Source organism: Streptosporangium sp. NBC_01755, assembly GCF_035917995.1.
Taxonomy (GTDB): Bacteria; Actinomycetota; Actinomycetes; order Streptosporangiales; family Streptosporangiaceae; genus Streptosporangium.
The window spans coordinates 862,201-975,776 of the sequence record NZ_CP109131.1 but is presented as its reverse complement, the minus strand read 5'-3'; the positions used below and the strand labels follow the sequence as shown (position 1 = coordinate 975,776).

General features: G+C 69.7%; 110 protein-coding genes and 2 pseudogenes (2 of these 112 only partly in view). 67 read left to right on the top strand and 45 right to left on the bottom strand.

Features of this window, described 5'->3' with window-relative positions; translation table 11 throughout:
- On the bottom strand, positions 1-415 hold the start of the coding sequence (locus OG884_RS04160) for a helix-turn-helix domain-containing protein (protein WP_326642314.1). 752 nt of this gene lie to the left of the window's left edge; the window shows 415 of its 1,167 coding nt (coding positions 1-415); it begins with the start codon at positions 413-415; its stop codon lies beyond the left edge, outside the window.
- A gap of 389 nt (positions 416-804) precedes the next feature.
- Between OG884_RS04160 and OG884_RS04155 the strand changes: the two genes are divergently transcribed.
- The 5 genes from OG884_RS04155 (at position 805) to OG884_RS04135 (ending at position 4,581) form a co-directional block, all read left to right on the top strand.
- Positions 805-1,854, top strand: coding sequence for a Gfo/Idh/MocA family protein (locus OG884_RS04155; protein WP_326642312.1), 1,050 nt, complete (start codon positions 805-807; stop codon positions 1,852-1,854).
- Complete coding sequence (locus tag OG884_RS04150) at positions 1,851-3,098, top strand: DegT/DnrJ/EryC1/StrS family aminotransferase (protein ID WP_326642310.1); 1,248 nt, start codon at positions 1,851-1,853, stop codon at positions 3,096-3,098. Before OG884_RS04155 ends, OG884_RS04150 begins: the two co-directional genes overlap by 4 nt.
- Positions 3,099-3,109: 11 nt before the next feature.
- Positions 3,110-3,559 carry an NUDIX domain-containing protein gene (locus OG884_RS04145; RefSeq protein WP_326642309.1) on the top strand — a complete coding sequence of 150 codons (450 nt, stop codon included), beginning with the start codon at positions 3,110-3,112 and terminating at the stop codon, positions 3,557-3,559.
- Positions 3,560-3,988: 429 nt separating this feature from the next.
- A complete protein-coding gene (locus tag OG884_RS04140; RefSeq protein ID WP_326642307.1) occupies positions 3,989-4,348 on the top strand; it encodes an ATP-binding protein in 360 nt (119 codons plus the stop codon).
- Positions 4,345-4,581 carry a hypothetical protein gene (locus tag OG884_RS04135; protein WP_326642305.1) on the top strand — a complete coding sequence of 79 codons (237 nt, stop codon included), beginning with the start codon at positions 4,345-4,347 and terminating at the stop codon, positions 4,579-4,581. Before OG884_RS04140 ends, OG884_RS04135 begins: the two co-directional genes overlap by 4 nt.
- 87 nt (positions 4,582-4,668) lie before the next feature.
- Here the strand turns inward: OG884_RS04135 and OG884_RS04130 are convergent, their stop codons facing one another.
- From OG884_RS04130 to OG884_RS04115, 4 genes are all read right to left on the bottom strand, one after another.
- Complete coding sequence (locus tag OG884_RS04130) at positions 4,669-5,127, bottom strand: GNAT family N-acetyltransferase (protein ID WP_326642302.1); 459 nt, start codon at positions 5,125-5,127, stop codon at positions 4,669-4,671.
- 38 nt (positions 5,128-5,165) lie between these two features.
- Complete coding sequence (locus OG884_RS04125) at positions 5,166-5,477, bottom strand: type II toxin-antitoxin system TacA family antitoxin (RefSeq protein WP_326642300.1); 312 nt, start codon at positions 5,475-5,477, stop codon at positions 5,166-5,168.
- Between the two features lie 262 nt (positions 5,478-5,739).
- On the bottom strand, positions 5,740-6,873 hold the full coding sequence (locus tag OG884_RS04120; RefSeq protein WP_326642298.1) for a methyltransferase domain-containing protein: 1,134 nt from the start codon (positions 6,871-6,873) through the stop codon (positions 5,740-5,742).
- A 2-nt stretch (positions 6,874-6,875) separates the two neighbouring features.
- Complete coding sequence (locus OG884_RS04115) at positions 6,876-7,820, bottom strand: radical SAM/SPASM domain-containing protein (RefSeq protein WP_326646850.1); 945 nt, start codon at positions 7,818-7,820, stop codon at positions 6,876-6,878.
- Between the two features lie 49 nt (positions 7,821-7,869).
- On the opposite strand from OG884_RS04115, the gene OG884_RS04110 reads away from it, so the two are divergent.
- The 4 genes from OG884_RS04110 (at position 7,870) to OG884_RS04095 (ending at position 11,954) form a co-directional block, all read left to right on the top strand.
- Positions 7,870-8,373 (top strand): hypothetical protein, encoded by a 504-nt coding sequence (locus OG884_RS04110; protein WP_326642296.1) that lies wholly within the window; start codon positions 7,870-7,872, stop codon positions 8,371-8,373.
- Positions 8,370-10,508 carry an integrase gene (locus OG884_RS04105; protein WP_326642294.1) on the top strand — a complete coding sequence of 713 codons (2,139 nt, stop codon included), beginning with the start codon at positions 8,370-8,372 and terminating at the stop codon, positions 10,506-10,508. Before OG884_RS04110 ends, OG884_RS04105 begins: the two co-directional genes overlap by 4 nt.
- Before the next feature lie 98 nt (positions 10,509-10,606).
- On the top strand, positions 10,607-10,945 hold the full coding sequence (locus OG884_RS04100) for a hypothetical protein (RefSeq protein ID WP_326642292.1): 339 nt from the start codon (positions 10,607-10,609) through the stop codon (positions 10,943-10,945).
- Between the two features lie 58 nt (positions 10,946-11,003).
- The gene (locus tag OG884_RS04095) at positions 11,004-11,954 is read left to right on the top strand and encodes a DUF4279 domain-containing protein (RefSeq protein ID WP_326642291.1); all 951 of its coding nucleotides are present in this window, start codon (positions 11,004-11,006) and stop codon (positions 11,952-11,954) included.
- Positions 11,955-12,272: 318 nt separating this feature from the next.
- On the opposite strand, the gene OG884_RS04090 is transcribed toward OG884_RS04095, so the two are convergent.
- The 4 genes from OG884_RS04090 to OG884_RS04075 all read right to left on the bottom strand — a co-directional run bounded on the left by OG884_RS04090 (position 12,273) and on the right by OG884_RS04075 (position 15,679).
- The gene (locus OG884_RS04090; RefSeq protein ID WP_326642290.1) at positions 12,273-13,130 is read right to left on the bottom strand and encodes a DUF5753 domain-containing protein; all 858 of its coding nucleotides are present in this window, start codon (positions 13,128-13,130) and stop codon (positions 12,273-12,275) included.
- Between the two features lie 17 nt (positions 13,131-13,147).
- On the bottom strand, positions 13,148-13,660 hold the full coding sequence (locus OG884_RS04085; RefSeq protein ID WP_326642288.1) for a DUF6879 family protein: 513 nt from the start codon (positions 13,658-13,660) through the stop codon (positions 13,148-13,150).
- The gene (locus OG884_RS04080) at positions 13,641-13,895 is read right to left on the bottom strand and encodes a hypothetical protein (protein ID WP_326642286.1); all 255 of its coding nucleotides are present in this window, start codon (positions 13,893-13,895) and stop codon (positions 13,641-13,643) included. Before OG884_RS04080 ends, OG884_RS04085 begins: the two co-directional genes overlap by 20 nt.
- A gap of 140 nt (positions 13,896-14,035) precedes the next feature.
- The gene (locus OG884_RS04075; protein WP_326642283.1) at positions 14,036-15,679 is read right to left on the bottom strand and encodes an N-6 DNA methylase; all 1,644 of its coding nucleotides are present in this window, start codon (positions 15,677-15,679) and stop codon (positions 14,036-14,038) included.
- 142 nt (positions 15,680-15,821) lie between these two features.
- On the opposite strand from OG884_RS04075, the gene OG884_RS04070 reads away from it, so the two are divergent.
- Together OG884_RS04070 and OG884_RS04065 are read left to right on the top strand one after the other, a co-directional pair.
- On the top strand, positions 15,822-16,019 hold the full coding sequence (locus OG884_RS04070; protein WP_326642281.1) for a hypothetical protein: 198 nt from the start codon (positions 15,822-15,824) through the stop codon (positions 16,017-16,019).
- Positions 16,020-16,169: 150 nt separating this feature from the next.
- Positions 16,170-16,970 carry an SDR family NAD(P)-dependent oxidoreductase gene (locus OG884_RS04065; protein WP_326642279.1) on the top strand — a complete coding sequence of 267 codons (801 nt, stop codon included), beginning with the start codon at positions 16,170-16,172 and terminating at the stop codon, positions 16,968-16,970.
- Positions 16,971-17,153: 183 nt separating this feature from the next.
- Here the strand turns inward: OG884_RS04065 and OG884_RS04060 are convergent, their stop codons facing one another.
- Positions 17,154-17,666 carry a hypothetical protein gene (locus OG884_RS04060; protein WP_326642277.1) on the bottom strand — a complete coding sequence of 171 codons (513 nt, stop codon included), beginning with the start codon at positions 17,664-17,666 and terminating at the stop codon, positions 17,154-17,156.
- Positions 17,667-18,031: 365 nt separating this feature from the next.
- Here OG884_RS04060 and OG884_RS04055 point away from each other — a divergent pair, with 365 nt between their 5' ends.
- Positions 18,032-18,490, top strand: a complete 459-nt coding sequence (locus OG884_RS04055) for an SMI1/KNR4 family protein (protein WP_326642275.1) — start codon at positions 18,032-18,034, stop codon at positions 18,488-18,490.
- Positions 18,491-18,513: 23 nt separating this feature from the next.
- Positions 18,514-19,284 (top strand): hypothetical protein, encoded by a 771-nt coding sequence (locus tag OG884_RS04050; protein ID WP_326642273.1) that lies wholly within the window; start codon positions 18,514-18,516, stop codon positions 19,282-19,284.
- A gap of 53 nt (positions 19,285-19,337) precedes the next feature.
- On the opposite strand, the gene OG884_RS04045 is transcribed toward OG884_RS04050, so the two are convergent.
- Positions 19,338-19,967 (bottom strand): DUF899 domain-containing protein, encoded by a 630-nt coding sequence (locus OG884_RS04045; protein WP_326642271.1) that lies wholly within the window; start codon positions 19,965-19,967, stop codon positions 19,338-19,340.
- A gap of 271 nt (positions 19,968-20,238) precedes the next feature.
- On the opposite strand from OG884_RS04045, the gene OG884_RS04040 reads away from it, so the two are divergent.
- The 18 genes from OG884_RS04040 to OG884_RS03955 all read left to right on the top strand — a co-directional run bounded on the left by OG884_RS04040 (position 20,239) and on the right by OG884_RS03955 (position 39,742).
- Positions 20,239-21,186, top strand: a complete 948-nt coding sequence (locus OG884_RS04040) for an AfsR/SARP family transcriptional regulator (protein ID WP_326642269.1) — start codon at positions 20,239-20,241, stop codon at positions 21,184-21,186.
- Between the two features lie 54 nt (positions 21,187-21,240).
- Complete coding sequence (locus OG884_RS04035) at positions 21,241-21,459, top strand: hypothetical protein (RefSeq protein ID WP_326642267.1); 219 nt, start codon at positions 21,241-21,243, stop codon at positions 21,457-21,459.
- On the top strand, positions 21,456-21,998 hold the full coding sequence (locus OG884_RS04030; protein ID WP_326642265.1) for a DUF4255 domain-containing protein: 543 nt from the start codon (positions 21,456-21,458) through the stop codon (positions 21,996-21,998). Before OG884_RS04035 ends, OG884_RS04030 begins: the two co-directional genes overlap by 4 nt.
- Positions 21,995-22,558: a hypothetical protein gene (locus OG884_RS04025; protein WP_326642263.1), complete on the top strand. Its 564-nt coding sequence runs from the start codon at positions 21,995-21,997 to the stop codon at positions 22,556-22,558. The genes OG884_RS04030 and OG884_RS04025 overlap by 4 nt, the downstream gene beginning before the upstream one ends.
- 13 nt (positions 22,559-22,571) lie before the next feature.
- The gene (locus OG884_RS04020; protein WP_326642261.1) at positions 22,572-25,169 is read left to right on the top strand and encodes a phage tail sheath family protein; all 2,598 of its coding nucleotides are present in this window, start codon (positions 22,572-22,574) and stop codon (positions 25,167-25,169) included.
- Between the two features lie 30 nt (positions 25,170-25,199).
- A complete protein-coding gene (locus tag OG884_RS04015; protein WP_326642259.1) occupies positions 25,200-25,649 on the top strand; it encodes a phage tail protein in 450 nt (149 codons plus the stop codon).
- A gap of 45 nt (positions 25,650-25,694) precedes the next feature.
- The gene (locus tag OG884_RS04010) at positions 25,695-26,144 is read left to right on the top strand and encodes a phage tail protein (protein ID WP_326642257.1); all 450 of its coding nucleotides are present in this window, start codon (positions 25,695-25,697) and stop codon (positions 26,142-26,144) included.
- 30 nt (positions 26,145-26,174) lie between these two features.
- The gene (locus tag OG884_RS04005) at positions 26,175-26,360 is read left to right on the top strand and encodes a hypothetical protein (protein ID WP_326642255.1); all 186 of its coding nucleotides are present in this window, start codon (positions 26,175-26,177) and stop codon (positions 26,358-26,360) included.
- Positions 26,361-26,364: 4 nt separating this feature from the next.
- Positions 26,365-27,042, top strand: coding sequence for a CIS tube protein (locus tag OG884_RS04000; protein WP_326642253.1), 678 nt, complete (start codon positions 26,365-26,367; stop codon positions 27,040-27,042).
- Positions 27,043-27,049: 7 nt separating this feature from the next.
- A complete protein-coding gene (locus OG884_RS03995) occupies positions 27,050-28,828 on the top strand; it encodes a phage baseplate assembly protein V (protein WP_326642251.1) in 1,779 nt (592 codons plus the stop codon).
- 68 nt (positions 28,829-28,896) lie between these two features.
- Complete coding sequence (locus OG884_RS03990) at positions 28,897-29,175, top strand: PAAR domain-containing protein (protein WP_326642249.1); 279 nt, start codon at positions 28,897-28,899, stop codon at positions 29,173-29,175.
- A 7-nt stretch (positions 29,176-29,182) separates the two neighbouring features.
- Positions 29,183-29,581, top strand: a complete 399-nt coding sequence (locus OG884_RS03985; protein WP_326642246.1) for a GPW/gp25 family protein — start codon at positions 29,183-29,185, stop codon at positions 29,579-29,581.
- Positions 29,578-32,328 (top strand): baseplate J/gp47 family protein, encoded by a 2,751-nt coding sequence (locus OG884_RS03980; protein WP_326642244.1) that lies wholly within the window; start codon positions 29,578-29,580, stop codon positions 32,326-32,328. Before OG884_RS03985 ends, OG884_RS03980 begins: the two co-directional genes overlap by 4 nt.
- Positions 32,325-34,046, top strand: coding sequence for a hypothetical protein (locus tag OG884_RS03975; RefSeq protein ID WP_326642242.1), 1,722 nt, complete (start codon positions 32,325-32,327; stop codon positions 34,044-34,046). The genes OG884_RS03980 and OG884_RS03975 overlap by 4 nt, the downstream gene beginning before the upstream one ends.
- Positions 34,036-34,860, top strand: a complete 825-nt coding sequence (locus tag OG884_RS03970; protein ID WP_326642240.1) for a hypothetical protein — start codon at positions 34,036-34,038, stop codon at positions 34,858-34,860. Before OG884_RS03975 ends, OG884_RS03970 begins: the two co-directional genes overlap by 11 nt.
- A gap of 3 nt (positions 34,861-34,863) precedes the next feature.
- Positions 34,864-37,089 (top strand): methyl-accepting chemotaxis protein, encoded by a 2,226-nt coding sequence (locus OG884_RS03965; protein WP_326642238.1) that lies wholly within the window; start codon positions 34,864-34,866, stop codon positions 37,087-37,089.
- Complete coding sequence (locus OG884_RS03960) at positions 37,086-38,384, top strand: contractile injection system tape measure protein (RefSeq protein ID WP_326642236.1); 1,299 nt, start codon at positions 37,086-37,088, stop codon at positions 38,382-38,384. The genes OG884_RS03965 and OG884_RS03960 overlap by 4 nt, the downstream gene beginning before the upstream one ends.
- Positions 38,384-39,742: an ATP-binding protein gene (locus OG884_RS03955; protein ID WP_326642234.1), complete on the top strand. Its 1,359-nt coding sequence runs from the start codon at positions 38,384-38,386 to the stop codon at positions 39,740-39,742. Before OG884_RS03960 ends, OG884_RS03955 begins: the two co-directional genes overlap by 1 nt.
- Here the strand turns inward: OG884_RS03955 and OG884_RS37395 are convergent.
- Positions 39,663-40,238: a pentapeptide repeat-containing protein gene (locus tag OG884_RS37395; RefSeq protein WP_442811712.1), complete on the bottom strand. Its 576-nt coding sequence runs from the start codon at positions 40,236-40,238 to the stop codon at positions 39,663-39,665. The two genes, OG884_RS03955 and OG884_RS37395, sit on opposite strands and share 80 nt — an antisense overlap.
- A 16-nt stretch (positions 40,239-40,254) precedes the next feature.
- On the opposite strand from OG884_RS37395, the gene OG884_RS03950 reads away from it, so the two are divergent.
- Positions 40,255-44,625 (top strand): hypothetical protein, encoded by a 4,371-nt coding sequence (locus OG884_RS03950; RefSeq protein ID WP_326642232.1) that lies wholly within the window; start codon positions 40,255-40,257, stop codon positions 44,623-44,625.
- 159 nt (positions 44,626-44,784) lie between these two features.
- Here OG884_RS03950 and OG884_RS03945 read toward each other — a convergent pair whose 3' ends face one another.
- A complete protein-coding gene (locus OG884_RS03945) occupies positions 44,785-45,618 on the bottom strand; it encodes a GNAT family N-acetyltransferase (protein WP_326642230.1) in 834 nt (277 codons plus the stop codon).
- 418 nt (positions 45,619-46,036) lie between these two features.
- Here OG884_RS03945 and OG884_RS03940 point away from each other — a divergent pair, with 418 nt between their 5' ends.
- Both OG884_RS03940 and OG884_RS03935 read left to right on the top strand, forming a co-directional pair.
- Positions 46,037-47,440 (top strand): cytochrome ubiquinol oxidase subunit I, encoded by a 1,404-nt coding sequence (locus tag OG884_RS03940; protein WP_326642228.1) that lies wholly within the window; start codon positions 46,037-46,039, stop codon positions 47,438-47,440.
- A gap of 4 nt (positions 47,441-47,444) precedes the next feature.
- Positions 47,445-48,458, top strand: coding sequence for a cytochrome d ubiquinol oxidase subunit II (locus OG884_RS03935; protein ID WP_326642226.1), 1,014 nt, complete (start codon positions 47,445-47,447; stop codon positions 48,456-48,458).
- Between the two features lie 77 nt (positions 48,459-48,535).
- On the opposite strand, the gene OG884_RS03930 is transcribed toward OG884_RS03935, so the two are convergent.
- The 4 genes from OG884_RS03930 to fxlM all read right to left on the bottom strand — a co-directional run bounded on the left by OG884_RS03930 (position 48,536) and on the right by fxlM (position 52,875).
- Positions 48,536-49,300: an ABC transporter permease gene (locus tag OG884_RS03930; protein ID WP_326642224.1), complete on the bottom strand. Its 765-nt coding sequence runs from the start codon at positions 49,298-49,300 to the stop codon at positions 48,536-48,538.
- Positions 49,301-49,513: 213 nt separating this feature from the next.
- Entirely contained in the window at positions 49,514-50,497 is a 984-nt protein-coding gene (locus tag OG884_RS03925; protein WP_326642222.1) for an ATP-binding cassette domain-containing protein, read from the bottom strand.
- Positions 50,498-50,878: 381 nt separating this feature from the next.
- The gene (locus OG884_RS03920) at positions 50,879-51,334 is read right to left on the bottom strand and encodes a DoxX family protein (RefSeq protein ID WP_326642221.1); all 456 of its coding nucleotides are present in this window, start codon (positions 51,332-51,334) and stop codon (positions 50,879-50,881) included.
- Positions 51,335-51,702: 368 nt separating this feature from the next.
- Positions 51,703-52,875 (bottom strand): methyltransferase, FxLD system, encoded by a 1,173-nt coding sequence (gene fxlM, locus OG884_RS03915; protein ID WP_326642219.1) that lies wholly within the window; start codon positions 52,873-52,875, stop codon positions 51,703-51,705.
- A 334-nt stretch (positions 52,876-53,209) separates the two neighbouring features.
- On the opposite strand from fxlM, the gene OG884_RS03910 reads away from it, so the two are divergent.
- Positions 53,210-53,665 (top strand): hypothetical protein, encoded by a 456-nt coding sequence (locus tag OG884_RS03910; protein ID WP_326642218.1) that lies wholly within the window; start codon positions 53,210-53,212, stop codon positions 53,663-53,665.
- 141 nt (positions 53,666-53,806) lie between these two features.
- Positions 53,807-54,997 (top strand): annotated as a pseudogene (gene iscB / locus OG884_RS03905) (RNA-guided endonuclease IscB); the annotation flags it as partial.
- Between the two features lie 901 nt (positions 54,998-55,898).
- On the opposite strand, the gene OG884_RS03900 reads toward iscB, so the two are convergent.
- The 6 genes from OG884_RS03900 to OG884_RS03875 form a co-directional block, all read right to left on the bottom strand.
- The gene (locus OG884_RS03900) at positions 55,899-56,888 is read right to left on the bottom strand and encodes an NAD-dependent epimerase/dehydratase family protein (RefSeq protein WP_326642216.1); all 990 of its coding nucleotides are present in this window, start codon (positions 56,886-56,888) and stop codon (positions 55,899-55,901) included.
- Between the two features lie 68 nt (positions 56,889-56,956).
- Positions 56,957-59,206 carry a SulP family inorganic anion transporter gene (locus OG884_RS03895; RefSeq protein WP_326642214.1) on the bottom strand — a complete coding sequence of 750 codons (2,250 nt, stop codon included), beginning with the start codon at positions 59,204-59,206 and terminating at the stop codon, positions 56,957-56,959.
- Positions 59,207-59,277: 71 nt separating this feature from the next.
- A complete protein-coding gene (locus OG884_RS03890) occupies positions 59,278-60,810 on the bottom strand; it encodes a hypothetical protein (protein WP_326642212.1) in 1,533 nt (510 codons plus the stop codon).
- A gap of 183 nt (positions 60,811-60,993) precedes the next feature.
- The gene (locus tag OG884_RS03885; protein ID WP_326642210.1) at positions 60,994-61,545 is read right to left on the bottom strand and encodes a YbhB/YbcL family Raf kinase inhibitor-like protein; all 552 of its coding nucleotides are present in this window, start codon (positions 61,543-61,545) and stop codon (positions 60,994-60,996) included.
- A gap of 603 nt (positions 61,546-62,148) precedes the next feature.
- Positions 62,149-62,958 (bottom strand): ABC transporter permease, encoded by an 810-nt coding sequence (locus OG884_RS03880; protein ID WP_326642208.1) that lies wholly within the window; start codon positions 62,956-62,958, stop codon positions 62,149-62,151.
- The gene (locus OG884_RS03875) at positions 62,955-63,923 is read right to left on the bottom strand and encodes an ATP-binding cassette domain-containing protein (protein WP_326642206.1); all 969 of its coding nucleotides are present in this window, start codon (positions 63,921-63,923) and stop codon (positions 62,955-62,957) included. The genes OG884_RS03880 and OG884_RS03875 overlap by 4 nt, the downstream gene beginning before the upstream one ends.
- A gap of 233 nt (positions 63,924-64,156) precedes the next feature.
- On the opposite strand from OG884_RS03875, the gene OG884_RS03870 reads away from it, so the two are divergent.
- Both OG884_RS03870 and OG884_RS03865 read left to right on the top strand, forming a co-directional pair.
- Positions 64,157-64,765 carry a PH domain-containing protein gene (locus OG884_RS03870; RefSeq protein WP_326642204.1) on the top strand — a complete coding sequence of 203 codons (609 nt, stop codon included), beginning with the start codon at positions 64,157-64,159 and terminating at the stop codon, positions 64,763-64,765.
- A gap of 197 nt (positions 64,766-64,962) precedes the next feature.
- Positions 64,963-66,615, top strand: coding sequence for a PH domain-containing protein (locus OG884_RS03865; protein WP_326642203.1), 1,653 nt, complete (start codon positions 64,963-64,965; stop codon positions 66,613-66,615).
- Between the two features lie 55 nt (positions 66,616-66,670).
- On the opposite strand, the gene sepH is transcribed toward OG884_RS03865, so the two are convergent.
- The 3 genes from sepH to OG884_RS03850 all read right to left on the bottom strand — a co-directional run bounded on the left by sepH (position 66,671) and on the right by OG884_RS03850 (position 71,623).
- Positions 66,671-68,410, bottom strand: coding sequence for a septation protein SepH (sepH, locus tag OG884_RS03860; protein ID WP_326642202.1), 1,740 nt, complete (start codon positions 68,408-68,410; stop codon positions 66,671-66,673).
- A 571-nt stretch (positions 68,411-68,981) separates the two neighbouring features.
- Positions 68,982-70,295 (bottom strand): D-arabinono-1,4-lactone oxidase, encoded by a 1,314-nt coding sequence (locus tag OG884_RS03855; protein ID WP_326642200.1) that lies wholly within the window; start codon positions 70,293-70,295, stop codon positions 68,982-68,984.
- A 125-nt stretch (positions 70,296-70,420) separates the two neighbouring features.
- Entirely contained in the window at positions 70,421-71,623 is a 1,203-nt protein-coding gene (locus OG884_RS03850; RefSeq protein ID WP_326642198.1) for an MFS transporter, read from the bottom strand.
- A gap of 117 nt (positions 71,624-71,740) precedes the next feature.
- Between OG884_RS03850 and OG884_RS03845 the strand changes: the two genes are divergently transcribed.
- Positions 71,741-73,249, top strand: coding sequence for a lytic murein transglycosylase (locus tag OG884_RS03845; protein WP_326642196.1), 1,509 nt, complete (start codon positions 71,741-71,743; stop codon positions 73,247-73,249).
- Positions 73,250-73,264: 15 nt separating this feature from the next.
- On the opposite strand, the gene OG884_RS03840 is transcribed toward OG884_RS03845, so the two are convergent.
- The gene (locus tag OG884_RS03840; protein ID WP_326642194.1) at positions 73,265-74,227 is read right to left on the bottom strand and encodes a ferrochelatase; all 963 of its coding nucleotides are present in this window, start codon (positions 74,225-74,227) and stop codon (positions 73,265-73,267) included.
- 93 nt (positions 74,228-74,320) lie between these two features.
- On the opposite strand from OG884_RS03840, the gene OG884_RS03835 reads away from it, so the two are divergent.
- Positions 74,321-76,342 carry a S9 family peptidase gene (locus OG884_RS03835; RefSeq protein ID WP_326829633.1) on the top strand — a complete coding sequence of 674 codons (2,022 nt, stop codon included), beginning with the start codon at positions 74,321-74,323 and terminating at the stop codon, positions 76,340-76,342.
- A gap of 35 nt (positions 76,343-76,377) precedes the next feature.
- Entirely contained in the window at positions 76,378-77,172 is a 795-nt protein-coding gene (locus tag OG884_RS03830) for an inositol monophosphatase family protein (protein ID WP_326642189.1), read from the top strand.
- Positions 77,173-77,318: 146 nt separating this feature from the next.
- On the opposite strand, the gene OG884_RS03825 is transcribed toward OG884_RS03830, so the two are convergent.
- Positions 77,319-77,483, bottom strand: a complete 165-nt coding sequence (locus OG884_RS03825) for a hypothetical protein (protein WP_326642187.1) — start codon at positions 77,481-77,483, stop codon at positions 77,319-77,321.
- Between the two features lie 222 nt (positions 77,484-77,705).
- On the opposite strand from OG884_RS03825, the gene OG884_RS03820 reads away from it, so the two are divergent.
- The 5 genes from OG884_RS03820 to OG884_RS03800 all read left to right on the top strand — a co-directional run bounded on the left by OG884_RS03820 (position 77,706) and on the right by OG884_RS03800 (position 82,667).
- A complete protein-coding gene (locus tag OG884_RS03820) occupies positions 77,706-78,359 on the top strand; it encodes a response regulator transcription factor (RefSeq protein ID WP_326642186.1) in 654 nt (217 codons plus the stop codon).
- Positions 78,360-78,451: 92 nt separating this feature from the next.
- Positions 78,452-79,774, top strand: coding sequence for a sensor histidine kinase (locus OG884_RS03815; RefSeq protein WP_326646849.1), 1,323 nt, complete (start codon positions 78,452-78,454; stop codon positions 79,772-79,774).
- 272 nt (positions 79,775-80,046) lie between these two features.
- Positions 80,047-80,346, top strand: a complete 300-nt coding sequence (locus OG884_RS03810; RefSeq protein WP_030914836.1) for a DUF4193 domain-containing protein — start codon at positions 80,047-80,049, stop codon at positions 80,344-80,346.
- Between the two features lie 82 nt (positions 80,347-80,428).
- Positions 80,429-81,235 (top strand): hypothetical protein, encoded by an 807-nt coding sequence (locus OG884_RS03805; RefSeq protein ID WP_326642179.1) that lies wholly within the window; start codon positions 80,429-80,431, stop codon positions 81,233-81,235.
- Between the two features lie 55 nt (positions 81,236-81,290).
- Positions 81,291-82,667, top strand: a complete 1,377-nt coding sequence (locus tag OG884_RS03800) for an alpha,alpha-trehalose-phosphate synthase (UDP-forming) (protein WP_326642177.1) — start codon at positions 81,291-81,293, stop codon at positions 82,665-82,667.
- An 82-nt stretch (positions 82,668-82,749) separates the two neighbouring features.
- On the opposite strand, the gene OG884_RS03795 is transcribed toward OG884_RS03800, so the two are convergent.
- Positions 82,750-83,046: a DUF4235 domain-containing protein gene (locus OG884_RS03795; protein WP_326642174.1), complete on the bottom strand. Its 297-nt coding sequence runs from the start codon at positions 83,044-83,046 to the stop codon at positions 82,750-82,752.
- 458 nt (positions 83,047-83,504) lie between these two features.
- Between OG884_RS03795 and OG884_RS03790 the strand changes: the two genes are divergently transcribed.
- From OG884_RS03790 to OG884_RS03765, 6 genes are all read left to right on the top strand, one after another.
- Entirely contained in the window at positions 83,505-84,689 is a 1,185-nt protein-coding gene (locus tag OG884_RS03790; RefSeq protein ID WP_326642172.1) for an AI-2E family transporter, read from the top strand.
- An 11-nt stretch (positions 84,690-84,700) separates the two neighbouring features.
- Complete coding sequence (locus OG884_RS03785; RefSeq protein ID WP_326642170.1) at positions 84,701-85,255, top strand: PaaI family thioesterase; 555 nt, start codon at positions 84,701-84,703, stop codon at positions 85,253-85,255.
- Positions 85,252-85,695 carry a dUTP diphosphatase gene (gene dut / locus OG884_RS03780; RefSeq protein ID WP_326642168.1) on the top strand — a complete coding sequence of 148 codons (444 nt, stop codon included), beginning with the start codon at positions 85,252-85,254 and terminating at the stop codon, positions 85,693-85,695. The genes OG884_RS03785 and dut overlap by 4 nt, the downstream gene beginning before the upstream one ends.
- Positions 85,696-85,834: 139 nt before the next feature.
- Positions 85,835-86,509 carry a DUF3710 domain-containing protein gene (locus OG884_RS03775; protein ID WP_326642164.1) on the top strand — a complete coding sequence of 225 codons (675 nt, stop codon included), beginning with the start codon at positions 85,835-85,837 and terminating at the stop codon, positions 86,507-86,509.
- A gap of 103 nt (positions 86,510-86,612) precedes the next feature.
- A complete protein-coding gene (locus OG884_RS03770) occupies positions 86,613-86,951 on the top strand; it encodes an OB-fold nucleic acid binding domain-containing protein (RefSeq protein WP_326642162.1) in 339 nt (112 codons plus the stop codon).
- Between the two features lie 33 nt (positions 86,952-86,984).
- Positions 86,985-87,647 carry a DUF3159 domain-containing protein gene (locus tag OG884_RS03765; RefSeq protein WP_326646847.1) on the top strand — a complete coding sequence of 221 codons (663 nt, stop codon included), beginning with the start codon at positions 86,985-86,987 and terminating at the stop codon, positions 87,645-87,647.
- 177 nt (positions 87,648-87,824) lie between these two features.
- On the opposite strand, the gene OG884_RS03760 is transcribed toward OG884_RS03765, so the two are convergent.
- Both OG884_RS03760 and OG884_RS03755 read right to left on the bottom strand, forming a co-directional pair.
- A complete protein-coding gene (locus OG884_RS03760) occupies positions 87,825-88,496 on the bottom strand; it encodes a potassium channel family protein (protein ID WP_326642160.1) in 672 nt (223 codons plus the stop codon).
- The gene (locus OG884_RS03755) at positions 88,496-89,161 is read right to left on the bottom strand and encodes a potassium channel family protein (RefSeq protein WP_326642158.1); all 666 of its coding nucleotides are present in this window, start codon (positions 89,159-89,161) and stop codon (positions 88,496-88,498) included. Before OG884_RS03755 ends, OG884_RS03760 begins: the two co-directional genes overlap by 1 nt.
- A 115-nt stretch (positions 89,162-89,276) precedes the next feature.
- On the opposite strand from OG884_RS03755, the gene OG884_RS03750 reads away from it, so the two are divergent.
- Both OG884_RS03750 and OG884_RS03745 read left to right on the top strand, forming a co-directional pair.
- Complete coding sequence (locus OG884_RS03750) at positions 89,277-91,316, top strand: APC family permease (protein WP_326642157.1); 2,040 nt, start codon at positions 89,277-89,279, stop codon at positions 91,314-91,316.
- A gap of 67 nt (positions 91,317-91,383) precedes the next feature.
- Positions 91,384-92,631 carry a class I SAM-dependent RNA methyltransferase gene (locus OG884_RS03745; protein ID WP_326642155.1) on the top strand — a complete coding sequence of 416 codons (1,248 nt, stop codon included), beginning with the start codon at positions 91,384-91,386 and terminating at the stop codon, positions 92,629-92,631.
- Positions 92,632-92,821: 190 nt separating this feature from the next.
- On the opposite strand, the gene OG884_RS03740 is transcribed toward OG884_RS03745, so the two are convergent.
- The gene (locus OG884_RS03740; protein ID WP_326642152.1) at positions 92,822-93,202 is read right to left on the bottom strand and encodes a hypothetical protein; all 381 of its coding nucleotides are present in this window, start codon (positions 93,200-93,202) and stop codon (positions 92,822-92,824) included.
- A gap of 236 nt (positions 93,203-93,438) precedes the next feature.
- Between OG884_RS03740 and OG884_RS03735 the strand changes: the two genes are divergently transcribed.
- Both OG884_RS03735 and OG884_RS03730 read left to right on the top strand, forming a co-directional pair.
- The gene (locus tag OG884_RS03735; protein WP_326642150.1) at positions 93,439-94,380 is read left to right on the top strand and encodes an EamA family transporter; all 942 of its coding nucleotides are present in this window, start codon (positions 93,439-93,441) and stop codon (positions 94,378-94,380) included.
- A gap of 415 nt (positions 94,381-94,795) precedes the next feature.
- The gene (locus OG884_RS03730) at positions 94,796-95,104 is read left to right on the top strand and encodes an alpha/beta hydrolase (protein WP_326642148.1); all 309 of its coding nucleotides are present in this window, start codon (positions 94,796-94,798) and stop codon (positions 95,102-95,104) included.
- 132 nt (positions 95,105-95,236) lie between these two features.
- Here OG884_RS03730 and OG884_RS03725 read toward each other — a convergent pair whose 3' ends face one another.
- The 3 genes from OG884_RS03725 to OG884_RS03715 form a co-directional block, all read right to left on the bottom strand.
- Positions 95,237-95,917, bottom strand: coding sequence for a class I SAM-dependent methyltransferase (locus OG884_RS03725; protein WP_326642146.1), 681 nt, complete (start codon positions 95,915-95,917; stop codon positions 95,237-95,239).
- Complete coding sequence (locus tag OG884_RS03720; RefSeq protein ID WP_326642144.1) at positions 95,914-96,663, bottom strand: class I SAM-dependent methyltransferase; 750 nt, start codon at positions 96,661-96,663, stop codon at positions 95,914-95,916. The genes OG884_RS03725 and OG884_RS03720 overlap by 4 nt, the downstream gene beginning before the upstream one ends.
- A gap of 179 nt (positions 96,664-96,842) precedes the next feature.
- Positions 96,843-97,025, bottom strand: a complete 183-nt coding sequence (locus OG884_RS03715) for a hypothetical protein (RefSeq protein ID WP_326642142.1) — start codon at positions 97,023-97,025, stop codon at positions 96,843-96,845.
- A gap of 71 nt (positions 97,026-97,096) precedes the next feature.
- Here OG884_RS03715 and OG884_RS03710 point away from each other — a divergent pair, with 71 nt between their 5' ends.
- The 3 genes from OG884_RS03710 (at position 97,097) to OG884_RS03700 (ending at position 99,618) form a co-directional block, all read left to right on the top strand.
- Positions 97,097-97,468, top strand: a complete 372-nt coding sequence (locus OG884_RS03710; RefSeq protein WP_326642140.1) for a YciI family protein — start codon at positions 97,097-97,099, stop codon at positions 97,466-97,468.
- Entirely contained in the window at positions 97,465-98,676 is a 1,212-nt protein-coding gene (locus OG884_RS03705) for an RNA polymerase sigma factor (RefSeq protein ID WP_326642138.1), read from the top strand. Before OG884_RS03710 ends, OG884_RS03705 begins: the two co-directional genes overlap by 4 nt.
- Positions 98,677-98,901: 225 nt before the next feature.
- Complete coding sequence (locus OG884_RS03700) at positions 98,902-99,618, top strand: phosphotriesterase family protein (RefSeq protein WP_326642136.1); 717 nt, start codon at positions 98,902-98,904, stop codon at positions 99,616-99,618.
- Here the strand turns inward: OG884_RS03700 and lnt are convergent.
- Positions 99,554-101,062 carry an apolipoprotein N-acyltransferase gene (gene lnt / locus OG884_RS03695; RefSeq protein WP_326642133.1) on the bottom strand — a complete coding sequence of 503 codons (1,509 nt, stop codon included), beginning with the start codon at positions 101,060-101,062 and terminating at the stop codon, positions 99,554-99,556. The two genes, OG884_RS03700 and lnt, sit on opposite strands and share 65 nt — an antisense overlap.
- A gap of 363 nt (positions 101,063-101,425) precedes the next feature.
- Between lnt and OG884_RS03690 the strand changes: the two genes are divergently transcribed.
- Positions 101,426-102,028, top strand: coding sequence for a CGNR zinc finger domain-containing protein (locus OG884_RS03690; protein WP_326642131.1), 603 nt, complete (start codon positions 101,426-101,428; stop codon positions 102,026-102,028).
- A gap of 292 nt (positions 102,029-102,320) precedes the next feature.
- Entirely contained in the window at positions 102,321-102,530 is a 210-nt protein-coding gene (locus OG884_RS03685) for a hypothetical protein (RefSeq protein ID WP_326642129.1), read from the top strand.
- Between the two features lie 279 nt (positions 102,531-102,809).
- On the opposite strand, the gene OG884_RS03680 is transcribed toward OG884_RS03685, so the two are convergent.
- Entirely contained in the window at positions 102,810-103,295 is a 486-nt protein-coding gene (locus OG884_RS03680) for a hypothetical protein (protein WP_326642127.1), read from the bottom strand.
- A 175-nt stretch (positions 103,296-103,470) separates the two neighbouring features.
- On the bottom strand, positions 103,471-103,929 hold the full coding sequence (locus tag OG884_RS03675; RefSeq protein ID WP_326642125.1) for a GbsR/MarR family transcriptional regulator: 459 nt from the start codon (positions 103,927-103,929) through the stop codon (positions 103,471-103,473).
- A gap of 458 nt (positions 103,930-104,387) precedes the next feature.
- Here OG884_RS03675 and OG884_RS03670 point away from each other — a divergent pair, with 458 nt between their 5' ends.
- A complete protein-coding gene (locus OG884_RS03670; protein ID WP_326642124.1) occupies positions 104,388-104,711 on the top strand; it encodes an NAD-dependent epimerase/dehydratase family protein in 324 nt (107 codons plus the stop codon).
- 15 nt (positions 104,712-104,726) lie between these two features.
- A complete protein-coding gene (locus OG884_RS03665) occupies positions 104,727-105,872 on the top strand; it encodes an FAD-dependent monooxygenase (protein WP_326642123.1) in 1,146 nt (381 codons plus the stop codon).
- Here the strand turns inward: OG884_RS03665 and OG884_RS03660 are convergent.
- Genes OG884_RS03660 through map form a run of 3 tightly spaced genes read right to left on the bottom strand, consistent with a single transcriptional unit; the run spans position 105,862 to position 107,137 of the window.
- Positions 105,862-106,032: a hypothetical protein gene (locus OG884_RS03660; protein ID WP_326642121.1), complete on the bottom strand. Its 171-nt coding sequence runs from the start codon at positions 106,030-106,032 to the stop codon at positions 105,862-105,864. The genes OG884_RS03665 and OG884_RS03660 overlap by 11 nt on opposite strands.
- Entirely contained in the window at positions 106,029-106,295 is a 267-nt protein-coding gene (locus OG884_RS03655; protein ID WP_326642119.1) for a hypothetical protein, read from the bottom strand. Before OG884_RS03655 ends, OG884_RS03660 begins: the two co-directional genes overlap by 4 nt.
- Before the next feature lie 17 nt (positions 106,296-106,312).
- On the bottom strand, positions 106,313-107,137 hold the full coding sequence (map, locus tag OG884_RS03650) for a type I methionyl aminopeptidase (protein ID WP_326642118.1): 825 nt from the start codon (positions 107,135-107,137) through the stop codon (positions 106,313-106,315).
- A gap of 87 nt (positions 107,138-107,224) precedes the next feature.
- Here map and OG884_RS03645 point away from each other — a divergent pair, with 87 nt between their 5' ends.
- From OG884_RS03645 to OG884_RS03635, 3 genes and pseudogenes are all read left to right on the top strand, one after another.
- The gene (locus tag OG884_RS03645) at positions 107,225-107,494 is read left to right on the top strand and encodes a helix-turn-helix domain-containing protein (RefSeq protein ID WP_326642116.1); all 270 of its coding nucleotides are present in this window, start codon (positions 107,225-107,227) and stop codon (positions 107,492-107,494) included.
- A gap of 416 nt (positions 107,495-107,910) precedes the next feature.
- Positions 107,911-108,898 (top strand): annotated as a pseudogene (locus tag OG884_RS03640) (helix-hairpin-helix domain-containing protein); the annotation flags it as partial.
- A 180-nt stretch (positions 108,899-109,078) separates the two neighbouring features.
- On the top strand, positions 109,079-109,402 hold the full coding sequence (locus OG884_RS03635) for a DUF6300 family protein (protein ID WP_326642114.1): 324 nt from the start codon (positions 109,079-109,081) through the stop codon (positions 109,400-109,402).
- A 198-nt stretch (positions 109,403-109,600) separates the two neighbouring features.
- Here OG884_RS03635 and OG884_RS03630 read toward each other — a convergent pair whose 3' ends face one another.
- Together OG884_RS03630 and OG884_RS03625 are read right to left on the bottom strand one after the other, a co-directional pair.
- A complete protein-coding gene (locus OG884_RS03630; RefSeq protein ID WP_326642112.1) occupies positions 109,601-110,374 on the bottom strand; it encodes a Clp protease N-terminal domain-containing protein in 774 nt (257 codons plus the stop codon).
- A 66-nt stretch (positions 110,375-110,440) separates the two neighbouring features.
- Positions 110,441-111,505 (bottom strand): hypothetical protein, encoded by a 1,065-nt coding sequence (locus OG884_RS03625; RefSeq protein WP_326642110.1) that lies wholly within the window; start codon positions 111,503-111,505, stop codon positions 110,441-110,443.
- Positions 111,506-111,652: 147 nt separating this feature from the next.
- Here OG884_RS03625 and OG884_RS03620 point away from each other — a divergent pair, with 147 nt between their 5' ends.
- Complete coding sequence (locus OG884_RS03620; protein WP_326642108.1) at positions 111,653-112,576, top strand: LLM class F420-dependent oxidoreductase; 924 nt, start codon at positions 111,653-111,655, stop codon at positions 112,574-112,576.
- A 106-nt stretch (positions 112,577-112,682) separates the two neighbouring features.
- On the opposite strand, the gene OG884_RS03615 is transcribed toward OG884_RS03620, so the two are convergent.
- Together OG884_RS03615 and OG884_RS03610 are read right to left on the bottom strand one after the other, a co-directional pair.
- Positions 112,683-113,204: a DUF1707 SHOCT-like domain-containing protein gene (locus OG884_RS03615; protein WP_326642106.1), complete on the bottom strand. Its 522-nt coding sequence runs from the start codon at positions 113,202-113,204 to the stop codon at positions 112,683-112,685.
- 7 nt (positions 113,205-113,211) lie between these two features.
- On the bottom strand, positions 113,212-113,576 hold the 3' portion of the coding sequence (locus tag OG884_RS03610) for a PadR family transcriptional regulator (protein WP_326642104.1). The gene runs 406 nt beyond the window's last position; the window shows 365 of its 771 coding nt (coding positions 407-771); its start codon lies off the right edge, out of view; it ends in the stop codon at positions 113,212-113,214.

Below are 113,576 nucleotides of genomic sequence, written 5' to 3'. Positions count from 1 at the left end.
GGCTTGTGGCGGCGTGCGCTCTGAGGAAGCTGACCTGCCCCAAGCACTGCCCGGCATCAGCCAGTAGGGAGGTGGACGGTGCCCTGTCGTAGCGCACGTCAAGTTCTTGCACACGCTCGCGCAGCCGAGCCACAGCTATCAGATCGACACTGCCGGGGTGTTCGAGGACGTGATTCAGTCGCTCATCGGCAACCGCTTCGGGTTCTCCGGCCTCGGTGAGCAACTCGTCAAGCTGCTCGATGGACACCTGGAGGGCGCGCGCCAGCTTCGGACGCAACCAGGGCAACGGCTCGGTCTCGCCTGACTCCCAGCGCGTCACCGTCGACCGGTCGATGCCGAGCCGTTCGGCCAATCGCTCTTGGCTGAAACCCACGGTTTTCCGGCGCTGAGCGAACCGCTGTCGCCGTGATGCCACGTCTTCCGCTCCCTTCCGTCAGTTCGGGACGCGTTTCCGCTGGTCAGAGGTCTGAACGCCGCAATCCTGAGACAACGGTGCGGTGGTTCCGCTCTGGTAGGTCTCCGCTACTCCCTGTTGTATTCAGGTTACGGTGCGCAGATGCCAGGAGGGAAGCGGCTATGAAAAGAAAGGATTAGTTGCTTCTTTCGATTTTGATCCGTTTTCGACATCTCATACCACGGCAGCCGTAAAGGGTCACGGGTGGGCCGCTCATGAACCGGGACGGTTTCTTGTGATCGACAACAGTTGGCCACTCATAGAGAGGGTGACAACGGTCATTGAAGATATCCGTACTCGGCTGGCCTCGTCATCGCGAAAGGGTTAACGGAGATATGACGGTGCTACCCGTGCCCAAGGCAATACCACTCGCCAAGCTTGGCAACCTCGCGAAAGGTCGACGGCAGGTGAAACTGCGAGCCGGTGTGGTCGGTCTCGGCAAGCAAGCCTTAGATGACCACATTCCGGGCCTCCGTTCGTCCGATGGCGCCGAGCTGGTAGCCATCTGCGATGAGAACTCCGAGATCGTCCGCGAGCATCAGTACCAGCTCCGTGTCAACGGCTACACCGACTTCCGGGAGATGTTCAGGACCGAACAGCTCGACATGGTGATCGTCACCGTACCGCACCACATCGGCCGGACGGTTATCGAGACTGCAGCCGAATATCGCATTCATGTGCTGAAAGAGAAGCCGTTTGCCACCAGCATGAGCGAAGCGCAGGAACTCGCCAAGCAGTGCGAGGAGTCCGGCATTCAGCTCATGGTCACGCTGCAACGCCGCTTCAATCCGATCTACACCAGCTTCACGCAACTTGCCGACCAGATCGGCACGCCATTCGTCGTGGACGCGCAGTACACGCTGTTCATTGACGACCCCTCCGAGGGCTGGCGCGGCCTGACCGCCAAGGCCGGTGGCGGCTGCATCATCGACATGGGATACCACCTGATCGACATGATCCTGTGGTACTTCGGTCTGCCGGATCGTGTGCTGGCTGACGTCTCGGTGGGTGCCCGGCCGGATCGTGAATACGATGCCGAGGACACCGCGCTCATCCACTTCGGCTACGACAGCGGCCTGTACGGCTCACTGCTGCTGTCGCGCTTCATCGGCCCGAAGACCGAACGGATCCGCTTGGTCGGCAGCAAGGGCATGGTGCACCTGGAGCGCGGCCGTATCCAGAGGCTCACCAATGGCGGCGACGTCATCGAATCACTGTCGCGTGAGCAGGCATGGCCGTCGGCGGCTACCTGCCAGATCGACTACTTCTGCAGGGTCATCGAGGGCTTGCGGCCGAACACCAGCGGCCCGAAAGAGAACTTGGCGCACATGAGTTTCATCGCTGCTTGCTATGAGTCCGCCAAGACCCACGTCTACATCAACCCCAAGGAGATGCTGTGAACTCACCCCTGGCGCTGCTCGGTGGTGCACCGACCATCACCCAGCCCGGACCGCACTTCACCTGGCCACCGGGTGAAACCACCGCGGCGGCCGTGCTGAGCCAACTCGGGCAGGGTATCTCGATCTACAACCGCTCGGGCGTCATCGAACTGCTGGAGAACGAGCTGTGCGACTACCACGGCACCGCGCACGCCATCCTCACCAGTTCAGGTACAGCGGCGCTCCATTCGATGTACGCAGCCTGCGAGCTCGGGCAGGGAGATGAGGTGATCGTGCCCGCGTACACGTTCTTCGCCACGGTTACGCCACTGCTGCACCTGGGCGCGGTCCCCGTCCTGGCCGACTGTGACGAGTCCGGCAACCTCGATCCGCATGACGTCGTACGACGGATTACCCCGAGCACCAAGGCCGTGGTCGTCATGCATATGTGGGGACAGCCGGCCGCTATGCAGGCGCTCAAAACCATCACGGACGAGCACGGCCTGATGCTCCTGGAGGACGGTTCGCATGCCCACGGCGCAACCGTCGACGGCCAGCGGATCGGCACCTTTGGACGTGCCGCCGCCTTCAGTATGAACGGACCCAAGCCGCTCTCAGCCGGGGAAGGTGGCTTCGTCCTGACCGACGACGATGAGGTCTACTACCGCGTGCTGCTGCACAGCCAGTACAACAAGCGGTGTCGCGGCGAACTGCCATCCGGCCACCCGCTCTACCGCTACGCCACCACCGGCATGGGGCTCAAGTCTCGCATCCACCCGCTGGCAGCCAGCATCGCCCTTGATCAACTCGGACATCTGGACGACTACCTGAAAGGACGTGCCACCACTGCGGCGTATCTGTGCGAGCGCCTGTCCGAGTTGCCGGGCATCATCGTGCCGGAACGGCCGCTCGGCGTGCGCGCCTCCTGGTACGGCTTGCCGCTCCGCTACGTCACGGATGAGCTTGACGGCCTGCCCATCGAGCGCTTCTACGAGGCGCTGCACGCCGAGGGGTGCCGCGAGGTAGATCGGCCCGGCTCGACCTGTCCACTCAACCTCCTTCCGCTGTTCCAGGAGCCGGGGCCACTGTTTCCCGAGTACAGCGAAAGGCTCAACTATTCGCCTGGCGCTTTCCCGAAGGCCGAGGCGATTCACCACAACACTCTCAAGCTTCCGGTATGGCACAGGGAGGAGGATATGTCGCTGGTCGATAGCTATATCGAGGCGTTCCACAAGGTGGCCGAGAATTATCGCGATCTTCTCTAGGACAAGGAATCATGGATCAGTCTTCTCTTCTCGAAGAACTCAGTGCCGAGGCCGAACGCGACGGTGTTCAGCAATTCGTCGTCGGCGCGGTCGTGCAACACGACGACAAGGTGCTTCTCCTCCGGCGACCGGAGGACGATTTCATGGGCGGTATCTTCGAACTGCCTAGTGGCAAGGCCGAGGCGAGTGAAGCGCTGGACTCGGCACTGATTCGGGAGGTCAAGGAGGAAACCGGCCTCGACGTCGCCGCTATCCGCGACTACCTGGGCAGCTTCGACTACACGTCCGGCAGCGGCAAGAAGAGCCGTCAGTTCAATTTCGCCGTGGACGTGACCGCTGCCGAACCCATCAAGCTCCAGGAGCATGACGCCTACATCTGGAGTGCGATCGCCGACGAGCCGCCCGTGACGGACGCGGTGAAAGACATTATCAGAAAGTATCGAGAACTGCAGGGTGAGTAGCCGAATTTCCTTAGCGAGATTGCGGCATCACATCGGTAATTCGGCTGCGGGGTCACCGCCATAATTTGACCTCAAAGTAGAAGTAGCTCGCTCAAGCGGCGCACTTCGTAATGCACGCGTAGCGAGGGCGATTTGTATTCGAGATGGCATGAGAGATACCCGCTCGGCTCATCGCAGTTGTATCCGTGCATCGGGTGGACGTACTCGCGGTTCTACTTAATGCGCGGCCCGTCCCACCAATTGGTGTAATGCGCTCGTTTCGGCCATGGCGAGCGGAGACAACCCCCGGCGTCCTCGGGCGTGGTGACTCAACCACCCGCCCGAGGACTGGATCAGGAACTCGGAGCCCTCTGACCTATGAAGAACCCTAGCTTCATCCCTCCACATCCCGTAAGAGACGACAAGAACACCCGGGAGGCGTGCTGGGATATGCCCGCCGATCCCGAAGTGGTCGGCAAGGCGCGGCGGCTGGCGCGGGAAGCCCTCGTCGCCTGGGGCATCTCCGCCGTCACGGAGGGCGTGGCCATGGTCGTGTCCGAACTGGTGAGCAACGCGGTAGTGCACGGGCGGGCGCCGATCACCCTCTCGCTGCACCGGCACGGGCGGATCGTGTGCGGGGAGGTCACCGACCACGGCGCGGTGTGGCCGACCCCGCTCCTGGCCGGTCCGGACTCGGAGCACGGTCGCGGGCTGGCGATCGTCGCGGCCTACGCGGACCGGTGGGGCGTGGAGTCCGCGCCGGGGGGCAAGACCGTCTGGTTCGTCTGCGTGGAGCCGGGATCTCGGTGAGCGGCCCGCTGCCCATGCTGGACCTGCCCGGCGACGTGCGTGTCTGTGCGCGGTGCGGCACCTGCATCGTCACGCTGGCCGCCGCCGTACGCCTGATCTGGGCCGACATCACGGACGACGTGATCCCGGCCGAGGTCGTCGAGCAGATCACCGCGCCGGTCGCCGATGTCTGGGTCGACGTGCTCTGCAACCCGTCCTGCCCACCGGGCGACCATGAGCCGTACCCCGGCTGACTCGACGCCACCACACCGGGCGGCCCTCCCCGTCCGGTACCGGCCGCAGGGCGCCACCACCTCGTCTCTGACCAAGAGGTCAGACGTTCAGCCGCTGAGGTCGGCTTCGATGTCGCTCATTTTTCGAACCAGTCGCATGTTCCCCGGGACACGGATGAACCCGTACTTCTCATAGAAGCGCGCCGCCTCCTCATCGAGGGCGTCGACGACGATCAGGCGAGCGGCCACGCTCCGAGATGACTCCAGGGCCGTGCTGAGAGCGTGGACGAGCAGGCGACCGCCCAGGCCGCCGCCCTGCAATGTTTTGTGGAGTGCCAGTCGCGCCAGGATGACGGCGGGAATCTGGCTCGGGCCGCCACGGCCTGCCTTGGAAGGGACCTCGTCTTTCTGCAGCAGATGGCCGGCAAGGGAATAGTAGGCGACGACGTCGTGCTCCCCATCCGAGGTCCACACGAAAGTACGGGCGGTGCGGTTCCGTTCAGCCTGCAGGGCTGACGTGCTCAACCAGAAGTTCAGCTCCTCCTTCCCGCAGTCGAACGAATCCATGCGGTGCTGCTGGTTGAGCGGCTGAGGATCATACACCGTTACTTCCTTTTCGGAATCTCTCGGCTTTCCCGGGCGGCACGGGCCAGTGCCTCGTTCCGCTGCGGGGGAGCGTCGAGTGAGTCGATGATCGCCTCGAAGAAGTCGGGAGGCACCACGGTGATTCGTTCATTGCGCATGACCTCTTCGGCCGCGTCGAGGGCCGCGTGCAGAACGAACCCGGTGACGGTCTCCCGTCTGGCGCGGGCGGCTTGTTCGATCAGGTTCTTGTCTTCCGTGCTGATGCGGACTTCGAGTCGGCTTCTGGTGTCGTGCCTGGGGGAGGCGGTGCTGCCTGGCGCGGGACGGGTCATGACTACTGGCTCCTCCACAGCGGGTGTCGGCGTTGCGCCGGCACCGGTCGGGCGGTCGGCGCCGCAGTGTGCGGCGCTGTTCAACCGCAGGGAGATCACTCCCCGCCGCTTAGGTTCTGTACGGACAGTGTCCGTACAAGTTGGCTGGATGTCAAGGCGGAGCACAGGGCGTCCGGATCCCCGCTAAAGAGGTCTCGCCTCGTACAGCCCACGTATAGGGAAGCCGCCTTCCTGGATCGTGGCTCGTCGGTCTGGCCGTTGTTCAGCCGATGACGGCGCTCCACGCGCCGCGCCGCAGGTGGATCGTCCCGTCCGGAGTGACACGGGCCAGGGCGCCGTACAGCGGGAGTTGCCCGTGCCGCAGCCAGTGGTCACGGACCTCGTCCAGCAGGTCCCACAGGCGACGCGGGCCACCCTGATGCACCACGGGCGGCGTGTGCCGGGTCTGCTCGGCGCGCCCCCATGACCCGTCCTCGTGGAGCATGATCGCGGTGCGGGTGTCGCCGTCGGTCTCGTAGTGGTGCTCGATGTCGGGCGCGGCGAGTTCCAGCATGGATCGCACCTCCCATGACTCGATCACGTCCAGCACCGGGAAGCGACCCAGGTCGACGTCCTCGCCGTCCTCGATCCGGGCCCGTTCCAGGAGGGCTCGGTCCCGGGGCGGGTAGTCGGCGCCGGCGCGGGTGGGCATGAACATGGCCCAGTCCCGCTCGACGCGACCGATCGCGCCGCCGTCCTCGGTCTTCGTGGCGGTGAGGATGATCGACGTGTTCGTGATGGTGGTGGCGAGCCGTCCCCCGGCCGGGAGTGCTGCCAGCCAGGAGGTGGGGACCGGCCGCACCGACACCATGGCGACGATCCGATCCACCGGCCCCGGCAGAGAGCCGGTGGCGTCGCCGGTCACCATGGACGGCCGGTGGCCGAGTTCGGCCAGCCGCTCCCCGGCGGCCTTGACGAGGTAGGCGTCCACGTCGATCGACGTGACCCGGGCCGCGCCGAGACGGGCGCACAGCAGGGCCGTGCCGTACCCGGAACCGGTGCCCACGTCCAGGACGGTGGAGGTGTCCTCGACGGCGGCGTGCTCCAGCATCTGCACGACCAGGGTCGGCAGTGTGGACGAGGACGTCGGTTTGCCGGTCGGATTGTCCTCCGGTGCGGCGTGGTCGGCGTGCAACGTGCCGACCTGGGTGACGAGGCTGCGGTCGCCGTAGGCGGCGCCCATCCAGGCCTCCGCCTCGCCGGGCCCGTCCTGCAGGGTCCACGCTCCGTTGCCGGCGGCTTTCCACCAGCGGGGTACGAACGTGTGCCGAGGCGTGCTCGCGGTGGGGGTTCGCCACGGTGATCCGGGGCGGGTGACACGCTCGGCGAGCGCGGAGGCGTGCGGGATCCAGTCCATGGTCAGGAGTCTGCTCCCGCGGTACCGGCCGTCGCCACTGTGCGGCGACGGCGGGGGATGGTGACCGGCAGCAGCACCGGAGGCGGGGCGCTGCTCTCCGCCGGAGAGCAGTCGTTCCTGTCGCTGTTGGGGATGCTCGCGCGGACCATCCCGCTGTCCCGGGCCGTAGGTGGGGAGATGGTCTCGGCCGGGGAGCAGTCGTTGCCGTCGCTGTCGGGGTTGCACGCCGTGCTGGGGCGTCGGCGCGGCACCTGGGCGAGCAGGTTCCGCCACGCGGCACCTGTGAAGATGTCCACCAGCGGCGTCCGGCGGACGTTGCCCGCCGAGGGCAGGAACCGCGACAGTACGCACATGCGGACTTCGCCGTCGCAGGAGATGGCGGCGCGACCGTCGCCGCACCTGCCGCACAGCTCTGCCACGTTCGGCGTTGTGCGTGCCGGTACGACGCCTCGGCCGACACCACGCACCCGGTCGACGCGGACTCGGGTGACGCCGAGCCGCTCCAGTTCAGCGCGGGCCTGCTCGGTGCGCTGCCCGTCGCCGAGGTCGATGATCCCGACTCGGAGAGGGATGCCGCGGTCGAGTGCCTCGATGATCGCGGCCCGGGTACGGGCATGGCTGCCTGCTCGCCGAGTGAGCCGGTCGTGCTCGGCAGGATCATCGCTGTAGTAAGAGGTCGCCAGTTCGACACCGGGTTGGGAGAGCACCTGCCACAGCGGAGGGGGGATGTGCAGGAGGTTGGAGAACACCTCGATCTGCAAGCCGTTGCCGATCGCATGGTTGAGCAGATGCGCGAAGTCGGGGTGCATGGTCGGCTCGCCGCCGATGAGCTGAATCTTGCGGATGCCGGCGGCCGGCGCGGAGGAGATGAGCTGCTGCCAGTCGGCGGTGCTCATGGTGCCGTGGCCCTCGGTGGGCCCGGAGTGGGCGTAACAGTGCGCGCAGATTCTCTAGGCTATTCATCGTTGTCGTCTTCGATCTTGTTTGGAGCGGTCGGTGGAGATGGAGCAAGAGGAGGTCGACAAGGCTCGCACCCGCCAGCGCGTCCCCGTTTTCACCACCGCGTTCATCGCCCGGTTCCAAAACGACCCGGACTGCGTCGCCGCCGAGACCGATCTGGACGTGGCCGTCATCAAACGGCTCCTGGTGGGTGAGCAGGACACGGTGCTGGCCTCCTGCACCGATCACCTCGCCAGCCCACACGCCGATCCCGGGCTGCCCTGCCCGGCTTCGTTCCTGTCCTGCCTGGACTGCGAGAACGCCCGAGCACTTCCCCATCAGCTGCCGGTGCAGCTCGCCGCGGCGGAGCGCATTGCGGCTCTGCGCCCGCACCTGGATCCGGTGGTTTGGGATACGCGTTTGCGGCCGCGGCTCGATCAGCTCGAAGAGATCGTGAACACCTACACCGCCGCCGAACGGGAGCAGGCTCGCCGTGAGGTGACCAGCCGCCAGCAGCAGATGATCGACGAGTTCCTGGAAGGACGGTGGGACCTACGATGACCATGGGAAACCTCGCGCTGTCACTCGAGCAGAACGTCCCGCGCTGGCCCGATGACGATGTGGTGATTCTCCGCAATCGCGTCGTCAGGCCCGGCACACCTCAGGAACGGCTGTCCAGGTTCGATGATGCTGTCTGGGTCCTGCACCCCGCGCACCCTGACGCCCACCATGGCGTCAACAGCCTGCACTGGGAGAGGTTCCCGCCGCACCTGGTCTTAGTGTTCAAGACGTTCACACTGGCGGTCCTGGACCACCCCTATCCGCCGGTCCTGGCGATCGAACGGCACAGCCAGCGCATGGCCATCGACACCGTCGCTCTTACCCTCAGGGACCTGCGGGTGTTCGCGCAGTGGATGGCCGATCAGGGCTTGGAGAGTTTGCCGGAGGTGTCGGGCAGCAGGCTCGATGCCTACCACAGTCACGTGCTGGCACTGGCCACGTCCGCGTCACGTAAGGCCAGGCTGCTGAACTCCATCCGGATGTTGTGGGGTTACCGTGATCTCCTCCCCGAGCAGAGCAGACTGCCCGAGGCCGCCCCGTGGAACGGGGCCAGCGGTCACGGTCTGGCCATGGTCCCGCCCCGGGGAGGCGGCAACAAGACCCCACGGATCGCCCCGGCGACCATGGAATCCCTGCTGGCCTGGTCGCTGCGGATGCTGGAGGACTTCGGTCCCGACATCGCCGACGCCTGGGAGGAGTACAACCAGCTCTGCGACGGCACTCACTCGTCCCAGCGGCGCTTCGCTGGCGTTGCCCGTCGTGACTGCCTGGCGATCTTTCTCGCAGACGCGAGGGCGGAAGGAGTTTCACTGCCTGGCCGGCTCGGCCAGGATGGCGCCGTTGAAGTCGACGAAGCACATTTGCTGCGGCTTTTCGGCGGCAGGCGCGGCCGTCTGGGAGTTCGCTTACTCCGGCAGGTGCGAGAATCCGGGCTGCCCATCGCGGCCGGCAGTTTCCTCGGCACCATCGGTGGGCAGCTCGACGGCCGACCATGGCGGGATCGTCCGATCACCGTCGATGAGGTTCATGATCTGGTGCGGTTCCTCACGGCGGCCTGCTTTGTGATCGTCTGCTACTTGTCCGGGATGCGCCCAGGCGAGGCTCTCAACCTGCGGCGAGGTTGCCGGGATACCGATCCGGACACTGGCCAGCTCCTGCTGGTCGGTCGCGCCGGCAAGGGAAGCGACCGGCTGCCCTCGACCGGCGCCGACGATGTCTTGACGCGGCCCTGGGTCGTTGTCGCTCCTGTCCACGGCGCGATCGCCATGCTGGAGCGACTTGCCCCGCACCCCTTCGTGTTCCCCGCCAGCATCGTCGCCGCCCAGGGCAGGCGCAGCGCTGACCAACACGCCCGGGTATCCCGCTACATGACCCGTGACCTGGAGCAATTCGCCAACTGGGTCAACACCGCCTTCGCCGGCCCGGACGGCGAATCACCGATCCCGTCGGACCCGACCAAGCACATCCATGCCAGGCGCTTCAGAAGGACCCTCGCCTATTTCATCGTCCGCAAGCCGCGCGGGCTTATCGCCACTGCTCTTCAATACGGACATGTCAGCACGCGAGTGACTTTGAATTACTCGGGCACCGCCGACACGACATGGATGGAGGACCTCGCGGTGGAGCGGCTGGAACTGGTGCTGGAGCAGACCGACCGCGACTGGACGCTCCTGGCGGGCGGCGAGCACGTCAGCGGTCCCTCCGCAGCCGAATACCGTGACCGGATCGCCCGCGCCCGCAGGTTCGAGGGCCGGGGCGTTAAGTCGGCCCGCAACCTGGAACGGCTCTTGGCCCAGGCCGACTCCAACATCCACCACGGCGAGGCGATGACCTGCGTCTGGCGGGCCGAGACCGCGGCCTGCCGCAAAGCCAAGATCGAGCAGGGGCTGCCCTCCGACGACGCCCCCGACGAATCAGAATGCCGCACGACCTGCCAGAACCTGGCCTACACCGACCGTGACATCCAGCAGATCCGCCAGGAGGCAGCTGCGATGGAACAGGCTGCCGCGGACCAGCTCACACCCCGCCCGATCCGTGACCGGGCAGCCGCTCGTGCCGCGCAACGACGAGCGATCATCGAACGCCACCAAGCCTCCCGGCCCACAGCCGGAACGACCGAAGGCGAGGACCAGTGAGCCGTACTCCCCGGGAACGGGACGCCGAACACGCTACGATCCGGGCCGCCGCTGACCGGCTGCTGACTGGGACGCCGCTGAGGTCAGTATCGGGAAAATTGACCGTCAGCGAGCTGATCACCGAGTCCGGGCTGCGACGCGACGTCGTCTACTCCGACTACCGGGACCTGGTGGAGGAGTTCCAGGCTCGCGTCAAAGTTCAGGACTCTACCCCGCTGGCGATGCAGGATCTCGCTGAGCAGAACGCCAAGCTGAAGGAGAAGATCACCGAGGTTGCGGCCGAGCTCGCCAAAGAACGAGCCGCCGGGACCGCGCTACGCAGGGCGGTCGCTGAACTGTCTCTTGAACTCCAACAGGCCCGTGAAGAGCTCGCTTCGGTGGGGAACGTCGCTCGGCTTCCAGTTCGCGGCGGTGGAGAACTGATCGGACCGTGCTGACGCAGCGGAACAGGCTCCCGAACTGGATCGCTGCTGGTCGCGCCGATATCGTCCCAGAATGCGCATCCGCCAGTACGTCTACTTCGCGCTGTTCAGTCAGCGCATCTCCGCAGAGGAGATAGCGACGTGGCTAGGCATCGCACCCGATGAGATTACGATCCGCGGAAGCCGCCGCACCGCACCGGCAATTCCAGTCAGCCACAGTTGGAAGATCGTATGCCGTGAGCCTGGTCTGAGCGTCGATGAACAGATATCCCGCGTGCTGGACCGGCTCCGGCCTCACACCGACCGCATCGCCGAACTCGCCGAACGTCTTCGGGCCGAGAACGAGGAACACGCCGGCGCTGTCCTGGAGGTCGTGCGCTACCTAAACGATGACGAGGAAGACCCCCAACTCAATCCCTCAGACACCCGGCCCCCAGCGCCACCGGACGAGCCCAACTTGCTCGGCTGGCACCTCGACCGAGACGTGCTGGACTTCCTGACCGCCACCGGCGCCGCCCTGGACATCGACGAGTACGACCTCACCCCAGACGAGCCTGAGCCGACGCAGGTGCAGATCGAGCGAGATGCTCTACGTCGGGAACTGGGGGACCTTCGTGCATGGCTTTCCCGGAAGTTGGACGTCCTTCGCCGAGAGCCCGGTCCGCAGGAGATCACAGTCCTCAGCGTTCCGTCCGACCGGGAGATCCTCGCGGAGATCGAGCGGCTTCGTGTCGAGGTGGCGGCCTTGAGACAGCCTGAAGACGCCCCTGATCGGCGGTGGCTGGAGATCGACGAACTCATCCTCGCGCGCACTAATATCCAGGCGCTCCAGCAAATCCGCACTCTGTTCGAGTGCACCCTGCACGAAGCAGTGGGCCTGCTCGATGAGCGGTATCAGACGCTCCGACACCAGCGTCCCAACGGGTTCACCGAGGATTCTCACGAGCAAGAGCGACATCCGCTGCTGCCTTCACCAGACAGACAGCAAGCCGACAAAACTGATTCCGACAACGGGCTTGCCTAATGAACGCAGACGAGCTGGCAGCGGTTCGTGAGTTCGAGTTCGAGGAACTCGACGGACGCCGGTGTGAGCGGGGAAAGAGGATCGGTGACCATCATGTGCCCTTTCCGGTTGGGGGAACGTGCCGTGCCGTGAGGTGCGATGTAGTGCGCCTCCGCCCTCTGCTGGGAGGGCGCCGCCGTGGCGACCGTGGCTTCCGGCTGCGTGTAACGGAGCCGTTGTGCAAGCGGGGACGACGGCGCGGCGGCAGGTGAGCGGATGCCCCTGACGGTAGGAATCAGCGCATGCGAGGTTCAACGAACTTGCAGGTGCTTGCACAATTCACTGGGTAAGAGCATGTAGCGCGGCCGAGATCAGGGCCCGCGCGTCGGCGCCGTACACCGCGAGTTCGGCGAGCTCGGTGAACGCGCGGCTGTACATGTCGATCTCGCTGGGCCGCGTCACCGTCAAGTACCCCGACACAAGTTCCACGGACACCTGCTCGGCGCCGAAGATCCAGAATCCTTCGACGGTCCACCGCATCGGAGTCCGATCTGAGCCGAGCGGAATGACACCGAGGCTGACAGACGGCAGGGACGCCACCACGGTCAGGTGGTCGAGCTGGGCGGCCATCACCTCCCTGCCCCCGATCACCGAGCGCAGCACCGTCTCTTCCACGAGGAACGCGAACTGATGCCCGCCTTCGTGGAGAACGCGTTGCCGTTCCATTCGGGCCGTGACAGCGGCATCCACATCATCGGGGATCGACCGTCGTTGCATGATCGCCCGCAGGACCGTGGTGGTGTAGGCACGTGTCTGGATGATCCCGGGGACCAGGCTGGGCGCGTAACTACGGAAGCGACGGGTCCGCTCGTACAGCGGCAGCTGCGCTTCCTGTGCCTGCCGCAGGCCGGCCCGTTCCATCCGTTTCCACTCGACCCACATCGAGTTCACTTCACGCGCCGCGGCGATCAGGTCGGGAATCTGGTCCTCGGCGTCGCACACCCGGCACCAGACGCGGATGTCGGCGTCGGCGGGCGGTGTCTTCGCGTTCTCGATGCGGGAGGTTTTCGACTCATGCCATCCGGCCGCCGCCGCCAGCGCTCGTGCGCTGAGATCTGCGTCGAGGCGGATCTCCCGCAGCCGACCGGCCAGGGACTGCCTGGCCGCGCGAGCGCTGGAGGAGACGGACGAGGACACGAGAGGACACTAAACGATCAGGTGGGCTGATAGTCCTGGTGGGGTGTCGCACGTTCCCAGATCGTGTCGAATGCCGCCAGAAGTCGCTTGGCCAGAGCTTCGTCGGCTCGCCGTTCAACCCCGTCGGCGGGCCATGTGCCGTCGCCGGTGAAATGGTTGAACACGACCACTGATCCATCGAAGATCCACAGGTCGCTGCCCGGAACGAGCAGGTCGGCGGCCTGTCGCCGGGGCAACCAGCGGACTTCCTCACCCGCGGCGATGTTGTGTGCGGCGGTGATGTCGTACTCGTAGCGGATGTAGTCGGTCACCGGTTCGGACACGATCCGGGCCCGCCGTACCCGGACACCCCGGGCGACCGTCGCGACGATCAGATCGAACCAGTCGCTCCAGCGTTCGGCCGGGTCGAACCGGTCTCCCGCCATCCAGGCGAGGTAGTCGGGATCGTTCGGGGTGTAGACGTCCCGGAGCTCCAGGTGCACCGCTGAGGAGCGGGCTGTTCTTAGTCCGTCACGGATGTCCGATGCCATTGGTCGCCGCCTCTGTCGTGCCGTTCACCTCGGGGAAGAACTGCATCATCACCGCTGGGAGCCGGATCACCGTCTCGTGGCCGGGGATGTCGCCGGTCTTCCTGCACTCCTCCAATGTCGCTTCGTCCACCTTGTACGACTGGACGATGTAGTCGCCGGTCTCCTCGTCGATCCAGACCGTCGGAGAGCCGTCGTTCGGAGTGCCGGGATTGATGCCCAGAAACCGTAGCGCCATGGTGACCTCCACCATCTGAGGTATGCACGGACTTGCACCAGCTGACCTTTACCCGGTGTAGCGAGCCGGTAAAGGCTTCCGACCCGTTGACCGCTGTTCTGGCCGGAGCCGGACACGTCGGCGGGGAGATGCCCGGGGTCTTACCGGTCGGTGCGGGGGCGCAGGGCTCCGCCGGTGAGGCCGTCGCGGGCCAGTGAGGTGGCGCGGTCGCTCAGTTCGGTGAGTTCCCTGACACGCCGTTCGAACTCGTCGAGGGTGCGGAAGGCGGTGCCGTACAGCCGCTGGTCGTCGATACTCATCTGCGGGATGCGCGAGCCGCGGATGTCGGTGCGGAAGCCGCCGCTGGCGCTGGTGGAGTGCCGGGTGTTCGCGGTGCTGCGCAGGAAACCGTGCAGGTAGTCGGTGTCGAGCTGGTCGCTGGTGGAGACGGCCTCCCCTTCGACGATCTCGACGAGTTTGGCGCGGGCCAGGTCGGCCACCCTGACCGTGGCGCCCTCAAGGTAACCGGGGCCGGAGCTGAGCGGCGGCAACAGGTCCAGCAACTCGTGGAGCCGGCCCACTAGGGCCGCGCGGATGGACGTGTACTCCGCGAGATGGTCGGTACGGGCTGCCGCGATGTGACGCGCGGGGGTGAGATCCACCGTTTCGTCGAGCAGGTCGATCAGCGCCACATCCACGACTTGGTCCGGAGCAGGGGCGAACGGGCCGTCGGGGTCGTTGGCCGTGAGGTCCGTCATCCGGACAAAGGAGGCCGCGCCGTCGGGGGAGGAGGGCCGGGCCAGCAGCCAGAGGTGCACGGGCTGGGCGTGGGAGGCGACCATCCCCGCCGGTAGCGCGACGAGCTGGGTGAGGATGCCGTGCCGGACGAGTTCGGCGCGGATCCGGCGGCCCGCCTTGCGGTAGGCGGCGGAGGCGGAGGCCACGAAGATCGCCCTGCCGCCGGGGGCGACGTGCGCGTAGCAGTGCTGCAACCAGGCCAGCTCGCCCTCCGCCCGGGTGGGAACGCCGAACTCCCAGCGGGCGTCGAGCAGCAGGTCCTCGCGACCCCAGTCGGGTACGTTCACCGGCGGGTCGCACACCACGAGGTCCGCCCGGAGCTCCGGGCAGTGGTCCTCACGCAGTGAGTCGCCCACCCTGATCGTCACGCCCGTCCTCCCGGCGAGCCTCGTACGGGACTCGGCGAGCCGGGCGGCCGACGAGTCGATCTCCTGCCCGGCCAGGGTGACCTCGGGGCCGTTGCCGAGTGCGAGGAGCAGGGAGCCGATTCCACAGGCGGGGTCGAAGACTGTGCCGCTCACCGAGCCCGCGAAATGTCGCACCGCACGGGTCAGGCGAGAGGTCGACACCTGCTCCGAGCCCACCCGGCCCGCCGAGTCGATGAGGCGTTCGGTGAGCCCCGCGACAACCTCGGCCGGTGAGCTCTGCGCGGCCAGGTCCTTCACCGGCGACCGAATCCCGGCATCCAGCGATGGGGCGGACCCGGTGGTGAACAGCTCGGCGACGTCGGCGAGGCCGCGCGTCATGTCGTCGCCGTACATCCCGCGCAAGGCCTGCCAGACGAGCACCTCGCCGGAGACCTCGCCGCCCCTGCGATGCCGGTCCAGCCAGGTCTGCACCTCGGACAGGGCGAACAGGGCGTTGTGCGCCCCGCCGCCGACCGGCGTGGGAAAGTCGGCGTGCCGCCTGCGCCAGTTGGAGACGGCGGCCCGTGTCACCCCGGCCAACTTCGCGATCTCCGCAGCCGAGACCAGGGAATCGGCACTGGCCTGGGAATCGGCGTTCATGGGGAAACAGTACACGTGGTGGTAGGAAGCGCCAGGTAATGGGTGCATTGACATCGTCAACAGAGATACCCGACGACACTTGTGCCGCATCGCGGACTGAGTGATATGGAGGTGTATCGCCCCATACTCTTTGATCACTGTGATGGACCAGGCCGGGCGCGGGACAGCGGTTTCAGATCGTCAATTTCAGGGCATCCAGCATGACCGCCAGGAAGGCCGTTCCTCGGGCGCCGTCGCCTCGCTCCCTTGGCTGGAGGGTCAAGCGTTCAACCTGAGATCAGCCGCCGAGGTCGGCTTCGATGTCGCTCAGGGCCTACTCAGGGAGTACAAGCTCGGCTGATCCCCCGTGGACCCGCCGCCGTAGTCAAAAGATGAACTAGTTTCTCCTTCTCTCTTTCCCCAGAGCTGCATCGGGGGCTAGATTGCTGGTTCTTCGGGGGGTCGGCATGCGGTTGCGGTCGAATCTCCTATGGAGTGAGGTGCTTTGGTCATGTCATATGACTTCCACGGCATGACGTTCGTCATTACGGGTAGCACGAGGGGAATCGGCGCCAGTACCGCCCGAGCCGCCGCGAGCCACGGCGCAAACGTCGTGATCAGCGGTACGAGCGAGCCGGCGGGTAAGTCCGTCGAGGGCGAAATAGTGAAGGCCGGGGGCCAAGCGATCTTCGTCGCCTGCGACCTGCGGGACGAGGAGCAGGTGCGGATGCTGATGTCCCGCGCCGTCGAGGTCTACGGCGGGATCGATGTTCTGCACAACAACGCCGGCATCAACGAAACGGCGTTGAGCAGCGCCGTGTCGCTGGAGGACATGACGGTCGAGACTTTCGATCATGTCCTGGACGTGAACGTACGTGGCGCGTGGCTGTGCGCGAAGTACGCCCTGCCCCATTTGAAGTCCAGCAGGCGCCAGCCGTCGATCATCAACACCGGCTCGACCGGTTCGTTCGCGGCGTTTCCCGGTTGCATCGCCTACGGCGTGAGCAAGGGCGGCCTCAGCCTCTTGACGAAGAACCTCGCCCTGGACCTCGCGAAGTACGGCATCCGGGTCAACGGCATCGCCCCCGGCGTCACCGAGACCGAGATGGTGGCCGACTACGTGAACGCGGCCGCCGACCCCGAGGCCCGCAAGCGAGCGATGTCCGGGATGCACCTGGTGCCCCGGCTCGGCCGACCCGAGGAGATCGCAGAACTCGTCTGCTTTCTCGCCAGCGACAAGGCGTTGTTCGTCAACGGCGTCGAGTGGCTGATCGACGGCGGCACGCTGGCCTGGCGGGGGAACTCGGCGTGAAACCGGGGTCTCGGGAGCCAGCGGGTCAGCCGAGCCGGGTCAGCCCGCCGGCCGCGCGTTCGATGATCAGGCACCGGTCCTCGACGTAGTCGATGCCTGCCTGTTCGGCGATCCGGCGCGCCCGGAGGTGTGGTCAGCGCTTCAGGTTCACGGTGCGGTCACTCCTACCGGGGAAGGACATGATCAGCAGGTGCTGGGAGTCGTCGCGCTCGGAGACGCGGTAGTGCAGGCGGATCCGGTAGTGGCCCTTGCCCACGCCGGCGAGGTTGGACAGGGTTCGCCGTCCATCTGGTCGGCGAGTTCGATCCGGCCGGAGGAGGTGCCCAGGCCGAACTCGACCACCCGGTCCCAGCCCCTGGTCTCCACCGGCGGACGACGGCGGTAGAGCTCGCCGGTCACGCAGACGTCCATGTCGGAGTCGACCAGCACGTTGACCACCCCCTGGGCCACGGCCACCAACCCGTCCTGCTGCGCGGCCTTCAGCAGGTCGAAGCTGTACTCGGCGGGGTCGACGTCATTGGGAACGGTGACGTCGCCGTACCCCTCCAGTACGCCGTAGTCGGTCCAGGTCCGCTCGCGGAACACCTTGACCGGTCGGAGCCTGGGCCGGTGCCGGGGCGCCTCGTCGCACTTGCGCTGCTCCTGGGCCTCCCACTCGTCCGCTTCCCGGCTCTGCTGCTCGCGCTGCGCCCGCACGTCCGCCGCCGCCGCCCGGGGCAGATCCCGGTCAGGGAGCCCGCCATCGCCAGAACGTGGACGCCGTCCCGCTCCTGAATGCGGGCGATCTCCGCAGGATCCCTTCTGATGTAGGCCCCGCACAGCCGCCGCCCGAAGGCCAGCAACTCCCGGTCGGGCAGCCGTTTGTAGGGTTCGTTGCCGCTCTGCCGCGCCGCGCAGACGAAGTCGCTCGCGTCGGCGGGGCAGGCGGACACGGCCCCCGGCGCGCGATCGGTCACCGGAAGGAACGCCAGGAGCACCAGCGCGACCAGCGCCACCCCGGTAAGGAGGGCCGCGGCCCACCAGCGCCAGGAGTTGCGTGACACCCGCAGGAACTTACTGGTGTGGGACGACACTTTGCGCCGTCCCGCAATGTCGGTGGCTTCTGCTGGGATGAGCGCGACATTGCCGACGTGGAGGAGTGCCGCGTGGAGCGTGAGGCATGGAAGCCGTTTCTGAAGCGCTGGAGCGAGGAGTGGCTCGCCGTCCACGACGTGGAGCCGCGCTCGGCGTTCGAAGAACCGGTCACCGACGACTGGCTGGGCTTCCCGCCCGCCTCCGCCGAGCAGGTGGCCGCGGCGGAGGAGCGACTGGGGTGCGTGCTGCCGCCGTCGTTCCGTGAGTTCCTCCTGGTGACCGATGGCTGGCGGGACGCGGGTAGCTTCGTCTCCCAGCTACGTGGCACCGGTGACCTCGGGTGGCTGCGCGACCTGGATCCGATGTGGGGCGAGATCTACGACGGCCTCTATGACGAGAGGAGGACGACGCCGATGAGCCGGCCAGCCTGCGGTGGGGTCTGCTGATCTCACTGGAGGCGGACGCGGGTGTGCTGTTCCTCGACTCGCAAGACGTGGACGAGCGCGGGGAATGGGCCGCTTACGAGCTTTTCAGCTGGAGGGCCATAGGCCCGGAGCGGCACGGCTCCTTCTATGAGTTGATGTACGACCTGTATGCCGGCTTCCACACCCTGGACCGCCCGCAGTGCCAGACCCAGCGTGACTGGGACGCGAAGATCGAGCAGGCCCGTCTGGCGAGCCTGGCGGGCGAGGTCGACGGGCCGCTGGCGGTGCTGGAGGAGGCCGCGCGCTTCGGCCGGGACCGGGCCAAGGTCCTGCTGTTCCAGATGCGGGCCATGTTGGGCGTCGGCGACGCGATCGAGTTGATCGATTCGATGCTACGGCGCGGCATCAAACTGACCTGGATTTTCGACGCTGACTTCCTGACGGCCGAGGTCCTGCCCATCCTGTTCGCCGATCACAAGCGCGCCGCTCGCTGGCGTACCCAGTCCACCCTCGTCAGCCTGGTGAAGCGCGGATCCGAACCGGTCCAGCGGCTGATCGCCGATTATCGGGCGAGGGCGAGTGAGCCCGGATTCCGGGTCTGCTTCGGCGAGTCGGAGTTCGATGACGCGGTGCGTGCCGCGATCGCCGACCACACCGGGGACGACGCCTGGCCGCTCCTGCGCGACGCCCTGTCGATGTGGCGCCCGATGAGCGATGACCACCTCGCGCCGATCGCCCTGCTGGTCGACCCTCGGATCGCCCGGTTGATCACACCGGAGCGGGGGCGCGAGATCCTCACCATGCGACGCGGCTGACCCGCCGATCATGCCCTGGCCGTCCCGGCCAGGGCATTCGTCGTGCGGCTCACCTACCCGTACGTGGGACGCTGCGGCCAGCCGGGTGGGGAGTCCTCCCAGTCCTGCTGCCGGCCGTACGGGGTGAGGTCGAGGATGTTGTTGGCGAAGAGGAGCCGGTCCACGCCGCGGGAGGTGGTGTTGTAGGTCCGGTAGACGTCCTCGCCGTCGCGCAGGAACACACTCAGCATGAAGCCGCGACCGGCGCCGCAGTCGTCCGCGAACGAGGTGCCGTGTGAGGACACGAACGGCAGGGTCCAGCCCATCCGCGCCTTGTACGCCTCGATCTGGGCGAGCGGCATGTTCGACACGGTCACCCAGGTGACCCCGATCTCGGCCGGCCAGGCCAGCCCGGCCACCGGGACGTTGTTCGTGAACCCGGTGCAGCCCGGGCAGTAGTGGTCCGGCCCGTTGTCCATGAACTGGTAGACGACCAGCTGGTCCCGGCCCTCGAACAGGTCGAGCAGGGTCTTCGGGCCGGTGGGCGTGTCGAACGTGTACCCGTCGGCGAACTTGACCATCGGGAGGCGGCGACGTCGCGCCGCGAGCGCGTCCTGGGCGTGGGTGGCCTCCTTCTCGGCCTTGAGCAGCTCGTCGCGAGCCTGCTGCCATTCCTCGGCAGAAACGATCCTCGGTTTCTCCATCCGCCGATTGTGCTCCGCGGTACCGACAAAATCCCGCGTCATCTTCGCCTCGCCTGCCCGAGACCTCTGGCAGGCGGACCCAACAGGCGGACCCAACAGGCGGACCCAATCAGCACACCACCACCATCGTCATCATCCATGAGGCAGGGCAGCCCGGCTGACTCCTCGATGTGCCGGAGCCTTGCTCACCACCCACGGTAATCACGCCCTACCAGCGATTGCATCAGTGCACTGCCGCTGGTCTTCTACAGATAACGAGTGGGGGTGAGGGGTGCTCAAAATCAAATTGTTGGGGCACCGTTGTTCGGTCATCTGGGGAGGCGACGGAACCAATGGCGGAAGCCTGCAGTTGCAGCCCGTCGCGGCCAGTCTGCTGGCCTATCTGGTGCTCCAGCGGGAGCGCCCTCAGCCGCGCGACGTAGTGGCTGCGGCGTTCTGGGGTGAGATGCCGACCGCCGAGGCCCGGCGGCGGCTGAACACCGCGCTCTGGCGGCTGCGGCGGGTGATCGAGCCCGCCTATGTGCCACGCGGCACATATCTGCTGGTCGAGCCGTCCGGCGCGCTGTCCTTCAACTGCCGCAGCGACGCCTGCGTCGACGTCGCGCGGTTCGAGACCGCGGTCACCCCGATCCTCGGGCGCGCGACGACATCTGCGGCCGACGCCGAGCGGCTCGCCGGCGCGGTCGGCCTGTACGCCGGCGACCTGCTCGAAGACGTTGACGACAACTGGGTGATCCTGGAGCGGGAGCGACTCCGCGAGCTGCACATCTGCGCACTGGCCCGGCTCGTCACCTGGCATCGGGCCGCAGGCGAGCCTGACGCCGCCCTGCGGTTCGGGCAGGCGATTCTCGATCGGGATCCGCTGCGCGAGGATGTCCACCGCGCGATGATCGAGATGCACGCGGAGGTGGGACGCCGGGCGCAGGCGCTGCGTCAGTACGAGATCTGCCGCAGGATCCTCTCCGAGGAACTCGGCGTGGACCCGCTGCCGGAGACGACCGCCGCGGCGCGGATCGCGGCCGGGACGTACACGGCGGCGGTCCCGGGGAACGACCATGCCGCACGGCTGATAGATCACTTGACGCGGGCGGAGGACGAGCTGCGCAGCCTCGCCGACGTGCTGAAACGTGCGGTCGACGAGCTGCGCGCGCTCGCCGCGGGAACCACCGGTGAGGTCCTGAAGGTATCCGGTGATGCCGTGGAGATGTCTCGGAGATAGCTGGGTGACGCCGCCTGTCTACAAAGGCTGCATCGTCACCTGAAGGAGGCGTCCATGCGAAGGCTTCTCGGACACGGCATACGTGCGTTCCTGGTGCGCGTGTACGTCGAGCCCCGGGAGGTTCCCGGGGCAGTTCCCCGGCTGGCGGCGTGGGTGCAGGATCTGCGCACAGGAGATGGGCACTACGTGCGGACCATGGACGAGATCGAGGCCTTCATCCGGCAGGCGCTGCAGGAATCCGGTGCCGACGTCTCCGACTGGTGGCCGGCATGATCGACGAGGTGACCCGGACCCTTGTCGAGGTCCTGGAGACGCGCTCGGGCCTGGATCCCGGCTGGGTCGAGTCCAGCTCGTTGGACAGCGGCACCACGCTCACTGCGAACAAGCTGCACATCTGCATGTACGCGATCGACGAGCACCCGCACCTGCGCAACGCGCCGCTCGTCAGCACCTCCGGTGGGTACGAGCGCGCGCCGCTCGGCGTCCGGCTGAGCTACGTGATGGTGTACAACAGTACCGATCATCTGGAGGTGCAGACCCGGCTGGCCCGCGTCGTGCAGGTCTTCCACACCGTGCCGATCCTCGGCAGGGAACTGCTGCGCCCCGCGCTTCTGCCGCTGGTGGAGCGCCTCACAGTGCGCCTCTACAGCCCGCCCTTCGAGGAACGCACCGGTCTGTGGACCGCGTACGAACGGGGCATGCGGCTCGGCCTGTACTACCAGATCGATGCGGTGCTCCTGGCCCCGCTCGCCCCGGAGGGCCACGTTGTGATCTCCGAGCACCGCATCGAGTACACCGAGGTACGCCCGTGAAAGAGTCCGCCACGCAGGCGCTGCGGCACGAGGTGCGCGCGCTGCACGCGGTCACCGGCCGCCCGCTGCTCGTGCGTGCCGCGTTCACCGGCCGCCCGCCGCCCGGCTGGGCGCTGCGCACCCTGTTCGGCCGGGTCGTGGTCACCGAGTCGACGCGCGGGGCGGAGCTCGCGCCGTCGCCCGCTCCGGCGGCCCGGCTCCGGTTGGAGGTGACCGACCCGGAGGTCGCCGTACGGCTGGCCGCCCCGGTGGCCGAGGTCGCCCTCGGTCAGCCGGTCGTGACGCACCTGTTCGCCCCCGTCCCGTCAGTGCTGGAGGTTCGGCTGATCACGGCCGGCGGGCCGAGCACCGGCCGCGCCGTGGTGGCGCGTCCGTCGGCCGGCCCGGACGTGCCATTGCCCGAGCAGCCGGGCGAGCCCGGGACCTACAGGTCCGTCCCGGTCGGATGGACCGCGGAGTTCCATCCCTTCGAGATCCGTGTCGACCTGCTGCTGCTACGGCGGGCCTTCATCGACGTCGGCCGCCCGACCACCCGCATCCGGCTCATCGACACCACGTGAGTAGGAGACCACCGTGATCAGCTATCAGTCGCCTGGCGTCTACATCGAAGAGGTGCCGGCCGGGCCCCAGCCCATCTCGGCCGCGCCCACCAGCGTGGTCGCGATCGTGGGCACGACCGAGAAGGGCCCATACCTGGAGCCGGCCAGGGTCACCGGATGGCAGGAGTTCAAGACGCTGTTCGGCAACCCCGTCGAGGGCGGCTTCACGGCGGAGGCGGTCTTCGGCTTCTTCGAGAACGGAGGACCGGCGGCATACGTGGTCCGCGCCGACCCCTCCATCGGGGCCAGGTGGGACGTGCTGCGCGGTGACGCGACGACCGTCGCGTTCACGGTGGACGCGTCCTCGCCGGGGGACTGGGCCAACGACCTCGACATCGTGGTGACGCCGGACACGAGCGCGGGCAGCGGGCAGTTGTACGCGAGCCGGCTGGCCCTGAGCGGCAACCAGAACATACCCGCGGGCGCCACCACGAGCACGCTGTCGGTCGAATCCACCGTCGGGATCTCGGCGGGCGATCCGGTGCTGCTCATCGGGCCGGTCGGGGCACCGCGGGCAGGGACGGTCGACGCCGTGCAGCCGGGCGCCCTCACGATCGGCATGCCCGCCGGTTCCGCGCTCGACCTGCCGGCGGGGGCATCGTGGGTCGTGGCCGCACCGCCCAACACGGCGATCTCGCTGCGGTTCGCCGCGGGGACCGGATTCCAGCGCGGAGACGTACTGCTCGCGATCACGCCCTCGATGAACCGGCGGTCCGTCGTCGTGGACGCGGCGGCGTCCGCCACGCCCGGCATGTCGCTGACCCTTGCCGCCGCGCTCGGCGGGAGCGGGGCGCTGCCGGCCGGAGAGTTCGCCCCGCGGGTGGTCCGGCTCGTCGGCGAACTGACCGCGCCCACCACGCCCAACCCGCGCAACGTCCCGCTGAGCGGTCTAACCTGGCGCGACGCCCCCGCGCCGAGGATCCAGGACATGGCCGCCGGGCACGAGGGCGTCGCGTCCAACGGTCTGGTCGCCGTGTGGCAGAACAACCGGCTGGAGTTCCCGGCCGCGCCGCCGATCGGGTCGATCGAGGTGGACGCCCGGCTGGTCGCGCACCTCTTCCACGAGGACGTGGAACTCGTCGGTCCCACCCGTACGGACCTCGCGCAGCGGTACTCGTTCCTGCCGAACGGAACCGTGCTGCGGCTCAACCGCTCGATCGGCGCGCCGCTGGACCTGACCCGCGACACGGCCGCCGCCGACGGGTGGGCCCCGGCGGGGACCGACCCGGCCGGCGAGACCTGGATCTCGGCCGACGTGCGGCCACCCGCCGACGCCCGCAACGGTGTCGTGGTGCGCGTCGCCCGCCCGCCTGTCGTCGGCGACGACTTCATCGAGCTCGGCGCCGCCGGACGGCACCGGATCACCGGCGTGAGCCGGACGGGGGGCAACGTCCACGTCGTCACGATCGGCGGCGCCGCCCCGGTCAACGCGAGCGGTGAGGCGGGGCCGTACCCGCTGCTGGCGTTTCAGACCACCCGCCTCGTGCCGTTGCGCTTCGCGCTCAAGGTGTTCGAGGCCGGGGCGCTCGTGGAGAACTACCCGCAGCTCGCGCTGCATCCCGATCATCCGAGGTTCTACCACCGGGACGCATTGGTGAACGACCTGTCCGCGCGGATCCGGGTAGACGCTCCGAAGGCGGGGGCCGTCTCGCAGACCAACCTGCCGGCGCTGGCCCGATCCACTCGCGCGGGCTCCGACCGGGTGGCCGGGGCAGGGGACCTCAAGGACGGCCTCGACGCCCTGGAACGGGTGACCGAGCCCGCCATCGTGATCTGCCCGGACGTGCTCACACTCGCGGACGACCTGTCCCAGGTGGACGTGATCGGGGCCATGGTCACGCACTGCGAGCGGTTCCGGCGGTTCGCCGTCGTGGACGCCCCGGCGGACCGTGCCACCGACCTGGACCTCGCGCGGTGGCGGGAGACCAGTGTCGCGAGCACCCAGGCGGGTACGTACGCGCCGCATGTCCTGATGCTGAACCTGGACTCCGCAGCGACCCGGCGAGTCGTCACGGTGCCGCCGAGCGGCTTTGTCGCCGGCGTCTTCGCCCGTACCGATCGGGAGCGCGGCGTGCACAAGGCGCCGGCCAACGAGCGGGTCCGCGGGATCGTCGGGTTGGCCGAGGACTACACGCAGCGTCGGCAGGACCTGCTCAATCCCGCCGGAGTGAATCTCATCCGCGCCTTCCCCGGGCGGGGCATCAGGATCTGGGGGGCCAGAACATCCTCCGCCGACGGGCAGTGGCGGTACGTCAACGTCCGGCGGCTCTTCAACCTCATCGAGACGTCGGTGGAGAACAGCACCCAGTGGGTGGTCTTCGAACCGAACACGCAGAGCACGTGGCTGCGTATCCGGGTGTCGGTGGAGAACTTCCTCGACCAGCTCTGGCGTGGCGGCGCGCTGGCGGGAACCACGCCCGAGGAGGCGTACCGGGTCCGCGTCGGGCTGGGGGAGACCATGACCGAGACGGACGTCGACCTCGGCCTCGTGATCACCGAGGTCGCGGTCGCTCCGGCGAAGCCCGCGGAGTTCGTCGTCTTCCGGTTCAGTCACAAACGGCTCGCCGAGTAGGCCGATCCTGGCCGATTAGGGAGATAGGCCATGTCATATCCATTGACGTCGCTGCACTTCGAAGTGAAGTGGGGCGACTCGCAGAACACCTCCAGCTTCTCCGAAGTGAGCGGGCTCACCATGGAGGCCGACGCGATCGAATACCGCGGCGGAGCGGACCGGGCGCTGACCGTGCGGAAGATTCCCGGCCTGCGCAAATACGGGAACGTCACGCTCAAGCGGGGGATCGTGCCCAAGGGGGAGAAGAGCGGCGGCATCGGGCTGTACGAATGGTTCAACACGATCAGGGCGGGGACGGTCGCCCGCCGGCCGGTCACCGTCAGCCTGCTCAACGAGGCAGGCGACCCGGTCATGACCTGGAAGATCAAGGACGCCTGGCCGGTCAAGATCGAGGGTCCCGGGCTGAACGCGACCGGGAACGAGATCGCCATCGAGACGCTGGAGTTCGCCCATGAGGGCGTCGAGGTCATCGTCGGCTGAGCGGCGGCCCACGCCGCGAGTTCTCACCACTGGGAGGGCTGACGGGTGACCATCGAGTACCCGTACCTGGCCGCGTCGTTTCGGCTGCAGATCGACGGGATAACCATGATCGACTTCACGGAGTGCACCGGCCTGGCCGGGGATATCGGGGTGGAGGAGTACCTGGAGGGCGGGGAGAACCGCTTTCCCCACCGGTTTCCCTCCCGCGCGTCCATGCCGAACCTCGTGCTCAAGCGCGGTGCCACGGCGGATCGGGGGCTCTGGGACTGGTACGCGGAGTATGCGCGGACTGGGCAGATGCGGCCACGGGACGGCGAGGTGCTGCTGCTGGCCGGCGTGGACGGCGTGCTGACCCCGGTACGGGTATGGGCGTTCCGCCGCGGCTGGCCGGTCAAGATCACCGGCCCTGATCTCAACGCGATGTCCGCCGCGGTGGCGATCGAGTCGGTGGAGATCGCCCATCACGGCCTGTCCCTCGTCCCACTGAGCGTGTGACGCATCGGAGCCAAGGAGAGTGAACGATCGATGAGCGTGGTGATCGGCGAGGTCATCAGCGAGGTCGTGCTGAGCGGCGGGTCCGCCGCGCACGGCGCTGACGCGCCCGGATCCGGACCGGCCGGAGACGACCCGGACGACGCCCTGGTGGAGCGGATCGTCCGGCAGGCCACCGAGCGGGTCCTCGAACGCCTCCGCCGCGAATGGGAGGGCTGAACCGGTGACTCTGGACGAGAACCAGCTGGCCAAGCTGACCATCGAGGTGTACCGAGACCAGCGGTACACCGAACTCGCCGGGATCTGGAAGGCCCTGTTCAATCCGACCGAGCTGGCGTTCAGTCGCAAGAACCGCTACAGCAACGAGCAGCCCGCCGGGGCGAGCCGGCCCGCCACGTCGTACGCGGGCGGCGAGCCCGACCAGATCTCGATCGACTTCTTCTTCGACGGCACCGGTGTCGTCGAGGGCTCGCAGACGGTGCGCGCGCGGCTGAACCGGCTGCTCGACCTCACCCGGTTCCAGTCCGATACGCACATGCCTTACTACGTCCACCTGTACTGGGGGGACTTCACCTTCCGGGGGGTGCTGACCGCGGCGGAGGTCGCCTACCAGCTCTTCGACCGGGCGGGAGAGCCGTTGCGGGCCAGGGTGAAGGCCACCTTCCAGGAGGTGATCGAGCCCGAGGACCTGGCCCGCGCCGAGCGCCGGGAGTCGCCGGACCTGTACCAGACGTGGCTGGTCAGCGAAGGCGACACCATCGACGCGATCGCGCACCGCGTGTACGGCTCGCCCGATTACTGGCGGCCGCTCGCGGCGGCGAACCGGCTGGTCAACCCGCGTCGCCTGGATCCGGGCGACGTGCTCATGCTGCCGCCCAAGGTCTCGGGGAAGGCGGGGTGAGAAGGCCATGACCACACCGGCGGCACCGGCGACCTTCCCGATGGACGCGATCCCCGACCGTCCCGACTTCGTGCTGCGACTGGACGGCCGGGACGCTCCGGCGTCGCTCGCGCTGGACGTCCTGGAGATCGATGTCAGCGAGGAGGTCAACCGGCACGGGCGGGCCGCGCTGCTGCTGCGTAACTGGGATGCCGACACCCGCCAGGTGCGGTATTCCGACGGCCTCGTCCTGGCCGCGGGCGTCGAGATCGAGATCTCGCTTGGCTGGCGCGGGAAGCTGTCCACGGTCTTCACCGGGGTCATCACCGGCGCGACGGCGCGCTTCGGCGAAACGGCGCCGACCATCGAGGTCGCCTGCCGGACGCGCAGCTCCCTGCTCGCGGCCGTCCCCCGGGCGCGGGTTTACGAGAATGTGACAGACGGCGATGTGGCCGGCGACATCGCCTCCAGATACGGCCTGTCCGTCGCGGCGGGCGAGGGGATCAGCCAGCCCCAGATCGCCTTCGCCGGGCAGTCGGACTGGGACTGGCTCGTCCACAGAGCCGGGCAGCTCGGCTGGGTGACCTACGTGCGCGGCACCGAGTTGGTGTTCGGGCCCGCGGCCCGACCGGGCGACTCCGGCGATGATGAGCTCACCCTCGAGTACGGGACGACTCTGCGCGAGCTACGCCTCACGGAGGATCTCGCCGGGCGCGCGGATCCGGTCACGGTGAGCGGCTGGAGCCCGGCGGATCTGGAGTCGGTGACCGCCGACGCCGGCAGTCAGCGGGCCGAGCCGGAAAGCGACGGGCGGCCGGTTCCCGCCGACGCGCTGGGCCGGGCGGGCTGGCCGTTGCGCGAGCGGACGATCGCCACCGCCGGTGACATCCCCGCCGACGAGGCCGATCGGCGTGCGGTCGCCGCCGCCTCCACGGAGGTCCTGCGCCGACTGAGCGGGACCGGCCGCACGCTCGGCCTGCCGAGGCTGGCCGCGGACGGCTGGTTGCGGATCACCGGGATCGGCGACCGGCTCGGCGGCCGCCACTACGTGAGTGCGGTAAGGCACCGACTGGGACGCCGCGGGTACACCACGGAGTTCCAGCTCGGTTACCCGCGGCCGCTTCTGCCGTCGCCGCGCGGGGACGTGCCGGCGGGTGCCGGCGGCGTGGGCGGCCTGCTGCTCGGGGTGGTCACCGATCTCGACGACCCGCTCGGCTGGGGACGGGTGAAAGTGGCGTTCCCCTGGCTGGACCAGGCCCTTGAGCCGGTCTGGGCGCGCCTGGTCACGCTCGACGCGGGGCCTTCGCAGGGGACATGGTTCGTTCCCGACATCGGGCAGGAGGTGCTGGTCGGCCACATCGGCGACGATCACTGCTTCCCGGTCATGCTGGGCGCGCTCTGGAACGGGCGGCAGGTCCCGCCGGAGCGGATGGACGCGCGGACGAACGAGATCAAGTCCGTGGTCACCCGATCCGGTCACCGGCTCACCTTCGACGATCACGAGCCCGGCGCGGTCAGCCTGAAGACGGCGGGCGGCCACAAGCTCGTGCTCGACGACGACGGCGGCACGATCACGCTGACCGAGAAGGGAGGGGCGGCCTCGATCACGCTCGGGCAGGACGGTGTCTCGATCGTCGCCCAGCAGGGGGACATCACGCTGTCCGCGCCCGCGGGCGCGGTCAAGCTCGCGGCGTCACGGCTGTCGTCCAAGGCCAGCGGCCCCGCGACGGTGGAAAGTGCGGCGAGCCTGGAGCTGAAGGCCACGGGCTCGCTGTCCGTCTCCGGCGCGATAGTACGGATCAACTGAAAGGGAGTGTCGATGGGACTGCGCTCTTGGCATGACGGGGATCTCCCGTGTGCCGGTCGGGGCGGTGGATGACGATGCCGCCCGCCGCACGGGTCACGGACATCACGGCGCACGGTGGAGCGGTCGTCGGCCCAGGGGTACCCACGGTGCTGATCGGCGGGCTGCCCGCGGCGGTATTCGGGGACCTGCACGCCTGCCCGATCCAGCCGGGCCATCCGCCCAGCTCGCCGTTCACCGCGAGCAGCCCGACGGTGCTGATCGCCGGGAAGCCGGCGCTACGCGTGGGCGATCCGGCCGGCTGCGGCGCCACGCCCGTGGTCGGCGCCCCGACGGTGCTGGTCGGGTGAGCGGGCTGTGAACTCCGACTATCCGCACCTCGGCGCCGGGTGGCGGTTTCCCGTCACCTGGACCGGAGGCAGGGCCGCCCTGACCACCAGCGGGGAACAGACGGTCGCGCAGTCGATCGGCCTGATCGTGCGCACCGCCCTCGGCGAGCGGGTGATGCGGCCGGACTTCGGGGCGGACGCGGGCAGGCACGTCTTCGAGCCACGAACCCAGCAGACGTGCTACCGGCTCGGTTTCGAGGTGCGTCAGGCGTTGCTCCGGTTCGAGCCGCGCATCATCGTCGATCGGGTCGAGGCGATCCCCGCCGGCACCGACGAGAACCGGATCGACGTGACGGTCGAGTTCCGGATCGACTCGCACCGCCGGCCGGTCAACCTCGTACTGCCCTTCTACCGGGAGGAACGATGACGGCCGCCATCCCTCCTCGCCCTTACCGGCCGGACCAGCGGACCTACGAAGAGATCGTCGCGGAACTCGCCCGCTCGGCCGCCGCGGCGGCGACCGTCCCCGAGCCGCCGTACAGTGGCGCGGCCTCGGAGACCTGGGCGAGCATGCTCTTCGCCGGGGACGTGCTCGCGGATCCCGCCGAGCCGTCCCAGGCCCTGCTCGCGATCGCGGCGGAGCTCCAACAGGGGCTGGGCGGGCATCTGGCGCGGCTGCCCGACCGGGCGCGGCTGGCCTGGCTCGCGGACACGCTGGGCATCCCGCGGCGCCCGATGGAGCCGGATGAGGTGGTCGCCGTCGTCAGCCTTCCCTCCGTGTCCTCACAAGCCCGCCCGTCCGGCGCCGCGTCGCGCGGCGTCGTGCTACCGGGCGGAACCGAGCTGCGCGGCGGCAGGACCGCCGCCGGCCCGGAACGCACCTACCTGACGACCGACACCCTCACCGTGCACGGCGCCGGCCTCCTCGCCGTGCACGGCACGTATGCCGAGGCGGGCCTGGACACGGCCGCGAACTGGGCCGATGCGGCCACCCCGTTCGCGCCGTTCGGCGGTGACCCGGCCGGACACCACTTCGACGTCGTGACCGACGCGATCACCTTCAGCGGCGGCGGAACCGCCACCGTGACGCTGACCTTCCCGGGGAGGGACGCGACCAGGCTGGCGGGGCTGCACTGGCAGTGGTCCACCCCCGGAGGGCTCGCCGACGCCGTCCCCGGCGCGGTCACCTGCGCCGGATCCCAGGTGCGGCTGACCCTGACCGGCGGCTGCGGGCCCATGGACGTGGCCGGGGAACCGCGTACGTTCCTGCGCGCGTCCTTCCGCGGCGACACCCCGCGCCACGTGGCGTACACGTTCGAGACAGGTGAGATCCGGGTCACCCTGGAACGGTCCGGTGTCCGGCCGCAAGGGGGGTTCTACGGCGACGGGGAGGTCGACGTCAGCCGCGAGTTCCAGCCGTTCGGTCCCGCACCTCGGCGCGGTGACAGCTTCTACCTACGCTGCGACGAGGCGTTCGGCAAGCCCTTGGACAGTCTCACGCTGAGCTTCACGCTGGTGGACGAGGCCACCCATTCGATGTACACGGTCGACTATTGGGCGCCGTACCAGAAATGGTTCGGCGGCTGGCTGAAGTCGCAGAGGCTCACGCTCACGGAGTTCGTCTATGACCCGCCGAAGCCGCACCTGCTCTGGCAGCGGCACACGGCCGGTTCGTGGAGCACGTTCTTCACCGGGTCCCCCGAACTGTACGGCGTTCACACGGCCGCGGTCGGCGCCGGGAACGCGCCGCTGTCGGACCCGGGGACGATCGCCGGGGTGGCCGGCCACTTCGTCCGGCTGTTCCTTTCCGGCGGCGACTTCGGATGGGAGGACTACATGGCCCGGGTGGCCGGTTTCGCCGAGGCGGTCGCCAACGGCGATGCGGTCGGCGCGGGCACGCTCATCGCGCCCACTCCGCCCACGATCTCGTCGGTGGTGATCGGGTACCGCACCGCGCCGGTCACCGTGACCGACCTGCGGACCCGGAACGGGCATGCCACCTGGCGGTTCACACTGCCCGCTCAGGTCCTGCGGCCGTTCAAGCAGCCCCTGGACACCAGCGGCGGCGCGGTCGGCACGGTGGCCTTCGGCTTCACAGTCCCGCGGCCGAGTCCGGGCTCCGGCTTCTCGTGGTACGTGCGGCTCAGCCAGGCGCCCTCGTGCGCCTCGGCCGGGCGGGCGCACGACGCGGTCTGGGAGTACTGGACGACAGACGCGGCGTGGCGTCGGCTGCCAGTCCTGGACGGTACGGCGGGGCTGCGCCAGAGCGGGCTCATCCGGTTCGTGATGCCACGTGACTGGGACGAGGGCTGTCCCGACGAGTCCGCCGACACCGGGCGCTGGGTGCGGCTGCGCACCACCACCCCCGGATTCGTCGGCGAGCTGGTCGTGGTGCGGGTGGACGCGGTGACCGCGCGATATCGCTCCGACCTGCCCGCCGCCGCGCTGGACAGCACGCCGCTGACCCCCCTGGCCGCGGGCGAGCTCAAAGGGCTGCGCACTCCGTCGCCCGGCGTCAAGGTGACCAACCCGGACCCGGGGACCCCCGGCCGGGCCACCGAGGACGACGCGGCCTATACGCTGCGCGCCGCCGCGGTGGTGCGGCACCGTAACCGCGCCGTCCAACCGTGGGATTACGAGTCCCTGGTGGCCACGGAGTTCCCCGAGGTCGCCACCGTACGCTGCCTGCCGCACACCGGGCCGGACGGCTGCGCGGAGCCTGGTGCGGTGGGACTTGTCGTCGTGCCGTACTCCACCGACCGGCTCCCCTACCCGAGCGTCACGCTGGCCGCTCGTATCGCCGACCGGCTGGCCGGCGTCCTCTCGGCGCATGCCAGGCTCAGCGTCCTCTGCCCGAGATATGAGCCGATACGAGTGCACGCCGAGATCCGGCTGAGATCCGGTGTGGCGGCGGCGGAGGCGGCCGAGTCGCTCGCCGCGGTCCTGGACGCCCGACTGCACCCGGGCGGCCGGGGCTCGGCCGACTTCGGCCGCGCCTTCTACCCGTCGTCGCTCGTCGTGTTCCTGGAGGAACGCCCAGAGGTGGATCACGTGGAGGAGTTCCGCCTGCTCCCGCCGCACGACGGCGCCGCCCGGGTGAGCGTCGATCCGTGCCGCGGGCTGATCGCCTCCGGTGGGGACCATGAGCTCGTTCTCTCGGAGGCACTGACATGACCGCGCAGCCGCCCATGCCGTTGCCGGCGCCGCTAGGCGTTCCCTCGGCGACCGCTCCGGACCGGGACTTCGCCGCGCTCGCGGCCGAGGCGCTCGGGCGACTGCCCGAGCTCGCCCCGGCCTGGACTGACCACAACCCCGGTGACCCGGGCATCACGTTGCTCGAAGCGATGCTGTGGGCGGTCGCGGACCTGCACTATCGCACCGGAAATCGCGCCCTCGACGGCTGGTCGGCCGAGGTCGGTCTGTATCGCGAGGTGCCCGGCCGCCATTGGAGCGGTGTGCCACTGCCCGCGGATCCGACACGGTTGCGGGCGCTCGCGGACGCGCTCGCCGGGCTGCCCGGAGACGTCCGCGCCGCTGTGCGCACCGTGGGCGCGCCGCTGGACGCCGAGCGCGCGGTGGCCGACGCCGCACCCGGGCTCGTCGCCGCCGAGGTCCGCGCCGCCGTACGGCTGCTGCGCGCCCCACTCGTGCTGGCCGTCGCGCTGGACGACTCCGATGTGATCGCCACCGTCGCCGCCACCGTGAGCGGCGGCGGCACCTCCGACGGGAGCGCCGTGGCCGTGGCGCTGCGTGCGGCCGGCGTCGGACCGCGTCTCTGGGACGAGGAGCTGGCGGCGGTCGCCCGGCACCGGCGGCGCGCCGACCTCGCCCGCAGACTGAACGAGGCCGCCGGCCGGGTCCGCGAGCTGGTCGCGGCCGCCGCGGACCGGATGGCCGCGGAGACGGCGCTCACCGGCGAGTTCGGGCTCGACGCGGCGGAGGCGCGAGACGCGCTCGGCCTCCATCCCGCTCCGCCGGGTGCCCGGCCGGAGGACTGGGAGCGGGGCGACGGCGAGACAACGGCCTGGCCGCCGCATCCGCTCCAGGTCCGCACGGTCGAGCCGGTGACCACCGGCGACTATGCCCGCCTGGCGGCCGGAGTGGTCGACCGGAGCATCCCCTCCCGGCCGGTGACCGTACGCCGCGTGTGGGCGGTCCCGGCCGTGCTGCCGGGAATCGCCTGGGACGGCACCTCGGTCGGCACCGCCGCGTCCCGGCTCGGCGCGATCACACTGCTGGTGGAGCCGGACGACCCTGAAGCACTCGACACGGAGCCGCGGCGACGGGCGTTCCTCACGTCCGTGCTCCGCCAGGCGCTGGCGGGGCCGGGCGAGACCGCCGAGATAGACGATCCGTACGAGCCGGTTCACCTGGACCTTGACCGGCTCGCGCCGCGGCGGATGATCTGTGACGAGGTGGGCGCCGCTCTTCTGGAGTACTGCAGGGTGACCCTGCGCGGGGTGATCTACGTGCCGGTGTCATCGTCCCGGCAGCAGGTGCTTGACGGCGCGCTGGACCGGATCAAGCTGCTGTTCGCGGCGGGGCGGCCGGAGACCGCGGTGTCGTCGCCAGACCCGGGCTACCCGCGTGACCTGGACGGTCCCTGGCCGAGTCCGGGTGTTGTGGCCACCGGACCATCCGGCGGCTGGTGGCCGGGCGAGCCGATCCGTATCGCGGAGCTGGTCCAGGTGATCATGCGCGATCCCGGCGTGCTCGGCGTGGACGACCTGGCGGCCACCACTGACGACACCACCACTGACGACGCCACCGGTGGCGCGACCTGGCACGCGGAGGAACTGCCGCTCGCCGCCAACGGCGTGCCGTTTCTTGGCGGCCACCAGTGCCTGACCATCCGGCTTGAGTTGCGGGAGGAGTGCGGAGATGGCTGCTGAGTACACCCCGGTGGCCGCCCACCTACCCGCCGTCTTCGCCGCGGAGGCCGACAGCTTCGCGCAGGTGGAGGGCTTCCTCGGGATGGCGGACGAGCTGCACCGGGCGTACCTCGACCGGCTCGCCGACCTGCCCGCCTGGCTCAGCCCCGCGGGTTCGGTGTGGCCGCCGGGCACCTCGCCGGAGGCGGGCGGGGACGTGGTGCTGGGCCGGCTCGCCGAGCTGTACGACGAGTTGGCCACCTGGTTCGGATTCGTGCTTCCCGCCTCGTGGTCCGATCCCGGTGTGGGACTGGCGCGCAGGCGTGTCTTCCTTGGGAAGGCGGCCAGGCTGTGGCGGCGGCGTGGTACTCCCCGAGGGTTCGCCGACTGGTTCTGCCTGTGGTTCGACATCAAGGTGGCCGCCGAGCGCCCGGTGCTGCTCGAACACTACAAGTACGGCACCCCGCAAGGCCCCGCGGGTGAGACCGGGCCGGATCCGGCGCTGCGGGCGACGCTCATCGTGCCGGCCGGGACCCGCTTCGACGACGCCGCCGTACGCGCGGAGGCCGCGCTGTTCGTGGATCGGTACGCCCCCGCGCACGTGCTGATGCGGCTCTGCTGGGCACGCCCGGACTTCTCGCTCGGTGCGGTGCCGGGCCCGGGGGCGGATCCGGAGGCCATAGCGAGATTCCGCGAGCAGGTTCGCAGGCTGCTCTGCTCGATGGTCGACTTCGTCGAGCACCGAAACGGTGTCCGGGTGTGGAAATGCGTGGGCGAGGGACGAGCGATCGACCGGCTCGATGTCGGCTGGTTGCCGAGCGACGAGGAGGAATGAGGGATGGCAGAAGCGCGCTACCCGGTGTTCGCGGCCGGACAGACCCTCACGAAGGACGACCTCAACCGGCTGCGGGACTTCCTCGACGGCAAGGATCGCCTCGTCGCCAGGCTGATCGGGTTCGGCATCGACTGCGGCCTGTCGGGTAAGGTCGTCGGCAGTGACCTGCGGATCGCCCCGGGGCTCGCGATCGACCAGGCCGGCAACGGCCTGTTGCTGGACACCCCGTTCACGGTCGCCGCGGGGACCGCGGCTCGGGACGAGACGTTCGACTTCATCGATCCGGCGCCCGGCGGGGTCACTCCGGTGTTGGTGATCACCGACACGGTGGAGGAGGCGTCGCAGTGCGAGAAGAACGGCTGCGAGGGGCACGCCTCGACCGGTGTACGGCGGGCCGAGGTCGTTCTCGTCGCCGGGCGGCTGATCGTCGGAGCCGTCGACTTCTCCACTGAACTGCTGCTGAAAGAGATCCCGCTCACCATCACTCTCGGCGGGAGCGTGCAGGGCGACTTCATCCACCTGCGCGACGCGATCCTCGACCGGCTGGTGGCCGTAGGCGTGGTCCTCCCTCCCGAGGTCATGTCGCGCCTGTCAGGGCTCCAGATCCCGGACACGGTCCTGCCGGCCATTCGGATGTACCGGGCGGCTTTCCTGAACCAGGTCTTCTTCGCCGCGCTCGACCTGCTCCGCTGCCGATCCCTGCACGCGGCCACGTGCCTGCGCGACGCCACGCGGCCCGGCGTCGCGCTCGGCTGGCTGCATGTCACGGCCGGCAGTCCGGTGTGGGACTGCCGGTACCGGCATGACTTCGAGCCGTCCGAGGGCCTGGTGACGGCGTTGTTCGGCGGCGGCTGCGACGATCCGTGCGAGTTGCTCAGGAACCGCTTCGAAGCGCTGGTGCGCAGCTACGCCGAGCCGGCCGTCCCCGCCCCCGCCGACCCGCCGTCGACGCCGCCGGCCTGGGGCGACTTCCACATTTGCCGGAAGACGAACAAGGTCGTCGCGTCGCGCAACCTGTACCGCGGCATCCCCACCGACTGCTTCGACTGGGTGCACCCGCCCGAGAGGCTTCCGCCGGGCTGGAAAGACATCTACGTCCAGGAGTCGCCGTACAGGAAGCCCTTCGAACCGCCGGTCCCGCCGCAGCCCGACGTGCTGTACGCGATCGACCCGGTCGACTTCGCCGAAGCGGGTGTGATCTCGCTGCTCCCGGCTGTCGGCGCCCTCGCCGAGGGTACGCGGGCCGTTCTCAAAGACGTCATCTCCGGCCAGCACGTCACCCCCGATGTGCGGGTGCTGACCCTGGCGGAGGCGGCTGCCCTTCCCGGCTTCGCCCCCCAGTCGTCCGTCAGCCTCGGAGACACGATCGTGCTGGTCCGGGACAACCAGAACAAGATCGTCGCGACCGGCCGGGTCACGAACCAGCAGGTGCTGAAGAGCACGGGAGCCGATGTCGCCGGGGCCAGGGAAGCGGCGGGCACAGCCCTCGGCGCCGCGCGGGAGGCCCGCACGGTGGCCACGGCGGCCGATGCCAGGGTCGGAGAGTTCGCCACGCAGATCACCGGGGTGTCCGCCGACGTGATGGAACTGGGCGGTAAGGTGACCGGCTTCCTGGCCGAGGTCGGTGGCCTGCACGGGAGGATCAACGCGTTCGGGACGTCCGTCGCGGCGGTGAACGCTCGTATCGACGGGATCGCGGTGCGGGCGGACGAGCTGTCCGGTGTCGTCTCGCGTACCGCCGATGAGGTGCGGGGGCGGATGGACACGTTCGCGGAGCGGATCACCCTGGCCGAGAGCATGACGGGGCGGCTGGGGCGCGATATGGAGGGGGCGCTGAACACGGCCTCACGTGTTGACGGCCGTATCGACGAGCTGTACAAGATCCGGCTTTCCGGCAAAGAGCAGGGGCTGGCGCCTGAGCGGGACGTCAACGCGGGGCTGGTCGACTTCTTCGGGGTCATGCGCCGGTCGGTGGAGTCCGTGGCGACCACCCGGCGCCGGCCCGCGGTAAGGGAGGAGCTGGCCCGGGGGGACGAGGCGCTGAGCCTCCTCGTCGCCCGGGCAGGGCAGGAGGAGCCACTGGTGGTGAGCGACCGCGCGGCGATAGCGACGCTGGTGCGCTCGCTGGTCGGCGCGACGGCCCAGGCGGGGCTCCCGGACGAGGCGATGGCCGAGATCCGCGGCGCCGCGGAGACCCTGCTCGGCCGGCTCGGAGAGGGGGGCCGATGACGATCGAGCTGGGACGGGTTCGCGTTCGCTGCCACGTGACGTTCGAGGATCAGACACGGGCGCTGCGAATACGGACCCGTCTCGCCCGGCTCGCCGCCGAGCGGCTGCCCGCCGCGCTGGAGCGGGCGCTCGGATCTCTCGCGGCCGACCACGCGGGCGGCGAACCGGTACGTGTCGACCGTCTGGTCGTGCCGCTCGCCTTCGACCCCGAACACTATGACGACGAGACCGTGGCCATCCTCTGGGCAGACCGGATCCGACTCGCGCTGGCCGCCCGCCTGGCTGCTCAGCCCTCGCCGGTCGGGCCGGATCCTGCCCGCCGGCCCGGGGGCATCACCACGGACGCCCCGTTCACCGAGGCTGGGCCCACGACGCCGCCGGCCGTCGCGGAGGTGCTCGCACGGCTCGTCCGGCTGACCCCGCAGGCGCTCATTCTGCTGGCCCGGTCGCTGGTCGCGGAGCCCGAGGGGCTTGCCCGGCTGCGGGCCGTCCTGGGCCCGGTGGATCGCACCGCTGTACTCACGGCGCTCGCCGCCGTTCGGGACCCGGCCGCCGGGACGGCGCCGCCCGAGGGCCCGGCTCCCCGGCCCGATGTCACCGGACCACGACCCGGCGGCCGGCCGGAGCCGGGCCTCGCCTCGGCGGGCGCGCCCGTGGAGGAGCCGGCTTCCTCGGCACCGGCCACATGGACGACGGCCTGGCGGGCCGCGGCCGCCAGGCCCGGTGCCACGGGCGACGCGGACCGGTCTGCCGAACTGGTCGCCACCGATCTGCGCCGCCTCACCGAGAGGGGGCCCACCACCGCGGAGCCGCAGCCTTCCCGGGTCGGCGGGCTCGTGCTGCTGTACCCGTGGCTGGCCGAGTACCTGAACGACGCCGTCGCCGCCCGCCCGGACCTGGCCGCGGCGGACGCGCGACGGATGGCGCTGGCAATGTTGTCCGATCCGGAGGACACCGGCGAACTCGTCGCCGACCCGCTCGTCACCTGCCTCGCCGGTGCCGCCGATCACCATAGGGCGGCGACGGCGCCCGGGAGCCTTTCAGACGGTGGGGAATCGTGGGTGCTGGGCGCGTTCGCGGGGGCGCTGGCCGGGTTCGAGGGATCGACTCCGGACTTCATCCGGGCGCAGTTCATCGTCCGGCCGGCGTGGCTAGTCCGCGAGCCCGGCGGTGATGTCGCCGTCCTGCTGACCCGGATGCCGCTCGATCCCGTCCTGACGCGGCTGCCGTACCCGCTCGGCCTGGTGCGGCTGCCGTGGACGCCCGCCATCCACATCCGGTTCGCGGAGACGTGATGCTGTCCGCCGAGCACGCCGAAGAGCTGCGCCGGGCACTGGTGGCGCTGGAGGCCGTGGTGGCGCTCCGCCTGGAGGAGCGGTGCGCGTACGCCATCCGCACCTCCGATCCGCGCCAGGCCGGGCAGGCGCTGCTCGGCCGGCCGCTCGGGCTACCCGGTACAGAGGGCATTCCCGGGACCGGCGCCTACGCCGGAGACGGGCCGCTCGCCACGTTGGTCAGACAGTGCCCGCTCAGTGCGGCCGAGGCACTGACCGTGGTGGCCGCGGTGGCGCCGGAGATCGACGAGAAGTTCGCCGTGTACTACAGCCTGCTGAGCGACAGGCCGGGTGTGGCGCATCTGACCGGCGAGGTGGTGCGCACTCTTACCGCGCGCACGTTCCCCGGTCGGCTCGCGGCCAGTGAACTGCTCGGACCACACGGCCGGCTGCGAGGCATGCGGCTGATCGAAATGGACGCGGTGGACGCGGGGCCGCTCGTCGGGCAGGTGCGGCCGCATCGCGACCTCGTCGCTCTGCTCACCGGTGGCACCCGCGCCGAGCCCGAGCTGTCGGCGGGCTTTCCCGCGACCCGGTTGCAAACCGCGCACACCATGGCCGACCTCATCGTCTCGGCCGAGGCGCGTCGGCAGCTGACCGCCGCGCTCGACCGCATCCGGCATGCGGGGCGGGTGCTGGACGACTGGGGGTTCGCCCGGCGCCACGACGGCGTGCGCGGCACGCTCATCCTCTTCCACGGACCGCCGGGAACCGGCAAGTCGATGGCCGCCGCCGTCCTCGCCCGTACGGCCGGGCGCCCCGCCTACCGGGTGGACCTCGCAGCCCTGGTCAGCAAGTACATCGGTGAGACCGAGAAGAACCTCGCCGGGGTGTTCGACCGGGCCGAGGAGGAGGACTGCATCCTCGTCTTCGACGAGGCGGATGCGGTGTTCGGCCGCCGCACCGAGGTGTCGGACGCCCGGGATCGCTATGCCAACCAGGAGGTGAGCTATCTTCTGCAGCGCGTCGAGCGGCATCGCGGAGTGGTGATCCTCACCACCAATCTTCTCGGCAACCTGGACAGCGCGTTCGCCCGGCGAATCGATCTCCAGGTGGAGTTCCCCGCCCCCGGCGTCGCCGAGCGGCTGGCCCTGTGGCGGGCCGTGCTGCCGGCCGCGCTGCCGGTCGCCGACGGCGTCGACTTCGCCGGTCTCGCCGAGCGTTACGCTCTGACCGGCGCGGAGATCCGGGACGCGGCGCTCGACGCCGCCTACCTCGCCGCCGCCAACGGACAGGTGGTCACGGCCGGATACCTCGTGAGCGGTATTCGCGCGGCCTTCGCCAAGAGCGGTCGCACCCCGCCGCCCGGAAAAGGCTGATCGTCATGGGGCGTGCCCCGGCCCCGGCCACCGCCCGCGCGACGGAAGGGGGCCGCGGACCAGCCGGCCGAGTGTCCGTTCCGGTCGCCCCGGCCCGATTCCCGGTGCCGCTTCCCGCCGGCGGGCCGGCTTGGGCCGGGTTCGCGGAAACCGTGTCCGAAGTGGCGGGACCGGCCCAGGCGCCGGCACCTGAGAGCGCCGCGCCTGAGAGCGCCGCGCCTGAGAGCGCCGCGCCTGAGAGCGCCGCGCCTGAGAGCGCCGCGCCTGAGAGCGCCGCGCCTGAGAGCGCCGCGCCTGAGAGCGCCGCGCCTGAGAGCGCCGCGCCTGAGAGCGCCGCGCCTGAGAGCGCCGCGCCTGAGAGCGCCGCGCCTGAGAGCGCCGCGCCTGAGAGCGCCGCGCCTGAGAGCGCCGCGCCTGAGAGCGCCGCGCCTGAGAGCGCCGCGCCTGAGAGCGCCGCGCCTGAGAGCGCCGCGCCTGAGAGCGCCGCGCCCGTCATGGAGGCGGCGGGCCCGATGCCCGTCGAGGCCGGGCCGGTACGGGAGGCGAGCGAGCTGACCGACCCGGCCGCCGCCACCGCCGTGCCCGTTCCGGCGGTGACGTTCAAACCTCCCAGCGCGCCGGAGGCGCCCAAGGCCATCCCCTTGGCGGACCCCTTGGTGGATGCCGCCCCCAGGGAGCAGGCGGACGCCGAGGGCGACCAGGCGCCCGCGCCGGCAGCGCCGGAACCAGCCACGGCAGCGCCGGAACCAGCCACGGCAGCGCCGGAACCAGCCACGGCCGGACCGGTTTCCACCGAGGTCGGGCCTGAGGCAGTGGGGGCGGGAAGAGAGGCCCAGCCCGCAGGGGAAGTCCCGCTGCACATGCCGCCCGCCCCGGCAGAGCCCTCCCCGGCGGCGCAGGCGCGGATGGGCGGTGTGATCGGCGGCCTGCGAGGCGCCGCGGCGGCGGCCGCCGACCTGCCCGACGCCGAAGCCAGCACGGAAGCCGCGCGCGGGGCGGTCACCGAGCCGGCGGAGGAGACCAGTGCACGGGCCGAGGCCGCGCTCACGGAGACACTGGGGGAGCGGCCCGCACCCAGCCCGGAGATCCTCCAGCTCTGCGGCGACATTCGCCGTGCGATCAGGGAACGGCGCCCGGTCGACGAGACGCACCTGGTCAAGGCGGACCCCGCGAAGATGGCGGCCGAGGCCGGGCAGTCGCTCAACACCGCCGTCGAGGGCGACGCGTCCCGGGTCTCCGGTGAGTACCACGCGATCCAGGGGCAGCCGGCCGGAACACCGCAGCAGACCGGGCAACCGGTTACGCCGCCGCCGGCCGGGGCGCCCGCCCCCGATGCCGACGCGGCGGCCGCGGTACCGGACGCCATTCCGGCCGAGGACGTCTCACTGGATCATGACCGAGCCGACCTGGACCAGCGGGTCGCCGACTCCGGCATCGAGCGGCCGGCCAGCGAGCCGCTCAAGGGGCCGCCGTTCTCCAGCGTGAGGGAGGGACAGGCCGAGCTCGGCGAGATGGCGGGCACGCGCCCGGCGGAGGTGCTGGCCAAGCAGGACGAGGCGCTCAACCAGGCTCGCGCGAGCATGGCAGAGCTGCAGTCCCGAGCGGTGGAGGTGCTCGCCACCTCGCGAGCCGGTACGGTCGCCGGGGTCACCACGCGGCAGACCGGCATGGTCGGCGACGAGGAGCAGACCCGCGAGTCGGTGGGCCGGCAGGCCCAGCAGATCTTCGACGGGGCGCAGAGCCAGGTGACCGCCCTGCTCACTCCGCTCACCCAGACCGCCATGCAGACCTGGCGGGCGGGTGTGGAGCGGCACTCGACCGAGTTCCGCCAGGCGCTGGATCGCGTGGCGCGCTGGATCGAGGAACGGCACGAGGGCGTCACGGGGACCATCGTCGCCGGTTGGGACGCCCTCGCCGGACTGCCCGGCTGGGTCGTCGAGGAGTATGACCGGGCCGAGAGCCTGTTCGGCGACCGGATCTGCGGCCTGCTGCTGGAGATCTCGACCGACGTCCAATCGGTGATCGCCGCGGCTGAGGCGATCATCGAGGACGCCCGGCGGCGGATCGACGAGCTGTTCACATCGCTGCCCGCCGAGTTGCAGGGGTGGGCGGCGGAGGAGCGGGCGGCGTTCGAGGAACGGCTGGACGGGTTGCACACCCGAGTGGCCGAGACCCGGGAGGGCTTCACACGCGACATCACCCGTGAGGCGGTCACCACGGTCTCCGCGGTGCAGCGCGAGGTGGAGGCGTTGCGGGAGGCCGCGGGCGGCTTGATCGGCCACGTGATCAGCGCGATCGAGGAGTTTCTCGACGACCCGATCCGGGCGGTCATCAACGGGCTGCTGAGCCTGGTCGGCATTCCGCCGGAGGCGTTCTGGGCGCTGGTCGACCGGATCCAGCAGGTGCTCTCCGACATCGCCGACGACCCGCGGCGGTTCGGCAACAACCTCGTCGCCGCTCTCGCGCAGGGATTCCAGCAGTTCTTCGACAACTTCGGCACGCATTTGCTGAAGGGCTTCTTCGACTGGCTGTTCCGCGGCCTCGGCTCGGTCGGCGTACAGTTACCCGCCGACTTCTCCATCTCGAGCATCATCACCTTCGCACTCCAGCTGATGGGCCTGAGCTGGGCGAACATCCGAGAGATCCTGGTACGCCACATCGGTGAGCAAAACGTCGCGCTGATCGAGCAGGCATGGTCGCTGATCTCGACGCTGATCGAGCGCGGTCCGGGCGGCATCCTCGAAATGCTGCGTGAGCGGCTCGACCCGGCGACATTGTTCCAGCAGATCCAAGACGCCGCGATCTCCTACGTCGTCGAGACGATGGTCGAACAGGTGGCGGTTCGCATCCTCGGCCTGTTCAACCCGGCCGGCGCCGTCCTCCAGGCGATCGAGCTGATCTACAAGGTGTTGAAGTGGGTCTTCGAGAACGCGGCGTCGATCTTCCGGCTGGTCGAGACGATCACGAACGGGGCTGCGGACATCCTGGCCGGCAACATCGGCGGCATGGCCACCGCGGTGGAGATCTCGCTGGCCACGCTGCTGCCGATCGTGATCGATCTGCTGGCTGAGATGGTCGGACTTGGTGACCTGCCGGAGAAGGTCGTCGAAGTCATCAAGAGGTTCCAGGCGTACGTGCTGCGGATCGTCGAGTCGGTCATCGAATGGCTGGTACGGCAGGGCCGCGCGCTACTGTCCGCGCTTGGGCTCGACGACGATGAGAAGGAAGGCGAGGGGGCCGAGGATCAGGAACCCGGCACGTCGATCACATTTGTCGCGGGCGGGGAGACCCACCGGCACTGGGTACGGGTCAGCGGAGACCACGGCGAGCTGATGGTGTCCTCCTCCCCGACGCGGCTGCAGGACAGGATCACCCAGTGGGAGAGCGAGGCGCCGGCCAGGTTCGCCGGCGATGACCTCAAGCTGGCCCAGGCGCGGGAGCTGATCGGCCACGTACGCACCGAACTCGACCCCGCCGCGGCGGTACTGGAGGAACTGGTCGCGGCCCGCGAAGCCGCGAAGAAGCTGCCCGCCGAACCCGGAGGAAAGGTGCAGCCGCTGCCCGACGACGCGCTGGAACGCCAACAGCAGATCATGGCCCGGCTGCTCAACCAGCTGTTCGAGCTCTTCGGCGCGCCCGGGAAGGACAGGCTTCCGGAGATCGCCGAACTGCTGCCAGGGTTCGGCCGGCAGTTCGGCGACACGGTGCACGATAACTGGTGGAGGGCGCAGATCGAGCGGCCGAAGATCGCCAAGCCGGACGAGGTGAACGTCTACTCGAGGGACCTGTTCGCCGGGACCGACCACAACGCGCTCGCCTACACCGAACAGCAGAGCACGCACGAGGCGCTGTTGCCGTACTTCCGGATGGGAAAGGGCGAGCGCCAGGTCGATTCCCAGACGTTCGCCCACTATGCCTTCAAGGCCCGCCCTCCCGACCCGCCGCACTTCGTGTGGCGCGGTTTCCTGCAGATCCTTGGCGACGACGCGGCGAAGGCGCTGCGGACCGCCGGTCAGCAGGTGGTCACCCCGGACTTCGACAAGCATGTCCACGACGAGATCGGCCAAATCGCCTACGACGTGAGCGCAAAGCCCTACGGGCGGTTCGTGCCGTTCGTCGGGGGGACCCTGCACCCGGACCTGGTCGCCGCCGTGCAGCAGGTGGGCGGCGTGCGCCAGTTCTTCGAAGGGCTGATCCGCCATCCGACCGGCGGCCCGATGACCTGGGCGCAGTTCAACGCAATCTGGCGCACGGGAGGGGAGAGCCGCCAGTGGGTCGTCGGGGAGTGGCGGCGTCTGGCGCCCGGCAAGCACGAATGGATCCCCGTCGACTACATCCGGAACGTGCTGGAGCACGCCATCCGGATCGCCCAGCAGGGGGACATCGCGCGCGGCCTAGAGTGGCTCCGGGTCCTGCACGAACTCAGGTCGCCCACCAACTACGTCATGTGGAGCATCGGCGAGATCATCGGCATCGAGTACAGGGATGCCGAGCCCGCGCGTCCCATCGTCAAGCCGAGCCTCGGCGCGCACGTGAACACAGCGTCCCTGCCTGGCGAGTCAAAGCGTTCGGCCGGTACGGCGGGCACCAAGTACTTCCACGACACGCTGCGGGAGTTCTTCCGGGATTGGCGCGACTACAAGGCGACTCCCCGTGAATTCGTCACCGATCTTCGCGCTGAGCTGCCGTACCGGCTGCTTTGGGACGGGTCCACGGACTCTCTCAAGCCATGGCAGCTGAATCTGCAACTCGGGGTGGACATCCGGGTCGAGGGAACGGGTTGGGTGCCGGGCATGACCATCGCTGAGATCGCCAAACTGCAGCGTAATCAGTATCAGCTGGTGGTGGCCGACTTCGACAAGCTGGCCGGGAGTCTCTCGTGAGGAGCGCGCCCGGACCCTCTGCGCCAACGGTGAGCTTGGACGGTCGGAACGCCGGGCGGACGGCTGACCGCGGGAGCGCACACGTCGTCAGGCGCCGCCTGTCCCGCGATCTGTCGTAGCGTTCTCGTCGTTTCCCGTCGGCTTCGACACCGGTGATCTTTACTGTCTTTCCAGGATGTAGTGGCCGTCGGAGGTGAACCCGGTGACGCGGGCGCCCTGGCCGATCAGCCCGCCGAGCACGTCGCGCGTCGCGTGCCGCCACGCCCTGGCGGCGGTCGGATCGGTACGGCGTAACATCTCCACGTCGCGCGGGATCTGGACCAGCGACACCCGCCCGCCCGTCGTGCCTTTGACCGGGCGATCGCCCTCGGCGGCCAGGGCCACCCTCGCCTCGTCGGGGACGAGGGGCGGCTTCCCCGTCCCCGAGCAGGCGGCCACCACGCGCGGCTCGGTCAGCCGCCAGACCACCAGGAGCCGGTCGGATTCGTCGCCCGCGTTGATGGCGTCCGCCATGGGGCCGTAGAACGATTCGAGGTACTCCTCGGGACGCGCGCCGAGCTTGGCGATGTTGAAGTGGGCGTTGCGGCGCACCAGCGGGTCGTAGGTCCAGAAAACGGTGCTCAGCCCTCTTGTCAGCGCCCACGCGCGCTGGTGCAGCTTGAGTGCGAACCCGATGCCGCGGCCGGGCAGCGCCCCGGTCACGTGGGAGTGCAGCGCCGTGCCCACGGGGTCGGCGAAGAAACCGACGCAGGCGCCGACCAGCCTCGCGCCGTCGAAGGCGCCCGTGACGTAGTTGCCGCTGTGGGACATCGCCCGCATGAGCTCCGTGCTGATCGGCGCCTTGCCGGGATCGGCGTGCCAGATGTCGTCGTACAGGGCGAAGACCTGCCTGAACTCGCTGATCTGGTGCAGTTCGCGCACCTCGACCCCGCCGCGGCGCTCGGCGGCCCTGAACTGGCGCTCAGCCTCGGCCACGACCGGCCCGGTGTCCACCGTGATCACCGGGCGCCGGCCGTCACGGGCTTCGGGCTGCGGTGCGGGTCGGCGAGCATATGGATTCCTTTCGGGACGGGTCTCGCCGGTGTTTGTTCCCGTCGGGCATACGGGCGACACGGGGCGCGACCTCCCGGAGGGAACGCCCGGGCGGTGTCGTGCTCTCCCGCCGTGACCGGCCGGAGGGAACGCCCGGGCGGTGTCGTGCTCTCTCGCCGTGACCGGTTCCCGGCACGGTATCTCGCACCCGATCTGCGGATGTGACCTTCCGTCGTTTGTGGCTTACGCGTACAGGGAAAAGCGCCTTCATGCAGGTCAGAGGTCGTTTTCAGGTGTGGGAAGCGTGGCGGGGCATGCGCGGGGAGACCGTTCGGGCTCATGTCCGGCACCACGTCGCGCACGCTGAGGTGTACGCACCGTGACGGCGTTCGGCGCGCTGGCCGAGGCGGCGAGCGCGACGAATCTGCTGGCGGCGCGCCTGCAGATGGCGGTGTCACTCGGGTGGCACATCGTGCTGTCGTGCATGGGGGTCGGCATGCCGGTCCTGCTGGTGTTCACCGAGTGGCGGGCGATCCGCACCGGCGACGACAACTACATGCGGCTGGCCCGCAAGTGGGCCAGGGCCGTGGGAGTGCTGTTCGCGGTCGGGGCGGTCTCGGGAACGGTCCTCAGCTTCGAGCTGGGCCTGCTCTGGCCGGGCCTCATGGGTACCTACGGTCAGGTGATCGGGTTCCCCTTCGCGCTGGAGGGGATCGCCTTCTTCATCGAGGCCATCTTCATCGGCATCTACCTCTATTCCTGGGACCGGCTGCCGCCCAAGATCCACCTGCTGACCGGGATTCCCGTCATGATCGCGGGGACGGCGTCGGCGTTCTTCGTGGTGTCGGCCAACGCGTGGATGAACCAGCCGGTCGGGTTCGAGGCGAAGGACGGGCGGATCACCAGCGTGGACCCGTGGCGGGCGATGTTCAACCCGGCCACGCCGCTGCAGACGACGCACATGATCGTGGCGGCGTTCATGGTCGCCGGGTTCCTCGTCGCGGCGGTCTACGCGGTGGCCATGCTGCGCGGACGGCGCGACCGCTATCACCGGCTGGGATTCCTGGTGCCCTTCACGCTCGCCTCGATATTCGCCCCGCTCCAGATCGTGGTGGGCGACTTCATCGCCAGGTTCCTGGCCACCAACCAGCCGGTCAAGCTCGCCGCCGCGGAGGCTCTCTTCCAGACCCGCGCCGGTGCGCCGTTGAGCATCGGCGGCTTCGTGGTGAACGACGAGCTGCGCTACGCGCTGGACATTCCCTACGGCCTCTCCATGCTGGTGGGCTTTCACCCCGATACCGTGGTTCAGGGACTGAACATCGTGCCTGTGGCCGAGCGCCCACCGGTCAACCCCGTGCATCTGGCCTTCGACACGATGGTGGGGATCGGTTTCTTCCTGCTCCTGATGGCGGCCTGGTTCGCCCTGGCGTGGTGGCGGCGGCGCGACCTGCCGCGCTCGCCGTGGTTTCTGAGGCTCGCGGCCATCTCCGGGGTCGCCGCCGTCGTCGCGGTGGAGACGGGCTGGATCGTGACGGAGGTCGGCAGGCAGCCCTGGGTGGTGTACGGCAGGCTGCGCACTGCCGACGCGGTCAATCCCGCCCCCGGGCTGTGGCTGGGGCTCGTCGCCCTCCTGCTGGTCTACCTGTTCCTCACCATCGCCATCGTCTACGTCCTGCGGCGCCTGGCGCGTGAACCAAAGGAGGTCGTGGGAGAAGGAGCACCCCGCGAGCTCCTTCTGCAGGCTCCTCAGGAACTTCTGCAGGCTCCTCAGGAACGGGACTGATCCGATGGATCCGGCGCAGATCCTGTTGCTCGTGCTGTGGGTGGGCGTGACCTGCTACGCGTTGCTGGGCGGGGCCGACTTCGGCGGCGGTGTCTGGGATCTGCTGGCCGGGCGCAGCAGGAAGGGTATGCCGGAGCGCAACCTCATCGAGCACTCCATCGGGCCGGTGTGGGAGGCCAACCACGTCTGGCTGATCTTCGTGCTCGTCATGATGTGGACCGGGTTCCCGCCGGTCTTCGCCGCCGTCATGTCGACCCTCTACATCCCGCTGACGCTGGTGGCATTCGGCATCATCGCCCGAGGGGCCGCCTTCGCCTTCCGTAAGGCCGCCACGGAGTTGTGGCAGAAACGCCTGTTCGGTGCCGCCTTCGCGATCTCCTCCGTGCTGACCCCCTTCTTCCTGGGCGCCGCCGCCGGAGGGGTCGCCTCGGGACGTGTGCCGCAGGGGCTCGCGGCCGGGAACATCGTGACCGGCTGGCTGAACCCGACCTCCATGCTGGGCGGGGTTCTCGCAGTCGGCGTCTGCGCCTACCTGGCCGCGATCTACCTGTGCGACGACGCGGTGCGGGCGGGGATGCCGCACCTGGCGGAGAGTTTCCGGACCAAGGCGCTGATCATGGGATTGTGCGTCGGAGTCGTCGCGCTCGCCGGCATCGCGGTGCTCCGCGCGGACGCGCCCCGGCTGTTCGACGGCCTCACCCACCGGGCACTGCCCTTGGTGATCGCCAGCGCGGTGTTCGGACTGCTCTCCCTGGTCCTGCTGTGGCGGCGGAACTTCACGCTCGTCCGGATCACCGGCGCGCTGGCCGTCACCGCGGTGCTGTGGGGATGGCCGCTCGCGCAGTACCCCCTCATGCTCCCGCCGTCCCTCACGGTGCACGAGGCCGCGGCGCATCCGGCGGTGCTGACCGCGACGCTCATCTCGCTCGCCGTCGGGGCGCTGCTCCTGGTGCCCTCCCTGATCCTGCTGTTCCTGCTGCAGGGACGCTGGTCGTACCGTTCCGGCACGTCCGGCTGAGCGAGCCGGTACGGGACGTCGAGACGCGGCACCCGTGGGTGATCGAAGCCGCGTCACGAGCTCCCGAGGGCGCTGTGTCAGATGCCGCGGCGCATCGCCCTGGTGCCCATGGCCAGGCCCACCGCGGCGACGACGCAGGCCCAGAGTGTCCCGTACAGCACCGAGGTGTCCGCGAAACGGCCGGAGAACAGTGCCCGCTCCGCCTCGACGATGTGGGAGACCGGATTCAGGGTGGCGACCACCTGGAGCCACCCCGGGCCGAAGTCCATCGGCAGCAGCACGCCGGAGAGCAGCATCAGCGGGAACAGCACCAGCTGGGTGACCCCGTAGAACAGGTTGCCGCTCGGACTGGACGCGATCGCGAGGACGAAGGAGAGCGAGCCCAGGCCGATCCCGAACACGACCAGTATCGCCAGCCCGGTCAGTACCCCCGGCAGGTGCAGACGGAAGCCCAGCGGCACCGCGAGCGCGATGATCAGCACGGCCTGGGCCAGCAGGATCACGAACTCCTTCATCGTCCGGCCGACCAGCATCGCGGTGCGGTTCAGCGGGGTGACCAGCATGCGCTCCATCGAGCCGCCGAGCAGCTCCACCAGCAGGGAGTACCCGGCCATCATCGGCCCGGACAGGCACATCATGATCAGAATGCCGGGCACGAACCACTGCCATGGCGAGTCCTGGCCGCCGAAGCTCTGCGTTCCGGTGAGCAGCGGGCCGAACAGGAACAGGAAGAGCAGCGGCTGGCTCATGGTGAAGAGGAGGCCGAGGGGTTCGCGTAGTACGGGGACGAACTCGCGGGAGAACACGGTCGAGGTGTCACGGAGGAAGAGTCGTACGCTCACGGGGTGGCCTTTCTTACCGGGGGAGGGGTGCTGTACGGAGGGCCTGTGGCTTTCGCCGTTCAGCGCGGGGAACCGGTGGGGGGAACCGGTGCGGGGAAAGCGTCGCCGACGGTCAGGCGTCGCGCGGGTCATGCGTGTCGGGCCTGTGGTTCTCGCTCAGTTCGCGGCCGGTCAGCGCGGGGGAGCCAGTGCGGGGGAAAGCGTCGCCGACGGTCAGGCGTCCTGTGGGTCGGTCCCCTGGTTCTCATCGCTCTCGCGCAGGCTGCGGCCGGTCAGTGCGAGGAACACGTCGTCCAGGGTGGGCCGGGCGGTCTCGGCGGTGGCGACCTTCACCCCCGACGACTCCAGGTACCGCAGGTACTCCGGCAGCGCCGCGCCCGCGTGGGGCACCCGCAGCCGTACCGTCCTCCCGTCGACGGTGACCGCGTCCGGCCCGGTGATCCGCCCGGCGACCTCGGCGGCTCTCGCCGCCCCCGGCTCGTCGTGGACGGTGATCGTGACGCGGTCGCCGGCCAGGTCGCCCTTCAGTCGCTCGGCGGTTCCGTCGGCGATGATCCGGCCGTGGTCGATGATCACTACCCGTTCGGCCATGGTGTCGGCCTCCTCCAGGTAGTGGGTGGTCAAAAAGAGGGTCGTGCCGTGTTCCTCGCGCAGCCGCAGGATGTGCTCCCAGATGTTGGCGCGGCTCTGCGGGTCGAGGCCGGTCGAGGGCTCGTCCAGGAAAAGCAGACCGGGCCGGTGGATGAGCCCCAGGGCGATGTCGAGGCGGCGGCGCTGGCCGCCCGACAGGGTGCCGGGCTTCCGGGTGGCCAGCGCTTCCAGGTCCAGCAGGCCGAGGATCTCGTCGGCCCGCCGCCGCGCCTCGGCCCGCCGCAGCCCGTAGCAGCGCGCCTGGGTCACCAGCTCGTCGCGGACGCGAAAGTTCTCACCCGCGCTGTTCTTCTGGCCGACATAGCCGATGCGGGCGCGGACCCCGGCCGGATCCGACACGACATCGCAGCCCGCCACGGTCGCGGTTCCCGACGTCGGCGGGAGCAGGGAGGTCAGCATGCGCAGGCTGGTGGACTTGCCCGCGCCGTTCGGGCCGAGGAAGGCCACCAACTGGCCCTCCTCCACATCGATGTCGAGGCCGCGCACGGCGTCGACGCTTCCTTTTCTGATTTTGAATCGCCGGGTCAGCCCTCGGGCATGGATCATCGTCCCCTCCTCGGGGTGGGTGGTTGGTGGCATGCCGAAGAAAGCCCTGGTCGGGGGTCGGCTGGAGATGATTCATCTTTGCCCACGCGATCCGGATCAGGCAAACGTGAAAGGTATGTTCACATTTGCTCTGACCTGCGAAAACTCACTCTTCCTCGGGTCGGTGAACGGTCCTTTCCGCCGTCCGCCCGTGCCGGGTGTCCATGCTGACCTGGCCTTTTCCGACTCCGGCCGGAGCGATGGAAAATATTGTGGGATTCCCGTTCCGCTCAGCGACTCGGGCTCCGGCGACGACCTCCCGGAAGCGCCGGAACGCGAGAGAGCCCCGGACGCCGGATCGGCGCCCAGGGCTCCCGCACGCTTCTGGGGGAAGGCCGCCGGTCAGGTTCCCTCGGCGTGCGCGGGGACGTGGATCGGACGGGCATCGGCGGAGTCGTCGCGGCGGCGCTGGAGCAGGGTGTCGACGGCCCAGGGGCCGGGACCGAGTACGGCGATGATCAGGAACGACCAGCAGAACAGCGCCGCGGGCTCGCCGCCGTTGCGCAGCGGCATGAAGTCCTGCGGCAGGTGCACCATGAAGTAGGCGTAGGCCATCGAACCTGACGCGAGTATCGCGTTGACGCGGGTGAGGAACCCGGCGAGGACGAGCCCGCCGCAGACCACCTGGATGAGCGCGGCCCACCAGCCGGGCCAGACGCCGAACGCGAGGGCCTGGCCGGTGCCGTGGTTGCCGCCGAAGACACCGAACATCGATGCCAGGCCGTGGCACAGGAAAAGAAGGCTTGTCACGATACGGAAGAGCGAGAGCACTGGCCCGTTGAATCGGCTGATTTGCATGGAATCATCCCTGTTTTTCATGGCGCCGCGTGCCCGTTGTTTCCACACGGCGGCGCCGGGCCACGCTCTACCCTCGCATCGTACGGCTCGCTGACACGAAGGTCGGCGCCTTTGTTCAGCCCTTTGTCAAGTCATTTGTCAAGGCTGGGCGTCATGATGGATCGTCGCAGGTGCGATGTCTGGAATCGGCGATAAGTGCTGATCTGAAAGGAGGGAGTTAAGTGCAAAAGTCGCAGCTAAACTGAATTAATCACCATTTGGTGATATGTATTCTACTTGACGATTTAATATGCGTTTCAATCGTGCACCTGATTGGTGCTTTTCACACGCGGTCGTGAACCGTCACCTGTGCTCGCGGGGCGTGGAGGTCAGGAGTCCTTCCACGACAGGGCGAGGGTGGCGTGGCGCTTACGGAGGAGCAGCCCACCACTCGGAGGGTCATTCAGGTAGGCCTCGATCCGGAGTCCGGTCGTCATGGGGCGGTCCGCCATGTCCCACGCCTGGACGTGGGCGACCAGCTCGCCCGCGAGCCGCAGCCTGTCCGGCCCGTGGCCGCGAGCGATCAGGGTGCCGTCCGGCGACGGCTCCAGCATGCAGAGGTTGTCGCGCTCGACGATCCCGACGGCCATCCTGAACCCCGTCAGGTCGAGCGGGGGCGAGGCCAGCCACCCCGGCCGCGCCTCCGATATCGTGCACCAGCGGGGCTCGTGCACCGCCAGCCAGAGGCTCAGCCCGTCGAAGAGCTGGGAGAAGCCGATGCTGATCTCGGTGGACAGCTCGACCGCGGGCCCGTCGAGCGCCGCCAGCACGTCGCCGATCTCGCTCGCATCGGGCAGTGAGATCGTCAGGTCTGACTCCTGGTCCAGCACCAGGGTCGTCTCAGGGCCCGCGAAGGGCCCGCGCATCCGCATGAAACCGCAGGGCAGCACCGAGCGGCTCACCCAGTGCCCGTTCCGGCGCTCCATCGCCACCGAGCGCTGCACCCCCCGCAGGTCCAGCGGGGCCACGAGGCGCCCACCGGGCCCGAGCTGCCCAAGCCAGGCCGGTGCCAGGTCCCACACGCCGACGGTGGAGATCACCCGGTCGTAGGGCGCCCCCGGCCAGAACCCCTCGGATCCGTCGCCGCACACCAGCCTCACCTCGGGGTGTCCCGCGACCGCCAGGTGCTCCCCGGCGAGCGTCACCAGCTCGGGGTCGATGTCGACGCTCACGACCTGGCCCTCCGGCCCCACCAGGTGGGCGAGGAGCGCGGCGTTGTAGCCCGTCCCGGTCCCGATCTCCAGTACCCGCTGCCCGGGCTCCACTCCGAGCTGGTCGAGCATCAGGGCCATGATCGCCGGCTGGGAGGAGGAGCTGATCGGCCGGCCGCCGCCGTCGCGTTTGGTAACGATCGCGTCGTCCCGGTAGACGGTCTCCGCCGGAAGGTCCGGCAGGAACACATGTCGCGGCACCGCCCGCAGCGCGTCGGTCACCACCTCGCTGATCCCCCGCGTGCGTACCTGCGAGACCAGCTCTTCCCGTAACGCGTGCCACTCAGCCATCGTCGACCTCCGTGCCCTATGCGTGTCTGGCGCCCTGATTCATGCCCCTGCAGATGTGCAACGTCCCCATGGCGCCCCGGTGCCCAGCCTCTCTTGCCGATGTCGAAGCCGAGTCGAATGGGAAAACACGGGGGCCGTGACGGTACTCCGCATGCGAGTGCCGCGCAACGCTCGCCCGGGCGGGAATGTCCAAGGCCCGCCGCCATGAGATGCCGGCGGGCGGCTCCTGCCTTTCGATCGACGGGGAGAGGACCTGGAAGACCAGAAGCGTGGCCGCCGGCGTCCGGAGTTCCCGCGTGCCCCAAGTGTCACCGGGCGGTTCTAACCTTCTGGCATGAACAGCGATTTCGACTTCCTGCACGGCAGCTGGGACATCGCCAACCGTAGGCTCGTCAAACCCCTGAGCGGGAGGGATGAGTGGGAGGAGTTTCCCAGCGTCGCCGTCTGCCGCGGTTTCTTTGACGGCGCGGGCGTCTTCGACGAGATCACCTTCCCCACGAAGGGCTTCAAGGGGGTGTCGATACGGACCTTTGACGTCGAACGCGAACTGTGGGCGATCTACTGGATCAACAGTGAGACCGGAATCCTCCATAATCCCGTCTTCGGCACGTTCGCCGACGGGAAGGGGGTGTTCCACGGCGATGAAACCCACGAGGGCACGCCCATCCGGATGCGGTACACGTGGTCGGAGATCACACCGACATCGGCCCTGTGGGAGCAGGCGTTCTCCGCCGACGGGGAGAAGACCTGGGAGACCAACTGGACGATGAGGCACACCCGCCGCGCGTGACGCGGGGCCGCTCCCCGTGCCCGGGCCGGGATGGGAGCCCGTCAACGACCCCCTCCCGAAGGAGGGGGCTTGAGGCGCGGTAATGCGCTTTGAAGCCCCGCGTTGACCAGCCCTGGCCATCGCTCAAGGAGGTGCGTTTTGATGGCTACGTTGAACACGAGATCGCAGACCCACCGGCAGGTGCTTCCTCAGCCTGCCGCTCTGGAATTCGTGGGAGCAGACACGCCCGAGGGTGGGCACGAAACGGCTCACGGACACCGCTGTCAGGCGGTACCTGGTGTTCAACCCGGGCGAGGGGAGATCGAGCGGACCGGCACCCGGTCTGCTCGGCGTCACCCCGAGGATGCTTCGGTGTCCGAGGGAGCGAACCGTGAGGTTCACCCTGTCGTGTTCGTCCTGGACGCCCGCGGCCACCCGCTCGACCCCTGCCACCCCGCCCGCGCCCGCCGCCTGCTGGCGGCCGGGCGAGCGGTGGTTCACCGCCACACCCCGTTCGTCATCCGCCTCAAGGACCGGTCGGTGGCCGATTCCACCGTGGCAGGCCTGCAGGTCGGTATCGACCCCGGCTCCAGGCACACCGGCCTGGCCGTGTTCATCGACCATGACGGTAGCCGGGCCGGCCGGTATGCGATCCAGCTCGACCACCGGGGCGCGCTGATCCGTGACAGGCTCGCCTCGCGGGCCGCACTGCGCCGTGCCCGCCGGGGGCGGAACCTGCGTTACCGCGCCCCCCGGTTTCTCAACCGGACCAAGCCGAAAGGGTGGCTCGCGCCGTCGCTGCGCCACCGCGTCGACACCACCTTGTCGTGGGTGGCGCGGCTGAGTCGGTGGGTGCCCGTGGCCGCCGTGCACGTGGAGCGGGTCTCCTTCGACACTCACGCCCTGTCGGCCGGGCGGCCGCTCGAAGGAGTGGAGTATCAGCAGGGCACCCTCGCCGGGTACGAGGTCCGCGAATACCTGCTGGCCAAGTGGGGGCGCACCTGCGCCTACTGCGGCGCGAGCGGCGTACCTGTGAACCTTGACCACATCCACCCCCGCAGCCGGGGCGGCTCCGACCGTGTCAGCAACCTCACCCTGGCCTGCGTCGGCTGTAACCAGACCAAGAACGCCACCCCCGTGCAGGAGTTCCTGAAAACCAGACCCGCAATCCTGGCGAAGATCCTCAAGCAGGCGAAAGCGCCACTGTGCGACGCCGCCGCCGTCAACACCACCCGCTGGGCACTGTGGCAGGCGCTGGAGGCCACCGGCCTACCCGTGGCAGGCGCCTCCGGCGGTCGTACGAAGTGGAACCGGTCGCGTACCGGCGCGCCGAAGTCGCACACGTTGGACGCGTTGCACGTCGGCGAACTGGAGAGCGTGACCGCCTGGCCGTCGACGGTCCTGGTGGTCGCGGCGACCGGTCGCGGCGCCTACGCCCGCACCACCCCCGACCGATACGGGTTCCCCCGTCTTGTCCGGCCACGGAGCAAACTGCGCCACGGCTTCCAAACCGGCGACCTGGTCCGGGCGAACGTCCCGGCGGGCAAGAAGGCCGGGGTTCACCTCGGGCGAGTCCTGGTCCGCTCCTCCGGCTCGTTCGACATCACCACCCGGCACGGTCGCGTCGCCGGGATCAACCACCGGCATGTTCGCCACCTTCAACGCGCGGACGGCTACGGCTACACGACTCAGAAAGAAGCCGATCGAAATGACCGACCGGTCAGGGCACGCTCGGGCCTTGGCGGCCCTCCCGCTCCCGATTCCGCCCCGGCCCGAAGGCCGGGGCATCCTCGGGAGGTTCTGGTGAATCGGCTCGGGTCGGGGTTGGGTGGGTGGAGGACGATATCGGTAGCCCTCCACCCTCGGCCCTGGGAGTGTGGACCGCCGTCCGGCGTTCGGGGGACGGAGCCGGACAGCCGCGACCCTATGTTTCCGCCGACCCGATGTATGCGTAGAAATACATCCCTACCGCAGGAAGAACTCATTACCCTCGGGGTCGGTCTCGGGGTCGGTCATGAGGTCCGGCATCCTCCCCACTCCTCCGCCTTGCGAATCTCGGGGCGCCCAGAGCGGCGAGCCGCTCGGCCTCCGCCGTCACGAGCCTCCGCCGTCACGAGCCTCCGCCGTCACGAGCCCTCGCCGTCACGAGCCCTCGCCGTCACGAGCCCTCGCCGTCACGAGCCCTCGCCGTCACGAGCCCTCGCCACTCCTCCGAAGGCGTACCCGGGGGGAGCGGAGGAGTCACGGGCACGCCCTATGCCCACTCGGCCAGGATTCCGGCCTCCTTCTCCGGGTCGATGCCGTGCCCGCGGAACGCGCGCTCGCCCGGGGGGACCTCACCCAGCCACGCCCAGGTGTCGCGTACGGTCTCGGCGACCGGGCGGCAGGTCAGCCCGGCCGCGATGGCCTTCGCCGACGACGGCAGCCAGACCCCGGCGAACTCGGGACCGCCGGGAGTCCAGACGGGGAACTCGCTCCACGGCGACACCTCCCGATCGAGCAGGAAGCGGTCGTCGACCCAGACGAACTCGGCGTCCGAACCGGTCGCCGCGCGGCACTCGGCCAGCCAGCCGCCGTAGGTGATGTTGCCCCGCACCCCGCTGGTGAGGAAGCGGTCGGCCGTCCCGGCCTCGGCATGGGTGAGGACGAACGCGGCGATGTCGCGGGCGTCGATGAGCTGCATCGCCCGGTCCGGGTCACCAGGGGCCAGGACCCGTCCGCCTCGGGAGATCCGGTCCAGCCACCAGGGCAGGCGGCCCACGTTCTCGTACGGGCCGAGAATGAGACCCGGCTGGATGATCAGCGCGTTGCCGTCGAAGCCCTCCACCGCCCGCTCGCAGCCCGCCTTGAGGATGCCGTAGTGACCGTCCTCGGGCCCCGCGTCCGGCGCGCACTCGTAGCGTGGCGAGCTCTCGTCGCACTCCCGCTCGGGAAAGTCGGAGATGGCCGAGATGCTGGAGATGTACGCGTAGGTGCCTGCCCGGCCGCCGAGCCTCCGCACCGACTCGCCGACGACCCTCGGGACCTGCCCGTGGACATCGATGACGGCGTCCCACTCCCGGCCCGCCACCAGGCGATCCAGGTCTTCCGGAACCTCGCGGTCACCTTTGACGGCCTCCACGCCCGGCAGGTCGACCCCGCTGCGCCCTCGGTTGAACGTCGTGACCTCGTGCCCGCGCCGCAGCGCCTCCTGGGTGATCGCCCGGCCGAGGAAGATCGAACCACCCATGATCAGAATTCTCATAGCGCCTCATTCTTGGCGCCCGGCGGATAGGGGGCCACGGGCTTTCACCCGTAGCGCAAGCCATCCGCTCACAGCGGACGGCTCGCGATCGGAGGATGCTCCAGCAGGTGCACCCGGGCGCTGCCGATGTCGAAGTACATGCCGACCAGCTCCAGGTGCCCGGCGCGGAACAGCCGGTCCACCTGCGGGTAGGTCCGAAGGTTTTCCAGCTGCTGGATCACGTTGACCCGGCAGAGGCGGTCCAGCGGGCCCTCGTCGTCGCCGGCGCTCTCGCCCGCGATGAACCGTGCCAGGGTGTGGTTGCCGTGGCGTAGCCAGCGGCCCAGCGCCGGCAGACCCGCGGCCTTCTCGCCCCCGCTGAGCAGCGCGGTCATCGCCCCGCACCCTGAGTGCCCGCAGACCGTGATGGTGCGGACGTTGAGCGCGTCCGTCGCGTACTCGATCGTCGCCGCCACCGAGTCGTCCGCCGGCACGGAATCCCGCCGGGGCACCAGGTTGCCGAGGTTGCGAAGGGTGAACAGGTCTCCCGGGCCGCTGGCGGTGATCAGGTTCGGCACGATGCGGGAGTCCGCGCAGGTGATGAAGAGATGCGAGGGCTCCTGCCCGCGAGCCATCCCGTGCAGGAGCGGGCGGACCAGCGGTGCCGTGCGCCGGTGGAACTCCCGCGCCCCGGCCAGCAGATCGGGCACGGCGGGACTGCCGCCGCGGGGCGCGTGCCGGGTGGCGACCAGCGGGTGGCGGATCGAGCGCCGCCCGCTCCGCCGGTGGGACCAGGGCAGCCACCACCGGTCCGGCGCCAGGGGCGGGGTCTTGGCGGGAAACACCCGGGCGCCGCTGGCCGCCATGGCGTACCACTCGTCGTGGATCTCGTCGATGTCCACGGTCCCGCCGCCGCGCTCGTGCTCGTGCCGCCAGTCGTGGATGGCCTCGAAGGCCGCGTTGTCCATGAAGTCGATGTTCAGGTCGAGGTCGACCGAGGCCCCCGCCGGGATGGCCCGCAGCTCCGAGGTGAGTGTGGGCACCCCCAGGAAGGTCAGCGAACCGGCGATCACCACGTGCCAGCGGCCGTCCGGCTCGGCGGTGGCCCGCACGGTCACCCGGGTGAGGCGGCGCAGCGCGAACAGCGCGGCGAGGCCGAGGCCGACCAGCACTCCCTCGGCGAGGCCGAGCAGCACCACCCCGGCCATCGTGACGACGTACACCGGCACCTCGCTGTGGCCGCGCAGGTTACGCAGATGCCCCATGTTGACCATCTGCACACCGATGAAGACCAGCAGCGCGGCCAGCGCCTCCATCGGGATCAGGGCGATCATCCACCCCAGCCCGACCGCGAACAGCAGGATCCACACGCCGTGCAGGATCGTGGACCAGCGGCTGCGTGCCCCCGCCCTGACGTTGGTGGTGCTGCGGACGATGACCCCGGCCACGGGCAGGCCGCCCAGCACGCCGGTCACCATGTTGGCCACGCCCTGGCCGATGAGCTCCCTGTCGAGGTCGGAGCGCCTGCCCTCGTGCAGCTTGTCGACGGCCACCGAGCAGAGCAGCGACTCCACCCCGGCCAGCAGCGCCACGATCAGCACCGCGGCGATGATCCCGTGCCAGTCGCCCGTGGGCCAGAGCGGGGTGGCCCAGGAGTCCAGGCTGGCGGACAGGTCGATCCGGGTGACCTCCCAGCCGAGCGTCCAGGCGGTCACCGAGGCGGTGAGCAGGGCCGCCAGCGGTGCGGGAAAGACCCGCAGCCGAGCCGGCATACGGGTCCAGGCGACCAGGACCGTGATGGTCAGCAGGCCGACGAAGACCGCGTGCGTGTGGTTGTTGATGATCTGCTGGGGCAGCTCGACCAGGTTCTCGATCGCGGAGCGCTGCGGGTTCCCGCCGAGCACCACGTGCAGCTGGGCGAGGGCGATCACCACGCCCACCCCGGCGAGCATGCCGTGCACCACGGCGGGCGAGACCGCCAGCGCCGAGCGGGCGACCCGGCAGACGCCCAGCAGCAGCTGCAGGACGCCCGCGAGTAAAGTGATCATGCAGGTGGCCCGCCAGCCGTATCGCACCACCAGATCGGCGACCACCAGGGACAGTCCCGCGGCGGGCCCGCTCACCTGGACGACGGAGCCGCCCAGCCGACCCGCCACCACACCGCCCACCACACCGGCGATGAGCCCTGCCGCCAGTGGTGCTCCCGAGGCGACCGCGATGCCCAGCGAGAGGGGCAGGGCCACCAGGAAGACCACCAGGGAGGCGGGCAGGTCGTACCACAGCACAGAGGCGATGCGACCCGCCGTCAACGCCCCGTCGCTCTTCGTGTCCGTCTCCATGAGCAGACCCTACGGGGCCGCCCCCCGTCAGCCGGGCGTTTACCGCGGGCTTTTACGGAGGACGGGGAGAATCAGCGGTAATAGTCGGGGTAGTCGGGCTCCTGGGCGGCCCGGTGGTTGCCCCGCGAGCCGGCCCCTCCTCCCTCGGCAGGGGTGGTCTCGGGGGCGGTGCCGTAGAGCTCGCCGTAGCTCGGCCAGCTCGCGCCGTCGCTCCCGTTGGGAGCGCCGGGCTCCGGCCACGCGACCGGGCTGGCCGGGCTGGCCGGGGTGGCGGGCTGGGGCTCGTAGCCGTACCCGCCGGTCGTCCCACCCTGCGGGGCGGCCGGGCGGTCCTGGGCGGGGGGGAAGGTTCGGGAGGGGCCGGTCGAGGCGGAGACCGCCGGGCTCGGACCGGTGATCGCGTCGTCTTCGATGGTTGCCCAACCCGAGCTGACCTCGTACGAGCCCGCGGGCGGCGCGCCGTAGACCGGTGTCTGGTACGAGGAGTAGGACGGGGCCGGGTCGTCGAGGATGTCGGCGGTGTTCGCCGCAGGCCAGCCACCCGACGTCGGGCTCGTGGCCTGCGCCCACGGGTTGTCCGCCACGTTGCTCTTGGGCGGCTGCGCCGGGTGGCGGTAGGGCGCCGTGAGCGGGTCGGGCGCGGACGCGGCGGGGAAGCCGCCGCTGGTCGTGGGACCCATGGGGGGCATCGAGGCGGGCGGCCCGCCGTTGCCCGGGCGGGCGCCGGGCGAGCCGCTGCCGGCCGAGGGGGAACCCGCGCCACTGGGCCGGGAGCCCGCGCCGCGGCGGAAGTACGAGCCGCCGAGCGGGTCGTTCAGCGGGTCGGGCCGGGAGGGGCCGCCGTTGCCCTGGACGGGCTGGGGCGCCGGCTGCGAGGACGGCCGGTTCCCGCCACGGCGGGAACTCGCCCGCGAGGGGCGGGCGTCGCCGAAGGTGCCGGGGGTGGGAGCCGCGAACGTCACGGTCCTCTGCTCGGCGAGCGACGCCGCGGTGGGCGCCGGATTCGGCTGGACCGGGGCGATGAGGTCGTCGAGGCCGGAGGGCAACGAGGCGGAGGCGACGGCCGGCTCGGGCGCGGGCCTGGCCGGTCGAGGCATGGGGGGGTGCGGGGTGCTTCGGGATGGCTGGGGCCTGATCGGGAGCGGAGCCTGCACCGTCGTCGCGTCGGCGTCGACCTGCTGGTTCTCCTGGTTCTCCTGGTTCTCCTGGTCGACGGGACGACTCGCGCCCATCTGAGCTGCCAAGGGCCCTCCGAAACCGCCCTCGTCAGCCTGGAGCCGTGTCCAGTAGTCGTCGTCGTAGTCGTCCACCTGACCGAACTCGTTCATCCCACGCTTGCCCCGGGCGCTCGGCGGCCGTGGCTGGCGTGGCGGCTTCGGCTCGTCGAACGGTGTCAGGTCAGGGGTGAAATGGTTCATCTTCGGTTCTCTAGTGGCGAAGTCGTCGCTGGACATGGTCGGAGTCAGCGCCTCCTTCTCCGCCATCTCCCGCAGACGTTCCGCCGGGAGCGCGCTCTCCCTGCGGTTCATCGACCGCATTCCCAGTGCCACGACGACGAGCACGAGGAGCACGACGGCGACCAGGCTTACTACGACCGCGATCATTGCACCACCCTCAAGGCCATGGCCTTACAGCGGCGCCGGTGAGATCGCGCGGCCATCGACGCGACCTTCCCCCATGCATCACCTGCGCTTGGACATTGGATCTGATTGTGTCGGACCACTATGAGCGTTGTCACACCCTAAGTGAAGAATTGGTAACCATTACTACCTCCGGTGTTTGGCCAGTCACTCGATGTGTGCCGCGGTGAGCCGTCCCCAGGCGATCGTCTTGTCCGCGATGCTCTTCAAGGTCTTGTCAAGGGAGGCTCCCTTGTGAAGATCGACCTTGTCATCGAGCGCGTAGACAGTGAAACGATAGTTCTCCCGGACGTCGCACGGGGGGCTATAGCCCACCTTGCCGTTCGTGGTACTTCCCTCCACGGCTCCCACCGGGACGCCACCCTCGGGCAGTTCGTTGGTGCGGGGGTCGATGTCAAAAACGACCCAGTTCACCTCGCCGTCCGCCCGGGAGTTGTTGTCCGCCACGATCGCGACGGACTTCGTGCCCTCGGGCACGCGAGACCAGCGCAACGGGGGATTGCCGACCGAACCCTTGCATGAGTAGTCGGACGGCAGGGGGCCGCCGTCTCTGACCCGGGGGCTGAAGACGCTGATCGGCTCCAGTTGCGACCTCTCCGTCGAGGCCATGCCGCTGGCCATCCCACAACCCGAGGACGCGACGACGAGCGCCGCGGCGATCGCCACTCCCGAGGTGAGCCGCGGGCGGCGCGTAGACATGTTTGGCTGCCCCATGCCCGATGATGCTACGCGGGTCTAGAAGATGTGCAGACCGGATCGCGAGGTTCCGCGGTGGGGAAAAGGCCGAAAAACGGGCAAAACCGAGGGACGGAAGGGACGGGAGTGAACATCAAACTAGTTTCGCCGCCCCGGACCTCCGCTCGTTGGTCAGGTCTCGCCGCTCCCGGTGTTCGTGACGCCTGAGACTTCTGTGCCGGCTGGAACGCCTGTGACGGCCGCGCCCCTGAGGCGGCCCCCGAGGCGCCCCCGAGGGGGCCGCCCTGCCCCCGAGGGGGCCGCCCTGCCCCCGAGGGGTCCGCCCTGCCCCTGCGGGGTCCGTCCGGACCCGTTTCCCAGGCCACACCGGAAACCTCGTGCAGCGGCCTGTCCGGAGCTTCTTGGGGAAAGGCGCCCAGGGGCACGCAGGGAGCCGTGCCAGTGGATGGCCGTGAGGGGGAGGCGTGGCGGGGATCGGTCAGGCGGGGATCGGTCAGGCGGTGCCTCGCGAGGCGAAGGAGGGACCCGCGGCGTACCGCGGTGACCGACGACGACGCGGCGAGACACCGCCTGACCACGGTGGGCAAAAGATCCAAGGGACGGGGCCTAGACGCGGCTGCGGAACGCGCGGATCGCCAGAGGGGCGAAGACCACGGCGAAACCCGCGGCCCAGAGCAGCGAGAAGAGAACGGCCCTGGTGACGTCGCCGCCGATGAGCAGGCCGCGGATGGCGTCCGCCAGATGCGTGACGGGGTTGATGTCGGACCAGGCCTTCAGCCAGGACGGGAAGGTGGCCGACGGCGCCAGGGCGCTGCTGGTGAAGGTCAGCGGCATCATCGTGGAGAAGGCGATCATCTGCACCTTCTCGGGACTGGAGGCCTTCAACCCGATCAGCACCGACATCCAGGACATGGCCAGGGCGACCACGACCAGCAGTGCCAGGGCGCCCAGCACTCCGAAGACACTGGTGGTGACCCGGAAGCCCAGCACCATGCCGAAGCCGACCAGCAGGGCGAAGGCCCATATCTGCTTGACGGTGTCGGCGATGATTCGCCCGGACAGGGGCGCGGTGCGGGCGATGGGCAGGCTCCGCAGCCGGTCGAAGACGCCCTTGGTGATGTCGGTGTTGAGGCCGATAGCGGTGGAGAGCGTGTAGAACAGGGCGTTCTGTACGAGCAGGCCGGGCAGAGCGAACTGCAGGTAGTCGCCGGTGGAGCCGGAGATGGCGCCGCCGAAGACGTAGGTGAACAGCAGCAGGAACATGATGGGCTGGATGCTCAGATCCAGCAGCTCCCACGGGTTGTGCTTGATCTGGACCAGGCTGCGCCAGGCCAGTGTCATGGTCTGCTGCAGCGTGGCCAGGGGAGTGACGCGCTTGGCGGCCATCCGCGGGATGGTCGTCGTCAGCGTGGTCATGCGAATGCCTCTTCTTTCTCGGGGACGTCCTTGTCGTCGGGCAGATGGCCGGTGATGGCCAGGAAGACCTCGTCCAGGCTGGACTTGCGCAGCGCGAGCTCCGAGGCGATGACACCCTGCTCGTCCAGGCGGCGCACGATCACGGGAACGGCGGCGGGATCGTGGACGGAGGCGGTGGCCCTGCCCCCGCTGAGGTCGGGGATCTCGCCCAGCACATCGGCCAGGATCTTGCCGACCAGATCGAGGTGCTCGGCCTGCGAGGGACGCACCTCCAGGACCTGTGCGCCGGTGGTCGCCTTGAGCTGGTCGGAGGTGCCTGAGGCGATGACCCTGCCGTGGTCGAAGACGACGATGTCGTCGGCGAGCTGGTCCGCCTCCTCCAGATACTGGGTGGTGAGCAGCACGGTGACCCCGTCGGCCATCAGGCCGCGCACCACGCTCCACAGGTCGGTGCGGCTGCGCGGGTCGAGCCCGGTGGTGGGCTCGTCGAGGAAGAGCACCTGGGGGCGGCCGACCAGACTGGCGGCCAGGTCCAGCCGGCGTCGCATGCCGCCGGAGTAGGTCTTGGCGGCCCGTCCGCCGGCGTCGGACAGATCGAAGCGCTCCAGCAGCTCGCCCGCGCGCGCCCGGGAGTCGGCGCGCGTCATGCCCAGCAGGCGGCCGATCATCACCAGGTTCTCGATGCCGGTGAGCATCTCGTCGACGGCGGCGTACTGCCCGGTCAGGCCGATCAGCGAGCGCACCTGGTGGGCCTGGCGCGTCACGTCGTAGCCGCCGACGCTGGCGGTGCCGGCGTCAGGGCGGAGCAGCGTCGCCAGGATGCGCACCGCGGTGGTCTTGCCCGCCCCATTGGGGCCCAGCACGCCGAGCAGGCGCCCCTGGGGAACGAGGAGATCCACCCCGTCCAGCGCGCGGGTCTTCCCGTAGCGTTTCACCAGACCCTCGGCCTGGATCGCATAGGTCATCGGTCATGCCTCTCCGTGGTTTCCGGACCTCCAGCATGTACTGCGCCACCGACACTTTTGCGCCCCTCTGCCCGGCGGCGGGGAAACGGGTGAGGACAGATCGCGGAAGGGGAGCCGCCTCATCGGGAGCGCCTGCCCGCAGGACCTGCCGCGATGCCCGCCGAGGTCCGGCGGAACTTTTTGCGTCACACCGCCGGAGCACCCTGCGGGACATGACCGTTTAGGCTGACAGCGTGAACGACCGAGCCGATAAGCCCAGCCCCGCCTCAGAGGAGGCCACGGCGGCCGGTCGGCCGGGCGAGCGTCGCAGAGCCACCTCCGGGCGTGCCCGAGTCTCCCTGCGCGCCCCCGCCAATCCGGTTTCACGCAAGGCAGTCACGTTGTGGCTGATGGAGGGGATTTTCTGGTCCATTGTCCTGGTCGGCGGCTCTTTCTTCCTGGCGAGGTGGATCGACGAGGGCCGCTGGTCATGGTTGCCCGGATGGGCACTGGACAACATCTGGTGGCTGCCGTGGTTGATGGTGCTGCTACTGGTGCCCGGCGCGCTCGTCGAGCCGTTCTGGCGGTACGCCGTGCACAGATGGGAGCTCAGCGAGGACGTTGTCTATGCCCGTTCCGGATGGCTGAGCAGGGAATGGGTGTTCGTCCCGGTCAGCAGGATCCAGACCGTCGACAAGGCACAGGGCTGGTTCGAGCGCATGCTGGGCCTGGCAACCGTCGAGATCCGCACCGCCTCCCACGCGGGCTCGTCCACGATCAAGGGTCTCGACTACGGTGTCGCCGCCGAGCTGGCCGAAGGGCTCGCCCGGCGCGCGGAAGAGCTCAGGGACGACGCGACGTGACCGGATCTCCCGGCGACCGTTCACCGGCCGGGCCGCCGGAGGGCGGCGAACCCGCCGTGCCTCATTCCGGCGCCGTGCCTCATTCCGGGTCTCCCGGATCCGTTCCGCCTCCCGGGCCCGGCCACGCTCGTCCGGCAGACCGGACGGAGGCGCCGCTGCGGCTCAGCCCGAAGGTTCTGCTGACCGATCCGATCCGGATGCTGCCCTCGCTCTTCCTGCCGCTGGCCGGTGTCCTGTTCCTCGGCGGGTTCTCTCCAGGATCGTTCGTGTGGGCGGCGCTGGGCGTCGTCGGCTCCGTCGCGTTCTCGGCCGTGCGCTGGGCCACCTTCACCTACCGGATCGCCGGTGACCGGATGGAGCTCACCCGGTCGCTGATCAGCAGGTCGGTGCGGACGATCCCGCTGGAGCGGATCCGCGGCGTCGACGTCAGTGCCCCGCCGCTGCACCGCCTGCTCGGCATCGCCGTCCTGCGGATCGACACCGGTGCCGGCGGCGACGACAAGCAGGAGGGTGAGCTCGACGGGGTCACCGTCGAGGAGGGGGAGCGGCTCAAGGCGGTGCTGCTCTGGCACGCACGCGCCCGGACGGCGAGACGCGTCCAGGCCGAGGCGGCTTCGGCACCCGGCTCCGGCGAGCTCACGGCCGCGAACGCGACGGAGCCGACGACGTCCGCCACCGTCCGTCACGAGGCGGGTGATGCGCTCCCCGAACGGGTGTTCTTCGTGTTACCGCGAAAGTGGCTCGTCTACGGCCCGCTCTCCGGCTCCTACCTGCTGACCCCGTTCGCGCTGGTCGCCGGTGCCGTGGGCCTGGCGTTCCAGTGGGGCGGCGAGTTCAAAATCGACAGGCGGGTCGTGATGGGCGCGGGGGAGTGGCTCTGGGAGCGTCCGCCCCTGCTCGCCGCTGCCCTGGTGCTGCTGATCCTGGCCATGCCGGTGGTCGGTGTGATCATGTATGCGGTGTTCAACTGGGATTTCACCCTCCGCGCCAGCGAGGGATACCTGATCACCGGGCGCGGTCTGGTCACGCGCAGGAGCGTGTCCCTGGAGCGGCGCAGGGTGCGAGGGTTCGAGTTCGTGGAAGGGCTGGTCGAGCGCTGGGCGGGGTTCGGCCGCGCATGGGCGATCGTGACCGGTCTCGGCGACTCGGAGACCCGGGGCCAACTGCTTCCCGTCGCCCCGAGGGACACCGTGCTCGACGTGGTCGGTGAGGCGATCGGCCCGGTCGCCACCGGGCTGCGGCCCCACCCGCCGGCGGCGCGCAGGCGCCGGCTGTTTCGGGCGATCTTTCCGTGGCTGGTCGTCGCCGCCTGTGCGACGGCGGCGGCCATGTTCTGGTCAGGGCTCTGGTGGGCGCTCGCGGCGCCCGCGCTGCTCCTCGCGCTGCTGGGCATCCCGCTCGGCCTCGACCGCTACCGGTCCCTCGGCCACACGTACGACGGGAGCCGCCTGTCGGTCCGCTCGGGGTCGTTGCGCCGCTCACAGGCGGTGGTGGAGAAGCGGGCGGTCGTCGGCTGGACCCTGAGCCAGACCTGGTTCCAGCGCCGCGTCGGTCTGCTGACCGTGACCGCGGGCGTGGGCGCGGGCACCGGCGGCTACGCCGCCCTCGACGTCGATGAGGCCGAGGGGCCGGCCTTCGCCGCCGAGGTCACCCCGAGCTGGCTCGCCCCGTTCCTCGTTTCCGAGGACCCCATCCGCGAGAACCCGCCTTCCGGGGAGTCCGCAACCCTTGGGGCAGCCGCACCCGGCGCGCCGGGAGGGGCACGTCCGTCCGGCGAACCGCCCGTGCGGGGCAGGTCGTCCTCATCCGGTGAGCCGCCAGCCTCGCCCGGGGACTCGGGGAACGGCTGACATCCGTGAAGCGGGGGGCCGGTGTTCCGGTCACCCCCGCCTGACGCGGTGCGGGTCAGTCCTGGCGGCGAGCGCCGAACATGATCTCGTCCCAGGTGGGCACGGACGCGCGCCGCCCTCGGGACTTCTTGGCAGGTCGCGCCGGAGCCGGTGCCGGCTTCGGCGGCTCCGCGGGCTTCTCCGCCGCGGGCTTGTCGACCTTGGTCTCCTGCATGGCCCCCGTGTCCCCCTGTGTCTCTTGCCTGCCCGGCTCGGCCTTGGCCCGCTCGTCCACGCTGACGCGCGCCGCCGGTACAGCTATCGAGCCCTCCTGGGCTGGTTCGGTCTCCGGCGCGGGGGTCTCCTTCGCAGCGGTGCCGTTCTCCGCTTTCGTGGAGTCTCGCTGCTCTGCCGCCTTCCCGCCCGGGGTGGACCGCTGCTCGGCGGGCTTGGACAGGACGGCGGCCGGGACCGGCTCCGGTGGGGGTGCGGCGGTGGGCCGGGAGGGTTCCGAAACCTCGGCGACCTCGAAAACCTCAGCCCCCTTGTGAGCCTTCGTGACCTCCGGTGTCTTCGTGACCTCCGGTGCCTTCGCGACCTCCGTGGCCACGGGTTCGGCCGTGGCCACGGCGGCCATCGGCTCCGGGGGGGCGGCCGGCACGTGCGCGAGAGCCGGCTCGGTGGCGACCTGCTCGGGCACGCCGGATCCGGTGACCGGTTCCCGCGCCGTGGCGGGCGCCGGCTCCGGTGCGCCGGCCGAGGGCGGCCCGACCGGAGACGACTCCCAAGACGGCCCGGCCGCCGTCACCGGTGGCTGGACAGCGGCAACGGGTTGCGGCGCGGCGGGTGCCGCGGGCTCCGGCTCCGGGGAGGGGAGCGGCTCGTGCACGGTGACGGGCTCCGGCGACACCGGCTCCGGAGGCCTGATCCACGCGGCGGGATCGGAGTCCTCGGCCGCCGGAACGGTGGGCTCCGGGATCCTGCCAGGCTGGTATCCGGCCGGGTCGGGAGCGCGCAGCGGCGGCACCGACACCCTCGGGGCCTCGTATCCGGCGGGGAGCGGCGGCATGGGCGGCTGCTGATAGGCGGGCCGGTGCTGGGCCGCGGGCTCGTGCCGCAGGACCGATGGGAACGCGACCGGCTGCTGGTTCGGCGGTTCGGGTGCCAGCGGCGGCACCGGAGCGAGTTTGGCCACGCGCGGCACGAACGGCGTGACCGTGGTGTCCTCGACCGGGTTGACGTCCTCGCCGCTGGACAGGCGCAGGGCCTCGTCGTCGTGGGGCGTGATGTGGCGCCGGCGCGGGTCGAAGAGCCACTCGGCGTTGCGCGTGTGACCGTTCCACACGAACCCGAGCTTGATGCGCCACATGTTGTCGTCCCGCTTGGCGGAGTCCCACTCGATCTCGTCGGCGGGTACGCCGCGGCGGGTCAGCCGCTCGGCGACCAGGTCGCCGAGAGTGGGACCGGGAGCGGAGTCGCCGGGCAGGCGTACGGCGCAGCGCTGCGCCTGCTGTGCCATGTACTCACGTTCCTGGAGCACGGGGCCCTCGAACCACCGCACGCGCTCGACCGGGATGCCCGCCGTATTGGCGATCTCCTCCGCGGTCTCGCCGGCACGGATCCGGGCCTGGATCTCCTTGGGGCGCAACGGACTCTCCACTTCGATCTCGTACTGGCCGAGACGGGAGAAGTTGCCGCGGACGGCAGCACGGAGCCGGTCGTCGACGGGCAGCGTGAACCGGGTACCCCGGCCGGCTGTCGCCAGCACGAGATAGGTTCCGTCCTCACTCACCGCGACGAGTCGGAGCTCCTGCATGCGAGTCCCTTCGTCGTCGTGCTCAATCTTCCCCCGGACCCTTGAGTCTCTCGCGTGTGCCGGTTGCCTGCCAGCACCGTACCCGGCATGTCCGAACATCGCCTTCCTGGATGGGGCTCGCAGCGATGTGACGCCGGTCACATTTGCTCCATTCATCTAATTACAGGGCACCGGTCTGGAGCAGCAACTTCGGGATCCTCAAGGGATTCTCACGGATAACTCCGTGAACCGCTGCGGACTTCCACCAAGAACCGGGAGATGGCGGTGAGGCCGGTCCGCCGATCCGGGGAGGGGACGTCGCGATCGCGGCGTTGTGCGGGGGGCGGTCGTCGCGGTCCGTGACGACGGATCGCGGCGGCGGCTGGCATGGACGGCGGGAGAAGGTCATCTCCAGCGGACTCCCTCGGGGTCGAGCGGCGCGGGTGTCTGCGAATCTGCCCGTCGCACACGCCGGGGGAACGACGGGACACGCGGACGCGTCACTCTTCGAGCGAGCCTTTGCGCCACCCTTTACCGAAAGCTTGTGAGAAGCGACCGAATCGGGGGAACGGGCGGCGGGGGCGGGGGTCCTTCACCTCAGGACGGTGTCGAGATACTCGTTGCCGAAGGCGCGTCCGGGGTCGAGGACGTCCCGTACCGCCAGGAAGTCGGCGAACCGGGGATAGACCGCCGTCAGGTAGGCCGCGTCGCGGGTGTGCAGCTTGCCCCAGTGCGGGCGGCCACCCATCCTCGTCATGATCTCCTCAACGCCTTCGAAGTAGGCGGGGTTCGGTGTCGGCCGGTAGACGTGGCAGGCGATGTAGGCCGAGTCCCTGCCGTAGGCGGTGGACAGCCAGGCGTCCGAGGCGGGGGTGACCCGCACCTCGATCGGGAAGCTGATCTTCCAGTCCGTTGCCTCCAGCAGGTCGCGGACCTCGTGGAGGGCCTGACCGAGGTGCTCACGCGCGATGGCGTACTCCATCTCCAGGAAGCGCACCTGGCGCACGCTCGTGAAGATCCGATGCGAGGCGTCGGTGTGGGTCGAGGCCGACAACGTCGCGGCCGAGAGCGCGTTGAGCCGGGGGATGGCGCCCGGGTGGCGGCCACCGATGCCGCACACCGCGCCGAACAGGGTGTTCTCCACGAAGTGGTTGTCGAGCCAGTGCCTGAACGCGCTCGGCGGCCGGGCCGGGCCGGGGCTGCGGTTGTTGCGCTTGGTCAGGCAGGTGTCCGTGTGCGGCATCCAGAAGAAGTCGAAGTGCTCGTTGCCGGCGACGAGGGAGTCGAGGGAGTCCAGGATCGAGGACAGTGCCATCGGCCCCCGGACGCTGCGCAGCAGGAAGGAGGGCTCCACCCGGAAGGTCACCGCGGTCACCACGCCGAGCGCGCCCAGGCCCACCCTGGCCGCGTCGAACAGGTCCTGCTCGGCCATCCCGCGGATCTTCCCCTCGCCGTCGCCGCGGACCGTGACGATCTCGCCGTCGGCGAGCACCATCTCCAGCGCCACTACCTGGTCGGCCAGCCCGCCGATGTCCCTGCCGGTGCCGTGGGTGCCGGTCTGGATGGCCCCGGCCACCGTCTGGGCGTCGATGTCGCCCATGTTGGCCAGGGCCAGACCCCTGCGGTGCAGTTCCCCGTTGAGCACGCCGATCGTCGTCCCCGCCTCGGCCGTCACCCAGCCGTCTCCCACCTCGCGGATCCCGGTCAGCGCGTCCGGCCGCAGCAGGACGCCGTCGGTCAGGGCGACCGCGGTGAACGAGTGCCCGGTGCCGATCATCCGCACCCGGCGTCCCGAGGCGACGGCATCGCGCACCGCCCGCGAGACCTCCTCGGCGGAGGACGGTGTACGGACCTCCGCGGGGGTGGCGGACTGGTTCCCCGCCCAGTTGCGGAAGGTCTCGCCCATGCTCACTCCTGCCCTGCGGGTGTCACCCGGACGCCTCGTGGGCACGGCGTCCCCGGGACGCCCGCTCGCGACACGCGGGTTACCGCCGGTTCGTCACTCGCTCCGCCAGTAAATATGAACAATACTCATGATTGTTGCCGGGCGACAGGGGTTCGCAGCCAGGCGGAGCCGCCGACGCCGATCGCCACGGCCAGCAGGGCGCAGACGAAGGAGAACCCGTAGGCGTTGGAAGCGCCGAACGCGTCGGTGAGCCTGCCGCCCGCCCACGCGCCGATCGCCACGCCGAATCCGACCGAGGTCGAGATCCACGCCATGCCCTCGGTGAGCAGGTGGGCGGGGACCAGTCGCTCGGTCAGGCTGTAGCCGGTGATGACGGTCGGGGAGATGGCCATCCCGGCCAGGAAGAGCGCGCCCGCCATGACCCTGACATCGTCGATGAGCATGATCGGGGTCAGGCCCACGGCGAACACCGCGAGCGAGCCGATGAACCTGCCGCGCAGCGAGACGGTCCATTGCCGCGCGCCGTACCAGAGCCCCGAGACCAGGCTCCCGCCGGCGAACGAGGCGAGCAGCAGTCCGGCGGCGGCCTTGACGCCCTCCTCCTCGGCGAACGCCACCGTGACCAGGTCGACCGAGCCGAACACCGCCCCCATCGCCAGGAAGGCGCATGACATCAGGGCGACGCCGGGGATGGTGATCGGGGTGCCCGAGCGCTCTTCCCTGGGGCGGACGGGCGGCTCCGTGCCACGCTGCAACCCGAAGGCGATGGTGCCCACGGTCGTGCAGACCAGAGCCACGATCAGGCCCGTGTACGGGTTGATCATGGTGGCCAGGGCAGTGACCAGCGCCGGGCCCGCGACGAAGATGACCTCGTCGGCGACCGACTCGAAGGAGAACGCCGTGTGCAGCCTCGCCGTCCCGCCCAGCAGGTGCGACCAGCGGGCGCGCACCAGCGAGCCGAGCGAGAGCGCGGTCGCGCCGACCGCCACACCGGTGGCGAAGAGCGTCCACCGGGGGGCGCCGAACTCGGCGCAGAGCATCATGCCGGTCAGCGTGGCGCCGTGCGCCAGGGTGAGCGGGATGACTATTCTGGCCTGGCCGAACCTGTCCACCAGACGCCCCGACAGGGGAGCCGCGATGGCGTAGGAGACGCTGACGGTGGCCGCGACCGCCCCCGCCGTCGCATAGGAGTCGGTGAGCGCCTCGATGAGCAGCACGATGCCGATGCCGAGCATCGACATGGGCATTCGCCCGAAGAATCCCGCGATGACGAAACCCTTGACGCCGGGCGTGCTGAAGAGCCCTCGGTACGGCCCGACCACTGACACCTCTTGATGCTCTATGCGTGTGAAACATCCTGACGATTCCGCACGGAATCGCTCCTCGGCAAGTGATTTTCCAGGCAACGGCTCCCGACGCGGTCCGTTGAGGCTAACGTGAGCTCGGTGTCACGTCTTTCCGGGTTGAGGGTGTTCGTCCCAGTAGTGGTTGCTCTGACCGCACTTGTCGCTCTCGGCGGAGTCGCGCTCGCGGTGATCACCGGCGGTCGTCCCGCGGCCCCGGATGGGAACGCCGTCGTGGAGTCCCGCATCCGGGACCTGTCGGCGCTCGCGCCGGTGGTCGGCCGGACGGCGGTCCCGCCGGCCACGGCAGACGCGGCGAACCCGGAAAACCCCGGGAGTCCGGATCCGCCGAGCCCGGACCGGGGGAGCCCCGGCCCGAACAACCCGGTGGGCGGGGAGGCCGCCCCGGAGAACCCGGCCTCGCGGCCGTCCTCGGCCCCCGGCCCGGTAGGGACAGCGGCCCCCGGCCCGGTAGGGACAGCGGCCCCCGGCCCGGTAGGGACAGCGGCCCCCGGCCCGGTAGGGACAGCGGCCCCCGGCCCGGTAGGGACAGCGGGGCCAGGGCCCGCCTCCACCCCGCCTCGGCTGCTGGTCATATCACCGTCGACGCTGACCGAGCAGACCAAGGAGGACATCTCCCGGCTCAAGTACGTCCAGAAGATCGACTCCTTCGACGGCGGGGCGGTCAAGGTGTCCGGGGTCGGGCTCAACCTCATCGCGGTCGACCCCGACCGTTTCCGGGCGTGGGCCCCCAGGGCCGTCGCCGATCAGCAGGGCGTGTGGAGCGCCCTGGCCAGGGGCGAGTTCGTCGCCGACAGCTCGGCGGCACGCCGCCTGGGCCTGGTCCTCGGCGCGGAGTACCAGGTGGACGACGGTCCCCGGCTACGGGCAGCGGCCTCGGCCACCTTCGGCCTGCCGGGTGTGGACGGCATCGTGGGCACCGAGACCGGCCGCCGGCTGGGCCTGTTGCCGGGGGTGGCGCTGCTCGTGCACGGGCCCCGGAAGGCCACCGCCGTTCTCAAGGCGCGGGTGGGCAGGCTGCTCGGCCCGGGCTCCCACGTGGTCGCCGTCGGTGCGGCCGCCACGGCGAAGACCACCACCGACAAGACCACCACCGACAAGACCACCACCGACAAGACCACCGCGGGCAAGACCACCACCGACAAGACCACCGCGGGCAAGACCACCACCGGCGGGTCGACCGCGAAGGCGGCCCGGGTGACGGTCGGCAGACCCGGCAGCTACCTGGAGCTCTACCGCAGGTCGGCCGAGGTCTGCCCGGGGCTCTCCTGGACGGTCCTGGCCGCGATCGGCCAGGTGGAGAGCTCCCACGGGCGCAACAACGGCCCCTCCTCGGCGGGTGCGCAGGGCCCGATGCAGTTCATGCCCGCCACCTGGAAGGCCTACGGCGTGGACGGCGACGGCGACGGCGTCGCCGACATCTGGAGCCCCTACGACGCGGTCCCCTCGGCGGCCAACTACCTGTGCGCGAACGGGGCGGCCCAGGGCGGCAAGAAGCTGGAGAAGGCCATCTGGTTCTACAACCACTCCTGGTCGTACGTTTCCAAAGTCCTGGCCATCTCCCGCGGCTATGCCGACGCCTACCCCTGAAGGCGCACGCGCGCCCTACCCGCGGCGGCGCGGTGGCGCCGGGCAGCAGGTGGCCGAGCACGCGACGGGTTCGGGCTCGGCGAGCAGTTCCCCGACCATCGAGACGAACCGGGGGTGGGTGCCGGCCGTGGCCGCCCTGACCAGCGGCAGGCCGATCTTCCTCGCCGTCTCCGCGGCCTCCACGTCGAGGTCGTAGACGACCTCCATGTGGTCGGAGACGAAGCCGATCGGCACCAGCACCACCGCCTGGGCGTCGACCTCCAGCAGGTGGTCGCAGACGTCGGGCTCCAGCCACGGGATGTGAGGGGCGCCGCTCCGGCTCTGCCAGACCAGGTCCCACGCCCTGTCGCCGCCCAGCTCCGCGGTGACCAGCGTGGCCGCGCGGCGCAGCTGCGCCTCGTACGCCCCGCCGCTCTCTCCGGCCGTCTCGGCCATCGAGATCGGGATGCTGTGCGCCGTGAAGACCAGCCGGGCGGAGTCGCCGAGCCCGTCGGGCAGCCGGTCCAGCGCCTCGCGGGTGTGGTCGGCCATCGCCGCGATGAAGCCCGGGTGGTCGAAGTAGTGCCGGAGCTTGACCACCTCGGGGGCGCCCTCGACCGCGGCTCTGGCGAGCGCGATGTCGTCGATGTACTGCCGGCAGCTCGAGTACGAGCTGTAGGCCGAGGTGACGAAGGCCGCTGCCCTGCGCACACCGTCGCCCGCCATCTCGCGGAGTGTGTCCTCCAGGTAGGGGTGCCAGTTGCGGTTGCCCCAGTAGACCGGAAGGTCGACGGTCGGTTTCACGGCCGCGATCAGGTCGCGGCACTGCTGGTTGATCGGGCTGGCCCCGCCGAGGCGCCGGTAGTGCGCCTCGACCTCCAGCAGCCGCTCGCGCGGGATCCCGCGGCCCCGCACCACGTTCTCCAGGAACGGCATCACGTCGTCAGGTTTTTCGGGTCCCCCGAACGAGACGACGAGGAGTGCGTCGTAATTCCCCATGGCCTTCATCAAACCGCATGCCGGGGCGTTCTCTCGCATGGTCACCATGAGTAGTTCGTCATCAACAACATTTGTGGATGCGTGTTTGGGGGCATGTCCGAAGACGGCAGCCGGGGTAGGTTCGAAACCGTGACCCCATTTAACGACATCCGCGATTATGTCGGTGTGCCGCGGGTGGCATCCCTGCGGCTATCCCCCGATGGAACGCGCCTGGTCAGCGTGGTGCAGGCGCTCAACCCCGATGGCAGATCCTACGGAACCTCCCTTTGGGAAATCCCGCTGGACGGCCGACGGCCGCACCGGTTGACCAGATCGGTCAAGGGTGAGGCCGGGGCCGAGTTCACCCAGCGTGGTGATCTGCTCTTCGGCTCGCGCCGGCCCGACCCGACGGTCAAGGAGGCGGATGAGGAGGTTCCGGCGCTCTGGCTGCTGCCCGCGGCGGGAGGAGAGGCCCGGCAGATCGCCTCCAGGCCGGGGGGTGTCGCCGGGTTCGCGATCGGCGGGCAGACCGTGGTCTTCTGCTCCGACGTGCTCCCGGGCGACGAGGCGGGGGAGGCCGAGCGGCGCAAGACGCGCAAGGATGCGGGGATCAGTGCGATCCTGCACGAGAGCTACCCGGTGCGTTACTGGGATCACGACCTCGGCCCCGGCGAACCCCGGCTGTTCGCGGGCACGCTGAGCGAGGAGGAACGGCTGACCGAGGTCAGGGACCTCACCCCGCAGCCGGGCAAGGCACTGGCCGGCCACAGCGCCTACGACGTGACGCCGGACGGCTCCACGGTCGTGGCCACCTGGGGTGTCTCAATGCCGCACGGCGAGCTCCGTTTCGAACTGGTCACCATCGAGGCGACCAACGGCGGTGCCCGGCGGGTCCTCGCCGCCGAGAACGGCCACGACTTCGGCGGGCCTGTCAAGATCTCTCCCGACGGACGCCTGGTCGCGTGCGTCCGGAGCAACCACGCCGACATCGACAAGATCCCCGAGAGCACCCTGTGGATCGTCGATCTGGCCACCGGTGAGGGGCGTCCGGCGGGCGGGGCGCTCTGGCCTTCCGACATCGTCTGGGCACCCGACTCCCGCTCGCTGTTCGTGGCCGCCGACCATCGTGGCCGCCGCCCGATCTTCCTGGTCCCGGCCGACGGCTCCGCGCCGGAGCGGCTCACCGGTGACGACGGCGCGTACGCCTCGCTCGACGTCGCGCCCGACGGAACCGTCTACGCGCTGCGCGGCGCGGTGGACGCGCCCGCGGCCCCGGTCAGGGTGGCCGCGGACGGCACCGTCGAAAGGCTGCCCTCCCCCGCCCCCGAGCTGGAGCCGCCCGGAACGCTCACCGAGGTGACCGCGACCGCCGACGACGGCGTGGAGATCAGGGCCTGGCTGGCGCTGCCCGAGGGAGCCTCGTCGAAGAACCCCGCGCCGGTCCTGCTGTGGATCCACGGTGGCCCGCTCGGCAGCTGGAACGACTGGTCCTGGCGCTGGAACCCCTGGATCATGGCTCAGCACGGTTACGCCGTGCTGCTTCCCGACCCCTGCATGTCCACAGGTTACGGGCCGGAGATGATCCGGCGCGGCTGGGCCAACTGGGGCCCGCGTACCCACGCCGACCTGATGTCGATCACCGACGCCGCGCTGGAGCTACCCGAGGTCGACGCCACCAGGACCGCCGCCATGGGCGGCTCGTTCGGCGGCTACATGGCCAACTGGGTCGCCGGGCACACCGACAGGTTCAGCGCGATCGTCACCCATGCCTCGCTCTGGAACCTCGACCAGTTCGCCGGCACCACCGACGGGTCCATGTACTGGCAGCGCGAGTTCGGAGCCCCGGGCACCGGGCTGTACGCGAAGCTCTCCCCGCACCTGTCGCTGGGGAACATCTCCACCCCGATGCTGGTCGTCCACGGTGACAAGGACTATCGGGTCCCCATCGGCGAGGCGCTGCGGCTCTGGTGGGACCTGCAGCGCTCCGACGTGGAGTCGAAGTTCCTGTACTTTCCCGATGAGAACCACTGGGTGCTCAAGCCGGGCAACGCGATCGTCTGGTACGAAACCGTCATGGCCTTCCTGGACCAGCATGTCCTTGGCCGCGAGTGGAAGCGCCCGGAGTCGCTCTCGTGAGTACGGTGGAACGAGCAAGGAGTGATGAGCGGATCGTGGACAATGCCGTGACCTTCGGCCGGTTGGCGGAGGAAATAGCCAGGGAGGCCGGTGAGATGCTCCTGGCCAAGCGCCCACCCCGTCCCGAGGTGCTGGTTACCAAATCCAGCCCCACCGACGTGGTGACGGCCCTCGATCGGGCCTCGGAGGTGCTGATCCGCGACAGGATCAGGGCGGTCAGGCCCGGAGACGCGATCCTCGGCGAGGAGGGGGGCTCCACCGGCGACGGCAGGGTCCGCTGGATCGTCGACCCGATCGACGGGACCGTCAACTTCCTGTACGGGCTGCCCGAGTGGGCGGTCAGCATCGCGGTCGAGGTGGACGGTGAAGTGATCGCGGGGGTGGTCAACGTCGTGCCCCGCGGAGAGGTGTTCACCGCGGTCAGGGGCGAGGGCGCGTGGCTGGCGGGGGAGCGGCTGCGCTGCAACACCGGTGTGCCGCTGGACCGGGCACTGATCGCCACCGGATTCGGCTACGAGAGCGGGCGACGCGAGGTGCAGGCGGAGGTGCTCCGTCACGTGCTGCCACGGGTACGTGACATCCGCAGGGGTGGATCGGCTGCCTCGGACCTCTGCTCGGTGGCGGCGGGACGGGTGGACGGCTACTACGAGCGCGGCACGAACCCCTGGGACTACGGGGCCGGCGGCCTCATCGCCCAGGAGGCGGGGGCCAGGCTCGGTGGACTGGCCGGCAGGCCTGCCAATCCCGGCCTCGTCCTGTGCGCGGCGCCTGGCCTGTTCGAGGAACTGCACGACCTGCTGCTCCCGCTGGATCCGGAACGCGACGCCTGAGGTCGTGTCCTCGGCTCCGGCTTCTCGCCCCGTCGTCCCCCGCCCCGTCGTCCCGACCGGGGCGGGCGGACGAAAAGCCCTCCGGCCGTCTCCTGGCCGGAGGGCTCTCTCCCATCGGCCTCCCATCGGCGCCGTATGGGGACGCCTCAGCGCCGGATGGGGACGCCGTTGTCTGTGGCTAGACGGTGTAGATCCTCGATCTCGGTGCTGAAGGTGTCGGCGAGGTAGTCGTCGCCGGAGGACCTGGCCTCCCGCAGATTCCTGTATGCCTGGTCGAGGCGGTGTTCGATTGTGGTGGTGAACTCGCCCATCTCACCTTCTTTCTCACGGGCTCATGGGGGCGGAAGATACCGCGATAGAGACTGGAAGCGGCTGTACCCACGGTGACCCGGTAGCTAAACCTGTGTGTTTCCGACATCACACGGAGTGTCTACCCCGGAGAGGGCCTTACCGTGTGCTTACAGGGGTTGGGGCGAGAATGAGGAGCCGTCCCAGCGGCTGCTCATGGAATGTGACGGGAGGTGCCATAAGCCGTGCGAGTGCTTGTGGTCGAGGACGAGCGGGTGCTCGCCGACGCGATCGCGACCGGGCTCCGGCGCGAGGCGATGGCCGTGGACGTGGCCTACGACGGCGCCGGCGCGCTGGAGCGGACGGGCTACATCGACTACGACGTCATCGTTTTGGACCGTGACCTGCCCAAGGTGCACGGAGACGAGGTCTGCCGCCGGCTGGTGGCCTCCCGTACCGCGTCGCGGATTCTCATGCTGACCGCCTCGGGCGACGTCGACGACAAGGTGGAGGGACTGGGGCTGGGAGCTGACGACTACCTGGCCAAGCCCTTCGTGTTCATCGAGCTCGTCGCGCGGGTGCGGGCGCTCGGGCGCCGCTCCGCCCCGGCGCTGCCGCCGGTGCTGGAGCGGTCGGGGGTCCGCCTGGATCCGGGCAAGCGGCTGGTGACCCGGGACGGCGGGGAGATCGCGCTGACCAAGAAGGAGTTCGCGGTCCTGGAGGAGCTGATGCGCGCCGAGGGCGCGGTGGTCAGCCAGGAGGACCTGCTGGACAAGGCGTGGGACGAGAACATCGACCCGTTCACCAACGTGGTGCGCGTCACCATGATGACGCTGAGAAAGAAACTGGGCGAGCCTCAGGTGATCGAGACGGTTCCCGGGGTCGGGTACAGGTTGTGAGCGTTACGGCAGGCGGGGGAGAGGAACGCCCGACGTTCGTCCCGGCGGACGTCCCGGCGGACGAGGGCCGGGAGTCCGTGCCGACCCATCCGATGATCAGCCCGCACTCCGAGCGGGGCGCCCGGAAGAGTGAGCAGCTCGCGTCGGGAGCCCCGGAGAAGGCTGGGAAGGCGGGTGCCCAGCCCCCGCCGCCGACCGGCCCGCCCGCGTGGGACGGGCCGCCCCCGGCGGGCGCGGTGCCGGTCGATCACACCTTGCTGGACCGGCTGCGGGCGATCGTGGGCCGGGTCAGCATCCGGTGGCGGCTGACCATCACCTACGCGACGTTGTTCTTCACCGCGGGCGCCCTGCTCATGGTCGTGATCTACCTGATGGTGGGCTGGTCTCTGAACACGGCGTGGCCGAGCTTCCCGCTCGACCTGGACGAGCTGATGCCTCCCGACCAGGTGCGCCTGGTCGAGCGGCAGTGGTACTGGTACCAGCACGCCGCGATCGCCCAAGCGCAGAAGGAACTGCTGGCCCGCTCGCTGCTGGCCCTGCTGGGGGTCGGCATCCTGGCGGTCATCATCGGCTACATCGTCGCCGACCGGGCGCTCAAGCCGATCCAGCAGATGACCGCCACGGCCCGCAAGCTGTCGGGCTCCACGCTCGCCCACGAGCGGATCGACCTCAAGGGGCCCGACGACGAGCTGAAGGAGCTGGCCGACACCTTCGACGAGATGCTCACCAGGCTCAATGTGGCCTTCGACACACAGCGAAGATTCGTGGCCAACGCCTCGCACGAGCTCCGCACCCCGCTGACGATCAACCGGACGGTGCTGGAGATCGCGCTGGGCGACCCGGAGGCGTCGGGCGATCTCAAGGCGCTGGGCCGCACCCTCCTGGAGGTCAACGCCCGCAACGAACGCCTGATCGAGGGACTGCTGCTGCTGGCGCGGAGCGAGCGCGAGCTGAGCGTGCGCAAGCCGGTGGACATGAAGGACGTGGCCGAGACGGCCGTCGACCAGCTCGCCACGCGGGCCGCGGAGGCCGGGGTCACCGTGGTCACCGAGCTCCGCGATGCCGAGACCGTCGGTGATCCGGTGCTCCTGGAGCGCTGCGTGGCGAATCTGGTGGAGAACGCCATCAAGCACAACCTCCCCGACGCAGGACGCCTGTGGGTCAGGACGGGAATGGTGGAGGGCGCGTTGGTCGTTCAGGTGGCCAACACGGGGCCACATGTCCCCGCGTATGAGGTGAACAGCCTTTTCGAGCCGTTCCGGCGGCTCAACGCCGACCGGGTCGACTCCGACAAGGGGGCGGGGCTCGGGCTTTCCATCGTCCGCGCGGTGGTGCGGGCCCATGGGGGCAACGTGACCGCCATCCCCCGTGACGGAGGAGGTCTGGTGGTCACCGTGCGACTTCAGGCACGTTGATCCGGCGGGGGGCGTCTCGTTCACGCCGTACATGTGGTTGGATGTGCCGTCGAACACGGTGGTGCATGCCGCCGATGCTGTGGTTTACGCCATATTTGGCTAACCGTTGCCATTGGCGGTACGTCCCTCACGTGTAGGGAGGTTCAGTGACCTTTCCGGCAGGGTACCGAAGCAGGAATCTCGTCGGCAGATCGGGCACAAGTCGTGCCTCTCGAACGTTACACACGCGCGAGTGAGCGCACACAGCTAGATGAGGGGGATGGAGCAGACCGATGGCTACCGATTACGACAGCCCACGCAAGACCGACGACGACCTCAGTGAGGACAGTCTTCAGGAACTGCAGGCCCGCCGTACCGACAAGTCCTCGGGCAGCATCGACATCGACGAGACGGATCTCGCCGAGTCGCTCGAACTGCCGGGTGCGGACCTGTCGAACGAGGAGCTTTCGCTCCGGGTGATTCCTCGTCAGGCCGACGAGTTCACCTGCGCGCGCTGCTTCCTGGTACACCACCGCAGTCAGCTCGCCGTTGAGAAGAACGGCCAGCAGATATGTCGGGAATGTGCGGCTTGACGATGATTCCGATGGCCTGTCCGAGGTGTGCTCTTCCAGCTATGGATAGGGTCCCAGGACAGCCTTGAGGAGGTTCCGAGACATGACGTCAGAGAACAGGCAGACCGGTGAGGCGCCGGACGACTCCACGGCAGGGGAGTCGGACGGCGCGCCTGATCGGGAAGTGGCTGAGATCGTCGGTCGGCTCGCGGAGCCGGGCGACATGGATGGGGCCGAGCGGCGACGGCTGCTCGGCCGCCTCACGAAGGCGCTGTCCCAGCGGGCGAAGAAGGCCAGGGCGTCGGGGAGGGACCGTGGCCGCTGGCTGACCGACGTGTTCATGGCCGTGGCCCCCCGCATACCCATCCGGGACCTGCACACCCTCTCCGAGCACCACCACGGCCTCACCGCCGAGGCGTTGGCCGACGACCTGGTGCGCACCGCGGCCAAGGCCACCATGACGGTCGGGGCCATCGGCGGGGCCGTCGCCGCCGCCGAGTTCGCCGCTCCCCCCTTGCTGCTCTCCGCCCCCGCCCAGCTGGTGGCCGAGACCCTCGTCGTCGCGGCGATCGAGGTCAAGCTCATCGCCGAGCTCCACGAGGTGTACGGGATGCAGGTGCCCGGCAACGTCTCCCAGCGGGCCATGGCCTTCGCGGCGGCCTGGTCCAGGCAGCGCGGTGTCGACCCCCTGTCCCCGGGAACGATGACCGTCGCGCTCGGCACCGCCACCAGGACCGCCCTGCGCAACAGGCTGATGCGCACTCTCGGACGCCACCTCACCACCTTCGGCCCCTTCCTCACCGGCGCCGTGGCCGGAGGGTTCCTCAACCGCGCCGCCACGAAGAAGCTCGGCGAGATCGTACGGAATGATCTGAGAGTTCACCGTGCCCTCCCGCCTGGAAAGTCATAGAAACTTCTCGAACGGGTAGTTAATTCAGTAAGCCCCCGACTACCTGGAGGAATCTGTGCCGGGTCGCAGCACGTTTGTGATCGTCGCCAACCGTCTCCCCGTCGATCGGGTGGGGGAGGACCTGTGGCGGCGCAGCCCCGGCGGCCTCGTCACCGCGATAGCCCCGGTCCTGCAGCGCAGGGAGGGGGCCTGGATCGGCTGGCACGGGGCCCCCGGCGAGCGGCTCGAACCCTTCGAGCACGACGGCATGCAGCTCGTTCCCGTCCCGCTGTCCGAGCACGAGGTCGAGCTCTACTACGAGGGTTTCTCCAACGCCACGCTCTGGCCCCTTTACCACGACGTGGTCGCCACCCCCATCTACTCGCGCGTCACCTGGGACGCCTACCGCATGGTCAACGAGCGTTTCGCCCAGGCGGCCGCCGAGGAGGCCGCGGAGAACGCGGTCGTGTGGATCCAGGACTACCAGCTCCAGCTGGTCCCGGCGATGCTGCGCAAGCTCCGCCCGGACCTGCGCATCGGCTTCTTCCTGCACATCCCCTTCCCGCCGATCGAGCTGTTCGTCCAGCTCCCGTGGCGGCGCGAGATCCTCGAAGGGCTGCTCGGCGCGGACATGGTCGGGTTCCAGCGTCCCGGTGGCGCGTCCAACTTCATCCGGCTCTGCCGCCACCTGCTCGGCCTCCAGCACCACAAGCACGAGATCTACGTGGACGGCCGGGTGGTGCGCGCCGGGGCGTTCCCCATCTCCGTCGACTTCGGCGAGCTCGACTCGCTGGTCCGCGAGCCGCACATCATCTCCCGGGCCAGGGAGATCCGCCGGGATCTGGGCGACCCCGAGTGCATGCTGCTCGGCGTCGACAGGCTCGACTACACCAAGGGCATCGGCCAGCGCCTGAAGGCGTTCGGGGAGTTGCTCGCCGAGGGAAAGATCAAACCGGGCGAGGCGGCGTTCGTGCAGATCGCCACGCCGAGCCGGGAGCGCGTCGAGGAGTACATGCGGTTGCGCGACTCGATCGAACTCCAGGTCGGCCGGATCAACGGCGAGCAGGGGGAGCTCGGACAGCAGCCCGTGCAGTACATGCACCAGTCGTACGGCCGCGACGAGCTCGCCGCGCTCTATCTCGCGGCGGACGTGATGATGGTCACACCGTTGCGTGACGGGATGAACCTGGTCGCCAAGGAGTACGTCGCCTGCCGCAATGATCTGCGCGGCGCGCTGGTGCTCAGCGAGTTCGCCGGGGCGGCCGACGAGCTGCGCCAGGCGTTCATGGTCAACCCCTACGACGTCGACGGTCTCAAGCGGATCATGTTGACCGCGATGCGGGCGACCCCGCACGACCTGTCGCGCCGGATGCGTTCGCTGCGCCGGAGAGTGTCCACCTACGACGTGGACCGCTGGGCGAAGGAGTTCCTCACCTCGCTCGAGTCCTCCTGACCCGTCGCCGGGCTCCCCGTCTCCCGTCCAGCCCCGCCCCCCGCGGGACGAGGACAGGGGACGGGGGCCGCGGCGTCCGCCGTCAGGTGGTGGCGTCCTTGGCCGTGCTCTTCAGGGACTTCCACGCGTCGTAGCGCTTCCTGGCGCCGCGGGCGACCACGATCTGCGCCACCTGCATGCCGACCCCCATCACCACGGCGTAGCCGATCGCCTCGCCGAGGCTGATGTCCGGCGACTCACTGTCGGCGGGCGGCTTCCTGCCGGTGCTCTTCTCCCAGGCGAACCCGATGACCTTCTTGGCGCTCCAGGCGGTGACGAGGCCAAGCAGACCACCGATGGCTCTCCAGGCCATGTCCTGCTTCTCGCTCTTGTCGGCCATGTGGTCCTCCCGTTTTCCGTCCGCATGAAGAACACTAGTCTCCCCGAGCGCCATATCGCGTGAAGCCATGGCGAGGCATGACGAAGTGGTGACCGTGCCTCGCACCCATGCCGGGGAAACCGGGCCGGGGCCGTGGTGAGAGCGAGGAGACAGGTCGCGCACACGAATCTGTCCTTCCCGTCGGGGGATCCTGCCGTACGGTCGAGGCAAAACAGGTGAGGGGAGGACAGGCATGCCGCCAGGATGTGGTAACTGCAGTTGCTACCTCGAGGACAGGGTGATCTCCCGCCCGCCGGGTGAGCGCTGAACCCGGCCGGGTGAGCGCCGGCCCCTGACCGGGCGGGCGCCGGCCCCCGAGAGCACACCGGATGGCCCGGCCGACCGGCCGGGCCACTCCTTCCCGTGTCAAGGCGACAACTCCCGCGCGTTTCCCCTCCCGGCATGACAGTCTGGAACGTGTGATCTCAGATCGGGAACGTCTGACGAACCTGGTACCTCGCACGTTGCTGCGCCTCGCGATGTGGAGTCTCTGCCTGATCATCATCGGCTGGGCCGTCTTCTACTTCGCCCAGTTCATCGCGACGTTGCGCATCGTGGTGCTGCCGGTGGCCATCGCGCTCCTGCTGACCGCGCTGCTGTTCCCGATCACCCGGCGGCTCCGGGCGACGGGCATGAAGCCCATCTACGCCACCTGGCTCACCATGATCATCGCGCTCGCCGTGCTCGGCGGCACCGGTTGGATCATCGGGGCACGCGCCAACGAGGAGTTCCCCGGCCTCGTCGACCAGGTGCGCAGCACGGCCAAGGACGTCGAGAACTGGCTCTACACCGGGCCTCTGCATCTGCAGCCGACCCAGATCACCAGCTGGGTCGACGAGATCGGCAAGCAGATCACCAACCAGCGCAACGAGATCACCCAGACGGTCCTCACCGGCGCCACGGTGGCGCTGGAGGTGCTGGCCTCCATCGTGCTGCTGCTGTTCGTGACGTTCTTCATGCTCAAGGACGGCGACCGGATCTGGGCGTGGTTCCTGAAGGGGTTCGGCAGGGTCGCGCCGCGTGTCGATCAAGCCGGGCGGACCGCCTGGGTGACGCTCTCGCACTACGTGCAGGGCACGGTCGCGGTGGCCGCCGTGCACGGCGTGGTCATGGGCATCGTGCTCGCCGGGATGGGCGTGCCGCTCTGGGCGCCGCTCGCGGTGCTGATCTTCGTGGCCAGCTTCATCCCCATCGTCGGCATCTTCTTCGCCGGTGCCGTGGCCACCCTGGTCACCCTCGGCGCCAAGGGGCCGATCTACGCCCTGATCTTCATCGGCATCCTGATCGTGGAGCAGCAACTGGAGAACCACGTGCTCCAACCGCTGATCGTCGGCAGGATGCTGCACTTCCATCCGCTGGCGATCATCCTGGTGCTGGCCGTGGGCGGCATCCTGGCGGGGATCGCCGGGGCCGTGGTGGCGGTGCCGGTGGCCGCTGTGATCTACCGGGCGCTGCCCAAGCTCATCAGTGACGCACCGCGCGCCCTGCCACCCGCCGCGCCGCATCCCGACCCCGGCGAGGCGGGGCCGAAGGAGGGCGGGGAGGAACCGGCGGCGGAAGCGGGAAAGCCGGTGGATGAGGAATCACCGCAGCACAGGGGGTAACGTTCTGCTCCGTGACCCGTTCCGCCCTGACCGTCCCTCCTCCGGATGCCGTCCTTCCGCGGCCGCTTCCCGGCGGGCCCGCCCCCGGCGCCACCCTCGGCTCCCACTACAGCCGCTGTTTCGGCTGCGGTGAAGACCACCCGACGGGCCTGCGCCTGACCGCCGTCACCCCCGACGGGATCACGGTGATCGCCACGTTCACCGTGGGCACGGCACACCAGGGTGCGCCGGGCCTGGCGCACGGCGGCGTGCTCGCCACGGCGATGGACGAGGTCATCGGCATGCTGGTGTGGCTCTTCCAGCGCCCCTACGTCACCGCGAGGCTGGAGACCGACTATCTCGCCCCGGTTCCGGTCGGCACCGTCCTGCATATGCGTGCCTGGTGCAACGGCATGTCGGGCAGGAAGGCGTACCTTGAGGCTGAGGGCCGGATCGGTTCCCTGGACGGCCCGGTCGCCGTGCGGGCCGCAGCGCTCTTCATCGAGGTGGGCATGGAGCACTTCGCCAAGCACGGTGACGCCCAAGCGATCATCGACGAGCACCACGAGTACGAGGTGAACCCGTGACCCACACCGTCGAGGTGCTGATCCACCGGCTCGACGCCGACCTGCCGCCGCCCTCGTACGCCCACCCGGGCGACGCGGGCGCCGACCTGCACGCCGTCACCGACGTCGAACTCCTCCCCGGAGAGCGGGCCGTGGTCGGCACCGGGCTGGCGGTCGCCCTGCCCGACGGGTACGCCGCGTTCGTCCACCCGCGCTCGGGTTTGGCCGCCGAGCACGGCGTGACGCTTGTCAACGCGCCCGGCACCGTGGACGCGGGATATCGGGGCGAGATCAGAGTGACGCTGCTCAACACCGACACCAAGGACGCCGTGCGGCTGCGCAGGGGAGACCGCATCGCGCAGCTGGTGATCCAGAAAGTGGAGAGGGCGGCGTTCCACGAGGTGGACCGGCTGCCCGGATCGGTACGAGGCGCGGGCGGGTTCGGGTCCACGGGCCGCTGACAGGGAGTGACTCCGGCGAGGTGAAGGAGGTGGCGGACGATGATCCGGGACCTGGGCGCGCCTTCGGCCCCCAAGGCCGCCCGCCGCCGTACCCGGCGGGGGATGAGTTACCAGCGAATCTTCAAGGAGCGTGAGGAAAATGTTCCGACGTCGCCGTCGTGAGGAGTCCCCGGCAGCCAAGGCCGCGGTGGACGAGGCCCCGCAGGTCCCGTCGCGGGAGTCGGGCCCGTGGGACGCGGACGAGCCCTATCCCGAGCGGGAGCGGGTCGACCTCGGAGGCATGCGCCTGCCGGTCGGACCCGGCTTCGAGGTCCAGCTCAACCTGGCCGGCGACCAGATCGTCGGCGCGGTGGTCCTGTTCAACGAGAGCGCTCTGCAGGTGCACGCCTTCGCGGCGCCCAAGCGGAGCGGGATCTGGGACGAGGTCAGGGCCGAGCTGGTCGAGGGGGTGAAGAGCGCCGGAGGCACCGCCGAGGAGCGGGAGGGAGCCTTCGGCGTCGAGCTGGCCGCCAGGATCCCCGCCGAGGGCGTCGAGCAGCCGGTCCGCTACATCGGGGTGGACGGGCCGCGCTGGTTCCTGCGCGCGGTGATCAGCGGGCGTGCCGCGCAGGACGCCGAGGTCGCCGAGACGCTGGAGGGTGTCGTCCGGGACATAGTCGTGGTACGCGGCGACGATCCGATGGCCCCCAAGGAGGCGATCGAGCTCCGGCTGCCCCCCGAGGCCAGGCAGGCCGTGGAGCAGCAGGCCACCGGGGGTGAGGTGCCCGACCTCAACCCGTTCGACCGGGGACCGGAGATCGCCGAGATTCGCTGAGGGGTTGGATCGCGTACGCTGATTCAACTCGTACGTGAAGGAGAGGTCCGTGGGTTCTCAGGAGCCGCATAAACAGGGCGGTCTGCGAGGCTTCTTTCGCCGCATGACAGCAGGCCAGGCCGAGTTGGAGGCTGACGAGCTCCAGCAGGACCTCGACCGGCACGGCGCCACGCCCATAGTGTCGTGCAGTGGACGCCGACGCTTCTGCGTGAGCGGTACCCTGCGGACGGTGACGCTGCGTCCTCGCGGGGGCGCTCCCGCACTGGAGGCGGAGCTCTATGACGGTTCCGATGTGATCGATCTGATCTGGCTGGGCCGCAGGAAGATCGCGGGCATCGAGCCTGGCCGTCTGGTGCTGGCCGAAGGGCTGGTCAGCATCCAGGATGGGCGAAAAGTCATGTTCAACCCCAGATACGAGCTGCGCCCGACGGGCGGTGCGTGAGCGATCGAGGACCACGAGACGGTGAGCGAGAAGATGACCACCACCGGCGAGACCGCCGCGCACGACACGGTCGAGGCCGCGATCCGCAGCCAGCTTGCCAAGGCGTTCGGCGGAGTGCGGGGCGTCATCGAGGCCGCCGTACCCACCATCGCCTTCACCGGCATGTGGATCACCACCGCTGACCTGAGGATGTCCCTGATCGTCAGCATCTCGGCCGCGGTGCTGCTGCTCGTCGTGCGGCTGGCGCGGCGCTCGACGCCGCAGTTCGTGATCAACAGCCTGATCGGCATCGGCATCGGCGCGTTCTTCGCCTCCCGCACCGGTCAGGCGGAGGACGTCTTCCTGCCGGGCATCCTCTACAACGCCGGCTACTCCGTGGTGATGCTGCTGTCGATCGTCACCCGGTGGCCGGTGGTGGGTTTTCTCATCGGGTCCGTCACCGGTGACCCGACCGCGTGGCGCGCGGATCCGGCCGTGGTGAGGCTGTGCACCAGGCTCACCTGGCTGCTGATGATCCCGTGTGTGATCCGGGTGGCGGTGCAGCTCCCCGTCTACCTGATCGGCAGGGATGACGCGGTCGCCGAGCTGGGCATCCTCAAGATCGCGATGGGCTGGCCGCTCCAGGTCGCGGCACTCGCCGCCATGGTGTGGCTCCTGGCCCGTGGCCGGACCCCGGTGCGGCCCGCGACCTCCTGAGCGGCACGACCCTTGCTCCGGCAGGGCCCCTGCTTCGGCAGGGCCCCTGCTTCGCCGTCCCGGCGTGCCCGCGCCCTCGCGGGGGTGTTCCTGGCCGGTGACCGGGCCTCTGACCGGTGACCGGGCTTCGGACCGGTGACCGGGCTTCGGACCGGCATGCCGGTCCGAAGCCCCTCTTCAGCGCGGCGTGCGGTGCGGGGACAGGAGCTCGGCCAGCTCCTCCTCGACCTCCTGGCTGGCCACGAACATCAGTTCGTCACCGGCCTCCAGCGGGTCGTCGGCGGTGGGCACCAGCACCCGGCCCTCGCGCAGGATCGCGACCAGGGCGGTGTCGTTCGGCCACGGCACCGAGCCGGCACGGTGGCCGACGACCGGCGCGTCCTCGGGCAGGGTGAGCTCGACCAGGTTGGCCTGGCCCTGGCGGAAGGTCATCAGGCGCACCAGGTCGCCGACGCTGACCGCCTCCTCGACCAGCGCGCTCAGCAGGCGCGGGGTCGAGACGGCCACGTCGACGCCCCACGACTCGTTGAACAGCCACTCGTTCTTGGGGTGGTTGATCCTGGCGACCACGCGCGGCACGCCGTACTCCGTCTTGGCGAGCAGCGACACCACGAGGTTGACCTTGTCGTCGCCGCTGGCCGCGACGACCACGTGGCAGTCGGCCAGGCCCGCCTCGTCCAGCGAGGAGATCTCGCAGGCGTCGGCGAGCAGCCACTCCGCCCGCGGCACAGTGTCGATCTTGATGGCCTTGGGGTCGATGTCGACGAGCAGGACCTCGTGGCCGTTCTCCAGGAGCTCGGCGGCGATCGACCGGCCGACCGCCCCCGCGCCGGCGATGGTGACGCGCATCAGTGCTCCTCCTCCGGCGCCCCGGACAGCACCTTGTTGATGCGGTCCATGTCGGCCTCGACCGCCATGACGTGCAGCACATCACCCTCCTGCACCACCGAGTCGTTCTTGGGCAGCAGGGTCTCACCGATCCGGTTGATGAACGCCAGGCGGCTTCCCGCGGCCTCTTCCAGCTCCCTCACCGGGGTGCCGATCCAGCCGGGGTGGTAGGCCACCTCGGCCAGCACCACGCGCCCGCTGGGGTCGCGCCAGAGCGGCTCGGCGCCCTCTGGCAGGACACGGCGCAGGATCTGGTCGGCGGTCCAGCGGACCGTGGCCACCGTGGGGATGCCCAGCCGCTGGTAGACCTCGGCGCGCCGGGAGTCGTAGATCCTGGCCACCACGTTGTCCACGCCGAACGTCTCGCGGGCGACCCTGGCAGAGATGATGTTCGAGTTGTCGCCGCTGCTCACCGCCACATAGGCGCCCGCGGCCTCGATGCCCGCCTCTTCCAGGACGTCCCGGTCGAAGCCGATCCCGGTTACCCTGCGCCCCCGGAACCCGGCCCGCAGGCGGCGAAACGCCTGCGGGTCACGGTCGATGATCGCGACCGAATGGCCGCTGTCCTCAAGGATGTGCGCCAGTGTCGAACCCACCCGGCCACACCCCATGATCACGATATGCATGCTCCCCCGCCGGTCGCTGTGAGGCGGATCTTGTTCCCGATGTATTCAGCCAGTATGGCGCCCTTAGGAGCGCCGCGTGAGTGGAGCCGGGTAATAGCGACTAGCATCGGCAGACGTGTCGAAGGTGACGGACCTTGTCAAACGCCTTTTCATCGGGCGTGCGCTACGCAGCACTCAGTTACACGAGCAGTTGCTCCCCAAGCGCATCGCGTTGCCGGTTTTCGCGAGCGACGCGCTCTCCTCGGTGGCCTACGCCCCGCAGGAGATCCTCGTCATCCTCTCGCTGGCCGGGATCTCCTTCTACCACTTCAGCCCCTGGGTCGCCCTTGCCGTCGTGGTGGTGATGCTCACCGTCGTGGCGTCGTACCGGCAGAACGTGTACGCCTACCCCAGCGGGGGCGGTGACTACGAGGTCGCCACGGTCAACCTCGGACCGAACGCCGGCCTGACCGTCGCCAGCGCCCTGATGGTCGACTACGTGTTGACCGTCGCGGTGTCGGTCGCCAACGGCGTCGACTACGTGGGTGCCACCATCCCCTACGTCGCCGAGCACAAGCCGCTGGTCGCGATCGTCATCGTCGTCCTGCTGACACTGGTGAACCTGCGCGGCATCCGGGAGTCCGGTGCGGCCTTCGCGATCCCCACCTACGCCTTCATGGTCGCCGTCCTCGGCCTGATCGTGTGGGGAGCCTTCCGGGTGCTCGTCCTCGGTGACGAGCTGCGAGCGCCCACCGCCGGGTACGAGATCGTCGCCGAGCAGTCCAACCTGACCTCCTTCGCGGCGGCCTTCCTGATCCTGCGCGCGTTCTCCACCGGCTGCGCCGCGCTCACCGGTGTCGAGGCGATCAGCAACGGCGTACCCGCCTTCCGCAAGCCCAAGAGCAAGAACGCCGCGACCACGCTGCTGATGATGGGCCTGGTCGCGGTGACGATGTTCGCCGGCATCATCTCCCTCGGCCTGGCCTCGGGGGTCAAGGTCGCCGACCCCGCCGTCGCCTTCCGTGACGTGCTCATCGACGGGCGGCCCGCCGGGCCCGGCTACTACCAGCAGCCGATCATCTCCCAGGTCGCCGACGCGGTCTTCGGAAACGGCTCGCTGCCCTTCTTCGTCATCTCGGCCGTCACCGCGCTGATCCTGTTCCTCGCCGCCAATACCGCCTTCAACGGCTTTCCCGTGCTCGGCTCGATCCTGGCCCAGGACCGCTACCTGCCCCGCCAGCTGCACACCCGGGGCGACCGGCTCGCCTTCTCCAACGGCATCGTGATCCTCGCGGCCGGGGCCTGCCTGCTGCTGTGGGGCTTCGACGCCGACGTCAGCCGCCTGCTCAACCTTTACATCGTGGGCGTCTTCGTGTCGTTCACGCTGAGCCAGATCGGCATGGTCCGGCACTGGACCCGGCACCTGAGAACCGAGACCGACCCGAAGGTCCGGCATCAGATGCACCGCTCACGGACCATCAACTTCTTCGGCGGCGTCATGACCGGGCTGGTGCTGGTGGTCGTGCTGCTCACCAAGTTCACCCACGGGGCGTGGATCGTCTGCGTGGCCATGCCGGTGCTGTTCCTGATGATGAAGGGCATCCACCGTCACTACGAGAACGTGGCCCTTGAGCTCGCCGCCGACGACTCGGCGGTGGACGAGTCGATACTGCCCGCGCGCAACCACGCCATCGTCCTGGTCTCCAAGATCCACAAGCCGACCCTGCGTGCCCTCGCCTACGCCCGCGCCACCCGTCCCTCCAAGCTTGAGGCGATCACCGTGGGCGTGGAGGGCGAGGAGGCCAAACAACTGCAGGAGGAGTGGGAGCGGCGCGGTATCCCGGTGCCGCTGAAGACGCTCGACTCGCCCTACCGTGAGATCACCCGGCCGATCCTGGAGTACGTCAAGTCGCTGCGCCGCCGCTCTCCCCGCGACGTGGTGAGCGTCTACATCCCCGAGTACGTCGTCGGCCACTGGTGGGAGCACATCCTGCACAACCAGAGCGCGCTGCGGCTGAAGGGCCGCCTGCTGTTCCAGCCCGGTGTGATGGTCATCAGCGTGCCCTGGCAGCTGCACTCCTCCGACCGCCTCAAGGGCCGTCCCGAGCCTCTCGCGCCGGGCGCCGTCCGCCGTCCCCGCCGGGAGACGGTCCGGGACGAGGACGTCAAGGCATAACCTTTCATATGCGCTCCTGACAGCAAGGAGGCTCGACCGACGACGAATTCTCTGGGGGGCGACGGCCATGGCGATCGAACTAACGGTAGGACCGGTTGCGCACGGTGGCTGGTGTGTCGCGCGCCATGACGGCCGGGTCGTCTTCGTGCGGCACGCGCTGCCCGGCGAGCGCGTCACGGCCGAGATCACCGAGGAGACCTCCCGCTTCCTGCGGGCCGACGCCGTCGAGATCCTGGAGCCCTCCGCCGACCGGGTGAGCCCGCCGTGCCCGTTCGCGGGTCCCGGCCGCTGCGGTGGCTGCGACTGGCAGCACGCCTCCCTGGAGGCCCAGCGCCGCCTGAAGGCCGACGTGGTGGCCGAGCAGCTCAAGCGTCTGGGCGGAATCGACTGGAAGGGCGTGGTCGAGGAGGTTCCCGGCGCCCCCGACGGTCTTGGCTGGCGCACCCGCGTCCAGTTCGCCGTCGACCGGGAGGGCAGGCTGGGCCTGCGCCGCCACCGCTCCCGCGACGTCGAGCCGGTGGACGCCTGCCTGATCGCCCACCCCGAGGTGGAGAACGTCGGCGCCGAGGTCATGAACTGGCGTAACGCCTCCTCGGTCGAGGTCATCGCCTCCTCCAGCGGTGACCAGGCGGTCGTGATCGCCCCCAAGCCCCGGCGCACGGTGGCCGTGCCCGACCTCGACACGAGCGTGGCCGTCTTCGTCGACGAGGGCAAGGGCCGCAGCCGGGTCGTCCGCGGCCGCAACCATCTCGTCGAGCGCGTCGGCGAACGCGACTTCCAGGTCACCGGCAGCGGTTTCTGGCAGGTCCATCCCGGTGCCGCCGCCACCCTGCTCGACGCGGTCCTGAAGTTCGCCGCCCCGCGGCCGGGCGAGTGGGCGCTCGACCTCTACTGCGGCGTCGGTCTGTTCGCCGCCGGGATCGCCGAGGCGGTCGGCCCCGAGGGGGCCGTGTTCGGCGTCGAGTCCGAGTCCGTCGCCGTCCGCGACGCGGAGCGTAGCCTCCGTGACCTCCCCCAGGCCCACTTCGCCCGGGGACGCGTGGAGAACGCTCTCGACCGCTTCGGCATCGAGCGCGCGGACCTGGTCGTCGTCGACCCGCCCCGGGCGGGTCTGGGCCGCGACATCGTCGATCGCTTGACCACTCTTGAGGCCACTCGGATCGTGTACGTCTCCTGCGACCCGGCCACCCTCGCCCGCGATCTTGCCTGGTTCGCCGAGGGGGGCTACCGCCTCGCCGACCTGCGTGCCTTCGACGCCTTCCCGATGACCCACCACGTGGAGTGCGTGGCACTGCTGGTCAACGGGTCGATCTAGGCTCTGACCAGCGGTTATGCAACACGTCATGTTTTACTGCGGGTCAGGGTGAGTCGGTGTTTTCCGGATCTCCGACGCGTCCCCAGGAAGCACCTCAAGCTCCTCGCCGGGCCGTCCGACTGCCGGCACCAGCGGGAAGCCGAGCGCATCCGAAGGGAGCGAGGCGGGGGACGCAGCCGTGATCAGGCTCTCAGGCGCCGGGCCGCCGTAACCGCGCGCGTCCGGTCACGGCGGCGGCCACCAGCAGTGCGCCGCACAGTCCCAAGCCCAGCGTCGTCACTGCGGCCAGTACCGAGCTCTCTTCGATGGACAGGGACGCCAGCCCGGCCAGCCCCGACGCGACCCCCGCCGACGCGATCCACGGCTCGACCTCGTCGTGTGTTATCTCCCACGACCGCGCGTCCCCCAGGCCCATCCTGGCCGCCAGCCCGCCCCAGCCGCGTATCGGCCCGCCCCTGATGCGCTTTGCGAGCACGAACAGGGCGAGGCCGACGCCTAGCAACCACAGTCCCACGACCTCGTTCACAACACCCTCCAGCAGGCGGCGGATCCCGGCCCGGCGACGCCCCACGACACCGCCCTTCGGTCCCATGGGAGCCGATACCCGGGCCCATCGCCAGGGCTTTGACGCGATCCCTACGCCTTTGGAGGATTTTCTGACGCCTTACCGGCGACACCGCGCCGGTTGAGACGAACCCGGACACGGCCGTCAGCGATCACGCGAAGAGCGTTATCCCATTGCGCCTGGGACGCCGGACATGTCAATGTCAAGCCCGCTGGACGGTGATTACGGCACAGGGGGGTGGGATGAGGCATGCGGGGCTCACGCTCGCGTTCGTGTCCTCGTGGTGTTTCGCGTTCTCGGGGCCGATGGCCAAATACCTCATCACCGCCGGGCTGACGCCGATCGAGGCCGTGTGGACGCGGATGGCGGGTGCGGGGCTGTTACTGGTGGCCGCGCTGGTTGTGATCAGGCCGCGGGCGTTGCGGATCCCCCGCTCCAGGTTGCCGTTCTTCGGGCTGTATGCGGTCATGGCGGTGGCCGGGGTGCAGTCTCTCTACTTCGTCGCGATCACCCGGCTGCCGGTGGGGATCGCGTTGCTGCTGGTGTACATGGCGCCGGTGATGGTGGTGGCGTGGGTGCGGCTGGTACGGAAGGTACGGCTCGCGCGGGCCGCGTACGTCGGGGCGGTCGTCTCGGTCGCGGGCCTCGGGATCGTCGTCGAGGTCTGGCAGGAGGTACGGCTGGACACGCTGGGCCTGCTGCTGGGGTTGCTGGCCGGGGCATGCTCCGCCGGATATTTCCTGATGAACGATAGCTTCGGCGACGATGTGGACCCGCTCGGGCTCATCGCCTGGGGGATGACAGGGGCGGCCGTGGTGCTGATCCCGTTCACCCGGCCCTGGGACATTCTGTGGGACGCCTTCACGGTCTTCGCCACGCCCGCCGCGGGTGGTCGGACGTTGCCGGTGCTGGCGGCGTACCTGTGGATGGTGCTGGTCGCGACCGTGGCCGCGTACATCCTGGGGGTGAACGCCGTGCGGCGGCTCTCGGCCGCCGTGGGCGCCACCGTGGCGTCGCTGGAGGTCATCGGCGGCGCGATCGTGGCCTGGGCGCTGGTCGGCGAGACGCTCGGCGTGTTCCAGATCGTGGGCGGGCTGATCGTGTTGTCCGGCGCCCTCCTCGCCCAGACCGCCACCGGATCCGCCCCCTGCCGTCCAGCCGTCACAGCCAGAATCACGACATGAGTCCCATCACCGAGACCGGCTGGACCGACACCCGGATCGCCCCGGCCTTCGCCGAGCTCATGGCCCGGCTCGGGTACGACCGCTACGGCGTGCAGGGCGGCGACATCGGGGCGTTCATCGGCCCGGCGCTTGGGCGGGTCGACACCGAGCACGTCATCGGCGTGCACGCCAACGCGCTGGCCACCTTCCCCGCCGGCGACCAGGTCGACATGGCCGCGCTCACCGAGACCGAGCAGCAGCGGCTCCAGGCGATGAAGCACTTCCAGGACGACATGTCCGCCTACATGCAGCTCCAGAGCACCAGGCCGCAGACCCTGGCGCACGCCCTCGCCGACTCCCCGTCGGTCGGCTTGCCTGGATCGTCGAGAAGTACAAGGAGTGGACCGACCCCGCCAAGGAGCTGCCCGAGGACGCGGTGGACCGCGACCGGCTGCTCGCCACCATCAGCATCTACTGGTTCACCGAGACCGCACGCAGCGTGGCCAACTCCTACTACGAGCGCTTCCACGACGCGAGCATGTGGGCGCCCAAGCCCCCTGCCACGGTGCCCACGGGCGTCGCGGTCTTCGCCGCCGCCGACTTCGCCATCCGCCGCTTCGCCGAGAAAGCCCACAACATCACACACTGGTCAGAGTTCTACCGCGGAGGCCACTTCCCCGCTCTGGAGGCGCCCGACCTCCTCATCGGGGACATCCGCGAATTCTTCGCCTCACTCGCCCAGTAGGACTACGGTGTGTGCCGCACAACTGATCAACTATCCGCCCGCTTGCGGACGGCTCCTCGTCATCTGCCGGCAGGACGTAGCCCCGGCCCCCTTTTCTGCGGGGACCGGGGCTCCGTTATTTCGTTTGGATCCTCAGCGCAGTCGGCGCGCGCGCAGCACCAGGTCTTCGGTCGGGTGCGCGCCGGCGCCGTGGTCGGGTGCCATTCGTGGCCGTTGCTCGTTCAGCTCTACCACCCAGTCGTCGTTGAGCAGTGCGGCGACCATCGGGGGCCAGACGTAGTCAGCCGGGTCGAAACCGCTGTCGTGCACCTCATGGGTGTCCATCCCCGCGTGGTGCACGAGCAGCAGCACGCCGCCAGGCGCGACGGCCGCGAGCAGCGCGCGCTCGGCTGCGGCGTCGGGGGTGCGCAGCAGGGCCGGGTACTGCGCGGAGACGAGGTCGAAGGACGCCGTCGGGAGCCGCGCCTCCACCAGTGCGGCATGCACCCAGCGAACGGTGACCCCGGCATCCCGAGCATGCCCGGCCGCCCGCTCCAGCGCCACGCCCGAAACCTCGAGCGCGGTCACCTCCCAGCCGCCCCTTGCGAGCCAGACGGCGTCCGCGCCCTCGCCGCAGCCGACGTCGAGCACCCGCCCGGGCCTGAGCCCGGCAACCTCGGTCACGAGCGCACCGTTGGGCCGGCCGCTCCACAGCTGCTCTTGGGCGGCGTACCGCTTGTCCCATTCCGCCTGCACCGCGGGGTCTGCGGCGTATCCGTTGGCAAGCGGGGGAGTATCGGACGCGGGCGATCCTGCTGCGATGTCGTCGGTCACCGGTCTAACCTCGCCCATCGCGTCCCGCTCTCGCAACTCCTATTGCCGATCCGGCAAGGCGGCGCGGGTACTGGCCTACAACGCCGATTTCGACCGCGCCAGGGGCCGCACGTCGCGTCGTCGACCTGGCCGGCCGGCCCTGCTCGGTCCTGCGGTTTGCGCCAGGTGATGCTGTAGCGCAACAGCAGGTGGCGGCGGTACCGGGAGCCGGGCAGGATCTCGGCGGCCAGCGCTCGCATCTGCGGGTAGGTCACCGGCGGCGGCCACACCGTGGGGGACGGGTGCTCCCAGTGGCCCTTCGTGGTGCGGTGGAAGGTACCGACGGCGACGCCGGCGAGGTCGCGCGGCAGGTCGTTGGGCATGGTGCTGCGGGCAAGGCCGACGATGGCCAGGACGCCGCCGGGGCGCAGCAGGTCGCGCATGCGGGCCAATCCGGTGGCGGCGTCCATGTGGTGCAGGGTTGCCACGGATGCGATGACGTCGAACGAGGCGGGCTCGAAGGGGTGGGTGAGGAAGTCACCGAGGATGTAGTCGACGTCGTCCGGATGCTCGCGGGCTTGGTCGATGCTGGGCGCGTCGAGGTCGATGCCGGTGACGCGCGGCACGGCCTGCCGCAGTTCACGGGCGAGCATGCCCTCGCCGCAGCCGACGTCGAGGGCGCGCTGGGCGTCATCGGGGACCACCCGGAGGATGCGGGGGTGGTAATGGATGTTGTGGTTCCACCGCCTGCCGTTCTTCACTGTCATGTGAGCATCCTGCCGAATATTCGGCCGCCGGGCCGGTCGGCCGACCGGGGCCAGGGCCGCGTCGTGACCGCTGCTCGCCACAGGGTCAGTTGGCTGCCGGCCATGCTCGTCATGCGTGGAGGTGACGATGGAGTGCCGCGTTCGGATAGGACAACCACAACGCCGGCCTCTGCAGGGTTCTATGCGCGAGTCGCCTCCACGCCGAGCAGCGCGAAGCCGAGCACGTTCTGCAGATACTGGGTCACCAGCAGGAAGGAGATCTCTCGCGCCTGCCACGGCGGGGGGGCACCAGAGATGACGACCTCGCGGTCCGGGCGATGCGACGGCGAAAACTCATGCGAAAGTTCTGGCGGGGGTGTCAAGACGACGGCGGCGGCTCCGACCAACCGGTCGAAGGGCCCAGCCGGGGCTCTGGAATCACGAGGAGTGCGAGATGAAGTTCCTGATCGGCATGCATATCAACCCGGCCGTGCTGGACGCGCTGACCGACGCGGAGAAGGCGGCGATCGGCGACGGCCACGGCAAGTTCATCGAGGCGCTGAAGAAGTCCGGCGAGCTGATCATCACGCAGGCGCTGGTCGACCCGTCACAGGCCGCTGTGGTGTCCGTACGCAACGGCCAGCCGGTGGTGACCGACGGCCCTTTCCTGGAGTCGAAGGAGTACCTGGGCGGCTTCTATCTGATCGACTGTGAGAACAAGGAGCGGGCGATCGAGCTGGCGGCGCAGATCCCGGACACCGCGATCGAGGGTCTGGGGGTCGAGGTGCGGCAGGTGATGTTCGCTGACGGACAATTGGAGGCATGACGGCACCGGTCATCGAGGACCTGCTGCGTGAGCTCACGCCGCAGGTCCTCGGCGCGCTGGTACGCCGGCACAGCCGGTTCGAGGGGTGTGAGGACGCCGTACAGGAGGCTGTCCTCGCCGCCACCGTGCAGTGGCCGGCCGAGGGGGTGCCGGACAACCCGCGCGGCTGGCTGGTGACTGTCGCGTCCCGGCGGCTCATCGACCAGATGCGCAGCGACCACGCGCGCCGTGAGCGGGAGTCGGCGACGGCCACCGAGGTGGTGCCCGAGAACGTACCGGACACCGACGACACGCTCGTCCTGCTGTTCCTGTGCTGCCATCCGACGCTGACCGCGGCCTCCCAGACGGCCCTGACGCTGCGGGCGGTCGGCGGCCTGACCACTGCTGAGATCGCCCGCGCGTTCCTGGTTCCGGAGGCCACGATGGCGGCCAGGATCAGCCGGGCCAAGCAGCGCATCAAGGCCGTCGGCAGCTCGTTCAGCCTGCCGGACGGCGCGGAGCGCGAGGAGCGGCTGCGGGTCGTCCTGCACGTGCTCTACCTGATCTTCAACGAGGGCTACACCGCCTCCTCGGGCAGCGAGTTGCACCGCGCCGACCTCGCGCACGAGGCGGTCCGGCTGGCCAGGATGGTGCACGCGCAGTTGCCCGAGGACGGCGAAGTGACCGGGCTGCTCGCGCTGATGCTACTGACCGACGCCCGCCGGGAGGCACGTACGACGGAGGCCGGCGACCTGGTGCCGCTGGACGAGCAGGACCGTACGAAGTGGGACCGCGGGCTGATCGACGAGGGCATCGAGCTGGTCAAGGCGTCGCTGGCCGGTCTGGCGCTGGGGCCTTACCAGCTGCAGGCCGCCATCGCCGCCACGCACGCCGACGCGGTCACGGCCGAGGAGACCGACTGGTCGCAGGTGCACGCCCTTTACCTGGTCCTGGAACGGATCGCGCCCAACCCGATGGTCACCCTCAACCGGGCGATCGCGCTCGCCGAGACCGAGGGCCCGCAGGCCGGGCTGGCCCTGCTGTCCACATTGGACGGTGACGAGCGGATGGCCGGGCATCACCGGCTGCTGTCCGTACGGGCGCATCTGCTGGAGAAGACCGGCGACCTGGCCGGGGCGTGCGAGCACTACCGGCGCGCCGCGAAGTCCACCGCCAGCATCGCCGAGCAACGCTACCTGGAGTTTCGGGCCAGCCGGGTGAGAACATAGATTATGCCCCCATCCCTCCTGGACTCGTCAAACAGCGGGCCGCCCGGTGCTCATGCCGGGTGTTTCCTGACTCGCGCTCGCCGGTCCGCTGGAACGGATTCCGGGGCCGGGCAGCCGGCGGCCACCTCGCACGTGCCGATGATCAGCCAGCCGGGCGTGCTGACCCGCCTCATCCGGGACGCCGCCCGTGCGGTCGACTGAACCGGCCGGGCCCGGAGCCGAATCGTGGCGACCGGAATCTACACCTACAGCGACGTCCCGCACTTCTTCGCCTACCACGGCCCGGGAACGCTGCTCGGTGGTGACGAGCAGATGGTGTCGATGTTCGTCCAGGACCTGACCGAGGGCATCGCCGGAACGCAGATCAAGGCCGCCTTCCTCAAATGCGCGCTGGAAGGGGATCCGACTCCCGGGGGCGAACGGGTGCTGCGGGCGGTGGCCGAAACGCACAAGCGCACGGGAGCGCCGATCACCGTGCACACCAACCCGGCCAGGCGCACCGGACTGGTGGCGCAGCAGATCCTTAAAGAGGAAGGGGTCGATCTCGGCGCGGTGGTGATCGGGCACAGCGGAGACACCGCGGACCTGGACTACCTGCACGAACTGATCGACAACGGCTCCTATACGGGGGTGGACCGGTTCGGCCTGGACATCCTGCTGCCCGGCGACCAGCGGGTGGCCACCGTCGCCCGACTCGTCGAACAGGGCCTGGCCGACCGGATGGTGCTCTCGCACGACGCCTCGTGTCACATCGACTGGTTCCCGCCCGGTGTGCGGGAACAGGTCGCGCCGAACTGGCACTTCACTCACATCCACGACGCGGTCCTGCCGGCCCTACGCCAGCCCGGGGTCACCGACCGTCAGATCGACGTGATGCTCATCGACAACCCGCGCCGCTACTTCTGGCCAGTCGCCGTCCGACCTGCCGGGCGGCAAGCGTGAGGATGGCCGCGATCACGATCGCATTGGACATGACCGGTACCCAGTCGCCCAGCCGGACGTAGGGTGTTTCTTCGCTGGAGAGCGGCACATCGATCATGAAGGTGCCGCGGTACTCGGGCGGGACCCATGCCAGTAGCCTGCCTCGCGCGTCGAATGCCACCGAGGTCCCGTCAAGCTCCACCAGCACCGCCGGGCGGCCGGACTCCACCGCTCGCACGGCCTCGAAGCCGGCCTGCTGTGGATGCGCCCAGCTACCGTGGAATGTGGTGAGCGAGCCCTGCACGATGGTGACATCGGCGCCCATGCGGGCGAGGTCGCGCCGCATGTCGGGGAAGGTCGACTCATAGGAGATCAATGGGCCGACCTTTACCCCGGAGACATCCAGCGTCGTCAGCTTGTCGCCGGTGGACCGATCCTGCTCGGGGGCCCCGGTGTAGTCGGCTATCCAGCCGAGCAGCGGTCGCAGCGGTATGTACTCGCCGAAGGGCGCCAGCCTCTGCTTGGCGTACGTGGCCACGAGCCCCTCGCCGGTGTAGTGGTAGGTCGACTTGGTGATCTGCCCGGACGTGTCGCGAGCGTCCACGTTGACCAGCAGGTCGCTGCCTGTCGCGGCGGCAGCCTGACGCAACTGGCGGTCGACGTCGGGCCGCTGCGTGGGATCGAGTCCGACGCTGCTCTGGCCCCACACGATGACGTCGTGGTCGAGTCCTGCCAGTTCGCGGGTGAGCCGCAGATGGGTGGCGAGGCGCTCTTTCGGGCCATAGACGATACCGGGCTGCACGCCCGCCACGCGTATGCTGCCGGTCACCGTCGGCTCCGGCCGCAGTATCCCGTAGCCGACCGCGGCCGCGGCCAGAGCGACGGCAACTCCTCCACCGGCCAGCCGGGTACAGAGCGTGGCGCCGGGGATCAGGAGGGCGGTGATCCCGATGTTGACGGCGACCAGCAGGAAGCTCAGCAGCCACACCCCGCCGAGGGCGGCGACGGCGAGTACCGGCCCTACCGTCCACTGGCTGAGACCGAGGATTCCCCACGCCCCACCCAGGTGCTTCCAGGAGCGCAGCGCCTCAACGGTCAGCCACACCGAGGGCAGCACGAGCATCGCCACCAGCACTCCGGCGAGCGAGGCTCGCCGGAGTAGCCCGTAGGCGGCAAGCCCGAAGGGCACCCAGAGCAGGCCGACCATCCCGACCGCCACCACCGAGAGCATCCCCAGATAAGGGAGCACCCAGTGGTGCAGCGTCACGAAGAAGCCGGCCGCCGCGAACCAACTGCGCCAGGCCGCCTCCCGAAAAGATCCTGCGCGGGCCAGGAGCAGCAGGAGGGGAACGAGCCCCACCCACGCCCACCACCACGCGTTGACGGCCGGAAACGCCAGAGCCAGGCATGCGCCGATCAGGAGGGTAAGGAGGCGGAGACCCCAGCGGACCAGCACGGCGAGCATGCCATCGAGCTACCCACGCAGGTACCGCCGAACCTATCAGCAGGCACGAAGGCCGGACCGAGGAGAGCCGCCGAGCCTACACGCGTGCGGCCGAGGTGTTCGAGGCGATCGGTGACGTCGAGGCGAGCAGTCGCTGCCGCGACCTGGCGACCGCCGCACCCTGACATGCCGGAGGTGCCGGTCTTCGCCGAGGGGGTACGACGGGCACTCCACCTCACCGACAGCGCGGGCGGCCAGGGCATGACGCTTCAGGCATCCGGTGATTTCGTTTCAGGGTTGATGCGCCGTATACCCATGTGTCGCCCTCCTCTGACAATGACACCAGTAATAGTGGTTTCGTGCGACACCGGTTATAGTGGCTTCATGCGAGCGAGCACAACCGGACGGGTGCTGCACGACCCCAGGGGAGGGTCGTTCTGGTTCGATGCCGGCGCCGTCTGCCTGGACTTCGCCCACACCGGCGGCGAGGGCCGGTACGCGGTGTTCGAGACCCTCCATGAGCCTGCCGACCTAGGCGAATGGCTGGCCCAGCCGCCGCCGGCCGCGGTCATGACGGTTCCCGTGACGGCCCGCGAGCTGACCGCGGCCAAGGACCTCCGCCAGGCGATCTGGGACGCGGCGCACGCCCGGGCGGCGCGTCGCCCCCTCCCCGCCGGGGCGGTCGCGACCATCAACCGGGCCGCGGCCTCGGCGCCGCTGGTCCCCGAGCTCGCCGTCGGCGGCACGACCGCGGGGTGGGCGCCGCCGGTGCGGGCAACGCAAGCGCTGTCGACGCTGGCGCGGGAGATGATCGAGCTGCTGTCCGGGCCGCTCTCCGGGCGCATCCGCGAGTGCGCGAGCGACGACTGCCCGCTGGTGTTCGTCGACTCGTCCCGCCCCGGCGCCCGGCGCTGGTGTGCGATGGAGCGCTGCGGCAACCGCCACAAGCTCCGGGCTCTCCGCGCCCGGCGTGCCACGGACCCGTGACGCAGCCTCAAGCACTCCCCGGAGGAGATCGCTCAGCCCGGCCTGTCCGAGGCGGGCCCGATCTGCCCAGGAGCTCAGTAGCTCCGCGTGATGGCAGTGACTGCGTGTGTTCGCATAATCGCGCCGGCGCGCTCGACTCCGCCCGATGGCAGTCAAGATCAACCTCAGTGCTAACGGCTGTCGGAGCGGAAGCCGCCGCCGCCCTCGGTGACACGGCTCAGCAGGCCACGCAACTGAACCGTCTGGCCTGGGTGCATCAGGTACCGCCCGGGGACCTGGAAGCCACATCGCCATGCTGACCGAGGCGATCGCTCTCATGGAGCAGTTCCAGTCGTTCAGCTCACAGGCCCGCGCCCTGGAGACACTCGCGACCATCCTGGCCGAGGAAGGCCGGACCGACGAAAGCCGCCAAACGTACGCGCGTGCGGCCGAGGTGTCCGAGACGATCAGCGATGCGGAGGCGGCCAGTCGCTGCCGCGACCTGGCGGCGACCCTCCGCTGAGCCGCCCAGAGCCGGTTGCCACGCGGCCGCAGGACTATCGCATCGACCCCTACGCCCAGTTCCCGCACGGCGTCGCGGAGCACCTGAAGGCGCCGGAACCGTTCCTGCTCGGCCACTCCCACGGCGGTTTCGTCGCTCAGCGCTACGTGCTGACCCCCACCGCCCTGAAGGGTCTGATCTTGTACGACACCTCACCACGCAGCGGAGAGGAGTTCTGAAATCAGGCGCTCGGCAACCCGCCGGCGCCGACTCCGGGCACCTCGCCTTTACTGGGGCTGGTCAACGTGTGTCGAGGAGTCGTTCGGTTTCGCGCCACAGCAGGGTCTGGAGTTCGAGGTCGTCGCCGGGTGGGGTGGGCTGGATCCGGCGGGTTTTGCGGACGGTGTAGTAGCCGCCGGTGCGGCCGGTGAAGGCGGGGTCGGTGGCGAGGGTGACGATCAGGCCGGCGCCGCGGGCGGGGTCGACGATCGACAGCCGGGTGAGGATCTTTTCCAGGGTGGCGGCGAAGCGGAGCTCGCGGCCCAGGCCGGTGGTGTTGAAGCCGGGGTCCAGGCAGTTGGCGGTGATGGTGGTGCCGGCCAGGCGCCGGGCGAGTTCGAGGGTGAACATGATGTCGAGCAGCTTGGTCTTGCCGTAGTGCTGCGATGATCCGCGTGCGGTGAACGGGACCGTCTCGGTCAGGTCCTGCGGGAGCCGGAGGGTGCCGTGGTGGCGGGAGGCTTGGGAGGCGACGTTGACGATCCTGGCGGCCGGGGCCCGGCGCACTCACCCGCCTCATCGAACTGCTCGGACGTCTCACATCCGACTGGTCCACGTAACATCCGCCTCCCGGGGCACTCCGGTCTCGGCCGGTAGCCGACAGGCCAAGGCTTTGACTTCGGCCCTTTGGGCCGGGGTGAGGCGGTGTGGCAGGCCCGGGCGGGGCCGGTCCTTCAAGGGGTTAGCCGGACTGCTGGTGCCAGCGGTCCAGCAGGGCCGGGATCTCGCCGAGCAGGAACTCGTAGAAGGCGTGCATCTGTGCCAGGCGCTGATGGGCGGGATCGCCGCTGCCGGTGGCGGCGATCCCGGCGGCCGCGGCCTGGAGCATGGCCTGGATGACGGTGTTCTGGCTGGTGAACAGGGTGGCCCAAGCGTCGTCGCGGAGCCGGTAGTGCTCGCGGCGGCTGCCGGGCGATGGGAGGCGTTCGATCAGCCCGACCGTCAGCAGGGATTTGATCGAGCTGGAGACCGAGCCTGCGCTGGCCTCCAGCCGGTCGGCGATCTCGCCGGCGGTGACGCTCTGCTGGTCGGTGAAGAGGAAGACCGCCAGGGTGCGCGCGGCCATGCGCTGCATCCCGCCCTCGGTCAGAGTCAGCGCCAGTCGTTCGGCGGCCTGCCACTCCTCATGCCTGTCGTTCACATATGCCTCCTTACGTGAGGAAGGATATCGAACACCACGACTCTTCAGTAATTTCTGAAAAGTCGGTATATTGCTCACATCGGCCTCCCCGTGAGGCTCGATGGTGTGCCGGGAAGCCTGGTCGGCGATGCGACATCCAGTTCCGCGTCGATGAGGAGATGACTCCGGTGACCCTGCTCAGCCGTCTGTACGGCGTGCGTCCCGCGATCCGGGCCGCTGGATCGATCGGCCCGCCTGGCCGCCCGCGCACGAACCGACACCCTGGTATCCGCGCTCGTACGGCGGGCTCAGCCGTATCCCGCAAGACGGCCAGGCCGCGCCCACCCGCGCTTCGGCCGCAACCCCGGCCCCGGCGAACCACTCGCGACCGGGACGAGCCTGCACACATCGGAGCACGAGATCTTCCACGACCACGACCACCCTTCAGCCGGCTGGCTGCCACTCACCCCAGGAGCATCGTGAAACTGCTTGTCCTTGGCGGCACCCACCATGTGGGCCGCGCCATCGTGGAGACCGCGCTGGAGCGCGGCGATGAGGTGAGCACGCTCAACCGCGGCCTCAGCCGCGACCCCGCACCCGGGGTGCGGGCGCTGATCGCCGACCACACCGACGTCGACACCGTACGGCAGGCGCTGGGCGACGCCGAGTGGGACGCCGTCATCGACACCTGGGCCTGGCTCCAGGCCGAGGGCGACCCGGCACCCCGCGCGGACGCGCCCTCCCCCGACACCTGGCTCGACACCGCCGCCGAGCAGCGCCTGCTCGACCAGCTCTCACGCTAAGGAAGCACCACTGTCATGCGCGCCATCATCGTCGGAGCCGGCATCGCCGGCCTGGCCGCCGCCCTGCGCCTGCGCCAGATCGGCTGGGACACTCTCATCGTCGAACGCGCGCCCGCCCGCCGCGGCGGTGGTTACGCGGTCACCTTCGGCGGCATCGGCTACGACGCCGCCGAACGCATGGGCATCCTGGACGCCCTGCGCCGTCGATCCTTCGTCACCGAGGAACTCGTCTACCACAAGCCCGACGGCTCTCGCCGCTTCGCCCTCGACCGCGACACCATCGTCGCCACCACCGGGCCGCGCTCGATCACCATCCTGCGCGGCGACCTCGAAGCCATCCTGTTCGAGCAGGTCCACGACCACGGTGAGATCCGCTTCGCCACCACCGTCACCGCCATCGACCAGGACGGCGACGCGGTCCACGCCACCCTCAGCGACGGCCGCGTCGAACGCGCCGACCTGCTCATCGGCGCCGACGGCCTGCACTCGGCCACCCGTGCGCTGGTCTTCGGCCCAGAGGAGGACTACCTGCTCGATCTCGACCACCAGGTCGCCGTCTACATGCTCGACCAGCGCCCCGCCGCCATCGCGCCCGGCACCACCGGCACGCTGTCCTCAGGCGGCCGCACCATGGCGGTGATCAGTGTCGGCGACGGCCGCAACGTCGCCTTCTTCGGTTACCGCACCGACCGCGCCACCCCAGGTCAGGACCCGCGCACGGTGCTACCCGAGGTGTACGGCGACATCGGCTGGGTGGTGCCCGAAGTGCTCGCGGGCATGGACAGGACCGACTCGGTCTACTTCGACAGCATCAGCCAGGTCGTGGCCAAGCAGTGGAGCCGCGGCCGGGTGGTGCTGCTCGGCGACGCTGCCTGGTGCGTGACCCTGTTCGCCGGATACGGCTCCGCCCTGGCCGTCGGCGGTGCCGACCTGCTCGGCACCGCGCTGGCTGACCACCCGGGCGACATCGGCGCCGCCCTGAACGCCTGGGAGAGCGCACTACGCCCCGAAGTGGACAAGAAGCAGAAGCTCGGCAGGCGCGTCAAAGGCGTCTACGCCCCCGCCAACCCCTTGCTGCTGTGGCTGAGCCTGCTACCGCTGCGCCTGGCCACGCTGGGCCCGGTGCGCCGCTACATGACCCGCCGCTTCATCAAGGGCTGAGCACATCGCGCCTGGCCGGGTAGGCCGGCGCCTGGTTGCGGTAGCGGACGATCGACGGCCGGTCCCGCCGCGTCACCAGGGTCGGCCCCAGGCAGCCGAGCCCGGCGGCCCCGCTCCGGCCCGGCAGATCCGACGCCCAGAAACCCCAGGCGACAGTCACGCCGAGATCGGCAGGTCAGCCGACGGCTTCATACGCCTTCCAGCATGCCCACACGGGGATGTAGCGGACGGCGCCCGCAGTTCGGGGTCGTTCAGGATGTCGTCGGGCGCGCGCCGGAACCGCTGCACCGTCACCAGGGTGGGCGACTGCCAGGCGCCGCGCCGGATCATCAGCGCGAACAGCTCCGCGGCCTGGCGCGGGCTGTACGTCGCCACCGCCTCGCGTTCCAGCTGACTGCGAGCACCGTTCGATCGGGCCGACATCGGTTGAACAGGGCGACCTAGGCGTCCTTTGTGGATAGCCGACCGGCGGAATCAGCCCGCGTCGCCGGGTTCTCCGGTTCACGCCGGGTGAGCACCAAGGGGGCGTTCTCGGTGACGGCTACCGTGTGCTCGGAGTGGGCCGTGCGCGAGCCGTCCGCCGACCGGATGGTCCAGCCGTCGGCGTCGTAGACGATCCGGTCGGTCGTGCGGGCGAACCAGGGTTCGAGCGCGAGGGTCAGGCCCGGCCGGAGCGTAAGGCCGCGCCCTGCCCGGCCCTTGTTCGAAACGTGGGGCCCCTCGTGCATGGTGCGGCCAATGCCGTGGCCACCGAACTCGGTGTTGACCGGGTAGCCGTAGTCGTGGGCTACCGCCCAGATGGCCGCCGAGATGTCACCCAGGCGGTTGCCCGGACGTGCCACCTCGATCGCCGCCTCCAACGCTTCCTCGGTGGCGCGGATGATCCGCAGGTCCTCCTCGGCGGCGGTCCCGACGACGACCGTGCGCGCCGAGTCGGCCACCCATCCGTCGACGCCGACCGCGAGGTCCGCGCTGAGTACGTCGCCGTCACGCAGCGTGTAGTCGTGGGGTAGGCCGTGCAGGACGGCGTCGTTGACCGACAGGCAGATGACGTTGCGGAACGGGCCGCGTCCGAAGGACGGCGCGTAGTCCCAGTAGCACGACTCTGCCCCGCGCTGTTTGATCATGCCGCGCACGTGGTGTTCCAGGTCCAGGAGGTTGACGCCCACGTCGGCGAGTCGGCCGACCTCGGAGAGCACCTCGGCGATGAAACGCCCGGCCACGTGCATGCGTTGGATCTCCGCAGGCGTCTTCAGTTCAATCACGAATACCTCGCGTCACAGGGTGTTGGTATAGTTATACCGGCACCCTAGCGCTTGCCGGTAAAGTAATACCAGCCCTATTCTGGGGGCATGGTCCGCCAACCGCTCACACCTGAGCAGATCGAAGCCGGCAGGCGTCTCGGCGCCCTGCTGCGCCACGCGCGAGCGGGACGCGACCTAGCGGAAGTCGCGCACGTGGCCGGCATCTCGCCGGAAACCCTGCGCAAGATTGAGACCGGACGACTGCCGTCCCCCGGATTCGGCACGATCGTCTGCCTCGGTGAGGCACTCAACGTGCCGGTTCAGGAGTTGGCGGCTACCTGGCGCGGCAACGACCTACCGCTGGAAGCCGTCTCGTAGCCGCTGTTGCGCCCGCCCACGGAGTCCCGGTGGACACGGCCGGTTCCTCATCCAGCGCCTGTGCCTGTTGATCCAGCCACTGCTGGTCGAGCCGGCATCGTGACCCGCCCGGTTCCCCGGACGCCGGCGCGGCCCGACCGCCGGCCCGCCACCCGTACACCGAGGACGTCGGCGACAGGCTGATCACCGCTGTGCTGAAGGAGCCGGCCTCCCGGTGACGCCTGGCCAGTCGGCCCGTCGGGCGGCCTCAGGGGAGACTACGGAACCGGGCCACCGGTCTACCGCCAAGACGTGCCTGCGACCGAGATCCGCCCGCCGCTGCTCAGCCGGGTGCCCTGCCGGTCCTGGGTGCTGCTCGACCTCGACGCCTGCCTGGTCACGGTGTTCGGCAGCCCCCGTCGGTAGGGACCGTACCGGTGGTCTTCCAGGAGCAGGTCATGGCCATCGCGCAGCAGCTCGCCGGGTACTCCCTCGGCGCCGCCGACATGCTGCGCCGGGCCATGGGCAAGAAGAAGAAAGAGGTCCTGGACGCCGAATGGGATCGGTTCTCGGCGGGCATGCGCGGACGCGGCTTCTCCGAGGAGGCGATCAAGGCGGTCTGGGACGTCCTGGTCCCGTTCGGCGGCTACGGCTTCAACAAGTCGCACACCGCCGGGTACGGCCTGGTCTCCTACTGGACCGCCTACCTCAAGGCCAACCACCCGCAGGAGTACCTGGCCGCGCTGCTCACCTCGGTCGGCGACGACAAGGACAAGATGGCCGTCTACCTGTCGGACTGCCGGCGCCTGGGCATCAGGGTGCTGCCCCCCGACGTCAACGCCAGCGGGCTGGACTTCGCCGCCGTTGGGTCCGACATCCGCTTCGGCCTGGGCGCGGTGCGCAACATCGGTGCGCAACATCGGAGCGGGCGTCGTCGAGGCGATCGTCACCACCCGGGAGGCCCGCAGCACCTACACCGACTTCAACGACTTCCTGGCCAAGGTCCCGTCCGTCGTCTGCAACAAGCGCGTCATCGAGTCACTGGCCAAGGCCGGCGCCTTCGACAGCCTGGGACACCGCAGAAAAGCCCTGGTCTCGGTGCACGAACCCGCCGTGGACACGGTCATCGACATCAAGCGGAACGAGGCCCACGGCCAGAACTCGCTGTTCGGCGAGCCCGGCCGGAGCAGCGCCTTCTCCGTCGCGATCCCCGAAGGCGAGTGGGACAAGGCCACCCTGCTCGCCTTCGAACGCGAGATGCTCGGCCTGTACGTCTCCAGCCACCCGCTCGACGGCGCCGAACGCGTCCTGTCCGCCGGCCGCGACGCCACCATCGCAGACCTGCTGGCCTCCGGACGCCAGGACGGCGCGACCCGGATCAGCGGCATCATCTCCAGCCTGCAACGCAAGGTCACCAAACAGGGTCGTGCAGGATTTCAAGCACATCCTGACCACCCATCCCGGCCGGGCACCCGTGCACGTACGGGTGCACCGCCCCGGCGCCGCGAGCGTGCTGTGGAACCTCCAGCCGTTCCAGGTGGCCCCGGAGCCGGCGTTCTACGGCGATGTCAAGGCACTGCTCGGCGCCGGCGCGATCGGCGGCGCATGACCGGCCGGTGGGCCTGCCCGCGCTGCCGTACCGGCGAGGTCCTGGCCGTCGTGCGCCTCCCGCACACCTGGACGAACGCGGCGGGCGACCCGGTCCGCGGCATCCGTGACGCTCTCCTGTGCGCCTGCTGCGACGCAGGCGACCCCAATGCCGGCCCGATCATCACGTACTTCGCCGTCCATGGGTCCGCGCAACCAGAGACCCTGGTTCAACTCGCGCGGTACCTGCTCCGCTGGATCCATCGGGCGCGGGCGCCGAAGCAGCCGGACGAGAACGCGCTGAACGCCGAGGCCGAGGCCTGGTACCGCGGCGAGCTGTAACGTCGTCTTCGCCTTGGCCAAGGCAGACCACCCGCCACGGCCGCGAGCTCGCGCACCTCGTGGTGGCGGCGCCTGTTCGGCATTCGGCCTGGTCAGGCAGATCGTGAACAAGTGAAAAGATCATGTGTTCACTGCTTTGTCAACGCCTCGTTGACGTGGGGTGGTGTGGGGCGGCGGGGGGTGAGGCGCTCAGCGCGCTCACCGGCTACGCCTCTCCGCGGGGCCAAGACGCTCCTCCAGCCGTTCGAGCCTGCGCAGGACGGGACGGAGCTCCTCGCGGATGGCCGCCGACAGCGCGCTCGCCGCGTCGGCGGGCTGGGCCGGGACACCGGGAGCGGCCTGGGTCTGCGCACACAGGTGGACATAACCGGCGAGGGCCGCCGATACCGCGCGGCGGGTCAGCCGGTGCTCGGCACCCAGCTCCCGCAGGACGTGCCCGGCCACTCCCTCAGGTTCGGCGATCAGCCCGAGGAGCAGGTGTTCGCAGCCGATGTAGTTGTGGCCGAGCGAGGTGGCCTCGGTGACGGTCATCTCCAGGGCCGCCGCAGCCGGTGCCCCGAAGGTGAGCTCTGCGCCGGTGGCGGTCGCGGCCGGTGCGTCGAGGCGCGGCCGGTCCAGTCGGCGCCGCACCTCCTCGGGGTCGATCTCCAGGGCGCCCAGAACCTGGAGCGCTAGGTTGCTCCCCTCGGCGAGCATGCCGCCCAGCAGATGCTCGGTGCCGACCTCGGCCGCGCCCAGGGCTCGTGCCTGCTCCACCGACAGCTTGATCACGGACCGGGCCCGGGGGGTGAAGTGCGGGAAGCGCGCCGTCAGGTCGTCGATGTCGGGGGAGCTGAGCGCCGTCTCGCGGATGGAGGTCACCCGCCGTACGGCCTGCTCCAGTGCCCGCTGGCACACGGCGGAGACCGGCACCCCGGCTCTCTTGACCGCCTCGGCCAGCTCGTCGGGCAGGTAGACATTGATCTTCGGCATTACATCTCCCCTTAGGGGTTATGGAAGGGTTATAACCCATAGATAACCCTGGAGGGGGGTAATTGTCTAGCGTGCCGCACCGGTGAGGAACCGGGTGATGTCAGGGGCGAGGGCCGCGCCCCTGGCGGAGAGCCATGCCAGATTGTTGCGACTGGTGAAGGCGGCGAGTCTCCGGGCGTCGAGCCGAGTGAGATCGCCGGACCTGGCCAGCACGGGGGTCAGGGCGATCCGGTTCCAGGCGGCGCTCTCACCCAGGGAGCGGGCTATCTGCGGGTGCGCGGCGCGGACGGCGGAGGCGATCGGATGCAGGCGGCCTCCGGAACCGGAGGAGGCGTCAACGGGGGCGAGCAGGTTGACGGCGGCGATCTCGACGCCTTCCGACCGGGTGGCCCGGAGCATCTCCTGGTCGCCGCGTGCCAGACCGGCTTCGGTGACCGGGAGGGTGAAGCTCACCGTGAGGGGACGGCCCTCGCGGGCGGCCTCCCGTTGCAGGGTCGCGATCGCCCTGGCGCGCCGCCGCACGACGGTGTCACCGGCCGGGGCGTGGACCTCGAAGTCGATGTACCTGGCGTCGAAGGCGCCGATCGCCCGGCGGTAGGCGGCGGTGAGCCGACCCGGGTCCGCGCAGGCGGTGGCGAGTTCGCGTCCGGTGGGGCCGCCGAAGGCGAGGCCCGCGTCCCCGCCGGCGGCTCGCAGGGAGCCGAGCCGATTGGCGACCGGATTGCGTCCCTGCCCCTGGAGCCCGCCCCACCTGGGAACGCACCCCCTGTGCCCGGCGGTGAGGTGGCCGAGCGTGAACCAGCGCACTCGGCTCTTCCTGACCGCCCTGGAGAGGTTGAAGCGCGGGTCGTGGACCGCGTCCACGAACGCCACGAAGCCCGACGGGCGGACGACGGCCGGTGTGGACGCCTGTTCGGACGCGGGCCGGGTGGCGGTCCCCGAGGGCGGCGCGCCCGCCCCGGCATGCCTGCCGGCGGCGGCCCACTCACCCTGCGCCCTGGGGGGCAGCAGCCAGATCGCGCCACCGGTTCCCGCAGCGAGTGCGATGGAGGCGAGCACCACGAGGGGCCGGGGCGGGGTGCCGGGCTCGCGGGCCCGGCGGGTGCCGGTACGGTCGGTCGCCACGGGCATGTGATCCCCCTCCTCAACGACAGGGGTGATCGCTTTAAGTGTTGGATCCGCTACCCGTTGCGTCGAAGGCCAGAACGTTAGCAAGCGTTCCGGTCACGGCGTGGGCTTTCTGCGGATGCCGTCCGGAGTGCCCGGATAATGGTCGCCATGAAGTTGAGGATCTTCACTGAACCGCAGCAGGGTGCCACCTACGACGAGTTGCTGACGGTCGCGCTGGCCACGGAGCGGCTGGGGTTCGACGCCTTCTTCCGTTCCGATCATTACATGCGGATCGGAGGGGGCGATCCCGGCCCCGGCCCCACCGACGCCTGGACGACCCTGGCGGGCCTGGCCAGGGAAACCTCCACGATCCGCCTCGGCACCCTGGTCACCCCGGCCACCTTCCGGCTGCCGGGACCGCTGGCGATCAGCGTGGCCCAGGTCGACCAGATGAGCGGCGGCCGGGTCGAGCTGGGCCTGGGCGCCGGTTGGTTCGACGCCGAGCACATCGCGTACGGCATCCCCTTTCCGCCGGTCGGCGAGCGGTTCGGCCGGTTCGAGGAGCAGTTGGAGATCCTGACCGGGCTCTGGACCACACCCGCGGGTGAGACGTTCTCCTTTGAAGGCGCCCACTACCGGCTGGCCGACTCACCGGCGCTGCCCAAGCCCGCGCAGAGCCCCAGGCCGCCGATCATCATCGGCGGCGTCGGCGCCAGGCGCACCCCGCGCCTGGTCGCCAGGTTCGCCGACGAGTACAACGTGCCGTTTCGCACCCTGGATGACACCGCGAAGGCCTTCGACCGGATCGGCAGGGCATGCGAGGCGGAGGGCAGGGCGCCGGTCATGCTCTCCGTCGCGCAGACCGTCTGCGTCGGCTCCGGCGACGCGGAGATCGCGCGGCGGGCCGGGATCATCGAGCAGGACCTCGGCGCGCTGCGCGCGACGGGCCTGGCGGGTACCCCCGCCGAGGTGGCCGAGAAGATCGGACGCTTCGCCGAACTGGGCGCCGAGCGGATCTACCTGCAGGTGCTTGACCTGGCCGACCTTGACCACCTGAACCTCATCGCCGAGGAGGTCCTGCCTCACGTGTAAGCCGGGCGCCGCAGATGGGCGGGCGTCTTCGAGGCGGACGCGGCCGAGGCGGACGCGAGCATCGCGATGCACCGCGACTCCGTCCACCTGCCCGGCCTCCAGGGGCTCAGAAAGCGCCTGGAGGGCCGAACCGGCCGGCCCGTGCCCGGGAGTGCCACCGCCTGCGGCGGAGCAGGCCCAGCACGGCCATCGCCAGCCAGGCGAGGAGGAGGAACTTCAGCACCCCGACTCCGGCTACCGCCACCCCCGCCACCAGCAGCAGGACCACCACGGGAGCGAACGGAGGCCCGCCCCGGTGTCCCGCGTGGTGGTGACTCCAGGCCGCGCGGTGACGGATTCGGGACCCGGGCCGGAACCCGGGATGATGAACGCCCCGGGCGTGCGCGTGCCACTCACGTCCCCATGGGCTCCCGGCGTCTTCGAACTCCTCCGGCCCGGGGTCGCGCGGACCGGGGAGGTCCGCGCACACCACGGCGAGGTCGCCGCCCGTTCGCGCGGACAGGGTAAGTTCGAGGCGCTCGTCGAGTTCCTCGCGGGTCAGGCGGCCCTTGGCGTAGTGCTCGCGCAGGGCCTCCATCGCCGCGTCACGCTCGGCGTCTCCGATGCGGAGGTCGTCTCGGGGCGTCATGGTCGGGTCACTCCTCGCCGGTGTCGCCGTCGGCCAAGATCTGGTAGAGCTTGCGACGCGTCTCGGTCAGCGTCTGCTTCGCCTGCCGGATCTGCGCCTCGCTGCCGGTCTGCAGGATCTGGAGCATGGCGAACCCCGACTGGCGGGCGATGTCCATCAGCTCCCAGGTGCTGTCGTCGATGTCGGGCGTCATCTCCTCCCACGGCGCGCGCACCTCGTCGGAGTGCTCGGCCACGTAGGCGCGGCCGGCCTCGGTGAGGCTGAAGGTCTTGCGCCCCTCGTTCTCCTCGGCCAGGACCAGGCCCTCGTCGGTGAGCTGCTGCAACGCCGGGTAGACCGCCCCCGGACTGGGCTTCCAGCCCCCCTCGCTGC

Bases quoted from the DNA above. Each gene is read 5' to 3' on its own strand.
- OG884_RS04145 (WP_326642309.1), top strand. From the start codon at position 3,110: ATGGATCAGTCTTCTCTTCTCGAAGAACTCAGTGCCGAGGCCGAACGC.
- OG884_RS04140 (WP_326642307.1), top strand. From the start codon at position 3,989: ATGCCCGCCGATCCCGAAGTGGTCGGCAAGGCGCGGCGGCTGGCGCGG.
- OG884_RS04130 (WP_326642302.1), bottom strand. From the start codon at position 5,127: ATGGATTCGTTCGACTGCGGGAAGGAGGAGCTGAACTTCTGGTTGAGC.
- OG884_RS04125 (WP_326642300.1), bottom strand. From the start codon at position 5,477: ATGACCCGTCCCGCGCCAGGCAGCACCGCCTCCCCCAGGCACGACACC.
- OG884_RS04120 (WP_326642298.1), bottom strand. From the start codon at position 6,873: ATGGACTGGATCCCGCACGCCTCCGCGCTCGCCGAGCGTGTCACCCGC.
- OG884_RS04105 (WP_326642294.1), top strand. From the start codon at position 8,370: ATGACCATGGGAAACCTCGCGCTGTCACTCGAGCAGAACGTCCCGCGC.
- OG884_RS04095 (WP_326642291.1), top strand. From the start codon at position 11,004: ATGCGCATCCGCCAGTACGTCTACTTCGCGCTGTTCAGTCAGCGCATC.
- OG884_RS04085 (WP_326642288.1), bottom strand. From the start codon at position 13,660: ATGGCATCGGACATCCGTGACGGACTAAGAACAGCCCGCTCCTCAGCG.
- OG884_RS04080 (WP_326642286.1), bottom strand. From the start codon at position 13,895: ATGGCGCTACGGTTTCTGGGCATCAATCCCGGCACTCCGAACGACGGC.
- OG884_RS04075 (WP_326642283.1), bottom strand. From the start codon at position 15,679: ATGAACGCCGATTCCCAGGCCAGTGCCGATTCCCTGGTCTCGGCTGCG.
- OG884_RS04070 (WP_326642281.1), top strand. From the start codon at position 15,822: ATGGACCAGGCCGGGCGCGGGACAGCGGTTTCAGATCGTCAATTTCAG.
- OG884_RS04065 (WP_326642279.1), top strand. From the start codon at position 16,170: ATGTCATATGACTTCCACGGCATGACGTTCGTCATTACGGGTAGCACG.
- OG884_RS04045 (WP_326642271.1), bottom strand. From the start codon at position 19,967: ATGGAGAAACCGAGGATCGTTTCTGCCGAGGAATGGCAGCAGGCTCGC.
- OG884_RS04035 (WP_326642267.1), top strand. From the start codon at position 21,241: ATGCGAAGGCTTCTCGGACACGGCATACGTGCGTTCCTGGTGCGCGTG.
- OG884_RS04030 (WP_326642265.1), top strand. From the start codon at position 21,456: ATGATCGACGAGGTGACCCGGACCCTTGTCGAGGTCCTGGAGACGCGC.
- OG884_RS04015 (WP_326642259.1), top strand. From the start codon at position 25,200: ATGTCATATCCATTGACGTCGCTGCACTTCGAAGTGAAGTGGGGCGAC.
- OG884_RS04005 (WP_326642255.1), top strand. From the start codon at position 26,175: ATGAGCGTGGTGATCGGCGAGGTCATCAGCGAGGTCGTGCTGAGCGGC.
- OG884_RS03995 (WP_326642251.1), top strand. From the start codon at position 27,050: ATGACCACACCGGCGGCACCGGCGACCTTCCCGATGGACGCGATCCCC.
- OG884_RS03990 (WP_326642249.1), top strand. From the start codon at position 28,897: ATGACGATGCCGCCCGCCGCACGGGTCACGGACATCACGGCGCACGGT.
- OG884_RS03980 (WP_326642244.1), top strand. From the start codon at position 29,578: ATGACGGCCGCCATCCCTCCTCGCCCTTACCGGCCGGACCAGCGGACC.
- OG884_RS03975 (WP_326642242.1), top strand. From the start codon at position 32,325: ATGACCGCGCAGCCGCCCATGCCGTTGCCGGCGCCGCTAGGCGTTCCC.
- OG884_RS03970 (WP_326642240.1), top strand. From the start codon at position 34,036: ATGGCTGCTGAGTACACCCCGGTGGCCGCCCACCTACCCGCCGTCTTC.
- OG884_RS03965 (WP_326642238.1), top strand. From the start codon at position 34,864: ATGGCAGAAGCGCGCTACCCGGTGTTCGCGGCCGGACAGACCCTCACG.
- OG884_RS03960 (WP_326642236.1), top strand. From the start codon at position 37,086: ATGACGATCGAGCTGGGACGGGTTCGCGTTCGCTGCCACGTGACGTTC.
- OG884_RS03955 (WP_326642234.1), top strand. From the start codon at position 38,384: ATGCTGTCCGCCGAGCACGCCGAAGAGCTGCGCCGGGCACTGGTGGCG.
- OG884_RS37395 (WP_442811712.1), bottom strand. From the start codon at position 40,238: ATGACGGGCGCGGCGCTCTCAGGCGCGGCGCTCTCAGGCGCGGCGCTC.
- OG884_RS03950 (WP_326642232.1), top strand. From the start codon at position 40,255: ATGCCCGTCGAGGCCGGGCCGGTACGGGAGGCGAGCGAGCTGACCGAC.
- OG884_RS03935 (WP_326642226.1), top strand. From the start codon at position 47,445: ATGGATCCGGCGCAGATCCTGTTGCTCGTGCTGTGGGTGGGCGTGACC.
- OG884_RS03925 (WP_326642222.1), bottom strand. From the start codon at position 50,497: ATGATCCATGCCCGAGGGCTGACCCGGCGATTCAAAATCAGAAAAGGA.
- OG884_RS03920 (WP_326642221.1), bottom strand. From the start codon at position 51,334: ATGCAAATCAGCCGATTCAACGGGCCAGTGCTCTCGCTCTTCCGTATC.
- fxlM (WP_326642219.1), bottom strand. From the start codon at position 52,875: ATGGCTGAGTGGCACGCGTTACGGGAAGAGCTGGTCTCGCAGGTACGC.
- OG884_RS03910 (WP_326642218.1), top strand. From the start codon at position 53,210: ATGAACAGCGATTTCGACTTCCTGCACGGCAGCTGGGACATCGCCAAC.
- OG884_RS03900 (WP_326642216.1), bottom strand. From the start codon at position 56,888: ATGAGAATTCTGATCATGGGTGGTTCGATCTTCCTCGGCCGGGCGATC.
- OG884_RS03895 (WP_326642214.1), bottom strand. From the start codon at position 59,206: ATGGAGACGGACACGAAGAGCGACGGGGCGTTGACGGCGGGTCGCATC.
- OG884_RS03890 (WP_326642212.1), bottom strand. From the start codon at position 60,810: ATGATCGCGGTCGTAGTAAGCCTGGTCGCCGTCGTGCTCCTCGTGCTC.
- OG884_RS03885 (WP_326642210.1), bottom strand. From the start codon at position 61,545: ATGTCTACGCGCCGCCCGCGGCTCACCTCGGGAGTGGCGATCGCCGCG.
- OG884_RS03880 (WP_326642208.1), bottom strand. From the start codon at position 62,958: ATGACCACGCTGACGACGACCATCCCGCGGATGGCCGCCAAGCGCGTC.
- OG884_RS03875 (WP_326642206.1), bottom strand. From the start codon at position 63,923: ATGACCTATGCGATCCAGGCCGAGGGTCTGGTGAAACGCTACGGGAAG.
- OG884_RS03865 (WP_326642203.1), top strand. From the start codon at position 64,963: ATGCTGCCCTCGCTCTTCCTGCCGCTGGCCGGTGTCCTGTTCCTCGGC.
- sepH (WP_326642202.1), bottom strand. From the start codon at position 68,410: ATGCAGGAGCTCCGACTCGTCGCGGTGAGTGAGGACGGAACCTATCTC.
- OG884_RS03855 (WP_326642200.1), bottom strand. From the start codon at position 70,295: ATGGGCGAGACCTTCCGCAACTGGGCGGGGAACCAGTCCGCCACCCCC.
- OG884_RS03840 (WP_326642194.1), bottom strand. From the start codon at position 74,227: ATGGGGAATTACGACGCACTCCTCGTCGTCTCGTTCGGGGGACCCGAA.
- OG884_RS03835 (WP_326829633.1), top strand. From the start codon at position 74,321: ATGTCCGAAGACGGCAGCCGGGGTAGGTTCGAAACCGTGACCCCATTT.
- OG884_RS03825 (WP_326642187.1), bottom strand. From the start codon at position 77,483: ATGGGCGAGTTCACCACCACAATCGAACACCGCCTCGACCAGGCATAC.
- OG884_RS03815 (WP_326646849.1), top strand. From the start codon at position 78,452: ATGATCAGCCCGCACTCCGAGCGGGGCGCCCGGAAGAGTGAGCAGCTC.
- OG884_RS03810 (WP_030914836.1), top strand. From the start codon at position 80,047: ATGGCTACCGATTACGACAGCCCACGCAAGACCGACGACGACCTCAGT.
- OG884_RS03805 (WP_326642179.1), top strand. From the start codon at position 80,429: ATGACGTCAGAGAACAGGCAGACCGGTGAGGCGCCGGACGACTCCACG.
- OG884_RS03795 (WP_326642174.1), bottom strand. From the start codon at position 83,046: ATGGCCGACAAGAGCGAGAAGCAGGACATGGCCTGGAGAGCCATCGGT.
- OG884_RS03775 (WP_326642164.1), top strand. From the start codon at position 85,835: ATGTTCCGACGTCGCCGTCGTGAGGAGTCCCCGGCAGCCAAGGCCGCG.
- OG884_RS03770 (WP_326642162.1), top strand. From the start codon at position 86,613: ATGACAGCAGGCCAGGCCGAGTTGGAGGCTGACGAGCTCCAGCAGGAC.
- OG884_RS03765 (WP_326646847.1), top strand. From the start codon at position 86,985: ATGACCACCACCGGCGAGACCGCCGCGCACGACACGGTCGAGGCCGCG.
- OG884_RS03760 (WP_326642160.1), bottom strand. From the start codon at position 88,496: ATGCGCGTCACCATCGCCGGCGCGGGGGCGGTCGGCCGGTCGATCGCC.
- OG884_RS03755 (WP_326642158.1), bottom strand. From the start codon at position 89,161: ATGCATATCGTGATCATGGGGTGTGGCCGGGTGGGTTCGACACTGGCG.
- OG884_RS03745 (WP_326642155.1), top strand. From the start codon at position 91,384: ATGGCGATCGAACTAACGGTAGGACCGGTTGCGCACGGTGGCTGGTGT.
- OG884_RS03735 (WP_326642150.1), top strand. From the start codon at position 93,439: ATGAGGCATGCGGGGCTCACGCTCGCGTTCGTGTCCTCGTGGTGTTTC.
- OG884_RS03720 (WP_326642144.1), bottom strand. From the start codon at position 96,663: ATGACAGTGAAGAACGGCAGGCGGTGGAACCACAACATCCATTACCAC.
- OG884_RS03710 (WP_326642140.1), top strand. From the start codon at position 97,097: ATGAAGTTCCTGATCGGCATGCATATCAACCCGGCCGTGCTGGACGCG.
- OG884_RS03705 (WP_326642138.1), top strand. From the start codon at position 97,465: ATGACGGCACCGGTCATCGAGGACCTGCTGCGTGAGCTCACGCCGCAG.
- lnt (WP_326642133.1), bottom strand. From the start codon at position 101,062: ATGCTCGCCGTGCTGGTCCGCTGGGGTCTCCGCCTCCTTACCCTCCTG.
- OG884_RS03690 (WP_326642131.1), top strand. From the start codon at position 101,426: ATGCGAGCGAGCACAACCGGACGGGTGCTGCACGACCCCAGGGGAGGG.
- OG884_RS03685 (WP_326642129.1), top strand. From the start codon at position 102,321: ATGCTGACCGAGGCGATCGCTCTCATGGAGCAGTTCCAGTCGTTCAGC.
- OG884_RS03665 (WP_326642123.1), top strand. From the start codon at position 104,727: ATGCGCGCCATCATCGTCGGAGCCGGCATCGCCGGCCTGGCCGCCGCC.
- OG884_RS03655 (WP_326642119.1), bottom strand. From the start codon at position 106,295: ATGTCGGCCCGATCGAACGGTGCTCGCAGTCAGCTGGAACGCGAGGCG.
- OG884_RS03645 (WP_326642116.1), top strand. From the start codon at position 107,225: ATGGTCCGCCAACCGCTCACACCTGAGCAGATCGAAGCCGGCAGGCGT.
- OG884_RS03635 (WP_326642114.1), top strand. From the start codon at position 109,079: ATGACCGGCCGGTGGGCCTGCCCGCGCTGCCGTACCGGCGAGGTCCTG.
- OG884_RS03630 (WP_326642112.1), bottom strand. From the start codon at position 110,374: ATGCCGAAGATCAATGTCTACCTGCCCGACGAGCTGGCCGAGGCGGTC.
- OG884_RS03625 (WP_326642110.1), bottom strand. From the start codon at position 111,505: ATGCCCGTGGCGACCGACCGTACCGGCACCCGCCGGGCCCGCGAGCCC.
- OG884_RS03620 (WP_326642108.1), top strand. From the start codon at position 111,653: ATGAAGTTGAGGATCTTCACTGAACCGCAGCAGGGTGCCACCTACGAC.
- OG884_RS03615 (WP_326642106.1), bottom strand. From the start codon at position 113,204: ATGACGCCCCGAGACGACCTCCGCATCGGAGACGCCGAGCGTGACGCG.